This window comes from Blastomonas sp. SL216 (assembly GCA_026625625.1).
Classification (GTDB): domain Bacteria; phylum Pseudomonadota; class Alphaproteobacteria; order Sphingomonadales; family Sphingomonadaceae; genus Blastomonas.
On record CP113055.1, the window covers coordinates 1,543,140 to 1,656,147 of the forward strand.

Below are 113,008 nucleotides of genomic sequence, written 5' to 3' on the forward strand. Positions count from 1 at the left end.
CAACGCGATCAACAGCGACCCGAACAAGGGCGTGGTCGATCTCGACCAGCGCGTGCACGGCACGGTCAATGTGCTGGTCACCGATGCCAGCGTGATGCCCAGTTGCATCCGCGTCAACGCGCAGCTGACGACGATGGCGATGTCCGACCGGGTGACGCACGGCAAACGGGTGTTCGGCTAGACGTTTAACCTTCTCCCCTCCCTTTAGGGAGGGGCAGGCCCGGCTTGGCGGGCCGGGGTGGGATGGGAGCACGACCTCCTGTGCAGGCCCACCCCGCCCTGCGGGTACCCCTCCCGCGCGCGGGAGGGGAAATAGCGAAGCCTACTCCCCCCGGCCCTGGCGGGTCATCAGTCCGCCGCGCTTGCGGATCGATCCGGGCATCCATTTCGCGGCAAAGGCCAGGCGCTTGGCAGTCGGGCCGACATAGCTGTGAACATGCTTGGGATCGTGCACTGCGGTCCATGCCGCCTCGGCGACGATCGATACCGGCGCGATCTCCAGCCCTGCCGCCGTCACGCTGTCGCGGCTCGACTGGTTGGTGCGCGCCACCGGACCGTCGAGCAGCGGCGTATCGATGAAGCTCGGCAGCAGCGCGCGCACGCGGACATTGTCCGGGCCCCATTCGATATCGAGCGCTTCGGACAGCCCGCGCACCGCGAACTTGGTCGCCGAATAGACCGACAGCCCTGCAGAGCCGTAGATCCCCGACGCCGACGAGGTGTTGAGCAGGCACGATCCGGGCGTGGCCTTCAGATATTTGTGGCCGATATGCGCGCCATAGACGACGCCCTTGAAGTTGATGTCGACCAGTTTCTCGATATCGTCCTCGCTATGCTCCTCGAGCAGACCGCCAATGCCCACCCCGGCATTGTTGAACAGCACGTGCAGCTTGCCGCCGCTCTTCTCGGTAAAGGCCTCCAGCGCCTGGGTCCATTGCTCGCGGCTGCGCACATCAAGGCTGTGGATCGACGACATGCCAGCGGGCAGCAGGCTGGCGGTCTCTTCCATGCCCTTGTGATTCACGTCGGCCAGACCGACGAACCAGCCGCGCGCCGCGAAGTAGCGCGCCACCTCGCGCCCGATTCCCGAGGCTCCGCCGGTGATGAAGATATATTTGGTGTCGGTCATGTGTCCCTCTCCAGGCCAGACCCAAACCACCTCCGCTCAGCCTGAGCCTGTCGAAGGCCCCGCACACACGCTGGCCAAATAGCGGGGCCTTCGACAAGCTCAGGCTGAGCGGGCATGGGCTTATTCCGGCCAGGCTCTTTCTGATGTGAGGCGCACGCTAAGCTGCAGATTTCTGCCGCGCAAGTGGCTAGCCAGCGCGTCAAAGCCCCGCCTATAAGCGTAGACGCATGGCGACCTCCTCCTCCCCTTCCCGGCCCGCCACCGCGCGCGGCCCTGCCGTAGCGTTCGAGGGCGTCGGCAAGACCTATGGCGCCACGATCGCCATTGATCGCATCGATGCGACAATTTCGCCCGGCACCTTTGTCGCGATCGTGGGAAGCTCGGGATCGGGCAAGTCGACGCTGCTGAAAACGGTCAACCGGCTGATCGAGCCCGATTGCGGCACGGTGCGAATCGATGGCAGCGATGTCGCGACGCGCGAGCTGCACCAGCTGCGCCGCTCGATCGGCTATGTGTTCCAGAATATCGGCCTGTTCCCGCATATGAGCGTCGCGCAGAATATCGGCATCGGATCGCGGCTGGCGACCCGCAAACCGCTGGCCGCCGAGCGGGTGGCCGCGCTGCTCGATCTGGTCGACCTGCCCCGCGCCTTTGCCGCGCGCCTGCCCGAGCAGCTTTCCGGCGGGCAGAAGCAGCGCGTCGGCGTCGCCAGAGCGCTTGCCGGCGAGCCGGGCCTGATGCTGATGGACGAACCATTCGGCGCGCTCGATCCCGTCACGCGCGAGGCACTGGGCGAACAATATCGCGCGCTGCACGACCGGCTGGGGCTCAGCACGATCATGGTCACGCACGACATGGCCGAGGCCCTGCTGTTCGCCGACCGGATCTGGGTGATGGCGAGCGGGCGGATCGTGGCGGATGCCACCCCTGCGCAGCTGATCGCGGGCGGCTGCGGCGCGGAAGCCGAGGCGCTGGTCGCGGTGCCTCCGGCTGCAGGCCGAACGGATCACCGCGATGCGGGCAGCAGAGCGCGCGCCGTGACGCTGGACTGGCCGCGCATTCTCGATCTGCTCGCCCAGCATGTGCAATTGAGCTTTGCAGCATTAGGGCTGGCGCTGGTGATCGCGCTGCCGCTCGCCATCTGGTCGGTGCGCAACCGCACCGTCGCCAGCATCACCCTGGGCTTTGCCAGCCTGGTCCAGACCATCCCCGCGCTGGCGCTGCTCGCCCTGTTCTTCCCGCTGCTGCTCGCGCTGTCGGCGGTGTTCGGCGATGTTATCTCGCCGCTCGGCTTCCTGCCCTCGCTGCTCGCGCTCACCCTTTATGCGCTGCTGCCGATCCTGCGCAACGCGGTCACCGGGCTGCGCTCGGTCGAACCGGCGATGGTCGAGGCGGCGGACGGTGTGGGCATGACCGGCCTGCAGAAGCTGTGGCTGGTCGAAGCCCCGCTCGCCTCCACGACGATCATGGCCGGGGTGCGCACGGCGGCAGTATGGACGATCGGCGCGGCGACGCTCTCCACGACCGTCGGGCAGCCGAGCCTGGGCGACCTCATCTTTGCCGGGCTGCAGACGCAGAACTGGTCGCTCGTGCTCGCCGGGTGCGCGGCGGCGGCGGGCCTTGCCATCACCGTCGACCTGTTGCTGGGGCTGATCGAAAGCGGCATCGCGCACCGCCGCCATGCGCGCATCTGGGGCGCCGGGATCGCGCTGGCGCTGGGCCTGGGAATCGCGCTCTGGCCTGCCCCTGCGAGTGACAAGCCGGTGGTAACCATCGGTGCCAAACGCTTCTCGGAACAGTATATTCTGGCGCGGCTGATCGGTCGGCGACTGGAAGCGGCGGGTTATGACGTGCGCTATCGCGAAGGGCTGGGCAGCGCAGTCGTCTATCGCGCGCTGACCAGCGATGAGGTGCAGGTCTATGTCGATTATGCCGGGACGATCTGGACCAACGAGATGCAGCGCCAGGACCCCGAGCCGCGCCGCCAGATGATCGGCGAGATCGCGCGCTGGGCCAGGGCGCAGCACGGGGTGCAGCTGGTCGGGCCGCTGGGCTTTGAAAACACCTATGCCTTTGCCGTGCGCCCCGATGATGCCAGGCGGCTGGGGCTGCGCTCGCTCGACGATGTGGTCCGCGTTGCACCGGATTTCGTCTTCGGCACCGATGTCGAGTTTCTGGAGCGGCCCGAATGGCAGATGGTGCAAAAGGCCTATCCGCTGCGCTTCAAGGGCCGCCGCGCATTCGAGCCGACCTTCATGTATCGCGCGCTCTCGCTTGGCGAGGCGGACATCATCTCTGCCTTCAGCTCCGACGGCCGCATCGCCGCCAACGGCTTTGTCGTGCTCGCCGATCCCAAGGGCGCGGTGCCCAGCTATGACGCGATCCTGCTCGCCAGCCGTTCGGCCGCAGCCGACAAGCGCCTGATGGCGGCGCTCAAGCCTCTGGTCGGCGCAATCCCGGTGGAAAAAATGCGGGAGGCCAATTATCGCGTCGACCGGGACGCGAACAAGCAAAGCCCGGCCGATTCGGCCGCCTGGCTGGACCAAGCCATCTCCGCGAAGACCGAGGACAGAAATCCATGATGATCAAGCGCCTGCTGCTGACACTTTTCATCGCGCCGATACTGATGTGCGCGAATGCCGCGCATGCCGCCGTGACCATCACCTTCTACAGCCATGAACTGGGCAGCCAGTTTCCGCATGCCTTTGCGACGCTGAAGGGCAAGGTCGATTCGACCGGTGAGCTCGTCGACACCAATGTCGGCTTTACCGCGACCAGCACCGGACCCAGCATCCTGTTCGGCTGGGTCGAAGGCCGGGTCAGCGTAGTCAAGCCCAAGTACATTGCCGATAGCGCGCCGCATTTCAGCTACGAGCTGACCGATGCCGAATATCGCGCGGTGATGGCGGTGGCCGAGAAATGGCGCAAGAAGCCGCAGAAGAACTACAACCTCAACAAGGCTAATTGCGTCCATTTCATCGGCGAGATCGCAACCGCTGCCGGGCTGAAGATCAACCCCAAGAGCAAGTTCTTCAAGAAGCCGACCAGCTTCCTCAAGGAAGTCACCGCGCTCAGCCGCGACCGGCTGGCCCGCGGCAAGATCCTCTACAAGGCCTGATATTCGAGCAACTTACCGGTCAAAGCGCGGCATTGTTGTAGCAATGCCAGGTGAGGATCGCGACCGCGCCGCGATGCGGTGACCAGGGATCGGCGATGAGACGCGTTTCCTTTTCGGAGGGCCGCGCCTCCAGCCCCAGGATGCGGCCGATCCCCGCCTGTACCGCCAGATCGCCAGCGGGCCAGATATCAGGGCGGCCCTCGGCGAACAGCAGATAGATTTCCGCCGACCAGCGGCCGATGCCCTTGATCCGCACCAGCTCGGCAATCGCCGCCTCGTCGTCTGGCGGCAGGTTCTCCAGATCGAGACCGCCGCTCACCACCAGTTCGGCAAGCGAGCGCGCATAGCCCTGTTTCTGGCGGGAGAGGCCACAGGCGCGCAGTGCATCGAAATCCGCCGCGATCAGCGCCTCGGGCGCGGCCCCGGTGCCCAATGCCGCCTCCAGCTTGTTCCAGACCGATGCCGCTGCCGCAACGCTCACCTGCTGGCCGACGATCGTGCGCAGCAGGGTCGTATAGCCTCGCTCGCGGATGCGCGGTTCGGGATAGCCTGCAATGCCCAGCGCGCGCGCAATCGCCGGTTCGCGCGCGGCGATCGTGTCCAGCCCCTGCGTCAGCTGCTCTGCGGTCAATCCCATAACTGCATCCTCATCCATTCCGCCCCTTGCATTCGGGCGTGGCGTTGATCATAGCAACCGCGTTCGGGGGGCCAATGCCCGTTTCCATTTATTTGGGGAGTTTCCATGCCAAAGCTGACCGTCATCAATCGCGCGGGCGAAGAGAGCACCATCCAGGCCGATAGCGGCCTTTCCGTGATGGAAGCGATCCGCGACAACGGCTTTGACGAACTGCTGGCGCTGTGCGGCGGATGCTGCTCCTGCGCGACCTGCCATGTCCATGTCGATGCCGACTGGGCGGGCAAGCTGCCCCCGATCAGCGCGGACGAGGACGACCTGCTCGACAGCTCGGACCACCGCAACGACACCTCGCGCCTGTCCTGCCAGATCCAGCTGACCGATGCGCTCGATGGCCTGAAGGTCACCATCGCACCGGAAGATTGATCGCCTGATCAGATGCCGCCGGGCGTGACCTCGCGCCCGGCCGCTTCCAGCGCCGTGCTCAGCGCCGCCGCGCACGCATCGAGCGCCGCCTGATCGACCGAGCGGATGACGAAGTTCGCGCCCACCCGCCCTTCGCGGAAGAACGGATAGCTGCCGATCTGGCAGCCTTCATGCGCGCGCTCGGTCGCCCCCAGCATGTCCGCGACCTCGCTTTCCGCCACCCAGCAGCCCAGCGTTGCCGAGAGAACCGGCAGCCCGCCTTCGAGCGTCCCGGTGAGCGCATCGAGCATGCCCGCCGTGATATGCGGCACCCCGGCCATCAGGAACAGGTTGCCGATGCGGATGCCCGGCGCACCCGACATGCGGTTCTCGATCAGCTCTGCCCCATCGGGCACCCGCGCCATGCGCAGCCGGCCTTCGTTGAGCCCGCCGCGCGTTTCGTAATAACGCTCCAGAATCGCGCGTGCGACCGGGTGGATCACCACGTCGACGCCCAGCGCGCGGGCAATCGCATCGACGGTGATGTCGTCATGCGTCGGGCCGATGCCGCCGGTGGTGAACAGATAGTCGTTGCGCGCGCGCAGCAGGTTCACCGCCTCGATGATCGCATCCATGTCATCGGCGACGACGCGCACCTCTTTGAGCCTTATCCCCTGCACATTCAGCCAGGTGGCAACCTGTGCGACATTCTTGTCCTGGGTGCGGCCGGAGAGGATTTCATCGCCGATCACGATCAGCGCGGCGGTCCAGATGCGGGGGCTCGATGCGGGGGCGTCTGCTGTCATGCGCCGGTGTTTAACGCTTGGGCTAGACCACGCAAGCGCTTGTATGCGCTGGTCCGCTATTCCTCCCAGAAGGTGCGGCAGCCAAGCGCCCCCAGCGCCGGATCGCGGGTGATGACAGTCAGGTCGTCGTGGATGGCCTGGGCGGCGATCATCCGGTCGAACGGGTCGCGATGCTCGCCCGCAAGCGATCCGGCGAGCAGGCCGTGGGTCACGCTGACCGGTAGCAGTTCAAATCCGTTGCGGTCGCACAAAGCCTCGAACAGCTCGACGGCTTCTTCGGCCTCGTGCCATTTGCCCAGGCGCACCTTGGTCGCTATCTCCCAGGCAGAAGCGGCGCTAACATAGACAATATTGAACGGGTCGAGCAGTCTACGACGAATGCTCTCCGGCAGCAGCGGATTGTCGTTCCACCACCAGATCAGTGCATGTGTGTCGAATAGAAAGCCGTTCACTCCCAGGCCCGAAGCTCTTCTTCAGGCAGCGGGTCGAAGAAGAAACCGTCGGGAATCTTTGCCCTCAACCCACCGGGCCGCCGCTCCACCTTGGGCTTTTCCAGCGGCACCAGCCGGGCATAGGGCTTGCCCGCCTTGGCCAGGATGATCTCCTCGCCCGCGTGTGCGCGGTCGAGCAACTTGGAAAAATGCGTTTTCGCGTCATGCACGTTGACGATGCTGGTCATGGCCCCCAGCTAGTCCATTGACCGGACTAAGTCAACGGACTAAGTCCACGAGATCACGCGTCCCGCTCCTTGACGGGTCGCAATTTGCCCCGGCTTCGTTTAAGGCTGTTCGCATGAATCAGTATGTCCACGTCACCAATGCCGATACGCCGATGCGCGATGGCACGATCAAACTGCATGGGCCCGAGGGCTTTGATGGCATGCGCAAGGCCGGCCAGCTCGCCGCGCACGTGCTCGACGAACTGACATCGTTCGTAACCGAAGGCGTGACCACCGAAGAGATCGACGCCAGGGCGCGCGAGCTGATGCTGGCGGGCGGCGGCATTCCTGCGACTTTGGGCTATCGCGGCTTCACGCACAGCTGCTGCACGTCGATCAACCATGTTGTCTGCCATGGCATTCCGGGGGATCGGAAGCTCAAGGAAGGCGATATCGTCAATATCGACGTCACTCCGATCGTCGATGGCTGGCACGGCGATACCAGCCGCATGTTCCTGATCGGCGATGTCGGCGTCAAGGCGCGGCGGCTGGTCGATGTGACCTATGAATGCCTGATGCTGGGTATCGAGCAGGCGCGGCCCGGCAACACCATGGGCGATGTCGCGCATGCGATCCAGTCCTATGCCGAAAAGCACCGCTATGGCGTGGTCCGCGATTTCTGCGGCCATGGCCTGGGCAAGCTGTTCCATGATGCGCCCGAGGTCGTCCATGTCGGACGCCCCGGCACCGGCCCGGAGCTCAAGCCCGGCATGTTCTTCACCATCGAGCCGATGATCAATATCGGCAAGCATGCGGTGAAGATGCTCGAGGACGGCTGGACCGCCGTGACCCGCGACCGTTCGCTCTCGGCCCAGTTCGAACATTCGATCGGCATTACCGAAACCGGCTGCGAGATCTTCACCAAGAGCGCGAAGGGACTGGACTGCCCGCCTTATTGATCGGTATCGTCCAGAAATGCGCGCTGCTGATCCCGAGCGCTGTGGACCACTCGCACAATTTCCAATTCATCGGCGCGCACGCGATAATAAATGATGTAGCGGCCAAAAGCCTGCCCTCGCAGGCCCCGCATCAATTCGCTCCGTGGTGAGCCGATGCCCGGACTGGCGCAGATACGGTCGAACTTATCCGCCAATCTGCCGATCAACCGTTCTGCAGCGGGCAAATTGTCCTGCGCAATATACTCGGCTATAGCGTCCAGGTCATTCTGGGCTTGTGCCGAGATGATGAGTTTCATGAATTCGCAAACTTTGCACGCAAGCGTTGCTTCATGCCTTCAGGGTCCCACTCGACGACACGGCCTGCTTCCAGATCGTCTATCCCCTTCTGCAGTTCCCGGCGCAAATCCTCAAGCTCGGCCTGCTGCATCTGCCGTTTGAGCTCCCACCCGCGCAACGCATCGCGGATCGCCTCGCTGATGCTGGCATATTCCCCCGCTTCCACGGCGGCGCGCAGCAATTGGTGATGCGCCTCGGTGAGGGTGATGCTGGCCTTTTCCATATCGGTCCTTTCGCTCTGGTGCGATTATATCCCACCGGCCAGCCTTGACGCAACCCGGCCGGAGGTATCGCACCATGCCCAAAATTTGGGCAGCGCAGCAGACCCCTGCCCGCAATTCCGGCATCCCCCGCAATAATGTTGCAACGCAGCCAAGCTTTTGTGGCGGAATGCGTCTTGGCACGTTAATTGTTTGGTAGCAGTCAAAGGGGGACTCGGGTTCCATGCCATGCGCATGCGGCACGCCCCCTGCAGCCATATCACGACGGTGCGGGGCAACCGCGCCGTTCTTTCCCAAAACCGCCCTGCCCCGATCCGGGCAGGATGGAAGACGACAGGATGATCAGGGACTTATGAAAAAGATCGAGGCGATCATCAAACCGTTCAAGCTCGATGAGGTGAAGGAGGCGCTGCACGAAGTCGGCGTGTCCGGCATCACCGTGACCGAGGCCAAGGGCTTCGGACGCCAGAAGGGCCATACCGAGCTGTACCGGGGCGCCGAGTATATCGTCGATTTCCTGCCCAAGGTGAAGCTTGAGGTGGTGGTCGACGATGCGCTGGCCGACCGTGTGGTCGAGGCGATCGCCGCTGCCGCGCAAACGGGCCGTATCGGTGACGGCAAGATTTTCGTGATCCCTGTGGAAACCGCTCTGCGCATCCGCACAGGTGAACGGGATAACGACGCGGTCTGATCAACAGGGCCCGCGCAACTCCAGGAGAGGCCTGCCCCGGCAAGGCCGCAACAACAAACATCAGTTCCACCCGAGGGGGGTCGCAAGGCCCGGATCGCAATATCACGAAGAGGGAAAGCTAAAATGGCAAAGACAGCCGCAGACATTCTGGCAATGATCAAGGAAAACGAGATCGAGTGGGTCGATGTCCGCTTCACCGATCCCAAGGGCAAGTGGCAGCACCTGACGATGTGCGCCGGCGTCATTGGCGAGGACGAGCTGGAAGACGGCCTGATGTTCGACGGCTCGTCGATCGAGGGCTGGAAGGCGATCAACGAATCCGACATGATCCTGCGTCCCGATCTGGACGCGGCCTATATCGATCCGTTCTCGGCCGATCCGATGCTGATCCTGTTCTGCGACATCGTGGAGCCGGGCACGGGCGAGCTATATTCGCGCGACCCGCGCAGCACCGCCAAGCGCGCCGAGGCCTATCTGCAGTCCACCGGCATCGGTGACACCGTTTATGTCGGCCCCGAAGCCGAATTCTTCATGTTCGACGATGTGCGCTTCTCGGACGGCTATAACGGTTCGATGTTCGCGATCGACGATATCGAGCTGCCGACCAATACCGGCCGCAGCTATGACAGCGGCAACCTGGGCCACCGTCCGCGCGCCAAGGGCGGCTATTTCCCGGTAGCTCCGGTGGACAGCATGACCGACGTGCGCGCAGAAATGGTCAGCACCATGCTGGAAATGGGCCTGCCCTGCGACAAGCACCACCATGAAGTGGCCGCCGCACAGCACGAGCTGGGACTGACCTTCGGCACGCTGGTCGAAACCGCCGACCGCATGCAGATCTACAAGTATGTCGTGCACATGGTCGCCCAGGCCTATGGCAAGACCGCGACCTTCATGCCCAAGCCGATCAAGAGCGACAACGGATCGGGCATGCACACCCACATCTCGATCTGGAAGGAAGGCAAGCCGCTGTTCGCGGGCAATGGCTATGCTGGTCTGTCGGAAATGTGCCTGTTCTTCATCGGCGGCGTCATCAAGCACGCCAAGGCGCTGAACGCCTTCACCAACCCGACTACCAACAGCTACAAGCGTCTGGTGCCCGGTTTCGAAGCGCCGGTGCTGCTGGCCTATTCGAGCCGCAACCGTTCTGCCTCGTGCCGCATTCCGTACGGCACCGGCGAAAAGGCCAAGCGCGTCGAATTCCGCTTCCCCGATGCGATGGCCAACCCGTATCTGTGCTATTCGGCGTTGCTGATGGCGGGCCTGGACGGCATCCAGAACAAGATCCATCCCGGTGAGGCGATGGACAAGAACCTGTACGACCTGCCGCCCGAAGAGCTGAAGGAAGTGCCGACCGTCTGCGCATCCTTGCGCGAAGCGCTCGACGCGCTGGCCGCCGATCACGACTTCCTGCTCAAGGGCGACGTGTTCCTGAAGGACCAGATCGAAGCCTATATCGACCTGAAGTGGGACGACGTCGTCCGTTGGGAAACGACGCCGAGCCCGGTCGAATTCGACATGTATTACAGCTACTAAGCTTCAATAGCTGCGATATGAACGAAAGGCGCTCCGGGATCACCCGGGGCGCCTTTTGCATTAGCGGCAGCGTGCGCCGTTGCGGTCGATCGCAGCGCCGGCAGCCGCCCCTCCCGCAGCACCCAAAATGGTGCCCAGGGTACGCGAATCGCCCGGTGCGATGATGTTGCCCAGAATACCGCCAGCGATCCCGCCGACGATCAGCCCGGTGGTGCCATCCTGGCGGCGGCAATAGAAGCGGCCGTCCTGCCCGCGATAGACGCGGTCGTTGCGGCCAAGCCTGCGCTCGCGATATCGACGGTCGTCGCGATAGTATCGCCCCGCATCATAGCCACCATAAGCCGGGTCGGGGCGGTTATAGTCATATTGCCGATAGGATCCGAAACCGCGATCCTGATAGCCCGATCCCGCACAGCCGCTGACCACGGTCGCAGCAATCAACGCCGCACCCAGCGACATGGTTTTTCTGTTCAGATACATGATGACAGTCCTCGCTTTGTCTGCAGCGTTGACGCATCGCATCGCAAATGCGTTCCGCGTTGCTAAGCAATTGAGCCTTTTCGGCAGAAGCAATCGCGGGCATGACGGATGGTGATGCTCCGCTTCTGGCCCCTAATGCTTGCGCTGATGCTGGCCGCGTGTACCGGCGATGCGAGCCCATCGGTGAGCGCTCCCGGGCAGGACCGGTTGGTGCGCCTGGCCGATGCCGAAATTCGCGGGCTCGATCCGCAGACCTATTCGGACCTTGCCTCACTGCGCGTCGCGGCGGACCAGTTCGAGGGGCTGACCCGCTTCAATGTGTTCGGCATGGCGGTGACGGGGCTGGCGCGGGACTGGAAGGTGTCCTCCGACGGGCTGACCTGGCGCTTCGCCCTGCGCGACGGTCTGCGCTTCTCCGATGGCACGCCGATCACCGCATCGGCGTTCGCGCGCGGCTGGCAGCGGCTGAACGACAAGGCCACCGGATCGCCGCACACCGCTCTGTTCGCCGCGATCCAGTCGGTCGAGGCCGAGGGCGATGCGACCGTTATCGTGAAACTCGCCGCCCCCTTCCCCCAGCTGCCCGCGCTGCTCGCCCATCCGGCGATGGCGGCGCTGCCGCTGCACCGCGCGGGGCAAGGCGCGGACTGGACCGCCGAGCGTCCGCTGGTCACCTCTGGCCCCTATCGCACCCGCGACTGGCGGCTGAACGACCGGCTGGTGCTGGAGCGCAACCCGAACTGGCATGGCGGCAAGGCGCCGATCGGCACCGTGATCTGGAAACCGGTCGATGATCCCCTTGCCGGCATGCGCCTGTTCCTCGCAGGTGAGGCGGATATCTCGGGCGATTATCCGCAAAGCCGCCATGACTGGCTCAGCCGGCAGCGGCCTGATGCGGTGCGCACCGGTGACTATCTGGGCAGCTATTATTTCACGCTCAACACCCGCAAGCCGCCGTTCGATGACGCGCGCGTGCGCCAGGCGCTCGGCATGGCGGTGGACCGCGAATGGCTGGCGCGCGCGCTGCTGCCAATGGGCAATGCGCCCGCTTATGGTCTGGTGCCGCCCGCGCTCTATGCCGGTGCGCCGGTACGACCGGGCTGGGCAATATCGCCGCTCAAGCACCGCCAGGCCGAAGCAAAGCGCCTGCTCGCGGCCGCCGGATATGGCCCCGCGCGCCCGTTGCGCTTCGAAATCCGCATCAACTCGTCCGCCGAGCATCGCCGCATGGCGGTGGCGCTGGCGGCGATGTGGAAGCCACTCGGCGTCGAGGCGAGCATCCTCAACAGCGAACCCGCGCTGCATTTCGCCGCGATGCGCCGGGGCGACTTCCAGATGGCGCGCTCGGGCTGGATCGCGGATATCCCAGCGCCGGAAAATTTCCTGGCGGTCCATCGCTCGGATGCGGGCGAGGTCAATTATTCGGGCTTTGCCGATCCCGGCTTCGACGCGCTGCTCGACCGGGCAATGGCAGAGCCCGACCCCGCGCGCCGTGTCCCCGCGATGCGTGCTGCCGAGGCGCGGTTGCTCGAGGCGATGCCGGTCATTCCCCTGTGGTTCTATCGCAGCGGTGCGCTGGTCTCGCCCCGGGTGCGCGGCTGGCAGGACAATCCCGGCAACATCCACCCCAGCGCAGCGTTGTCGCTGGGGACGGCGCCTGCTATCGCGGGGTCGGGCGGATGACGGACGCGAGGCAAGGCATGACCGGCGCATGGAAAAAGGCCATTTCGGGCCTGGCAGCTGCGGCGATGCTGGCGCTGACCGCGTGCAGCGGATCGGACAGCTCGCCGCTCGGCATCTCGATCATCGATCCCGCCACCAAGACCAATCTGGATGCCGCCCGGCTTGAACCTGGTGCCGCCTATCTGCGCGCCGCGACATCGCAAGGTCTGGTGCGGCTGGATGCTCTGGGCAATATCGTGCCGGGCCTGGCCGAACGCTGGATCGTCACCGATGACGGGCTCAGCTATATCTTCCGCCTGCGCAACGCCCGCTGGGAAAATGGCGATACCGTGACGTCCGAGCATGTCGCCGCTGCGCTGAAGCGCCGGCTGCAGATCGAGGCCAGAAGCGCGATCGGAGCGGATACGGCGGAGGTGCGCGACATCCGTTCGATGACCGGCCGCGTGATCGAGATCCGCCTGCTTTCGCCCCAGCCGGAACTGCTGCGCATTCTGGCGCTGCCCGAGCTCGGCATCCGCCGCAACGGCAGCGGCACCGGTCCGCTCGCCGCCAACCGGCAGGAATACTGGACTTTGCTGACCGAACGCGTCGACGATTCGCTCGCCCCCGATCTGCGCCGCATGGTCCGCCCGCTCCAGGTCCGCACCGAGAGCGCGGCGAAATCGATCGCGCGCTTTTCGCTCGGGGAAAGCGCCATGGTGCTGGGTGGCCGGTTCGAGCACCTGCCCTATCTCAGCGCGGCGGGCATATCGGACAATGACGTCCGCGCCGATCCGGTGGCCGGGCTGTTCGGGCTGCTGGTGGTCAACGGCAAGGGCTTTCTGGGCGATCCTGCCAATCGCGAGGCGATTGCGCTGGCGATAGACCGCGACGCGCTGATGACCCCATTGGGCATCGGCCAGTGGCAGACGACGACGCGGATCGTGCCATTGGGCATGGGCCGCTATCAGCCGCTTATCGGTGATCGCTGGACCGACCTGTCGCTCGATCAGCGCCGCGATCTGGCGCGCGGGCGTATCGTCCGCTGGCGTCAGGCAAATGCCGCGCTGCCCGAACTGCGCATCGCCATGCCGCGCGGACCCGGCGCGCGGCTGGTGTTCGGGCGGATCCAGCGCGATCTGGAGGCTGTCGGGCTGAGCGCGCGCCGTGTCGCCCCCGATGCCCGGGCCGATATCGTGCTGATCGACGAGGTGGCGCATTATCGCCAGCCGGGCTGGTTCCTCAACCAGCTGGCCTGTGCGGTGCGCCCGTTGTGCAATCAGGAAGGCGATGTGCTGCTCGCCCAGGCGCGGCGCGCGGTCGATCCGGCGGTGCGCATGGCCAAGATGGCCGAGGCAGAGGTGGCAATCACCTCGGCCAATATCTTCATTCCGCTGGGCACGCCGGTGCGCTTTTCGCTGGTGAAGGGCAATGTTCCGGGCTTTGCCATCACCGCCGATGGCTGGCACGCCTTGCCGGACATGGTAGTCATCCCCAGATAGGGGAGCGCAAGGGGCACGGGAGTGCAATATGAAGACGATCCGGCCTGAACAGATGGAACAGCTACGCGCGGCCATGCCCGCGTTGTCGAACGATCCGCAGGCGATCCGCCAGCGCGTGGAAATGCTGGAAATGATGCTGGAGCGCAGCATCACCCTGCCCGGCACCAGCCGCAAGATCGGGCTCGATTTCGTGCTGGGGCTTGTCCCGGTGCTGGGCGATGTCATCACCGGCGCGATGGGCCTGTATATCGTCTGGGAAGCGCGCAACCTCGGCATGTCGAAATTCCAGCTGGCGCGGATGGCCGCCAATGTCGGCTTTGACAGCCTGCTCGGTGCCGTTCCGCTGGTCGGCGATGCGTTCGATTTCTTCTGGCGCTCGAACACGCGGAACCTGAAGATCATCCGCAAGCATCTCGACAAGCACCATCCGGGTACCCGCACGATCACTTTCTGATTCGCGAATCACGCGATTCGGTCGCTGCAGGCGAATCAAGGAAGTCTGCGGATGACACCGCTTACCCTCACGGCTTGCAATCCTTTGCAGCGACTTCATCTCGCAAATGCAAAAAATAGCCCGGAAATCAAAGGATTTGCCAAGCCGCACGGGCTGGGTTAGGGGCTGCGCCTACAGGCCATCCAAGCACAAAAAAAGGGCCAGCCCGAAGGCTGACCCGATAAAGTTTTTAGGAGAGGATGCCTGAAAGGCATGATCAATATGGGTCAGAGACCCTTATTGTGCAAGTGCGAAATGAATGATTTGAGTTGCAAAGAACGCAACACTGATCGCGCAAAACCGTAGTTTGTCACGATTTGCAATTGCACATTTCCGCTGCACTGCAATAATGACCCGAACATGGCCATGCGACGTCTCCCTCCCCTGCGCTCCCTTGAAGCCTTTCTGCGCGTTGCGCGGCTGGGCTCTGCAAAGGCGGCTGCAAGCGAGCTGGCGCTGTCGCCGTCCGCGCTCAGCCGCCGAATCGGCGGGCTTGAGGATTTTGTCGGCAAGAAGCTGTTCAAGCGCCACAACCAGCAGCTCAAGCTCAACGAGGCGGGTGAAGCGCTATACGCAAGTGTCGCCCCGGCGATCGACGCGCTGGCCGATGCCGTGGCCGCGCATATGGACGACAGCCGGATCCTGCGCCTGCGGCTGGGCATGCTGCCGCTGTTCGGCAGCCAGCGGCTGGTCCCGCGGCTGGGCGAATTGCGCCGGCTTTATCCGATGCTGCATATCGATGTGGATACATCGGGCCATGGCGAGGCGCGGCTGGGCGATACGCTCGATGCCGCGATCGTGCTGGCCGAAAGCCCCGACCCGGCGCTCCATTCGGTGCGGCTGGACCGCAACTATGTCTATGCCATCGCCTCGCGCGAACTGGTCGACAGCCTGGGCCCGACACCCGACCTGGCCCAACTCAACCGCCAGACGATCCTGGTGCACAATGAAATGCCCCAGTCGTTCGAGGCATGGAAGCACGCGCTGGGGCTGACCGACCTGCATCCGCAGTCGATCGATCATATCGACAGCGGCCCGCTGATGCTTGAAGCGGCGGCCCAGGGGCTGGGCATCGCCATCATGCACGACGATCACCTCACCCGTTCGGGCGATGCGCGGCTGTCCAAGCTGTTCGACGTGCGCGTCGAGAGCCCGTACAGTTACTGGTTCGTGTGCAAGCCCCGCGCGCTCGACATGCGCGCGGTGCGGCTGTTCCACGACTGGCTGGTGGAAGCGAATATCTGAGGCGGGCGGCAGCGCTGCCTGCACCTCTGGCTGTCCCCCTCCCCCGAAAGGGAGGGGTTCAGATCCAGCCGATCAGGCCACCGTGGCCGATGCGATCACGCCGGGCTTTGCGGGCGGTTCACCCTTGGGCAGCGCGTGGACATGTTCCATGCCTTCGATCACCTGGCCCCAGACGGTGTACTGACGGTCGAGGAAGCGGGCGTCGTCCAGGCAGATGAAGAACTGGCTGTTCGCGCTGTTCGGGTCCATCGTGCGCGCCATCGAGCACACGCCCTCGACATGCGGCTCGTCGTTGAATTCCTGGCGTAGGTCGGGCTTCTTGGAACCGCCGGTGCCGGTGCCGTTGGGGCAGCCGCCCTGCGCCATGAAGCCGGCGATCACGCGGTGGAACTTCACGCCGTTGTAAAAGCCTTCGCTGGCGAGCTCGACAATGCGCTCGACATGGTTGGGCGCAAGGTCGGGGCGCAGCTTGATGACGACATCGCCGCCATCCTGAATGTGAAAGGTAAGCGTTTCGGCGGTCATGGTCGGTCCTTCTTGCCTTGGGAAAATTCTGCCGCCGATATAGCGGGGCGCAGGCGAATGTCACCCCTTGGCCGAGCTTGGCCGATGCGCCGGATCGGGATTGCTTTTGCAGGTGCGAACGGCCAAACACGCGGCCATGCATGTTGGGCGTCGCAGCACGCCTGCACGCCCCCCTCCAACCCGCCAGACAGGAGCAGGCCATGACCGACCCGACCGACGCTCCGCTCCACGAACCCGATCTGCACGAGATGCCCGACCAGAGCGCCAGCCTGGACGAGGACAACCGCCTGCTGCCCGGATTTGTCGCGCAGGTCTGCGATGCGCTGGACCGGGAGGATGACGAGGCGGCCTATGACCTGGTCGAGCCGCTGCACCCTGCCGATATTGCCGACCTTTTCGAGCTGGTCGAGCGCGATTATCGCGGCCCGCTGGCCCGTGCGATCACCGACCTGCTCGGCGCGGACGTGCTCACCGAGCTCAACGATTATGTCCGCGATGACGTGATCGACGCGCTGCCCGCCGCGCAGGTGGCGGAACTCGCCGGGCAGCTCGAGACCGATGACGCGGTGGCGATCATCGAAGAGATGGAGGAGGAGGACCAGCGCGCGGTTCTGGCCGAGCTGGAACCGGCCGATCGCGCGGCGATCGTCGATGCCCTGTCCTTCCCCGAGGAATCCGCCGGACGCCTGATGCAGCGCGATCTGGTCGCTGTCCCCGAGCATATGAATGTCGGTCAGCTGATCGATTATCTGCGCGAGCATGCCGAGCTGACGACCGAATTCTGGGAAATCTTCATCGTCGATCCGCAGCACCGCCCGGTCGGCACCTGCCAGTTGAGCTGGATATTGCGCACTCCGCGCCACATTGCGCTGACCGATGTGATGAAGCGCGACCAGACGCTGATCCCGACCGATATGGATCAGGAAGAAGTCGCCCTAAGGTTCCAGAAATACGCGCTTATTTCCGCCGCCGTGGTCGATGGCGCCGGGCGGTTGGTCGGCCAGATCACGGTCGATGACATCATCCATATCGTCCAGGAAGAGGCAGGCGAGGACATTTTCCGCCTGTCGGGCGCGGGCGATGGCGACATTAACGAGCCGGTGCGAGAGACCTACAAGACCCGCGTGCGCTGGCTGATCGCGAACCTGGGCACCGCGCTCGTCGCTTCCAGCGTCATCGGCTTTTTCGGTGGCGCGATCGAGCAGATGGTGGCTCTGGCGGTGCTGATGCCGATCGTCGCGGGGGTCGGCGGCAATGCCGGGACGCAGACGCTGGCGGTGACGGTGCGCGCGCTGGCGACCAACCAGCTGACCGAATCGAACACCCGCCGCGCGATCATCCGCGAGATGCGCATCGCGATGCTCAACGGCGCGACCATTGCGCTGATCGCGGGCACGGCTACCGCCTTGTGGTTCCATGACGCGCATCTGGGGCTGGTGATTGCCGCTGCGATGCAGACCAACATCCTGCTCGCAGGACTGGCCGGGGTCGTCATTCCCGTGGTGCTGGAAAAGCTCGATCAGGACCCGGCGGTCGCCAGCTCGATCTTCGTGACGATGACCACCGATTCCATGGGTTTTCTCGCCTTTTTGGGCCTGGCGGTGGCGAGCGGACTGGTCAGCCTGTAATGCCGCTGTCGATGACCAAGATCGCGTTCGGCGCGACCAGCGTTGGCTCGCTGCGCCAGTGGATCGAGAGCCATGCGCCGCTCGGCGAGGCGCGGCTGACCACGCGCTACCTGCCCAAGCGGCACGAGGAGATGGGCGGCGGTTCGCTCTACTGGATTCACAACCGCGCCATTGTCGGCCGCAGCCCGCTGATCGGCTTCATGGACAATGGCCAGGGCCGCATCTGGATCCGCATCGAACCGCGCCTGATCGCCGTGCAATCCATCCCCCGCCGCGCGCACCAGGGCTGGCGCTATCTCGAAGCCGCCGACGCGCCTGCCGACCTGGGCGATGGCGTCAGCGAGGCAGAGGCGATGCCGGCGGAAATGCTGGGCGAACTGGCAAGGCTGGGGCTGGTCTAGGGGGCTAGCGGTTGCCCCTGGGGCAAGCCCCTCACCCCAGCCCGCTCAGCCTGAGCCTGTCGAAGGCCCCGCGCTGTCGTTGCCAGATTACCCATCCCCGACACCCACCCCGCTCAGCCTGAGCTTGTCGAAGGCCCCGCGATAACGGTAGCGTTTGCGGATGTCCTTCTACGCCTACCTGCTCCGATGCAACGACGGCAGCTACTATGCCGGGCACACCGACGATCTTGAGCACCGCCTGTCCCAGCACCAACTCGGCACGCTCGGGGGCTACACTGCCAAACGATTGCCCGTCTCGCTGGTCTGGTCTGAGGATTTCGGCTCGCGCGAGGATGCTTTCTGGGTCGAGCAACAAATCAAGGGCTGGTCTCGCGCCAAGAAGGAGGCCCTCATTGCCGGCGACTGGGACCTGATTTCTCAACTCGCACAGAACAGGACGGCAAGCGGCACCGGCTGTGCGGGGCCTTCGACAGGCTCAGGCTGAGCGGATGTGGGTGCAGTTTAGGAGACGGCCCACCGCCCCCTCAAACCAGCCCCTCAGGCCAGCGCCTTTTCGCGCACCTTGCGGATCACGTTGACGAAGGTCTCCGCTTCCTGTGCGCCGGGGACGAGATATTTGCCGTCGAAGATGATCGCGGGCACGCCGCTGATGCCCTGTTCGATCCAGTGGTCGAGATGCGCGCGCACGGCGGCCTCGTTGTCCGGATCGTTGAGCACCGCGCGGCCCTCGTCGGCGTCCAGCCCGGCATCGGCGACGATCGAGAGCAGCACCTCCTCGTCGCTGACATCGCGATTGTCCTGGAAATAGGCCGCGAACAGCGCCAGCTTCAGCCGGGTCTGCGCCGCGCTGTCATAGGCCTCGCCCGCCCAGGTCAGCAGCTGGTGCGCCTTGAACGTGTTGTAGATGCGCATGTCCGGCCCGTAGTGAAAGCCGAAGCCCAGCCGGTCGCCCAGATCGGTCAGCCGTTGGCGATTGCTCGCGCTCTGCTGCGGGGTTGCGCCATATTTGCGCGCGACATGCTCCGAAATCGCCTCGCCCTCAGGCACCATCTGGGGGTTCAGCTCGAACGGATGCCAGGTGATCTCGGCCTCGACATCATCGCCGACAATGTCGAGCGCCTTTTCGAGCTGCTTGTAGCCGATGATGCACCACGGACACACGACGTCCGAGACGATATCGATCTTGAGCCTATGGGCAGTCATCCTCGGTCTCCGAAACTTGCAGCTTGGCCCCGAAGGCCGAGTGTATCGAACTTTTTGGGGCCTGTCAGCCTGTCCGGACCATCAGCGTGTCGGAACCGGGGTTTCGCCCGAATAGTCGTAGAAGCCGCGCCTAGTCTTGCGGCCCAGCCAGCCGGCTTCGACATATTTCACCAGCAGCGGCGCGGGGCGGAACTTGGGATCGCCGGTGGTGCTGTGCAGCACCTGGGTGATGCTGAGGCACGTGTCGAGCCCGATGAAATCGGCGAGCGTCAGCGGCCCCATCGGGTGATTGAGACCCAGCTGCACCGCCGCATCGATATCCTCGATCGTCGCGACGCCCTCGCCCAGCGCAAAACAGGCTTCGTTCAGCATCGGCAGCAGGATGCGGTTGACGATGAAGCCCGGCGCGTCATTGGCCTGCACCACGCGCTTGCCGATCCGCTGCGCATAGGCGCGGACGAACTCCACCGTGGCGTCCGATGTCGCCAGGCCCCGGATCAGCTCGATCAGGCCCATCACCGGCACCGGGTTGAAGAAATGCACGCCGACAAAGCGCGATGCATCGGGGCTGGCGGCGGCCATGCGGGTGATCGGGATAGACGAGGTGTTGCTCGCCAGGATCGCTTGCGGGGCCAGCACCTTGCCGACATTCTCGAAGATCGCGCGCTTGATGTCCTCGCGCTCGGTCGCCGCCTCGATGATCAGGCCTGCCTCGGCCATGGCAGCATAGTCGCCGACCGGCTGGATGCGGCCCAGCGTGGCTTCGGCATCGGCGGCATCGAGCTTGCCCTTGTCGACCGCACGGGCCAGCTGCTTGCCGATTCCCGCCTTGCCCTTTTCCGCCAGTTCGACCGACACGTCGGAAAGAAACACGTGGATACCCGCCTGCGCGCTGACCTGCGCGATGCCTGCGCCCATCTGGCCTGCACCGATGACTGCCAATTTATCCATGATGTGCCTCTTTCTGCTGATGCCGGAATCGGATAGGCCCGGCGCATAACCCAAGACCTCGAGTCTGGCTAGGAGCGAAAATCCGCGATGTTCAGCCCGTTTCTGTTGCTTGCCGCCGCCGCCACGGCCCCCGTCCCCGCCACCGCCCAGGGCCCCGTTCCGGGCGAGGTGAAGATCTTCAAGGACTGGTATGTCGCCTGCGACAATGTCTGGTCGTGCGATGCGGGAACGCTCTCCGACGATGGCAGCGAGATCTTCACCGCGCAGGTCGTGCGCATCCGGCGCGAGGGTGGTCCCAATGCCCGCTTCAGCATCGAGCTGGTCCCGCAGGAAGAACAGGCCAAGGGCCCGGCGAGCCTGGTGATCGATGGCGCCAAGCCGCTGACCGGCATGCAGGACAGCGATGGCGACACCTGGCTGGACGAGGAGCGGTCGATGGGAATCGCGCGTGGCCTTGCCAATGGCACCAGCGCCAAGGTCGTGCTGTCGGACGGGTCGGCCATCCCGATCTCGCTGGCCGGTTCGTCGGCGGCGATGCGCTACATAGACGCCATTCAGCAGCGCGCCGGCACCAGCGGCGCCATCGTCGCGACCGGCCCCAAGCCCGACACCGCGCTTCCCCCCGCCATGCCGCAACTGACGGCGCGCGCCGCGACCAGCCTGATCGAGCTGCCCGACCTGAAGGCCTATCCCAAGGTGATCGCCGATACCGGCTGCGAATTCCGCATGGAAGGCGCGCAGGACAGCGTCGAATCGCTCGGCCAGCGCAATGGCAAGGACATGGCGCTGGTGCTGATCGCCTGCGATTCGGGCGCGTATAATTTCGGGTCGGTGGTGATGATCGCCGAACGGCCGATGGAGGACCCGAACGCCCGCTGGACCTTCCGCAAGGCAAAGTTCGAAACGCCCACCGGCTGGGGCGACGAGGAGCAGGTGGCGCAGGTGGTCAACGCCAGCTTCGATCCCGCAACCGGCATCCTGTCCGAATTTGCCAAGGGCCGCGGTCCGGGCGATTGCGGCACCTCGAACAATTTCGCCTGGGATGGCGAGCAGTTCCGCCTCGCCGAGCAGCATTTTATGGACGAATGCCGCGGTGCATGGGACTGGCCGCGCGTCTGGGTGGCGGAAGTTTCGCTGGTCAAATAGTGCGCGTTCAGAGCGTGCGCGTCATGCACATGCTGAACGGGTCTTCGGTATAATCGCCAAAGGGCGGGCATTCGGCAAAGCCGTGCTTGCGATAGAGCGCATGTGCCGCGTGGAACGGCTCGGGCCGCCCGGTCTCCAGGCTCAGCCGCGTCATGCCGCGTGCCTGTGCCTCGGCGATCAGGTGCAGCAGCATCGCCTCGCCCAGCCCGCGCCGCAGGAAGGCGGGGTCGGTGCGCATCGATTTCAATTCGCCATGCTGAGCGTCGATCTGCTTGAGCGCGCCGCAGGCGGCCAGCTGTCCATCGACGCGCAGCGCATAAAAGGTCACATCGGGCGCGCGCAGCCGTTCGACGGGAAAGGCATGGACCGAACAGATCGGCGAATGCTGCACCATCTGGTCGAGATGAAAGCGCAGCAGCGCGACGATATCCGCGCCGCTGAGGTCGTCTTCCGCAATCGTGATCGTCTGCTGCATGCCCTTGCCCCCGGGAACCTTTTCTCACCACCGGACATTGCGATGGAAGCGGCGCGCGATCCACACAAAGTTTGCGTGGCACAATAAACCCGCCTAATCGCCGCACCCATATTTCCCGCCTGATCCGGAGCCTGTTCCCATGTCGCACCCCTCGCCCGACAGCACCAGCCAAAGCAGCTGGTCCCTGGTCATCCATGGCGGATCGGGGCAGTTCGAGCGTGGCCGCATCAGCGCCGAAACCGATGCCGGTGCACGCGCCGGGCTGGATCGGGCGCTTGCCGCCGGGTCGGACGTGCTCAGCGCGGGCGGCAGCGCCATCGACGCGGTGCAGGCGGCGATCCTGGTGCTGGAGGACGACCCGCATTTCAACGCCGGGCACGGATCGGTCTATACCTATGAGGGCAAGATCGAACTCGACGCGGCGGTGATGGACGGCACCCATCGCGCCGCCGGAGCGATTGCGCGCGCGCACCACACAAAGAACCCGATCCTGCTTGCGCGCAAGGTGATGGAAGACAGCCCGCACGTGATGCTCTCGGGCGAAGGCGCGGACCGCTTCTCGGCGGAATCGGGACTCACCCAGGTGGAGAACGATTATTTCGGCACGCCCGAACGGCTGCGCCAGCTCGAGGAGATGAAGGCGAAGACCAGCGGCTGGTTCGATATCGACATGAAATACGGCACCGTAGGCGCGGTGGCGCGCGATGCGCACGGTCATGTTGCCGCAGGCACCTCGACCGGGGGCCTCACCGGCAAGCGCTATGGCCGGATCGGCGATTCGCCGCTGATCGGCGCGGGCACCTATGCGGACGACCGGTCGTGCGCGGTTTCTGCCACCGGCGCGGGCGAATTTTTCATCCGCGTCGGCGTGGCGCATGAAATCTGCACCCGCATCCGCATGAAGGCCGAGGCGCGTGCCGAGTTCCTGGCGCACGAGGCCGAACGGAGCGGCGCGGCGCTCGACGAGGCGGCGCGCACCAGGCTGCTCGCCACCGCGCTATCGGCGGACGAGGTGCAGGAGATCGTCGACGCCGTGATGGCCGAAATGGTCGATCTGGGCGGCACCGGCGGTATCATCTACCTCACGCCCTGGGGCCATCAGGGCTATGCTTTCCGCACGCCCGGCATGTATCGTGGCATGGCCAGCAGCGACGGCGCGCGCAGCGTCGCGATCTATGGCGACGAATGAGCAACGATTAAAAGGCGAGGAACCTCATGACCGGCATTTCCCCCCGCACCGGCGGGCGCATTCTGGTGGACCAGCTCGTGGCGCAGGGCTGCGACCGCATCTTCACCGTGCCGGGCGAGAGCTTCCTGGCGGTGCTCGATGCGCTGCATGACGTGCCTGAGATCGACACCGTGGTGTGCCGTCAGGAAGGCGGCGTTACCTTCATGGCGTGCGCCGATGGTGCGATGACCGGACGGCCCGGCATCGCCTTCGTCACGCGCGGCCCTGGCGCTACCAACGCCAGCATCGGCGTGCACGTGGCCATGCAGGACAGCAAGCCGATGATCCTGTTCATCGGCGATGTCGATCGCGGCATGCGCGACCGCGAGGGCTTTCAGGAGGTCGACTTCCAGGCGATGTTCGCCCCCTTGTGCAAATGGGCAGCGCGGATCGACGATGCGGCACGCATCCCCGAATATGTCGCGCGCGCCTATTCGGTCGCGATCTCGGGCAGGCCCGGCCCGGTGGTGCTGGCCCTGCCCGAGGACATGCTGAAGGACGTGGTCGAGGCCATGGACCGCCCGCGCGTCACCCGCCCTGCCCAGCCGGTCTGCCCCAATGGCTTTGCCGTGATGATGGAGATGCTCGGGCAAGCCAAGGCCCCGATCGCGATCATTGGCGGCGCGGACTGGAGCCCGTCGGCGCGTCTCAATTTCCAGATATTTGCCGAGCGGATCGGGCTTCCGGTAGCCTGCGCCTTCCGCCAGCAGGATGCGTTCGACAATGCATCACCGGTCTGGGCGGGCAATCTGGGCTATGGACCCAACCCGAAGCTGGTCGCGCGGGTCAAGTCCGCCGACCTGATCCTGGCGGTCGGCGCGCGATTGGGAGAGGCGACCACCGATGGCTATACGCTGGTGACGCCCGAGCATCCCGGTCAGACGCTGGTGCATGTCCATCCCGACCCCAATGAACTGGGCCGCGTCTATCGCACCGACCTGCCCTTGTGCGCGGACATGGACGAATTTGCCGAATCCGCTGCCTTGTGGGACGAGGATGCGGTGCATTTTGACAGCGGGGCAGAGGCGCATGCCGAATGGCTCGCCTTTTCCGATCCTCAGCCGACCGGCGCAACGCTCGATCTGGGCCAGTGCGTCAAGGCGATGCGCGCTGCGATGCCCGCCGATACCGTGATCTGCAACGGCGCGGGCAATTTCTCCGGCTGGTGGCACCGCTATTGGCCATATGGCGAAAAGCCCTCGCAGCTCGCCCCGACCGCAGGGGCCATGGGCTATGGCGTTCCTGCGGCGGTTGCCGCCGCGCTCAGGCTCAAGCATCGCAAGGTCGTGGCCTTGGCCGGCGATGGCGATTTCCTGATGAACGGGCAGGAACTGGCAACCGCCGTGCAATATGGCGCGGACCTGCTGGTGATCGTGATCGACAACGGCGCCTATGGCACCATCCGCATGCACCAGGAGCGCGAATATCCTGCGCGGCTTTCCGCCACGACGCTGCACAACCCGGATTTCGCGGCGCTTGCGCGGGCTTATGGCGGCTGGGCGGCGACGGTCGAACGCACCGACGAATTTGCGCCCGCGCTGGCCGATGCTCTCGCGCAACCGGGGCTGAAGCTGCTGCACCTCAAGACCGAGATCGAGAATATCGCCGCGAGTGGCGCAACGGTGTCGGGGCTTCGGGGTCGCGCATAAAAAAGCCTTCTCCCTCGATGGGAGAAGGTTACGAAGCCTTGCCAGCTTGCTGGCTAGGCGCAGTTGGATGAGGGTGATGCGCGCAACATGAGCGCAGTTTCACCCTCACCCAGCTTCGGCTAATTCGCTACGCTCATAAGCCTTCGCAGCCCTCCCCCATCAAGGGGGAGGGATAACTGCATCAGATCTTGTCGCCGAACGCGCCCTTGACGTCGCCGCTCAGCTTCTGGGTCTTGCCCTTGAGCTGCTGCGCTTCGCCTTCGGCTTCGAGTTCGGGATTGTTGGTCGCAGCACCGATGCCTTCCTTGACCTTACCGGCCAGGTCGTTGGCAACGCCTGCGGCCTTGTCCTTGAATTCACCCATGTTTCTGCTCCTTCTGTCTGGCGGGGCCGTGTGCCCCGCTTCGAGACAGATTACGCAGTGCTGGCAGGCGCGTTCCCTGCGAGCATCAGAATATGCGCCCATTCGTCGGGAGCGATCGGTGCGACCGAGAGCCGCGTCTGGCGCAGCATCGCCATTCCGGCGAGCGCGTCCTGCGCCTTCATCACCTGCAGCGATACCGCCCGCCTCAGCGGTTCGACCGGCTTCACCTTGACCGCCACCCAGCGTCCGCTGTCATCCTTGGGGTCGGCAAAGGCGGTCTGGCTGACGCGCATGATCCCGACCGCCTCCAGCCCGGTGCGCGAATGATAGAACAGCGCCAGATCGCCCTCGCGCATCGCCTTGAGGTTGTTCGACGCCTGCGCATTGCGCACCCCGTCCCATGTGCCTTCGCCATCGCGCACCAGATCGTGCCAGCCATATTCTTCGGGTTCGGACTTCATCAGCCAATATTGGGTCATGATTTTTCCTGCCAGCATGCCTAGATGGGCGCATCGCTCGATATTCGAGACTCAGCTATTGCGGACCGCATCATGATACAACTGCCCATTCTTTCGCTCACCGACGAACCTGCCGCTCTCGCGCAGAAGCTCGGCGACAGTTTTTCGACCTATGGCTTTGCGATGATCAAGGACCATGGCCTCGATCCCGCGCTGGTGCGCCTGGGCTGGGCCAAGACCGAAGAGTTTTTCGCGCTGCCGACAGAGGAAAAGCGCCGCTATTACGATGCGCAAGCCGGCGGTCAGCGCGGGTACACCCCGTTCGGCACCGAGATTGCCAAGGATGCCAAGGCGCATGACCTCAAGGAATTCTGGCATGTCGGGCGCGAGATCGATCCCGCCAGCCCGATCGCGCACACGATGCCCCGGAATGTCTGGCCCGAGCGTCCGGACGGCTTTCGCGCGACGTTCGACCCGCTGTTCGCCGAGTTCGACCGTGTCGGCAACATCATCCTGTCGCGCATCGCGGTGTATCTGGGCCTGAATGCCGACTGGTTCGAGCCTGCGGTGCATGAGGGCAATTCGATCCTGCGGCTGCTGCACTATCCGCCGATGGACGCGAGCCAGGGCGCAGAAGGCGCGATCCGCGCCGGCGCGCATGAGGATATCAACCTGATCACGCTGCTGCTGGGCGCAGAAGAAGGCGGGCTGGAAATTCTCGCCAAGGATGGCAGCTGGATCGACATGCGCCCGCCCGAAGGCGCGCTCGTCGTCAATGTCGGCGACATGCTGCAGCGGCTGACCAACCATGTCCTGCCCTCGACCACGCACCGCGTGCGCAATCCTGCGGGCGACCGGGCGCGCTACAGCCGCTATTCGATGCCCTTCTTCCTGCACCTGCGATCGGATTTCCCGATCCGCACGCTGGAAGGCTGTATCAGCGCCGAGCGGCCCAACCGCTATCCCGAGCCGATCCTGGCCGACGATTATCTGCATGAGCGGCTGGTCGAGATCGGCCTGGTAAAGGCGTGATCCAGGCCTGAGCAAACGGGCGATGCGCGCGGCGCGGGTTCAGTCCCCGCCGCCGCATCCGCCCCCGCAGCCGCTGCTGCAACCGCTGTCGCCGCCCGAATCGCTGCTGCCGGAATCGCCGCCCGAATCCCAACTGCCCTCGGCCCCGCCGCCACCGAAATCGCCGCCGCCCGCGACAAAGGCCGCGCCACCCGCTGCGGCCGCGCCGCCGCCCGATTCCGACCAGCCGCCAAAGCTGCTGTCCGAACTGCCCGATCCGCTGTCGTCCCGGTCACGCCGCCGCGCGTTGCGCTGGGTCGCCGTTCTGTGGCCGCGCCTCCAGATGCGGTCGATCAGAGTGCCGATGAGCAGCATCAGCACGAACGCGACGCCGACCAGCACGACAATGCCGTAATTCGTGTCGAACACGAAGTTGAGCGCCCGGTCAGCCGGCGAAACTCCCTGGGGCTGTGCCGTCTTTGCCACCAGCGCGGTGCACGCCGCCAACAGGCTCGCGCCGCCTGCCATGGCTGCGATCAGCACGGTCTTTCGTGGCAGCAGGATGTGACGGCTGCGATCCACCCATTGATAGCGCGTGCCGAACCGGATGTCCGATGGCGGCCAGATGTCGCTCGGCGGTTCCTGCCCGAATGCGGCGCGATAGCGCGCCAGCGTGTCGGCATAGAGGCTGCGGTATTTGCGCGATTCGGCACCGCCGCCTGCGGTCGGCCCATGGTGCAGCGGCCGCCCGATGATCCGCGCGCACAACTCCTCCCAATAATGCCGGGTATAGGCGAGGTGCAGATGCCAGGCCTGGTCGACCTGGTCGGACGGGGTGACTTCGCCGGTGCCGGTGGCAGCGAGGTACAGGAAGCGGCGATATTCCTCCATCACCGCTTCGGCATGGGCGCGCGACCAGCCATTTTCACGCGCCAGCCGCCGGGTGAAGGTCAGCGCTGCACCCTGCGGCTCGATACGCATATCGGCAAGCGCCCGCCAAATCGGATCGTCGACCATCACCGCCCTCCCCGCCGTTTTGGTAGAGCGGAGGCTATCGAGTCCTTGGCATGGGGGCAATCATCAAATGTAAAACAAAAATGGGAGCATTTGCGGTGCTGCAAATGCTCCCATTCGTTGTTCGCGAGGCGCGCAGGATCAGCGGCGGATGCGCGCCCGGGTTTCCAGATCGCTCAGGCGGCGATCGAGATAGGCGCGGTCATCGGCGCTGGCGTTCAGCCGCGCATAGGCCGCTTCCAGCCGGGTCAGGTCTTCATGCTCGACCCGCAGCTGCGCCTGAGCACTGGCCGAAAGGCCGCTGGAGGGCAGCGCACGGGCAATTGCGTCAAGCCGCACGCGCGGGGTCTGCACCGTGTTGCCGCCACCCGACGACGCCATGTCGCCGACGCGGGCATCGAGCGCCTCGAGCCGGGTATAGAGGTCATCGCGTTCCTGGTCGGTGATGCGGCCATCGCGCAGATAGGTGGATTCGGTGCGGACCAGAGTCGCATAATCGGTCTTCAACCGGGCCCCCGCCACGCGGGTGATGCGGCGCGCGTTGACCGAAGCATCGACACGCTGGTTGAACTCGGTCTGGCCATCGGCGATCGAGATGCCGATATCCGAGCCGTATTCGTCACCATAAGTGCCGTCGGCGATCACCTGGGTCAGCTGGCCATAACGGTCGGCCAGGTCCTCACGCTCCTGCGTGGTAAAGCGGCGGTCGGCACCATAGCGCGCCTCGAGTTGCACCAGATCATAATAGTCGCTCTTCAGCCGCGTCGCGGTGCGCTGGTCGAGCTGGCCCGAACGGACATCGGCATCGATCCGCGCCTCGAACTGGCCGCGCTGCGTTGCCAGCGGCGTGCGGCCGAACGACCATTGCGCCTCGATCGACTGGGTGGAGCCGGTGCGATCACCGAACAGCGCGCCGAAGATCGAGTTGAGCCGCTCCTGCTGGCGCGAACGCTGCGGATCGGCGGTGGTGCCGTCGGTCTGGGCGAACGCGGCGGTGCCGGTCAGCATCAGGGCGGCAGCGGCGGTAGCGGTATAGAGTGACTTCATAACGCAATTTCCTTGTTGAACGATGCACGCAGTACGTGCCGCCCCAAGGAGGGTTGCGACGAACCGTTTCGCCGCCCCTGTAAAATCGCGTCAATTGGCCAGGCTGGTCCTGAGCTGGCCGATCACCTTGTCCTGGGCGTCCAGCAGGGCGAGCAGATGCACGCGCGCCTGTTCGATCTGGTCGCTGCCGCCGGGCTTCACCTCGCCCGCCGCTTCCTTCTGCACCCGCGCGACGTACAGCTCTTCCAGATCACCCAGGATCTGCGCCAGTTCGCGCCGGGGGGCATCGAGCGCGCTGATCCGGGTCTGCGCCACCGACCAGTCCTCGCTGCCCACCGCATCGCCGCGCGCTGCGCCTGTGGCGGCCTGCGCCGCGGAACGGGCGACGGCAAAGTCCGCCTCGGCCGTGTCGGCACGCGCGAGCATCGCGGCAAGATCGCGCGCCAGGGCGGGATCGCTCACGGTCTCGATCGGCGGCGGCGGGGCCTTGGCCTCGGCCTGGCGATCGCGCAGCTCGACCTCGCGCCGTTCCAGCGAAGGGCGTTCTGCCATCGGCTGAAGGCATGCGGCCAGCAGCACGGGCAGTGCAAGGGCGGACAAGCGGGCGATTTTTGCCGAGGTGACTTTCATGGACCAAGGCTCTAGGACAGCCAGCATATCTGGGCAACCGGCTTGCCACGCCCGCCGCCGGCAATCCGCCCGAACGGCCAAAAAAGCCGCTGCGATGGTTGACAGCACCAGCGGTTTCACCTAACGGGCATGGCTTTCCGGCGCGGGGCATCCCGTCGCAGGGCAGTGGTTTTCACTCTACCGATTCGGGCCTGGCTACAGGCAGGATGAAACAGGTGAACGTCACAATTTGCGTGCCCGGAACCCGATTGAAGCTAACAGAAACGAGACAACCCATGTTCGCTATCGTGCGCACAGGCGGCAAGCAGTATCGCGTTGCAGCCGGAGACAAAATCGCAGTGGAGAAACTGGCCGGCGAGGCTGGCGACGTCATTGCGCTGAACGACGTTCTGCTCGCCGGTGACGGCGGCGAGGTCAAGGATGTGGCCGGTGTGGTCGTCTCCGCCGAAATCATCGCCCAAGCCAAGGCTGAAAAGGTGGTGATCTTCAAGAAGAAGCGTCGCCACAACTATCGCCGCAAGCTCGGCCACCGCCAGCAGCACACGATCCTGCGCATCGTCGCCGTGGGCGAAGAAGCGAAGAAGGCTCCCGCCAAGAAGGCCGCTGCCAAGACCGAAGCTCCGGTCGAAGCTGCTGCCGAAACCCCCGCTGCCGAGGCTGCACCCAAAAAGGCTCCGGCCAAGAAGGCTGCCACCAAGAAGGCCGCTGACACCGATTCGTCGGCTGACAACGCCTGATCGCGCGCGAACCCAAGGAGTTTTGAGAAATGGCACATAAGAAAGCAGGCGGTTCGTCGCGCAACGGTCGTGATTCCGCAGGTCGTCGTCTTGGCGTGAAGAAGTTCGGTGGCGAGCCCGTCATCGGCGGCAACATTATCATCCGCCAGCGCGGAACCAAGGTCTATGCCGGTGCCAATGTCGGCATGGGCAAGGACCATACGCTGTTTGCGCTCACCGAAGGCCGCGTGAAGTTCCACGAAGGCCGCCTTGGCCGCAAATACGTATCGGTCGTCGCCCCGGCGATGGCGGAAGCCGCCGAATAACGGACGATCGATGACGGGTCGTCCTTCAAGGGATGACCCCGGCCGGTGAAAACCCGGACCAGATGACAGGGAGATGGGGTCCGTCCCGTCTCCCTTTCTTTTTGTCTCCCTGTCACCGCACTGACTCCAGCCTGTCACTTTTGGCTGGCAAGGGCGCGGACAACACAGGAGAGACATAATGTTTGCAAGAACGCAAAGATTGTTGCTGCGGCCGGTCTGGCCCGAAGATGCCGGTGCACTGTTCGCGGGCATCAACGACGAGCGCATCGTGTGCAACCTTGCCCGCGCGCCCTGGCCCTACAGCCCTGAACACGCGCGAGAATTCGCCGCCCGCGCGCAGGACCCCTTTTATCCGCACTATCTGCTGACGCTGCCGGGCGATGCCGGGCAGACGCTGATCGGCAGCTGCGGCCTGGGGCAGACCGATCAGGGCGAGGCCGAGCTGGGATACTGGATCGCGCGCGATCACTGGGGCAAGGGCTATGCCACCGAGGCCGCGCGCGCGGTGATCGCCAATGCCTGGACATTGGGGCACCGCAAGCTCGTCGCCAGCCACTATATCGACAATCCCGCTTCGGGCGCGGTGCTGCAGCGGCTGGGCTTCGTCCCCACCGGCGTCACCCGCCCCCGCTTCAGCGCCGGACGCGGCTATGCAGCGATGGCGCAGGAATATGCGCTGGAGAGCGACATGGTGGAGGTAGAGCGACCGCTCGCGGCGTGAGAGGTGAGCGAGGCGCGGTGGGTAGCGCCGCCCCAAGCCCCGCCCCTCCGCGAAGGCGGAGGTACCGCGCTATCCGCACCACGCCCGCTCAGCCTGAGCTTGTCGAAGGCCCCGCGCTATCCTTGGCCGAATAACTCACCCCCCTCGAAAGCCGCGAAACGAGCGCCCAATCTCCGGCGATCAGCGCTTCGTTCTTCGCTCGCGACCAGCCCTTGATCTGCCGCTTCACCCCGAACGCATCCTCGCGCGAGGCAAAGTCCTCAGACCAGACCAGTTCAACAGGCCGTCTTTTCGCGGTATAGCCCCCGCAGGCACCGCTGGCATGCTGGGACATTCGGTGTTCGAGGTCGTCAGTATGCCCGGCATAATAGCTACCGTCGCTGCATCGCAAAAGATACGCGTAAAAGGCCATAGCCCAGAATAGCGGTTTCGCGGGGCCTTCGACAAGCTCAGGCTGAGCGGAGGTGGGGTGGCGTTGGGACTGCGGAAGACAAAACTTGCCGTTCAGCAAATAACCCCATTGCGGACATTCACGCTCCGTGTTCAGATGACTGATGGGCCGTTGGATATCCACTGTCTGCGGTATTGCGTTGGCTGCTTGCGTAATGCTTGTGGTTCTTTGGCTGCGCGCTGAAAGTCACCTTCGTCAGCTACAACAAGAAGTTCGTTACCCGCTTGATGCGCCGTTAGAGCGCAGAGCTTATCAAGCGAAAGCTCGTTCCGAACGTAGCAGCGTGAGTGAGATCGAAGCCCATCTTTTTCCTGTGACCGTTTCTTTCCCAGATCGTGATTGTGTGGAGTTGAGACCGCGCTGGGGCGTTAAGGGTGGCACGAGCATTTCATGCTTCTCGAACGAAACGGGTAAACTCCTTAGCCACGACAATATTGGTGAATGAACGGCAGCTGATTACCGAGTAGCAGCCATCTCAACCTGCTGCTCTGCGCCCCTAAACCGGACGCTTGCAACCCTCTGAACCCGTCCAAGCGACCTCATCCCTCGGCGCCACACAAGCGGGATTCCCGCTTTCGCGGGAATGACGAGGGGTTGGATGTTGAAGCCCCCTCGCCTCAGCGGCGCGCGGCGATCTGGGTTCCGGCGGCCTTGGCGGGCACCGCGCGGGCGATGATGCATTCACCGCCACCGGACCGAACCTGCGCACACATGGCGCGGGCGCTCTTCTCGTCGGCAAAGCCGTTCGCGGTCAGGCGGTGCAGCGTGCGGCTGCCCACCGTGGTCGGCACGGCAACCTTGGAAAAGGCCGCGAGATCCTTGTGCTTGGCGCTATAGCCAGCCCAGGCGCGGGTGGCATTGGCCGCGCTCGAGAACATGCCGAGCTGCACGGCAAAGGCACCGTTGCTGACCGGGGTGAAGCTGGCCTTCTGGAACAGCGCGGGCGCGGGAGCCGCCTTGGCGGGTGCCGCCTTGGCAGGCACGGCCTTGGGTGCGGGCGCAGCCTTGGGCAGCGGGGCAGCCGCAGCCATCTGAACCGCCTGCTTTTCAGCCAGCGCCTTGCGCGCGGCGACCTGTTCGGGGCGCAGCTTGCGCACCGGCTTGGCGCGATAGTTGCCGGGCAGCGGCTGGACGATCTCGCGCGCGGTCATCAGCGGCGCGACGATCGCACCCGAAGGCGCAGGCGCGACGGCAGGTGCGGCTTCGGCCATCACCGGCGCGGGCACGGCAGCCGGAGCCGATGCAGGCACCGGCACAGCTTCGACACCGGCGAGCTCCATCGGCTTGTCTTCGACCGGCGGCAGTTCGATGGGACCGGCAGCGGGCGCGGCAGCTGCCAGAGCCTGCTGGCCGATCTGGGTTGCGGCGTCGGCCATCGCCGGGGTCGCGGACAGCGCCAGCATCACCGGCTGGCCGGGATCAGCCTGCGCCGGGGCCACGCCCAGCACCGATGCGACACGCTGGGCATGGGCCTGGGGATGCGCGATACGCGCCCATTCGGCAATCCGTGCTTCGGCGACCGAAGGATCGAGATCCTGTCCTGCCATGATCTGTGCCTCGCGCCAGCGACCGTCGAGGGCGTAGGCAAAAGCGAGATTCTGTCGTACCTTGGCGGTGTTATCTCCACCGCGAATGAGGTTGGCGAGCACATCGACACCCTGTTTGGTGTCGCCTGCCAGCGCCATGGCAAGGCCGAAATCGCCTGCGGGAATGGCATCGCGGTGCTGCTCGAGCAGCGCCTGAGCGGCAGCGGGGCGACCTTCGGCAACATGCATCAGCGCCAGGCTGATCACCGTGCGCGCGCTGGCATCACCCAGCGCCAGCGCATCGTCGAGCGACTGGCGGGCAGAGGCGAAGCGGCCATTGGCGAGATAGGCCTGGGCCAGCATCTTGCGCAACTCGGCATTGCGCGGGTCGAGCGCGACAGCGGCTTCGGCCTTTTCGAGCGCCTTGTCGGTCTTGCCGGCAGCGAGCGCCTTTTGCGACGAGGACGACAGGCTCTGCGGACGACCGCCACCGCCATGCGCCGAGCAACTCACCAGCACGCTGCCGACGAGGATGGTCGATGCCGCCAGCTTGAGCGCCAGCGCCCGGTTGATCTTCGATCCGCTTGCCATAGCCCTGTTCCCTCTTTGTCGGCCCCGACCTGCCTGCACCTCAGCGCGTTGCCGATCGCGTGACGCGACCTGCCAGGTCTTCTATTTCGGTCATTTTGGTTAACAATTCGTCAAGCGCCGCCGTGACCAGCTGCTGCGCGGATTGCCCGCTGACTGCGCTGGCCAGCCGCAGCTTGAGATGCCGGTCGGCATCGAGGCGCAGCGTGAACGCCGCGCGGCGCGCCGAGGCCTGGACGGCGGCGGCGACGACCTCCTCGATCACCGCCTGCTTGCGCTTGCGCGGCTTGGCGGAAAGAACGGGTGCGAAAGCGGCCTGCGGTGCGGGCTCTTCCATCGCCATCGGTTCGGCAACCGGGGCCGGTTCGGCGGCGACCACCGGTTCGAGCGCGATGGCGGCGATCGGTTCTGCGACCGGCCCGGGCTCGGCAAGGCGTTCGGCAATCTCTGCCTGCTGGCGCACCACATCGGGCACCTCCGGCGCGGCCACCGGCTGCGGTTCGGCCTGGCCCGGCACGGCATCGGGGATCGCGCCTGCCAGCAGATTGCCATAATGCGGTGCGCGCTCCTCATGCGCAGGATCGACATCATAGCCCATGTCGTTCCAGCCCAGATCGTCCTGCACGCCATAGCCGCCCGGTGTCAGCCCCGCGGTTCCCAGCGTGCCCAGACCATCCATGCCCTGGCGGCGCATCGCGGGGCGCGCGGCCCCCTTGCGCGCCAGCAGGCCGGAAGAAAGCGATGCTATCGGTTTGGGTTCGGCCATAAAGCTCATCCTTGCCCTCGCCTCTGCATCACGATCCGGCCACGCGGCGGCCGAAGCCACCCATCGGGCGGATCGCCCCGGGCGCGACGGGCGCATTGGGCACGGCAAACACGGTGCGGCGGAAGTTCTTTTCCAGCCGGTCGGAAATATAGGTCCACAGCGCGCGCACCTCGCCGGCGGACTTGCCGTTGGGGTCGACCTCCATCACCGTGCGGCCATCGATCATCGATGCGGCAAAATCGGTGCGATGGTGCAAAGTCGTCGGCGCGACTGTCCCATGCTGGGACAAGGCGACAGCGGCTTCAGAGGTGATCCGCGCCTTGGGCGTGGCGGCGTTGACGACGAAGATCAGCGGCTTGCCCGCGCGCTCGCACAGGTCGACCGTCGCCCCCACTGCGCGCAGATCGTGCGGGCTGGGCCGGGTCGGGACCACGATCAGCTCTGCGACCGAGATGACCGACTGGATCGCCATGGTGATCGCAGGCGGCGTATCGATGACGGCGAGCTTGAAGCCCTGCTGGCGCAAAATGGCAAGATCGGCAGGCAGCCGTGCGACCGTGGTCTGCGCAAATGCGGGATATTCGGGCTCGCGCTCGTTCCACCAATCGGCCAGCGAGCCTTGCGGATCGATGTCGATCAGCACCACCGGGCCGTCGCCGGCCAGCTGCGCCTGCACGGCCAGATGACCCGAAAGGGTCGTCTTGCCCGATCCTCCTTTTTGTGATGCCAAAGCGAGTACGCGCACTCCAAACCCCCTATAAGGTCCATCCGGTCAGGGCAGAAAATGCGGCAGGGCACCTAATTTTGAGTTAACGCTGGGCCGGACGCGGCGGGATGAGGCCCGGAAAATCGGGCTTTGGCGTGGCTTGCAACGGCTCTTGATGCGGGCGTCAACGCTTTGCTAACGTCTCGTTAGCTATAGCCCTTTACGCATGTAAAGGCCGGTAAGCCCGGCTTGCCGCGTGCATGCCGCCTGATAGGATGAGCGCACGACTTTACCAAATGCGATGGAGCAAGACCCGCATGGCACGTTCGACAAAATTTTCCCGCAATTTTCAGATGTTGGGCGCTGCGGTGCTCGCACTTACGGTGGCCAGCCCGGCGCTGGCCGATGTCAAGGCCGGGGTCGATGCCTGGGAACGCGGCGATTTCGCCAATGCCGTGGCCGAATGGCGCGATCCTGCGACCAGGGGCGATGCCGATGCGCAGTTCAACCTGGGCCAGGCCTATAAGCTGGGCCGGGGCGTGCCGATGGATCTGAAACAGGCCGAAGCCTGGTACAAGAAGGCGGCTGATCGCGGCCATGTCCAGGCGGCGGACAATTACGGGCTGGTGCTGTTCCAGGACAATCGCCGCGAAGAGGCGATGCCCTATATCCGCGCGTCCGCCGGGCGCGGCGAGCCCCGCGCGCAATATGTGCTGGGCACCGCGATGTTCAACGGCGACATTGCCGAGAAGGACTGGGTGCGCGCCTATGCGCTGATGACCCGCGCCTCCGCGCAGGGCCTGCCCCAGGCCTCGCGCAGCCTGGCGACGATGGACAAATATATCCCGCTGGCCGAGCGGACCCGCGGCACCCAGCTGGCCGCACAGCTTGAGCGCGAGGCCGTGGCCGAACGCCAGAAGCTGGCCGGCGCAGCCGCAGGCCTCGCCACGGCCGATACCGCCACCGGCGCCACCGCTCCGGTCAAGCCGGTCGTCACCGCCGCCGCCAGGCCCGCCCCGGTGCTGACCCGCCCGGCCACCGGATCGACGATCCAGACCACCGACCTGCCGCCTTCGCGCGTCAATGGCACGGTGATCCCGACCCTGCCCTCCAGCCCGACTGGCACCGCAGCGAGCGCAGGCGTCGATTTCGCGACCATGGGCACGCCTTCCGCACCTGCGCCGACGATGGCTCCGGCCCCGGCCCCGGCACCCAGGCCTGCCGCTCCGGTGGCTGCACCGGTCGCCACCGCCGCCAGCACCGTGCCTGCGGTCACCGCCATCGGCGACTGGCGCATCCAGCTGGGCGCGTTCAGCGAAGAAGGCCGCGCACGCACCCTGTGGAGCGGGCTCGAACGTCAGAATGCCGCGCTGAACGGCCTGCAGCCCTATCTGGTCAAGGCTGGCGCGGTCACCAAGCTTCAGGCAGGGCCGTTCGCGAGCCAGGCGGACGCCAAAAAGGCGTGCGACGCCGTCGCCCGCACCGGCCAGGCCTGTTTCGCGATCAAGAAATGACAATGGCCGACAGGGGGCGAGCGATCTTGCCCCCTGTGCTGGCTAATCGACGGCCATCGTTACCGGCGGACGGCCATCGCCCTGGGTGATGACGACAATGGTATCGTCCGCGCGCAGGCTGGCGCTCTCATCGTCCCGGAAGCCATAGGGCTTGCCTTCGCGGTAGATGCGTACGCCGATACCGTCCTTGATGTCCTTGAGCGGAATGCCGATTTCCTCGGTCCGTACGCTGCGCTCGATCAGCACCACCCGCCCGCTCGACGAGGCGAGATCGGCCAGATAGCTGCTGATATGCGGCCCGCTGCACGATCCGGCGAGCAGCAGCCCGGCAAAGCTCACAGGATTTATGACCGTGTTCGCGCCTGCCTGGCGCGCGAGCAGCTCGTTGTCGCCTGCGCGGATCACGACGCTGATCGGCACATCGGGGGCCAGATGGCGGATGGTCAGCACGATCAGGATCGAGGTATCATCGCGCCCGGCCGACACGATCGCCGAGCACGCCCGGTCGATATGCACGTCCTTCAGCGTCTCGTCGCGCGTCGCATCGGCGTTGAGCACATTGCAGCCCATCGCTTCGGCCTGGACCAGCGATTCCTCGGACTGGTCGACCACGACGATGCACGACGGATCGGTGCCGCGCGCGATCAGTTCGCGCACCGCTTCGGACCCGCTTGTACCAAAGCCCAGCACGACAATATGCCCCTTCAGGCGCTGCTGGATCCTGCTCATCTGCCATTTTTCCCATGTGCGCTTGATGACGAAACTATAGGCGGTGCCCACGAAGATGAAGATCACCGCGACCCGGACCGGCGTCACCAGCACCGATTCGATCAGCCGCGACCGGTCGGACACCGGGGCGATATCGCCAAAGCCGGTGGTGGTGACCGAGATCATGGTGAAATAGACGACATCCAGAAAGCTGATATGGTTGTCGTAATTGTCCTTGAGCCCCGCGCGGTCGATCCAGTGGATCAGGATGACAAAGGCGATCAGGAAAAAGGCGATGCTCAGCCGCAGCGTCACATCCGCCCAGACCGGCAGGCGCGCGGCGCGCTTCAGCAGCGCGCGCGGCTTGGTTTCGGGTTCGGCCATCCGCGCGGCGCTCAGTTCTTCGGCAGGTAGAGCAGCGGATCGACCGGCTTGCGGTCCTTGCGCAGCTCGAAATGCAGCTTGGGGGTTTCGGCAAAGCCGCTCTGCCCGGCAATGCCCAGCACCTGCCCTGCCTTGACCGCCTGGCCGCGAGTCACATCGATGCGTTCAGCATGGCCATAGGCGCTGACCCAGCCGCCGCCATGGCTGACCAGGATGAGCCCGCCATAGATCGCAACCTCGCTGCCGGCATAGCTGACCACGCCATCGGCTGCCGCGCGGAATGCCTGGCCGCGCACGGCGGCGATATCGATGCCGTTGCTGATCTGCCCCTTGCCGACCGGGCCATAGCGGGTGAGCAGCGTGCCGGTCAGCGGCCAGGTGAACCTGCCAGAAAACGCCTGGGGCACGGCCACCGGCACCGTCGCGGCCACGGGCGCGCGCGCGGGCTTGGCTGCCGGCACGGGCGTGTCTTCGGCAATGGCAGGCTGGCTGCCGGTGACGACATCGTCGATATTGACCACCAGCGCGCCGATGCGGCCCTGCGCGGTGCCGGGCCTGGCCGCAGGCGTCGCCGTGGCAGGCGCGGCGATCTGCGCCCCTGCGGGCAGTTTCAACTTCTGCCCGACACGCAGGATATAGGGTTCCTCGAGCGCGTTGAGCGTCACGATATCGCTCCACGCGACGCGATAGGCGTGCGCGATGGCGATGCCGGTCTCGCCCTGAGCCACGGTGTGATAGCGGCCGCCGGGGATGGTCAGCTGCTGGCCCGGGCGCAGCAGGTACGGCGCGGAAAGGCCGTTCGCCGCCGCGATCGCTTCCGATCCCGCACCCGTCCGGTTGCCGATGCCGCGCAGCGTATCGCCGGGCTGGACGGTATAGCGGGTGCCCGTGACATCGGAGGCGTTGGCGGCGACGCTGCGGCTTTCCCAGACCGGCGCATCGCTGCCTGCGACCGGCTCTGCGGCGGGCGGCGCGGCGGGTGCCCCGGCCTCGGTAATCTCCGGCTCCAGCCCCCGCGAGGTCACCCCTCCGGGAATGCAGCCTGCAACGCACAGCGCGGCCATCAAGGCCAGCCCCGTATCGATCCGTTTCCTACCCCTCGCCATGGCAAGCATGTCTAGCACGGATTGCAGCCTTTGCCACCGGGCAGCGCAGGATTTACAACGCCTTGCCGCGTCAATCCGCAGCAAAGGTGGCGGTCAGTGCCGCGATCGACTGATGATGCGTCAGGTCCAGATGCAGCGGCGTCACCGCGATGAACCCATCCGCAACCGCCTCCAGATCGGTGCTGTGCGCCGGGCTGCTCTCCGCCGCGCCCAGGCCGAACCAGTGATATTCAAAGCCGCGCGGATCGGTGTTGGTGACGATCTTGAGCCGCCCGTAATCGCGAAAGCCCTGGTTCACCACCTTCACGCCGCGCACCTGATCGGCCGGCAGCGCCGGGAAGTTGACATTGACCAGCGTGCGCGGCGGCATCGGCTGGTTGATCAGCTTGCGCACCACCTGCTCGCCCCAGGCGGCAGAGGCCTCGAAGGATACGTCCAGCCCCGCCCCTTCGCGAGCATAGACCTGGCTGAGCGCGATCGAGGGGATGCCCGCCAGCGCGCCTTCCATCGCGGCAGACACGGTGCCCGAATAGGTCACGTCCTCGCCCAGATTGGCACCCCGGTTGATCCCCGAAAGGATGAGGTCGGGCGGCGTGTCCTTCATCAGCCGCGCCACCGCCATCATCACCGCATCGGTCGGCGTGCCGGTGACCGAATAATGCTTCTCGCCATGCTGATGCACGCGCAACGGGCGGGTGATGGTCAGCGAATGCCCCGCGCCCGACTGCTCCTCGGCCGGAGCGACAATCCACACGTCGTCGGAGAGCGCCCGGGCAATCTCGGCCAGCACGGCCAGGCCCGGCGCGTGGACGCCATCATCATTGGTCAACAGGATGCGCATGCAAGGGGTCTCCGGCAAATTGGGTCATCGCCCTCTAACCCGAAGCCGGGCGCGGTGCCACCGCCGCATTCGCACCATGGCAACAGGTGCAAAAAATCGCACGCGGCATTTCCGTTGCGACTCGACGTCATCGCAGCAAAGCGATAATGTCGATGGTGCAGCGCAAAAAAGAGGCATCCCGGCCGGGCAACCAGCCGGGTTTCACGTCTAAAAAGCCGGGAAAAAGCCCAAGAACAGGCGCCTAATCGCAGAGGGAGAATACCCAAGATGGATTCGCTGGTTTCAACCGAATGGCTCGCCAATGAAATGGGCGCCTCGGATCTTCGCATCGTCGATGCGACCAAGTTTCTGCCCGATCACGGCCGCAATGCGCTCGCCGAATATGAAGCCGGCCACATCCCCGGCGCGGTATTCATGGACCTGGAAGAGCTGGTGGACAGCAACGCTCCGGTCGAAAACACCCTGCCCCCTGCGGAAAAGTTCGCCAGCCGCATGCAGTCGCTGGGCCTGGGCGATGGCAGCCGCATCGTGCTCTACGATGACAGCCCGCTCAAGTCTGCTGCCCGCGCCTGGTTCATGCTGACCATGTTCGGCGCGCATGCCGTCGCGATCCTCGATGGCGGCATCGCCAAGTGGAAGGCCGAAGGCCGTCCGCTCAAGTCGGGCAAGGAAACGCTGCGTCATCGCCACTTCACCGTGTGGGAAGACCGCAAGAACGTCCGCACCAAGGCCGACATGCTGGCGAACCTGCACAGCAAGGGCGAACAGGTGGTCGACGCCCGCCCCGCCGCACGCTTTACCGGCGCGGAAGAAGATCCGCGTCCCGGCATCGCCTCGGGCCATATCCCCGGCGCGTTCAATCTGCCGCACAGCAGCCTGTTCAACGCCGATGGCACCTGGAAGACCGGTGACGATCTCAAGGCTGCGTTTACCGCCGCCGGGATCGACATCGACCAGCCGATGGTCACCACCTGCGGCTCGGGCATGACCGCCAGCGTCGTCGCCTTTGGCGCGCACCTGCTCGGCAAGACCGACGTGTCGCTCTATGACGGCAGCTGGGCCGAATGGGGCGCCGATGCCGATACGCCCAAGGTGACGGGGTAACTGAAATCAACTCCTCTCCCTTCACGGGAGAGGATACAAAGCCTTGGCAGCTTGCTGCCTAGGCGACGTTGGAGAGGGCTCAGCCCCCTCTCCCACTGCGACTAGGCCCGCTTCGCGGACCAAGTCTCGTTCCCCTCTCCCGCAGGGGGAGAGGGCGGAGGTATTCCATGCCCAAGCCCCCCTCCTCGCCGCAAAAGCCCGCCACCCGTCTCGTTACCGGTGGCCGGCGGCCTGAGTGGACCGGGACGGCGGATCAGCCCGGTGCGGTGGTCAACCCGCCGGTCTGGCGCGCCAGCACGCACCTTTATCCGGATACAGCCGCGCTCAAGTCCGGCCCGCAAACCAATGAGGATGGACGGTTTTTCTATGGCCGCCGCGGCGCGCCGACGCAATGGGCGCTGGCCGAGGCGCTGACCGCGCTGGAACCGGGCGCGCATGGCACCATGCTCTACCCCTCGGGTGTCGCTGCGATCACCGGCGCGCTGCTGAGCGTATTGTCGCCGGGCGATGTGCTGTTGATGACCGACAGCGCCTATGACCCGTCGCGCGGCTTTGCCGACGGCCTGCTCAAGCGTTTCGGTGTTGAGACGCGCTATTATGATCCGCTCACAGGCTCCGGAATTACAGCGCTTATCTGCGAACGCACCCGCGCCATCCTGATGGAAAGCCCAGGCAGCCTGACCTTCGAGGTGCAGGATGTGCCCGCCATCTGCCAGGCGGCGCGCGCGGCCAGCCCCGATATTGCGCTGCTGATCGATAATACCTGGGCGACCGGCCTGTTCCTGCCCGCGCTGGAGCTCGGCGTGGACATGAGCATCATGGCCTGCACCAAATATATTGTCGGCCATTCGGACGTGATGCTGGGATCGGTCAGCGCGACCGAGCGCTATTATCCGCGCCTGCGCCAGACCGCGCAGGCCCTGGGCCATGTCGTCTCGCCCGATGATGCCTGGCTGGCGCTGAGGGGCCTGCGCACGCTCGATGTGCGGCTGCGCCAGCATCAGGCTTCGGCGCTCAAGGTTGCGCACTGGCTGGCCGAGCAACCGCAGGTGGCACGCGTGCTGCACCCCGCGCTCCCCTCCTGCCCCGGCCATGACCTGTGGCAGCGCGATTTCCGGGGCTCTAGCGGGCTGTTCTCCTTCGTGCTGAACGGCGGATCGGATACGGCGCGCGCCGCGCTGATCGATACGCTGGAGCTGTTCGGCATCGGCTATAGCTGGGGCGGGTTCGAGAGCCTGGCGATCCCGGTTGACCCGGCGCGCTGCCGCAGCGTGACGCCCTGGCCGCCTGCCGGTGATGCCAATCCCTATGCGGTGCGGCTGCATATCGGGCTGGAAGACCCCGATGACCTGATCGCCGACCTTGCCAAGGGGCTGGACGCGTTTACCATGGCGGCATGACCGCAGGGATTTCCGCACTGTTCATGCGCTGGGGCTGGATCGAGCGCCCGCAAGACCTGCAATATGTCGAGGGCGTGATGGCCGCGCTGATCGCCACCGCCGCGCTGATGATCGGCTGGGGGTTGAGCCGCCTGATCTATATGCGGCTGGCGGCGATCTGGGAACGGCGCGCCGGCTATGAAAGCCAGCTCGCCCGCCGCCGCATCCGCGACATGGTGCGCCGCTTCACCACCGCGATGCTGATCGGCATGGCGCTCAACCTCTATGACTGGAGCCTGATCGCCTCGGTGGTGTTCGGCATCACGCTCGCCATCTCGCTGGCGCTGTTCGTCAACGATCTGGTGCGCGGCGTGCGCATGCCCGACTGGCTGGGCACGTTCCTGGGCCTGGCGACGCTGATCTCGATCCTGGCGAGCATGTTCGGCGGATTGGACCCGATCACCACCGCGATGGACCGGGTGGGCTTCAACCTCGGGGAAAAGCGCTTCTCGCTGCTCTGGGTGGTCACCATAGCGATCACCATCCTGGTGCTCTATACCGCTGCGCGCGTGGTCAACCGCATCGCCGGGCATATCATCGGCAGCAGCGACGGGCTCGATCCCACGCAGAAGCTGCTGGGGCAGAAGATCGCCAGCGTCGTCGTCATCGTGCTCGCCTTTTTCATCGGCATCGACACGCTGGGCATCGACCTTACCGCACTCAGCTTTTTCTCGGGCGCTTTCGGCCTTGCCATCGGTTTCGGCCTGCAGAAGACGATCGGCAACCTGTTTGCGGGCATCATCCTGCTGCTCGACCGGTCGATCAAGCCGGGGGATGTCATCGCTGTGGGCGACAGCTTCGGCTGGGTGAACAAGATCGGCGTGCGCGCGGTGTCGGTCATCACCCGCGACGGCAAGGAGCATCTGATCCCCAACGAGGACCTGATGACCACCCCGGTGGAGAACTGGTCCTATTCGGACCGCAACGTGCGGATGCGCATCCCGCTGGGCGTCAGCTATTCGAGCGACATGCAGCTGGTGCAGGAACTGCTCTACCGCGCGGTCGATGAAGCACCGCGCGTGCTGAAAGACCCTGCCCCGCGCATCTGGATGACCGATTTCGGCGACAACAGCGTCAACTGGGAAATCCGCGCCTGGATCAGCGATCCCGAAGGCGGCATGGGCAATATCCGCGGCGACGTTCTGATGCGCGTGTGGGTACTGTTCAAGGAACACGGGATCGAGATCCCGTTCCCGCAGCGGGACCTGTATATCAAGGAAATGCCGGGCATGGGGGCGGCGGAGGCCGCTTCGAAAGGTGATGCCCCCTCCCGCTCAGCCTGAGCCTGTCGAAGGCCACGCACTGCCGCCCGCCCCAATGCCTACGTCATCCTGAACTCGTTTCAGGACCCATGGTGCACCAAAAAGCCGAAGCCGCGTGGGGAGAAATGGACCCTGAAACAAGTTCAGGGTGACTCTCTAGATCATAGGGAACGTCAGGCGCGGGGCCTTCGACAGGCTCAGGCTGAGCGGACGTAGGGCGCTGTCCGAACGCTCAAGGCTGCTCGGTCACCGTGGGCGTCGAAGCGACGGCTTCGGCGGACAGCACCGGCTTGGCGGCGGCCTTGTCGATGGCGGCGAGCAGGCGGCCGGCTTCGGTGCAGCCGGTGGTGCAGATCGCCTCGATCCGCACCAGGTTGCGCCGTGCCTTTTCCACCGCACCACGCTGGATCATTGCCTCGCCCTGGCCGGCCAGCGCGGCGACATCATTCGGGTCGAGACGCAGCGCCTCGCGATAATAGCGGATCGCCTTGCCCGGCAGGCCTTGCGCGCTCGCCACCTGGGCCAGCGCGATATAGGCGGAGCGGTTGCCCGGATCGACCGCCAGTGCGGCCTCGAACAGCCCGTTTGCATCGTCGAGCTTGCCCGCAGCCTGCACCTTGGCACCTTCGTTGACCAGCGCCTGCGACGAGGGGTTGACCGGCGTGCGCGGCGATTGGCCGATGCCGGTGCTGGAAACGGTTGCAAGAACAAGTGACAGGGCAATGGCGGCAGGCGCAAAACGCATGAAAGTCTCCCAGGCAGACCGCAAGGCTATCATGTCCGGTGCGCTCTTGTGAAGAAAAAGCCGTCGGTGCCGTCATGATGCGGCGTCAGGAGCCTTCCGGCAGCTTCGCCCGCGCCTTGCGGCATATCGAGCAGCCCGCCATCCACCCCGACAAGGCGGCCAATGGTCATATTGGGGTCAGTGATAGTCCAGCCCTCGCCGCGGCACAAGCCGCGCGCGGCCTGGCGTGGCCCCTCGTCGGGCAGCAGCGAGCAGACCGCATAGACCAGCGCCCCGCCGGGCCGCACCAGCCGCCTGGCGATCTCGATCAGCCGCGCCTGTTCGGCGACCAGCCGGGCGAGCCGCTCACTGGTCAGCCGCCAGCGGGTTTCCGGATTGCGCCGCCAGGTGCCCGAGCCGCTGCACGGCGCATCGACCAGCACCAGCCCGGCCTGGCCCTCGAAGCGCGCCAGCTTGTCCCATTCGCGCTTCGGGTCGAGCAGCAGCGGCTCGATCCGGTCGGGCCCGGCGCGTTTGCGGCGCGGCTGCATCGCCTGCAGGCGATCGCGGCTGGTATCCGATGCGATGATCCGCGCGTCCGGCATCAGCGCCGAAAGCGCCAGCGTCTTGCCGCCCGCGCCCGCGCACAGATCGATCACCAGCTCCGGCGCGGTTTCATCAAGGCAGGCCTGCACGATCGCCTGGCTGCCCCAGTCCTGCACGTCGATCACGCCCTGCTGCCACGGCGCGCTATCCTCCACCGGGGTATTGCCGGGCAGCCGTGCTGCACGAGGCAAGGCATCGGTGAACACGATCTCGGGCCAGACCGAGCGCAGCGCCTGCGCATCGGTGCGCGCGGGATCGAAACGCAGGTCGAGCGCGGCGCGATCGAGCAGCGCGGCCTTTTCGGGTTCATCGAACAGCGCAGGCAGCAGCCGCTCGATCCAGCCGGGAATGCGCCCGCCGCTCGCCACCGGTTCGGCATCGCTCAGCAGCGCGGGGCCATAGGACGATCCATCGAACAGCGCCGCCAGGTCCGCGTCCTCACGCGCCAGCCCGGCCAGCGCCGCGCGGCCATTGGCGGGAAGCTCGCCAAAGCGTCGCACTGCGCGCCAGGCCAGATCGCGCACCGCGCGCCGATCGCCCGATCCCATATAGCGCCGCTCGCGGAAGAACTGGCGCGCCAGCGTATCCGCGCTCGCGCCCTGTCCGCGTGCGGCATGGAGAATGGCATCGACCAGATCGATCGCAGCCTGGACGCGGGCCGCCGGGGTCATTCCCCGTCCTCGCGCCAGGCCTTGCGGTCCTGCGCGTCAAGCTGGCGGAACAGGCTGTCAAATTCCTCCGGCCCCGGTACCGGCAGGCAGAAATGGCTGACGCCACCATGCCGTGTCGCCGCCACAAAGCCCGATGCGGCGCGCTCGCAATCTTCGGCGCTGGCGAACAGCTGGTTGACCCGCTCGATCTCCACCTTGCCGGTCTGGCCGGGGGAGACCCAGGCCAGCATCAGCATATAGGGGACGAGTTCGATCATCAGCCGTCAGCGGGTCGGATAGTTCGGGGCCTCGCGGGTGATCGTCACATCATGGACGTGGCTTTCGCGCAGGCCCGCATTGGTGATCCGCACGAATTCGGCGTTGCGACGCAGCGAGTCGATGGTGGCAGAGCCGGTATAGCCCATTGCCGCCTTGATGCCACCGACCAGCTGGTGGACGACGTCGCGCGCCGGGCCCTTGAACGGCACCTGGCCCTCGATGCCTTCGGGGACGAGCTTGAGCTGGTCCTTGATGTCCTGCTGAAAATAGCGGTCGGCACTGCCGCGCGCCATCGCGCCGACACTGCCCATGCCGCGATAGCTCTTGTATGCCCGGCCCTGGTAGAGGAAGGTTTCGCCAGGGGCCTCTTCGGTGCCTGCCAGCATCGATCCGATCATGATCGTCGAAGCGCCGGCGGCAAGCGCCTTGGCCGCATCGCCCGAGGTGCGCAGGCCGCCATCGGCGACGATGGGGATGCCCGACTTGTCGGCTTCTTCGGCCGATTCCATGATCGCGGTGAGCTGCGGCACGCCGACGCCCGCGACGACGCGCGTGGTGCAGATCGAGCCCGGCCCGATGCCGACCTTGACGCCATCGGCGCCCGCATCGATCAGCGCACGCGTCGCCGATGCGGTCGCGACATTGCCCGCGATCACCTGAACATGGTTGCTGTACTTCTTGATCGCCTCGACCGCGACAGCGACCATCTTGCTATGGCCATGCGCGGTATCGACCACGATCAGGTCGCATTCGGCATCAATCAGCGCCTTGCTGCGCTCCAGCCCGGCCTCGCCCACGGTAGAGGCCGCCGCGACGCGCAGACGGCCAGCGGCGTCCTTGGTCGCATCGGGGTTCATCACCGCCTTTTCGATGTCCTTGACGGTGATCAGGCCGATGCAGCGATAGTTGTTATCCACCACCAGCAGCTTTTCGATCCGCCGCTGGTGCAGCAGGCGGCGTGCGTCCTCCTGCCCGACATCGGCGGGCACGGTGGCCAGATTTTCGCGCGTCATCAGCTCGCGCACCGGCTGGTTGGGGTTCTCGGCAAAGCGCACGTCGCGGTTGGTGAGGATGCCCGCGAGCTTGCCCGAAGCTTCGACCACCGGGATGCCCGAGATCGAATGCAGCCGCATCAGCGCCTGTGCTTCGGCCAGCGGCGCATCGGGGGTGATGGTGATCGGGTTGACCACCATGCCGCTTTCGAAGCGCTTGACCTGACGCACCGCCGCAATCTGTTCCTCGATGCTCAGATTGCGGTGCAGCACGCCGATGCCGCCGAGCTGCGCCATGACAATCGCCATGCTCGCCTCGGTCACGGTATCCATCGCCGAGGACAGGACCGGGATGTTGAGGTGTATGCTGTTGGTCAGCCGCGTGGTCGTGTCCGCCTGGCTGGGCACGATTTCCGACGCTGCCGGGCGCAGCAGGACATCATCAAAGGTAAGGCCGAGAGGGATGTCCATGCTTTATGCCACTTTCTGTCGCGAATCCGGTTTCAGTGGCGGCCCATGTAACCAAGCTGCGCGTCAATCGCCAGTGGGTGCGGCCGGATATTTCGCCTCATCTGCAAAATGACGCGTCAGTTCGACATGCAGATTGGCATCATCCGCCGCCCCGCCCAGCGGCGTCGCATCGGTCAGCTCGTCATCGGGCTGGTGATATACGGTGGTGAGGAACGCCTGGAGCAGCTTCATGTCGCTGAACGAGCCGCCCGCCATGATCGATTTGACGCCCTTGGCGCCCAATGCCCAGCCGTCCTGGCGGCGGATGAACGCATTGGCCTCGGTATCGCTGTCGACCGTGCGGCCCATCGATTTGGCGACCTCGTCTACAATGCCATCGAGCCCGTTCTCGCCGCGCCCGACCAGCGCCACCGGCGCGCCCGCAGGAGCAATCGCGACGGTATCGACATTGAGCGCGACCTTGATGTCGCCCAGCGGCACCACCGGATGATCGGCGAAATAATAGGCGCCCAGCAGGCCGCGCTCTTCCGCCGTGGTGCCCATGAAATAGACGTCGCGGTCCATTTGCGCACCACGCGCCAGCCGCTCGGCGACGGTCAGCAGCACCGCCATGCCGCTGGCATTGTCGACCGCGCCGTTGCAGATGCGATCCTCGGCCTCTTCGCTGCGGCAGATGCCGAAATGGTCCCAATGGCCGAGCAGCAGGATCGCGCCAGATCCGGGCTTGGTGCCGGGCAGCTTGCCGATGACATTGTGGCTGTCGAACGCACGCACCGCCGTGCTGGTGGCAAGGTCCAGCGTGACCGGCAGCGTGACCGGAACAAAGCCCGGCACAGCGGCCTTCGCGCCGGCATCGGCGGCTGACAGACGCGCCGCGCGCAGCATTGCCTCGCTCACATCGCCGCGCAGGACGCCCGCGATCGGCGCGCTGACATCGTCGCTGGCCAGTCGCATCGATCCGTTGGCCAGCTGCGCGCGCAAGGCGCTCCATGGAACGCCATCGGGCGCGGTGATCAGCACCGCCGCCGCGCCCGATGCCGCCAGCATCTTCTGGCGATCGCGCAGACCGGGCAGCTTGGCCGCGCCCTCGAACTTGGGCTCGCCCGACAGCATCAGCACGATGCGTCCCTTCACATCGGCATTGAGCGTGCCATCGGGCTTGATGCCATAGCCGACGAACAGCGGCTCGCCCGTCGCCCGGTCGGCCGGGTTGCGGCCGGACAGAGCCACGCCATCTTCGGCAAGCTTCACTGCCTTGCCGCGCGCGGTGGCATGGACCGCCTGCGCATAAGGCTTGCGCTCGACCAGCGGCACCGGCTGGAACCAGGGGTGCGCCGCGTCGTTCGTGCCCGATACCAGGCCATAGCTGGCCCAGGTCTTGGCGAGATAATCCAGCGTCTTCGTCTCGCCCGCCGAGCCGGGGCCGCGGCCTTCGAATGCGTCGCTGGCCAGCTGTGCGATATGCGCGCGGACCTCGGCCTCGCTGATCGGCGCGGGTTTCGACTGGGCCTGGGCTGTGATGGGAAGGATCGAGGCCGCAAGGGCCAGAGCGGTCAGGGCGCGGTGCCGGAAGGTCTGTGTCATCCGCAGGTCATGGCGCAAGGCCGTGCGCTCGTGCAATATGCGCTCACACCGCCACCGCAAAATCCGGAAGCCTGTTGCAAAAATGCCCCGCACCCGCCTCTCGATCTGCCAGCGCAAGCAGCGCTTTGCCAGCGAGGAGGATGCCGTGCGCGCGGCGCTGGCGGCGACGATCGATTTGAGGCCCTATGCCTGCGACCGCTGCGGCCAGTATCACCTGACCAGCCGCCTCAAGGGCAAGCGCCGCCTGCCCTTGGCGTAGAACATGGGGGCCAGCGAACCGCCAGCCCCCCTGCCCCTGTTACTCGCCCGCGATCTTCAGCCCCGTGAAGTGCGCAATAAAGGCGTAGATGTCCGACGATTCCTCGATGATCTTGTCGGTCGGCTTGCCCGATCCGTGGCCCGCGCGGGTTTCGATGCGGATCAGGTGCGGCTTGTCGCCGGCCTCGGTCGCCTGCAGCTTGGCGGTATATTTGAAGCTATGACCCGGCACGACGCGGTCATCGGTATCCGCAGTCGACACCAGCACCGCCGGATAATCGGCTTTGCGGATCGTGTGATAGGGCGAATATTTGATCAGCGTTCTGAAGTCCGCTTCCTTGTTCGGATAGCCATAATCGTCGACCCAATAACGCCCGGCGGTGAACCGGTCGAAGCGCAGCATGTCCATCACGCCGACCGCCGCATTGGCCGCCGCGAACAGATCGGGCCGCTGGTTGACCACCGCGCCGACCAGCAGGCCGCCGTTCGATCCGCCCTGAATGGCGAGCTGATCCTTGCCGGTAATGCCTTGCTGGATCAGGAACTCGCCCGCCGCGATGAAATCATCGAACACGTTCTGCTTGTTGGCGAGCCGCCCGGCATCGTGCCACGCCTTGCCATATTCGCCGCCGCCGCGGATGTTCGCCTGAACGAACACGCCGCCCTGTTCCAGCCACGCCAGCCGGGTCGGCGAGAAGCCGGGCGTCAGCGAAATGTTGAAGCCGCCATAGCCATAGAGCAGCGTCGGCGCGGGGCCAGTCACGCTCTTCTTGCGGACGATGAACATCGGCACCTTGGTACCGTCCTTGCTGGCATAGAAGCGCTGCTCGACCTTGTAATCATCGGGGTTGAACGCGAGCTTCGGCTCCGCCCAGGGCGTCACCGCGCCAGAGGCGAGGTCATAGCGATAGATGGTCGTCGGGCGGTTGAAGCTCGAATAGGAGAAGAAGGTCTCCTTCGAATCCAGGTCGCCCTGGAAGCCGCCGACCGAGCCGATGCCCGGCAGCGGCAGATCGCCCATCGCCTTGCCCGACAGGTCGAACAGCTTCACCACATCGTGCGCGTCCTTGAGGTAATTGACCACCAGTCTGCCGCCGAGCACCGAAGCGCCGTCGATCACCGCCTCGGTTTCGGGCACCACGGTCTGGATGGCGGTTTCATCGCCATCGATCGGCATGGCGACGACCTTCAGCCGCGGCGCATCCTTGTTGGTGGTGAAATAGATGCGGCCATCGGCCATGCCGGCCATCCGCCAGTCATTCTTCAGCTGCGGCACCAGCACACGGCGCTTGGCCGGGTCCTTGATGTCGATCATCGTCAGCCGATAGCGCTCATCGGTACCCGAGGACGAAGTGACGAGCAAGAAGCTGCCATCGTCGGAAACCTCGGCACCATGGTTCAGCTGGGGCTCGTCCGGCGTCGCATAGATCAGCGGATCGGCGCTCTGCGGCGTGCCCAGCGCGTGATAGCGGATTTCCTGGTTGGTGTTGAGCGACTGGAACTCGCCCGCCTTGTCGGGCTCGGGGAAGCGCGAATAATAGAAGCCCTTGCCCGCCTTGTCCCAGTCAAGCCCGGAGAACTTGACCCATTTCACTTCGTCTTCCAGCACCTTGCCGGTCGCCACGTCGAGCACCTTGACCGTGCGCCAGTCGCTGCCGCCATCCTGGATCGAATAGATCAGCTTCGTGCCGTCCTCGCTCGGCACCCAGGCATCGAGCGCGGTCGCGCCGTCCTTGGCCCAGGCATTGGGATCGATCAGCACGCGCTCTGCACCTTTGGCGCTGTCCTTGACGTACAGCACCGACTGGTTCTGCAGCCCCGAATTGCGCGTGAAGAAATAGCGGCCGCCTGCCTCGCGCGGCACGCCGGTACGCGCGAAATCATAGAGCGCGCGCATCCGCTTGGCGAGCGCGGCGCGGCCGGGAAGCGTTTCCAGATAGGCGTCGGTGACCTTGTTCTGCGCCTCGACCCAGGCGGCGACCTTGGGGTCGACGCGGACGTCATTCTCCAGCCAGCGATAGGGATCTTCCACCTTGACGCCGAACTGCTCTTCCACGGTGTCGACCTTCTCGGTCACCGGATAGGCGATCGGTGCCTCGTTGGCGGAGGCGGGCACGGCAAGGGTCATGGCGACGGTTCCCAGCAAGGCAGCAAGAATGGCGCGGTTGCGCATGGGGCGATCCTCATAGATTGTTGATTGGACAAACGAAAACAGGCCGCGAACTTAGCATTCGCGGCCTGTCTGGCAATCCGGTATCGCGTGAAACGATTACGCGCCTTCGAATTCTTCCTCGGTCATCACCGGGCCCGAATCCTGGCCCTTCGCGCTGGTGTCGCGGTCAACCAGTTCGATGATGCCCATCGGCGCGGCGTCAGAGGCGCGGAAACCGGCCTTGAGCACGCGGGTGTATCCACCGGCGCGGTCGGCATAGCGCGGCGCCAGCGTGTCGAACAGCTTGACCAGCTGGGCGTCGTCCATCAGGCGAGCCATGGCAAGACGACGGTTCGAAAGACCGCCGCGCTTGGCCAGCGTGATCAGCTTTTCGACATAGGGACGCAGTTCGCGCGCCTTGGGCAGCGTGGTGGTGATCTGCTCGTGCTTGATCAGCGAGGCTGCCATGTTGCGCAGCATCGCGATACGGTGCGAGCTGGTCCGCTGCAGCTTACGCTTGCCTACTCCGTGACGCATATTCCTGTACTCCGTTCGTAAGGGGTCCGTTTCAGGTAACCCGGTCCAGGCAAATCAGGGTCTTGCCGTTTAACCCGATAACCCTCTCCCCTTCAGGGGGGAGGGAGGAGCCGCAAAGCGGCGGAGGGAGGGGGGAAGTCGCCAACCGTGGCGCAGGCCCCTCTCCCAACCCTCTCCCCTCAAGGGGAGAGGGCGAGATGTCATCAGCCCAGCAGTTCCTGTTCCAGCTTCTTGGCCATTTCCTCGATATTCTCGGGCGGCCAGCCGGGGATGTCCATGCCGAGGCGCAGACCCATGCTGGAGAGCACTTCCTTGATTTCGTTCAGCGACTTGCGACCGAAATTCGGGGTGCGCAGCATCTCGGCTTCGGTCTTCTGGACCAGATCGCCGATATAGATGATGTTGTCGTTCTTGAGGCAGTTGGCCGAACGCACCGACAGTTCCAGCTCGTCCACCTTCTTGAGAAGATAGCGGTTGATCTGGTTGGCATCGCCTTCTTCGGGAGCGGCCTGGCTGACCGAACCGGTGGTGGCGGTGGCAATGCTGTCTTCGAAATGGACGAACAGCTGCAGCTGGTCCTGAAGGATGCGCGCGGCATAGGCGACGGCATCTTCCGGGGCCACGGTGCCATCGGTTTCGATGGTCAGCGACAGACGGTCATAGTCCAGTTCCTGGCCGACGCGGGTGTTTTCCACCTTGTACGACACCTGACGGATCGGCGAGAACAGCGAGTCCACGGGGATCAGGCCGATCGGCGCATCAACCGGACGGTTGGCCACGGCGGGGACATAGCCCTTGCCGGTGTCGCAGGTCAGTTCGATGTTCAGCGTCGCGCCGTCATCCAGGTGACAGATCACCAGATCCTTGTTCATCACCTCGATATCGCCCGAAACGGCGATGTCGCCCGCCTTCACCTGGGCAGGTCCGGTGGCCGAAAGCTGGAGGCGCTTGGGGCCTTCGCCTTCCATCTTCAGCGCGATCTGCTTCACGTTCAGCACGATGTCGGTCACGTCTTCACGCACACCGGCGAGCGACGAGAATTCGTGCAGAGCGTTCTCGATCTTGATCGAGGTGATCGCCGCGCCCTGCAGCGAAGACAGCAGCACGCGGCGCAGGGCGTTGCCCAGCGTCAGGCCGAAGCCGCGCTCAAGAGGTTCCGCAACAAAGGTTGCCTTGCGCTTGGGATCGCCGCCGCTCTTGACCTCAAGACCGTTCGGCTTCTTCAGTTCCTGCCAGTTCTTGATGTTGACAGTCATGGACTTCCCCTGAGTGTTGGGCGGGGGCGACGCTCATATGATGCGCTTGGGAGCCCCGGCCGGAAATTTCTTGGAGTGGCGCGTCCGCCACCCCGAACGACAGCCTGGGTGTCAGACGCGACGCCGCTTGGACGGACGAACCCCGTTATGGGGGATCGGCGTCACATCGCGGATAGAGGTGATGGTGAAGCCCACCGCCTGCAGCGCACGAAGCGCGGATTCACGGCCCGAACCCGGGCCCTTGACTTCGACTTCAAGCGTGCGGACGCCATGTTCCGCTGCCTTGCGGCCCGCGTCTTCCGCACAGACCTGTGCAGCATACGGGGTCGACTTGCGGCTGCCCTTGAAGCCCATCATACCGGCCGAAGACCAGCTGATGGCATTGCCCTGGGCGTCGGTGATGGTGATCATGGTGTTGTTGAAGCTGGCGTTGACGTGGGCAATGCCGGCCGAAATGTTCTTGCGCTCGCGCTTTTTGAGCCTCTGCGGTTCGCGTGCCATATGTAATATCCTGGAATAAAGGGATTGCTGGGAAAGAAAACAAGGGCGGGACGCAGGTGCGCCCCGGCAGCCTTACTTCTTCTTGCCGGCGATCGGCTTGGCCTTGCCCTTGCGGGTGCGCGCATTGGTGTGCGTGCGCTGGCCACGAACCGGAAGGCCCTTGCGATGACGCAGGCCGCGATAGCAGGCGAGATCCATCAGACGCTTGATGTTCATCGCGGTCTGACGACGCAGGTCGCCTTCCACGGTGTGATCCGCGTCGATCGTTTCACGGATCTGCAGCACTTCCGCATCGCTCAGGTCCTGAACGCGGCGGGTGTGGTCGATGCCCAGCTTGTCGGCGATTTCCAGCGCCTTGGCGCGGCCGATTCCATGGATATAGGTGAGCGCAATGATAACGCGCTTGTTGGTGGGGATATTTACCCCGGCGATACGTGCCACTTAAGTCTTCTCCTGCTCCACAGGGCCGCGACACCTGCCGCACGCCCCATCTCAACGCTTCCCAAATCTGGGCAGTTCAATGCCACAAAGCGCAAAAATCACAGGCCTTCGCATTGGGACGATGCGGAGCCCGTTTTTAAGCCGCTCAATGAAAATGAGTGCCGCGCATAAGCGGAGTCGCCCATGCTGTCAAGCGCGGGACAAGACAAAAGCATATCGGGGCGCGACAAATGGATTGCGCCCGCGGTCACGCCAGAGTCATACTCCTCCCCTGCCCCGCGCGCAAGACAGACGCATGACCGCGCAGGGCCAGGGGGGGGCTTATGACCGACGAGACGACTGACCGCACTTCCGGCGCCGCGACACCCTTTACCCTGGCCGGGGTCAGCATAGACCCCGGCACCTCGGCTACCATCGCCATTCCCGTCAGCAACACCGCCACCGGGCTTCCGGCCAGCCTCTATGTCCGCGTGCTGCACGGAAGCCGGCCGGGCCCGTGCATCTTCGTCTCCGCCGCGATCCATGGTGACGAGATCATCGGCACCGCAGTGATCCAGCGGCTGCTCGCCAAGCTCGATGCCGCCACCATGGCCGGCACGGTGCTGTTCCTGCCGGTGGTCAACATCTTCGGCTTTCAGCAGCACAGCCGCTATCTGCCCGACCGGCGCGATCTCAACCGCTCCTTCCCCGGCAGCACCAAAGGCTCGCTCGCCGGGCAGCTGGCCAACAAGTTCCTCAAGGAGGTGATCTGCCACTGCTCGCTCGGCATCGATATCCATTCGGCCGCCGTCCACCGCTACAACCTGCCGCAAATCCGTATCGCGCCCGATAACGAGACACTGCGCGAGCTCGCCATGCTGTTCGGCGCACATGCGGTGATCGAAAGCCCGCTGCGCCCCGGCAGCTTGCGCGACATCGCGCGCGGCGAAGGCGTCGACATGCTGCTGATGGAGGCGGGCGAGGCGCTGCGCTTCGACGAGCTGTCGATCCGCAGCGGCGTCAACGGCGTGCTCAACGTGATGGCGCATCTGCAGATGATCCAGCCGCACCCTGAGGCGACGCAGGTCATCATCCCCGCGCTATGCCGCCGCGCCATCTGGGTCCGCGCGCCACGCGGCGGCCTGTGCGTGCTCCAGCAGAAGTCGGGCGATGCAGTCAAGAAAGGCGAAATCATCGGCCGCGTCTCGGGCATCTTCGGCGACGACGCACAAGAATTCCGCGCGCCGATCGACGGCATCATCATCGGCCACGCCGTGCTTCCGGTCGTCAACCAGGGCGATGCGCTGGTGCACATCGCCGAGGTACTGCGCTTCGGCGATGTCGAGGAACGGGTGGATCAGATTACGGAAGCGCTGCTGAACGACCGGCTGCTGGATGAGGATGAGTTGATTTGAGGGGGATTTTGGCCTTGCGATAGTTCATCGATGCGACGGCGCTTGAGACTTCTCGGCCATTCAGACTTGGCGGACTGATCTGGAGGTTTGTGACCGAAACACAACACTGGTTGCGCGTTTGCCAGTGCAGAACTTGCAACTACAACTGGGTTGGTTGTCGAATGGCAAGTTGCAGGCAAAAATGCGCGGTCGGCTTTCAGGCAGTCGCCGCACGGCATTTCATGGCCGCAACTATACGGGAAGCGGCTTGTCCGTGTGCGACACGGGCAAGACAATCTGGGCAACGGGAGCTGCAATGGCTGCGCCGGCTTCAGGCGGCGTGGATCTGTTCGACGAAATGGCTGCTTTCGACGGCAAGTTGCTGGGCGCCGTCAAAGACCCGCTGGGCAATGCCCAGCATCGCCTCCGCCCTCTCCGCCGCGCCCTGAGCAATGCCATTGATCGCATCGGCATCGACTCCGGCCGCCCGGCTCGCGTCGTAGGTTTGCGCGGCGTTGAAGGCGATCAATTGCGTCGCCGATCGTTGCAGCGTGACTGCATCCTGGATTTCGGCGGAGTTCGCTGCAATGCGCGCGATTGCGGTTTCGACCTGAGAATGGCCGCAGGACACTTCGTCGACGGCGTGTCCGATTTCGTCGACATGGGCACGGATGCGATTGGCTGCGGTGGCGGTCTGGTGCGAAAGCAGCTTGATTTCACCAGCGACCACGGCAAAGCCGCGTCCAGCTTCGCCTGCCCGCGCGGCTTCTATCGTCGCGTTGAGCGCAAGCAGATTCACCTGACGGGAAATCTCACCGATCAGGTCGATGACGGATTCGATGGATTCGGCCGATACGCGCAGATCGGCTGCACGTGCGCTGCCGGCCGATACAAGAGCGACGGCTTCGTTTGCGGCATCGCGGGCCTCCTCCGTTCGAGCCGCGATCGAATCGAGCGCGCCCGCCAGTTCGCGACCTCTGCCTGCAATCTCTTCCATGTGCATGCTTGTCTGCACGGCTGCTGTGGCGACCGCAGCAGCGCGGGTGCTGGCATGGGTCGATCTTTCTGCCACCTCGGCAGCGTCCCTTTCCAGCATCTTCGACAGCTTGTCCATCATCCGGCCCAGACTGGCGACTTCGCCATCGAAACGTTCAGCGGCATTCTCGATCTGATCGGCGCGCCCGACCCTGAGGCGTGCCCGGTGGGCCTCCCATTCGCCAGCGAGCAGCGCCAGTCGGCGATTGGTCAACACTCCGAACAACTGGTTGTCCCGCAGGATCATCATGCCTTCGGTGCCTCGTCCGATCCGATATTGCTCCAACGTCTCGCCAATAGACTGTGCGAAATCGGCCGTCGGGCAATCGCGGATATGCGAGGTCAAGTCGCCACCATATGCCGGATTGCGCAGCAGTGCATGACCAAAGGGATTCAGCAACAGGCGGCGCATGTCACGTTCGAAAATAGCACCGCACGGGCGACCAAGCGCGTCGAGTACTGGTAGCAGCCGCAAGTCCGGATTGGCCTGAAATCGGTCGATCACGCTGATCAGTGTATCGGTGCGCACGACATGGGGCGCGTTGCGATCTGACGCAGACAACCAGTCGCTGATCCTGTCTGATCGCGAATCCGCCTCAGGCGCTGACGCGGGGCTGTGGGGATCGGGACGCAGCTGGGTCATACCGCATCAATTTACCGGCATTGTAGTAAACAACGTTTTAATAAATTGTTTCAGTTTCAAGACACTTACGGTCAGCACGCGGGCCTATCGCCTCCTCGCCCATGCAATGCCGCCGAGAGCGCAAGATGGAAGCACCTGCGCTTGGCGCAGCGGCCGTAAATCTCCACCGATCCTCGCTGCCGCTCGCAAGGACGCCGGGCCCGCCGCCTTGCCTCGCATCCAGGCAATGCGGCACTTTGTCTTCAAACCCATCAGGGTGCATCGGCTCCCGTTAGCGCGGGGCCTTCGACAGGCTCAGGCTGAGCGGAGGTGGGCGTGCAGCGCAAAGCCGCCCGCCTTCCCCATCACTCCCCCTTCAAATCCGCCAGCGTGAACGTCGACGTCACCATCGTCCACTCGTCATACACCCGCCGCCCGGTCTGGTCGTGGAGCTGGATGCGCAGGCCCGGTTCGGTCTTGAGCGCGGCCCTGCCGAAGCCATAGCCTTTGGGGCTTTCGCCGATCAGCTTGCAGTCGCTGACCCGTTCATCGCGGATCACGCGGCATTTGAGCCAGGCGACGCCCTCTACCCTGGCCCTGGCGGCGCGGCGCGGATAGTGTTTGTGGTCCTTGGCAAAGTTCATGCTGGGTGCCCAGGACGCGGTGTAGACGCTCGCCACGCCCCGGCCGCCCTGACCTGCGCCGCCGCCGCCCTCACCGCCTGCGCCGCCAGCACCGGTGCCGGTGCCCGGTGCGCCGCTCTGCCCTGCATAAGCCAGCCCGTGCCCCGTATCGGCCAGCACCGGCGGCGCAACGCTCACCAGCCCATCGGCGGCCCCGTTCAGCGTTTGCGCAAAGTCCGGCAGGGTGATCGGCGCCGGATCGGGCGCTTCGGGGCCGGACACAGGCTCGCGCAGCGCCGCCTGCGGCTCCGGTGCCTGCGCGTCCGGACGGCGCGGGTCGGTTGACGGCTGCGCCTCGTCCCCGCTTTGGTCCTGCTCTTCTGCGGCGCGATCTTCGCCCTCGACGCTTGGGATGAGGAACACCTGCAAGCTGCCGACAATCGCCACGCGCCGCTCGACCGTGATCAGCAACGGCCCCAGGAATATGGCCAGTGTCAGGACAGCAGACAGCAGCGATGCCAATGTCCGTTCCTGAAGCGTGGCTTGCGACGCATCGTGATCACAGCCACGCCCGAAATTGCTCAATGCCATGGATCGTCACACCTGCGATGAACTACAGGAATCACACATTCACAGATAGCCCGGGTACGGTTACTTCTCGCTCCTGGTAAGGCGACGGGTGGCCGCCGGTTGGGGAAAGAAAACCGCCCCGTTCACCGGCAAGATAGGTTGCGGCCATTGATGATGAACAAGAAAGATATGCCGCTCGGCGATAGATACGCGCTATTGCTTCGCGCCCCATGCCCCGGGGACGGCACTGCGCGAACGATATCGGTTATTCAAGCTTGCAATATTGTACCGATTTGGTTATAATGCGCCCGCCGCCGCACCTATCTGCCCGGTGCGGAACCACGGCACAGGCCCCTGCACACAGCCAGGGGGTGGCGGGTCGGGACGGGGCTTTCGCGAGGCATCCGTCAGGGACCGAACCGATGCGGCAGACGGTCAGCGCGCGGGCCTGCTTCCGCACCGCGCCATGCCGCCGAAAGCGCAAGATGGAAGCACCAATGGCCCGTGGCGGAGCGGCCGTAAATCTCCGCTGCATCCTGCCCATGGCGTTATCGGCACGAGTCCGGACGCCCCGGCCCGCCGCTTTCGCGCGCCCTGCCTCATGCCAGCCTTACCGCTGCGCGCGCAAATCCAACAAGGGCGGTGATGCCTGTGCGCGACCTTCGGCTTCGCTCAGGCTGGCCGTGCTGAAAGCCCTCCCCCTCGATGGGGGAGGGTTGGGTGGGGTGATCTCTCCGGATTGAGCCTGGGCTTCCTGGACGCGCAATCAGCATCCAGACGCACCATCACCCTCACCGCTGCGACTAGGCAGCAAGCAGCCAGGTCTCGCCGCCTCTCCCATCGAGGCAGAGGTGGATGGCGGAGCGCGAAGCTCGAGCGTGCGCGGGTGCGCCGTCAGTCGAGGCTGTCTTCCTCGTCATCATCGTTGCGCTCGCCATCGAACGCGCCGTTGTCGATCACGCCGGAAGTGACCATCTGGTTCATGTGATCGACCAGGTCCTGCTCGTCCTGCGGCACGACGGAGACATCACCGCTGTCGACCTTTTCGCTATCCTCGCTGGGATCGTCCTGCCGGTGAAGCGCGTCTTCGGCGACGTCGTTCGCCTGGTCCTCGTCGCGCTGCTCCTGGTTGTCCATCGCAGAGACGGCCTTGTCCTGCGCGTCTTGCGGGGTGCGATCGGGGGTATCGGCCATGATGTTGCTCCTTGCCTGCGCGGGGTGCGCCTGGGGCACATTACCCGCTGCTGGGCGGGGCGTTCCGCTGCGCGCATCTTGCCGCAGCAGGCCTGGCGGATGACGCGTCAGCCGATCAGCGGCACGTGCGGGGCGCAATCGCGCGGGATCAGGCCGGTAAGGCGCGGGTCAGGCAGCAGCTCGATCTCGCGGCCCGTCGGCACGAAGCCCTTGGCGATATAGAAGCCGAGCGCGCGCGGATCATCCAGCGTGCAGGTGTGCACCCAGACCCGTTCGATACCGCCGCGCCAGGCGAGCCCGAGCGCCTGGCCCATCAGCCAGCCGCCAAAGCCCTGCCCGGTCAGCTGCGGGATCAGGCCGAAAAAGGCGATCTCGCACTGGCCGGCCGCGCGGAAATCGAGCTCGAGCAGCCCGACCTCGATGCCTTGCGGGTCGAGCACCGCGAAGATCTCGACGCCCGGATCGGTCAGGATCGCCGCCAGCGCGTCATCGGCCATCGCCAGCCGCGAGAACCACAGCCAGGGTTCGCCGACGCGGCGGTAGAGCGTGCGGTATCTGGCGTTATCGGGCGCCTTCCACCGCTTCAGCCGCAGCGGCACGGGCCTGACCGGGCGCGGCCCCGGCCGTTCGCGCATCTCAAGATGCGTCACCACGGTGGCAATCTCGCCGGGTGCGACCGGCAGAAAGCGCGAGCTCATGCCCGGCCCGCCAGCAACGCCAGCGGGCCTGGATAACGATCAGAGCTCGGGTTCTTCATCGCCGCCCGAATCGTCTTCACCGCCGGAATCATCCTCTTCCGGCTCTTCCTCGGCTTCATCGGCTTCCTCTTCCTCGGCGTCATCCGCCTCGTCAGCCTCGTCAGCCTCGTCCTCGCCTTCGTCGGCCTCGTCTTCGCCCTCTTCGGCATCATCAGCTTCGCCTTCGCCCTCATCGGCGTCGTCGGCTTCATCCTCGCCTTCGTCAGCCGATTCTTCCTCTTCGGATTCCTCGCTCGCTTCTTCGGAGCTTTCTTCCGAGCTTTCCTCGCTGACTTCCTCGGACGTTTCCTCCGTCACCTCTTCCGAGGTTTCGGTGGTTTCCTCATAGGTCGATTCTTCCGAGGTTATCTCGCTCTCGAAGCTCGACGAGGTGACGGTCTCCTCGATGATCGTCTCGCTATAGCTATATTCCTCGACGATGACCGTGCTGTATTCCTCGTAATAGCTCGTATAGCTGAAGCTGGACGACGAATAGGCGCTCCACGATCCGATGCTGGCCAGATCGATCACCGCCTCGAACAGCGCCAGCGTGATTTCTGCGGCAGAGCTGTAACGCTCACCGCCACGGTTGCCGCCAAACTGGAACGCGCTGTCACCCTTTTTCAGCCAGTACAGCACATGGGTGTCGACATCGATCGGCCGCAGCACGCGCTTGCCCCGCACGTCGGTGATGACATCGCCGGGGACGATCTTGTTCTTGGCGGCAATGCCGCGCGGGTCGGTCGAGATGACCAGCACGCCGTTGACCCTGGGCTTGATGCCGAACTGCGAGCGGACCGCGGGGGTGATTTCCATCAGCGTCGCATCAATGGCGCGCGACACATAGGGCTTGGGCAGCTTGGCCGACTGCGCAGCGGCGGTGGGTGCAAAGGCAACCTGCGCCATCGGCACGCCGAGCGCCACCACTGCCAGCCCGACGCCGGACAGCAGCGAGGTGCGCGACACAGCGCGCGTAACAGACTTGAACATCAATTCCCCCAATCAGGGCCGGACCCATGCGGGGAAGAGATTGATCCGGACCCACAGCCCCCTGCGAGTCGGCCCCGCGCCGGCACGGCGGAATCTGCACCAATGCAGCGCAACATTCCAGCCCTGTCAGCGGGCTCCGCTGCAGTATATTGACACAAATGTCAGCGGAAAACGCAGTTCACGCCCGACCACAGGTTGGTGACCTTCGCCTTGGGCCCTGTGCCGTCCAATATGCCCGAAAGCCCGGCCGCGTTGAACTCGGTCCCCAGCGTCGTCTGCTCGACCGTCGCGTCATAGGCATCGAGCAGTTGCGCGCGGGTCGATCCGATGCCGATCCCGCTGATCGTGGTCAGCTTGGGCACCGGCTTGCCATCCTTGCCCTTGGGCCGCGGCGTGCCGGGTGCGGTTTCATCGAGCGCCCATCCGGCGAACAGGCCATCGAGTGCGTACAAGGTCAGCCCGTCGTTCCAGCTGAGATAGGCGAGCGGCCCTGCCCCGCATTCCTCGGCGCGGCCCGCCTCGGCTGGGCCCTTGAGCTTTTCGGTGACCAGCTTGAGCTGATCGAGCGGAACGCCGAAGCCGAGGGGGCGGGTCGCGCCGCTCTCGGGATCGACCAGCCGCAGCCCCTCGCCGTCCAGGCTGACCACCGGCGGATGGGCTGCTGCGCCGCCCTCTGCCGCGACACCGCCTTCGGACAGGTCGATCTGCGGATGGCCCGGCGGCAGCTCGATGCCGTCATGCGGATCGGCCTTGGCCTGTTTCTCCGCCGATGGCTGGCAAGCGGCAAGCAGGACGGTCGCCATGAAAAACGGCGCGAAGCGAAGCGGAAAACGCGGTGTCATGCGCGCAAGATGATAGCAGCGGGGCGCCAAAGCAAGGCGCCATTTGCCCTGGCGATTTCCGCCTGCAATCAGCCGTTGGAGAGCATCAGCGCCGGCTTGTCCTCACCGCTGGTGATCTGCGGTGCGGCGGCCTTGCTCTTGTGGCGGAACTGGCCATCGACATGGCCGCCCTGCTCGATGGTAAGCGTCTCGTAGCTGATATCGCCGGTCACCTGCGCGCTGGCGGTGATCACCAGATCGCGAGCATCGACCGATCCGTTGACCGTGCCCGAAAGCCGCGCCGATTCCGCGACGATCGCGCCGTGGATGGTGCTCGATTCGCCCTGCACCAGCGAGGCGCAGGCAATATCGCCTTCGACGCGGCCGTCGACATGCAGGTCGACCTTGGCCGAGATATTGCCGGTAATCACGACATCCGCGCCGATGACCGAAAAGGTGGAATTGCCGACCATGCTGGATCCTGACCTGGAAGAGCGGGCGTTAGCGGGTGGCGTCGTCGGTCCGCTGTTCGGCGACGGCTTGGATCTTGAGAACATCTCGGTTGGCCTCCAGAAACGGGCGAGGGTTCATGGCACGGTCGTTATGGCGCACCTCGAAATGCAGGTGCGTGCCGGTGGAACGGCCGGTGCTGCCCATGCCGCCCAGCCGCTCGCCCTTGTCGACCTTCTGGCCGACCCGGACGCCGATTGACGACAGGTGCGCATAGCGGGTGACAAGGCCGTTGCCATGCGCGACTTCGACGCAATTGCCATAGCCCGATTTGACGCCGGCGAACACGATCTTGCCCTGCGCGGCGGCCAGAATGGCAGAGCCGGGCGCGCCCTTGAAATCAATGCCGCTGTGCAACGCGGCCGCGCCGGTGAACGGATCGCGGCGATAGCCGAAGCCGCTGGTGATGGCGGGGGCAAGCGCGGGCGTTCCCGAAGGAATGGCGACCAGGCCGCGCTCCAGCGCGTCCATGCGCGCGAGCGTCTGACCCAGCGTGGTGAAGCGCGGATCGAGCCGGGCGTTGCCCGAGCCCTTGAACGGAATGAACGGACCACCCTGGGCGGTGGCGCTGGCCTTGGCGACCATTTCGGGGTTCAGGCCGAATTTGCGGATGGCCTGTTCGGCGTTGCGGGCGCGGACTGCTGCGGCGCGGGTCAGCTGTTCGACAAAGGCAATCTGGCGTGCTTCCATGCGGGCCAGGCCGGCCGCTTCGGGCACCATCGCGCTGATCTTGCGGGCGGTCTGCGCGGCTTCGTCGCTGCTGCCCTTTTCCGCCTTGCCGACCACGGTGCTGGCATCTTCGCTTGCTGCCTGCTCGCCGATATAGCTGGTCACGATATCTTCGAGGAAAGCCTGGCGTTTTTCGAGGTCCTTGGCGACGTCTTCTACCGAGGAACGATAGGCATCGACGCGGCTGGCCGAGCTTTCGATCTCTGCCTGTTTGCGGACCAGCGCCAGGCGCTCCATGCTGATGCTGTACTGGCTGACCAGCATGAACAGCGTCACCAGCAGCCACAGCAAAAGGGCGGCGGCAATGCTGCCAGCCACCGTCATCTGCAGACGCGCAGACACCTTCACGAATTTGATCTGTCCCTGCGATCGCATGAAAAATTCGCGATCAGGGAACCATTGCGCAAGCGCGTCCGTAACGCGCTTGCGCATCGTTAAAATGCGCATGCGACCCGTTCGACCCTAAAATTTAACCCCGCCGGGCCGCTAGCAAAGCCCCTCCGGCTTGGCGAATCGACTCCACCGGCTTTGCCACGAGTCGGACGAGTCGTGCGATGAGTTGCAATCTGACGTGATATTTTCGCAATTTTCGCGTCAGTCCGACTGTCAGAATCGGCCCGCAAACCTTTGCGAGTCGTTTTTATCCTATAAATGCGACGAGCCGAGTCGCGGCTTGGAACCTTTCGGCTGGCCTGTTACAGGCGGCGCCATGTTGACCGCCCTTCCCCTTGCCGATGAAACCACCGCCGCGCAGGTGATCACCCAGTGCTGCCAGAGCGCCCGGCGCGCCTCGCAGCAGCTCAAGCGGATGGATGATGCCGCCAAGGCCGATGCCCTGCGCGCGGCAGCGGCCGCGTTGCGCGAGGACGCCGAGGTCATCCTCGCGGCGAATGCGCTCGATTGCGCAAATGGTGCCGCGCGCGGCCTTTCGCCTGCGATGCTCGATCGGCTGAAGCTGGACGAGCCGCGGCTCGCCGCGATTGCCGACAGCGTTGATGCTGTTGCCGCCCTGCCCGATCCTGTCGGCGAGGAAATCGACCGGCGCACCGCGCCTGCCGGCATGACGCTGCGCCGGGTACGCGTGCCCATCGGCGTGATCGGCATCATCTATGAAAGCCGCCCCAATGTGACCGTCGATGCCGCCGTGCTCTGCGTCCGCTCGGGCAACGCCGTCATCCTGCGCGGGGGCAGCGAGGCGCTGCACAGCAACCGTGCGCTGCACGCCAGCCTGGCGCGCGGGCTCGCGGCGGCGGGCATGGACGAAGGCGCGGTGCAGCTGGTGCCGACGCAGGACCGCGATGCCGTGGGCGCGATGCTCGCGGCGGCAGGCGGCATAGACCTGATCATCCCGCGCGGCGGCAAGTCGCTGGTCGCGCGCGTCCAGGCCGATGCCCGCGTCCCCGTGCTCGCGCATCTGGACGGCATCTGCCACAGCTTCGTCCATGCCAGCGCCGATCCTGAAATGGCGCGGGCGATCGTGCTCAACGCCAAGCTCCGCCGCACCGGCATTTGCGGCGCGATGGAAACGCTGCTGATCGACCGCGACTATTCGCATGCCGCGTCGCTGCTGGCCGCGCTGGCCGAAACGGGCTGCGAATTGCGCGGCGACGACATGGTCATGGAACTGGAGCCGCGCGCGGTGTCGGCCAGCGACGAGGATTGGGACACCGAATATCTCGACGCGATCCTTTCGGTCGCCTTTGTCGAGGGGCTGGACGGCGCGCTGGACCATATCGCACGGCACAGCTCGGGCCATACCGATGCGATCATCACCGGCGACACCGCCGCCGCCGCCCGCTTCCAGGCCGAAGTCGATAGTGCGATCGTGATGGTCAACGCGTCCAGCCAGTTTGCCGATGGCGGCGAGTTCGGGCTGGGTGCGGAGATCGGCATCGCCACCGGCAGGCTGCACGCACGCGGCCCGGTCGCATTGGAAGGGCTGACCACCTATAAATGGCTGGTCGACGGCGAGGGCCATATCCGCGCCTGAGCTATGGTTGCGGCCATCACGTATACATTGTATACATGCGGGATGAGCAAGTCGCAGATCATCACCGCCCGCATCGATCCCGAAGTCATGGAACTGGTTGACCGCGTCGCCAAGGCGCAAGGACGCAGCCGGTCGTGGCTGGCCGCACGCGCGATCGAGAAAATGGTCCGCGCCGAAGTGGCGTTCATGGAATTCGTGCAAGCGGGCGAGGATGACATCGCCGCGGGTCGTTTCCTGACACAGGAACAGATGGAAGAGTGGATCGGCCAGATGCGCACCGAGGCCGATGCCAGAATCGCCGCGCAGGATGCCAAGCGCCAGCAAGAGCAAGATAAAGCTGCGTGATGCGCGTCACCTGGTCGGCGCGCGCGCAGGACGACTTCACCATCATCTTTCGGCAAGCCCTGGATGAGGACGCGCGCTATGCGCGAAATCTGGTTGATGCGTTGAGCAAGGCTATGGACCGATTGTCGGACTATCCTCGCCTCGGCACGCCGGTCGGATCGGATGGGCACCGCAAATGGCGTTTGCCCGGGACGCCGTTCCTCATCGTCTACCATGCAGGCGAAGAGAGCTTGCATATCCTGCGCGTCTATCACGAGCGCCAGGACTGGAGCACCGAGCCATGAGGGGCCGTCCTGTCCGTACCGGCCTGATGGGCGGATCGTTCAACCCGGCGCATCGCGGCCACCGGGCGATCAGCCTGTTCGCCATGGAGGCGCTGGGGCTGGACGAGATCTGGTGGATGGTCAGCCCCGGCAATCCGCTGAAGGAGGGCGCCAGCGACATGGCCCCGCTCAAGGCCAGGCTCGGTTCGGCGCGCAAGATGGCGCGGCGCAGCCGGATTCGCGCGACGGGAATCGAGACCGAACTGGGCACGCGCTACACCGTCGACACGCTGGCTGCCTTGCGCAAACGCCATGCCAAACGCGACTTCATCTGGATCATGGGCGCGGACAATCTGGCGGGATTCCACCGGTGGAAGGACTGGCGCGGCATCGCGCGGCAAATGCCGATTGCAGTCATCGCCCGTCCGGGATATGATGGCGCTGCCATTTCGGGCCCCGCAATGGCCTGGTTCGGGCATCGTGTCCGTCCCCGAAGCCAGGCAAGAGACTGGACACGATGGAGTATGCCGGCGCTCGTGCTGATGCGCTTTCGTCCTGATCCGCGATCTGCCACTGCCTTGCGCAGAAGCGATCCCGACTGGTTTCTGGATTACGCCGATACAATCGTGCGCGATGCAGTGACCCGGCAGGTCATTGCGTGACGCCCCGGCCAGCCACTCCGCCCGTCCCCTGGGACATGTCTTCCAACCTGCCTTTTTTCATCGTGCGCGCCGGCAACCTGTCCGGCCCGTGTGTCGTTTTCGAAATGCCCATCTGCAAGGAACTCCATTGACCAACCTCTCCCAAGCCCAACAATCGGTCGCCAGCCCGCCCCCGTCGGCCAGCGATCTGCAACTGGCCGAAGCCAGCAAGCTGCACGCGCTGGTGATGCAATCGCTCGACGACGACCAGGCGCAGGAGGTGGTTTCCATCCCGCTCGCCGGTAAGAGCAACATCGCCGATTTCATGGTGATCGCCTCGGGCCGCTCGACCCGCCAGGTTGCGTCGATGGCGCAGAAGCTGGCCGAACGGATCAAGCAGGCCGGCGGCAGCGCGCGGATCGAAGGCCTGACCAATGCCGATTGGGTGCTGATCGATGCCGGCGATGTCATCGTCCATCTGTTCCGCCCCGAAGTGCGCAGCTTCTACAACCTGGAACGGATGTGGGCCTTTGGCGACGCGCCCGAGGCTCCCAACGCCTGATCCGGGCCACCGGCCCCGCACCAGCGAGCAACCATGCGCCTGCACATCATCGCGCGCGGCAAGATCGGCCGGTCGCCCGAGGCCGAGCTGGTGCAGCGCTATGTCAAGCGCATCCAGTGGCCGCTGGCGATCAGCGAACTGCCCGATCGCGGCGGTACCGTGCCCCCTGCCACGCCCGGCAGCCGCACGGTGATGCTCGATGAAACCGGCAAGCAGCTGACGTCGATGGAATTCGCCCAGACGCTCGACCGCTGGCGCGGCGATGGCGTGCGCGAGGCGCGCTTCCTGATCGGCGCGGCGGACGGCTTTGACGATGCCGAGCGCGCCAATGCCGACCTGCTCATCGCCTATGGCAAGGCGACCTGGCCGCACATGATGGCGCGTGCGATGCTGGCCGAACAGCTCTACCGCGCCACCAGCATCCTGGCCGGCCATCCCTATCATCGCGAGGGTTGAGCCGATGCGGGGGCGCGCATTCATCCTGGCTCTGCTCGCGGGCGCTGCCGCACTCATCGCGCTGCCCGGAAGCGCCGCCGCGCCTGCACGCCCGGTCAACCTGCTCGACCAGGAACGCACCGCACTCGCCCGCGCGCTCGCCGATGCGCGCACCGCCGCCAGACGCAGTGCGACGCTGGAGCAGCAGGCCGAGAGCGCGACCGAAGCCGCCGACAAGGCCAAGGCAGAAGCGCGCGTCGTCGCCTCCAAGGTGCAGCAGGCAGAGGCTGAAATCGCCGCCGCCGAAGCGCGGGTCAAGATCATAGCCACGCTTCAGCGCGCGCAAAAGGCGCGGCTCGCCGCCCGCCAGCAGCCGCTCGCAAGGCTGACTGCGGCGCTCCAGTCGATGGCGCGCAGGCCCACCGTGCTCGCACTGGTCCAGCCCGGATCGATCGATGATCTGGTTCGTGTCCGCGCCGTGCTGGCCACCACCCTGCCAAGGGTCGAGGCAGAGACCGCCGCGCTGCGCAAGGATATTGCCCGGTCGCGCGATCTGGCGCGCCAGGCTGCGCGCGCCGCCGGAATGCAGCGCGCAAGCCGCGAGCAGCTCGCCTTTCGGCGCGCCGAACTGGCGCGGCTCGAAGCCCGCTCGCGGGCCCGATCGCGCACACTCGCCAGCACCTCGCAGCTGGAAGAGGAGCGCGCGCTGGGCCTCAGCGAACGCGCGCGCGATCTCGACAGCCTCGTCAGCGATATCGAACAGAGCGCCAGCCTGCGCCAGCGCCTCGCCGCGCTGGAAGGTCCGGTGCTGCGCCCGCCCCGCCCCGAAGCGTCCGAAGTCGTCGAGAACGCCCCCAGCCCGGTCCGCACCGGTCGCCCCGCCTATCGCCTGCCGACAGCGGGCGCGATCGTCACCGGCTTTGGCGAGGTCGCGACCACCGGCGTGCGCTCGCGCGGCATCACGCTGGCCTCCCGCCCCGGCGCGCAACTGATCGCGCCTGCCGATGGTCGCATCGCCTTTGCCGGGACCTATCGCGGCTTCGGTCAGATCGTCATCATCGAGCATGTCGGCGGTTGGACCAGCCTGATCACCGGGCTTGCGCGCACCAGTGCCAAGGTCGGCGAGCGTGTGGCACAGGGCGATCCCATAGGCCGCGCCGCCGATATTCGCCCGAGGGTCACCGTTGAACTGCGCCGCAACGGACGCCCGATCGATATTGCGGCGCTGATCAGCTGAAGCTGGCCGTGTTCACCGGACAGAAAGGCAGCAGACCTAGCATCATCGCGTTGGTCGAAGCGCGTGACATGCCGGTGGCAAAGCATCTGGCAATTGGCAGCGCGCAGGACTAGATTGCATGCGCCGCGTCAGGGGTAAGCGCGATGCACCTGCCTGGGGAATGCCGCTGCCATGATCGATGGCGACAGCGCGGCGCGACCTGGGCCTGATATAGCCGGTTCAAGAACAAGGTTGCCATTTGATGATGAAATCCCGCCTCGCCCGAGCCTCTGCCATCGCCCTTGCGGTGGCCTTGGTGCCGATCACCACGTCGGCCATTTCGCAGGTCGAATCCGACACCCAGGCGGAGATCGCGAAATTCGTGGACATTTTCGAGCGGGTGAAGACGGATTATGTCGAGCCGGTCGATGACGACAAGCTGGTCCGCGGCGCGATCGACGGCATGCTCGCCGCGCTCGATCCGCACTCGAGCTATCTCGACGCGCGCGACTTTGCCAATCTGCGCACCCAGACCGAGGGCATGTATGGCGGCCTGGGCCTGTCGGTGACGATGCAGGACGGCGCGGTCAAGGTGATCGCCCCCACCCGCGAGACCCCCGCCGACAAGGCCGGGATCAAGGCGGGCGACTATATCACGCATCTTGACGGCAAGCTGATCTATGGCGGAACGCTCGACGATGCGGTCGACCAGATGCGCGGCGAGCCCGGCACCTCGATCAAGCTCACCATCGTGCGCGAAGGCCGCGACAAGCCGTTCGACGTCACCGTCACCCGCGCGATCATCGATCTGAAGCCCGTCACCTGGGAGGTGAAGGACGATATCGGCATCATCACCATCGCCAGCTTCACCTCCAGCGTCGGCGACGATGTCAACGAGGCGATCCAGGGCATCGAGGCGAAGCTGGGCCGCAAGCCGACCGGCTATGTGCTCGATCTGCGCTCCAACCCCGGCGGCCTGCTCGACGAGGCTGTCGCGGTGTCGGACGTGTTCCTGCAAAAGGGCGAGATCGTTTCGCAGCGCGGTCGCCACAAGGGCGATATCGAGCGCTATTATGCGCGGCCCGGCGACGCCACGGCGGGCCTGCCGCTGATCGTGCTGGTCGATTCAGGTTCCGCATCCGCATCGGAAATCGTCGCGGGCGCGCTGCAGGATCATCGCCGCGCGCTGGTGATGGGCGAACGCAGCTTCGGCAAGGGATCGGTGCAGACGCTGCTGCCGCTGTCACGCACCTCGGCGTTGAAGCTGACCACCGCACGCTATTTCACCCCCTCGGGCAAGTCGGTGCAGGAAGGCGGGATCGAGCCCGATATCGCCGTGCCGCAGATTTCCGACCCCGATTACAAGACGCGGATGAAGCTGCGCGAATCCGATCTGCGCGGGCACCTGATCAACGAGATCGGGCTGGACGACAAGGATCTGGAGGTCGACAAGCTTGACGATCCGCGCTTCACCATGACGGCCGATCAGCTCAAGGAAAAGGGCATCGAGGACTTCCAGCTCTATTATGCGCTGGCGACGCTGCAACGGACCACGCTGGCCAGTCCGCGACTGGCCGCAACCCGCCGCGTCGCTGCGCGTTCTGCTGCTGTGGGCCGTCCGGTGACGCGCCGCAACTAAGCCGTTCCTTTTTCGACCATCATTGCTGGGGGCCTGACCTGATGAACTCGCGCGCGCCGCGTATCGCCGCATGGCTGGCATTTCTTCTGCCTGCATCGCTTCTGGGCGGAGCCTTGATCAGCCAATATGTCTTCGGGCTCTACCCGTGCGAGATGTGCTATTGGCAGCGCTGGCCGCACTGGGCAGCGCTGGCGCTGGGCGGCATCGCGGTGCTGTCCGTGCGCCGCGTGCAGGGCCTGGGCGTCGCGATGGCGGCGCTGGCAGCCGCGGCGATTGCGGTCAGCGGACTGATCGGCGGCTTCCATGCCGGGGTGGAATATGGCTGGTGGGAAGGCCTGACCCGCTGCGCCACCGCGACCCCGGTGAGCGGCACCACCGAGGACGTGCTCAACTCGATCATGGCCGCGCCTCTCGTGCGCTGCGATACGGCGCCTTGGTCGCTGTTCGGCATCTCGCTGGCGGGCTTCAATTTCCTCTTGTCGCTGGCCGGGGCGAGCGCCATCTATCTGCTGCTGCGCCGCAGAAATACCGGGACGATTGCTGCATGAACCACGAGAATGAACCGCTCCAGCCCGTCCGGCAGGAGCTTGACCTGTCCGAGATGATCCGGGTCAACCAGGCGGGGGAATATGGTGCCACCCGCATCTATGCCGGGCAGCGCGCCGTGATGGGCGATCATGTGCCCGAAGCCCGCGCAATTGCCGGCATGGCGGAGCAGGAAGAGGTGCACCGTGCCTTTTTCGACAAGCTGATGGCCGAACGCGGCGTCCGCCCGACTGCGCTGCAACCCTTCTGGAATGTCGCCGGCTTCGGCCTTGGCGCTGTGACCGCGCTGATCGGACCCAAGGCCGCCATGGCCTGCACGGTCGCGGTGGAAACCGAGATCGACCGCCATTATGCCGAGCAACTCGAAGAACTGGGCGACAGCGACCCGGAACTGAGCGCTGCCATCGCCAAGTTCCGCGACGAAGAGCTTGAGCACAAGGATCGCGCGCTCGCTGAAGGCGCCGAACAGGCCTTTGGCTATCCGGTGATGAGCGCCGTGATCCGCATGGGGTGCCGCGCGGCCATCGCCCTGTCGAAGCGCATCTGATCGCCGATCACGCGCCGTTCATCCGGCACGGGCTAGATGCCCATTGAATACTAATTTGAGTGGAGGACGACATGACGAAGACCGGTACCCTGGCAGCCCTGCTGCTGATTGGAACGGCCTTCGCCGCGCCCGCCGCCGCGCAGGAAAATGCAGGCGACAAGGTCGTCCAGAAGATCGTTTATGGCGATGACGCCTGCGAAGCCTCGACCGATCCCAACGAGATCGTCGTGTGCATGCGGATGGACGAGCAGGAACGCTACCGCATCCCCGAAAAGCTGCGCAGCGACCCCAATGCCATCGCCAATACCAGCTGGACCGAGCGCGTCCGGTCGATGGAAACCGTCGGCAATTTCGGCACCGATAGCTGCTCGCCGGTCGGCGCAGGCGGCTTTACCGGCTGCACCCAGACGCTGGTCCAGGCCGCGCGTGCCGAAAAGAAACAGGGCGAGGAGGCGATTGCCGGTCGCCTGATCGAGGAAGAGCGCCAGCGCCGCCTGTCGAACATCGATCGCGATGCTGCTGCGGTCGAAGCCCGTCAGAAGGAGATCGAGGCACAGCTTGATTCGCGCAAGGCAGAGCGCGAAGCCGCAGCCGCCGCGATGCGCGCGCAGGCTGACGGTCTGGAACCCGAGCGTCGCCCCGAGCCGGAAACCCCCTCGCCCGAATAAGCGGCAAGCCCCGCCAAGCAACCGACTTGCGCGACTAATACACCTGCTCCATATATAGAAGTGGCGCGGGCGCAGATGGCGTCGGCGCGCAGGGAGCGCAGGCATGTCGATTTCGGTGGCGGATGGTTTGATCCCGGCAGAGATGCCGTCGGACAGTCTGAGCCACGGGCTCCGACCGCTGGACCGTGCCTATGTTCACGTCATCCGCATCATGACCGCGCTGGTGCTGCTGCCGGTGCTGATCGCGGCCGTGGTGGTCGAATTCGCGCTGGTGGCCAAGGGCGTGATCGAACATGGCCCTGTCATCGCGCCGGCATTGGCCCTTGCGGCCTTCATTCTGGTGTTCCTGCCGCAGCGGCGATGGCGGCGCTGGGGCTTTAGCGACAGCGACGAACAGCTCCGTGTCGCGCGCGGCTGGATGTTCCGCACCGATACCATCGTCCCGTTCAAGCGCATCCAGCATATCGATATGGGCCAGGGCCCGATCGAGCGGCTGTTCGATCTGGCGAGCCTGACCGTGCACACCGCCGGCACGCACAACAGCATCGTCACCCTGCCGGGCCTCCGCCGCAGCCAGGCAGAGGCGATGCGCGATGCGATGCGGCTGCACATTCGCCGCGAGGCCGAATGACCGAGACGTTGAGCGCGGATACGCCGCCCGCCGCAACAGCTGCGGAAACCGGCGCGGACCGGCGGCTGCATCCGCTGACCCTGTTGCTCAACCTGTCGCGCCAAGTGCCGCAGGCGATGCTGGGGCTGATCGCGCTGCGCTTCAGCGGGCCGGACGAGCTGCGCCCCTGGGTCGGCCTGCTGGCGCTCGCTGCGGTGCTCGCGATGTTCGGTTTCGAATATTATCGCTGGTGGCGCTTTTCCTATCGGCTGGATGCCGAGGAACTGCGCATTGCCAGTGGCGTCTTCAGCCGCAACGTCCGCTCCATCCCCTATGAACGCATCCAGGACGTCAATCTGGAACAGGGCCCGTTCGCGCGCATTCTGGGCATGGCCAAGGTGCGGCTGGAGACCGGCAGCAGCGGCAGCGGCGATGAAGGCGCACTCGATTCAGTCGATCTGGCCGAAGCCGAGCGGTTGCGCGATGTCATCCGCCTGCGCAAGGCGGCGCAACAGGCAGGCACCACCGCCATGCCCGGCGACGAGGCCGCCGTTGGGGCGAGCAGCGACGCCCCGGTGCTGTTCGCGATGGACAGCCAGCGCATCCTGATTGCCGGGATCTTCAATTTCTCGCTGGTCTTCTTCGCCGTTGTCGGCGCGGTGGTGAACAATCTCGACTTCCTGATGCCCGACGATTTCTGGGATCCGCGCCGGCTGCTCGACTTTCTGGGGCTGGACGATCTGTTCGCTACGCTCGACCTGGCTGCACGCATCGCCTCGGTCGTTGCGGCCCTGTTCGGCCTGGTCATTGTCGGGCTGATCGGCGGGATCATCCGCACGGCGTTGCGCGAATATGGCTTCCGGCTGGAGCGGACCGAGACCGGCTTTCGCCGCCGCCGCGGCCTTGTCACGCTGACCGATGTCGTCATGCCACTCCACCGCATCCAGGCGGCAGTGATCGCGACCGGACCGATCCGCCGCCGCTTCGGCTGGTATGAACTGAAGGTGCAGAGCCTGGCGAGCGACAGCGAGAAGGAAAGCGACCACAGCATCGCTCCGCTCGCCAGCGCAGAGGAACTTCGCCACGTCCTCGCACAAACCCGGATCGCCTGGGAAACCGACCATTCCGCCATGCGTGCGGTCGATCCTGCGATGTGGTGGGTGCCACTGGTCTTCGCCCTGCCCGTACCAATCATCGGCATCGGCGCATCGGCCGCGATCGCCAGTCCGTGGATCGCGCTGGCCTATGTTCTGCTGCCGCTGGTGCCGCTGATCAGCTGGCTCCACTGGCGCGCGCACCGCTATGCGCTGCTGGGCGATCAGCTTTATGTCCGCAGCGGCTTCTGGAACCAGACGCTCACGCTGTTGCCGCTGCGCCGCGTGCAGAGCGTCGACATCAAGCAGAGCACAGTCAGCCGCTTTATCGGCCTGGCTGAAATCGCCATCGGTGTCGCCGGTCGCCCCTCTGCCGTCACGATCCAGGCGATCCCGCTGGAAGAGGCCATCGCACTCAGGGCGCAGCTGCTCCAATTGTCCTGATTGCTGCACGGTGCCGGCTCAGGGTCCGGCATACGCACGAATGCTGTAGAGAAATGCGCGATCTGCCGGGAGCTACCTGCAGCATCTGGCCTGGTTCCCGGATAACCGATGTGTAGCCACTAGACCGCCGCGCTGACGTGCGTCCGAGTATGTGCTTTCATGCCGGGCTTGAGGCTTTCATGCGGTAGAAGATGCCGCTTTCGTCCTGGCCGGTCAGTTCCAGCACGCCGCTCACCACGATCATCTTGGTCTCGTTGGTGGCAAAGGGGATGTCGGCATAGACCTCGATGAACTGGTTGGGCACCGCGTGGAAGTGGAACGGGCAGCCGGGCGGATAGGCGAGCAGCACGAAATGCTTCTGCCGCCCCCCGGTTTCCAGCGGCTTCATCCATCCCGCCACCTTGATGCGTTTGCCGGCCAGCGCCTTGACCGCCGGAGTGAACAGCGGCTTGGAATAGAGATAGCCGTCCTTGCCCGTGCGCGTCTGTTCCTTGGTCGCTTCCAGCACCGCCCAGGATACACCGCCCTTGGGCGTCGCGGCGGGTTTCCACACATCTTCGACCGGGGCCTTCTTGCCCTGCTGCATCGCGGCCTGTCCGGCGGTCTGCGGCAAGGCGATCAGGCTCAGGGCGGCCAGGACAAGGGCTGGAGCAAGAATGGCAAGGCACATAGGGGCTGTCCTCAGCTGTAGCGGGCAAGCGTGGTGGCAAGATCGACCCGGAAGATCCGGATCGCGGGGATCAGTGCAGCGACCAGCCCGATGGCCAGCGCGGCGAGCAGGATCAGGCCCTCGCCCGGCAGGATGCGCAGCGCGGACAGGCCGAGTTCGTCGAGCGTCGGGAAGCTGGCGCTGGCCAGCGCGATCAGGCCATGCGCGATGGCAATGCCCCCCAGCGCGCCGATCGCCGCGATCAGCAGGCCTTCGATCAGGATGGTGCCGAACACGGTGGCGGGCCGCGCCCCCATAACGCGCAGCAGCGCCAGGTCGCCCTCGCGCGCACGGGTCGCGCTCCAAAGGGCCACGAACAGGCTGAGCCCCGCCGACATGGCGAGCAGCCATCCGAACAGCCGCGCGCCCTCGATGATCGATCCGAACAGCCCCAGCAGCCGCGCGGCTTCGGCTGCGGGGGCTGCGGCCTGCAGGGCGGTCTGGCGGTTGATCTGCGAAGGCAGCCGCATCGCGGCCGAGGCATTGCGATAGCGCACCAGCAAGGCGGTGACCTCGGGCTCCATGCCGGGCATCGCGGCTTCATCGGCATGCTCTTCGTGATGCACGCCGCCTTCGTCATGGTCATGCCCGTCGTCATGGTCATGGCTGTCCTCATCATGCCCGTCATGCTCGATGCCGTGCACATCCCAGACCGATTCGACCGAGGTCAGGATCAGGCGGTCGAGCACCGTTCCACTCGGGGCGAGGATGCCGACCGTCTCGAACGGCGCATGATCATGCCCCTGCCCGTCCTCCTCGCCGGTTTCCAGCCCATGGCTGCCGATGAATTTCTGGCCCAGCTTCGCGCCGGTGCGCCGCGCGACTTCAGCGCCCAGCACCGCCTCGGCGGGCTGTGCAAAGGCGCGGCCCTTGGCCATCCGCGCGCCGTAAAGCGCCAGCAGCTGGTCATCGCTGCCGACAATGCGGAAGCCCTGGAAATTGTCGCCCAGCGCCAGCGGCACCACCCGCGCAACGCCCGGATCACTGCGCAATCGATCAAGTTCGCTGAGCGGGATGTTCCCGGTCGGCACATCGATATGATAGACGCTCGACAGCACCAGTTGCAGCGGCGAGCCCTTGGCCCCCACGACCAGATCGATCCCGCGCGCGTCGCGCTCGAACCGCTCGCCTGCCTGCTCGGCAAATTGCAGCAGCAGCACCAATGTGGCCACCGCGATCGCGAGCAGCAGCGCGTTGAGCGCGACGGTCAGCGGACGATCGCGCATATAGGCCAGCGCCAGCCGGATCATGCGGCCGCTCCCGCAAGCGCCGGGCCGAGCTGCCGGACGGAGGCGATATGATCGCGCAACCTGTCGTCATGCGTGACGATCAGCAGGCTGGCCCCCGCCTCGTGCGCGCATTCGCGCAGCAGCGCGGCGACTTTTTCCATATTGCCATGGTCGAGCGCGGATGTCGGCTCGTCGGCGATGATGAGGTCCGGCCTGCCGATCAGCGCCCGGGCGATGGCGGCGCGCTGCGCTTCGCCCTGGCTCAGTTCGCGGGGCCGGGCATGCGCGCGGTGGGTAAGGCCCAGCCGCTCGATCAGCATCGCTACCCGCTCGCTTTCGGTGCCATGGCCGCTGAGGCGCTGCGCCAGCCTGAGATTGGCCGTGAGGTCGAGCGCGGAAACCAGCTTGAGCGTCTGGAAGACCAGGCCGATGCGGCGGCGGCGCAGATCGTCGCGATGGCGCGCACCGATGCCGGTCATGCTCTCGCCACCGATCGCGATCGTTCCCTTGTCGGGTGTCAGCAGGCCGCAAATCAGGTTGACCAATGTCGATTTGCCGCTGCCCGAAGCGCCGATCAGCAGGCTCTGTTCGCCTGCAGCCATTTCAAAGCTGAAGTCGTTCAGAATGTCGCGCCCGCCATAACGGAAGGCGAGGTTGTGGATCGCAAGGCTCATGATATGCGCGCGGCGCTCAGTCCTTGGTCGCGGTAAACCATTGCGACTGGCTGGCGCTGGCCTCTACCGAAACCGGCGTGATGGCTGCGGCCTGCGCGGTGGACCGAGTGCTGGCAGTGCTGGCCTGGCGAGGCTGCGATGCCGCATCGTTGCTGCTCGCGCTGCTCGTCGCTGCCTTGTCCTGCGGCTGGCTCTGCTGCGCCTGCTGTTCAGCGGGCACATTCCAGGCGGTATGCTGGGCGAAGGGGTTCATCCGGGTATAGCCGAAGCCCTCCAGATCACAGGCACTGGCCGCCTGAGGGATCGCCACAAGCGCTGCAAAACCGGTGATTGCTGCTGCCACGATACGCATGAACACACCCCTTCTCGAAAGTTGAGCAACGTTACAACATATCGTGACGGCTTGGCAAAGCCTTTGTTCGCAGTTGCGACAAGGCGGGCCTTGGTTCATCCATGCAACTGTCCCCTGGGGTGCCGCGCGAACCAGTTGGTGAGGTGCGCGATGGCCAGAAGCACGCTACCCGAGCTGCTGATGGCGACCTCCGCCGGCTCTGTCACCGGCAACACCAGCGCGAGCACCAGCAACGCCAAGCCAGTCAGCCCAACCGACATGACCAGCAGGCGGTTCTGCCGCGCCGCCTTCAGCAGGATCGAGAGACTGACCGGTCCGGCGAGCAGAACGATCCACAGATGCAGGTCGAACGGCAGGTCCAGCGTGCGGCTGACCGTCGGAGACCAGGCGAGCAGCAGCGGCAGCAACAGGCAATGCGCCAGGCACAGCAAAGATGCCGTGATCGCAACGCCTTCCGCCAGATCGGTGGTCTTCGGGGCGGCGCCGGGGCGACCATGGCGGCGGGTAGGCATGGGCACATTTCTCCACTTGTGCAGTTCGACGACAGTCTATAATGATATAACATTACATATCAAGTCCCAGAAAGGTTGCCCATGCCGATGCCCGACCCCGCCTCCACCGCCAAGCTGCCCGTAACGGTGCTGTCCGGCTTTCTGGGCGCGGGCAAGACCACCTTGCTCAACCATATTCTGGCCAATGTCGAAGGTCTGCGCGTCGCGGTGATCGTCAACGACATGTCCGAGGTGAATATCGACGCCGCCCTGGTGCGCGGCGGCGAGGCTGCGCTCAGCCGGGCGAGCGAGGAGCTGGTCGAGATGACCAATGGCTGCATCTGCTGCACGCTGCGCGATGATCTGCTGAAGGAAGTGCGCGCGCTCGCACAGGCGGGCCGTTTCGATTATCTGGTGATCGAAAGTACCGGCATTTCGGAACCCCTTCCGGTCGCAGCGACGTTCAGCTTTCGCGACGAGGCAGGCGAATGCCTGGGCGATGTCGCAACGCTCGACACGATGGTCACCGTGGTCGATGCGGTGAATCTGCTCAACGATTATTCCAGCGCGGAATTTCTGGCTGATCGCGGCGAATCGCTGGGCGAAGATGACACCCGCAGTCTGGTCGGCCTGCTGGTCGAGCAGATCGAATTTGCCGATGTCATCATCGTCAACAAGGCATCGGATGTCAGCGCTGACCATCTCGCCACGGTCACCAAATTGTGCGCTTCGCTCAACGCCGATGCACGCATCATCACGGCAGACCGGTCGCAGGTCGATCTCAGGCAGATCCTGGGCACCGGCCTGTTCGATGACGAGCGCGCCGCCGAACATCCGCTCTGGGCCAAGGAGCTTTACGGCTATGCCAGCCATCGGCCGGAAAGCGAGGAATATGGCATCGAAAGCTTCGTCTACCGCGCGCGGCGTCCGTTCGCGCCGCAGGCCTTTTATGATTTCCTGACCGGCGACGGGCTGGAAGGCGTCGTGCGCGCCAAGGGGTTTTTCTGGCTGGCGACGCGCCCGGCCTGGGTTGGCGAGCTGGCGGTGGCGGGATCGCAGACGATGACCGCACGGCTGGGGCGATGGTGGGCCTCTGTCCCCAAGAACCAGTGGCCGCACGACAATCAGTTCGAGGATTTCGTCGCGCACAACTGGGACAGCGAATGGGGCGACCGGCGGCAGGAGCTGGTGTTCATCGGCATCGACATGGACGAGGCGCGGCTGCGCGCCGGGCTGGATCGATGCCTGGTCGATGCGGACGGCTATACCCCCGAAAGCTGGCAGGCGCTTCCCGATCCCTTCCCCGCATGGGGCGAAGTTGCCCGCATTCTGGAGAGTGCCTGAGCCATGGCAGCGCTGAACCTTCTCACCCCCCGCGCACAAGCCCACCAGCGCTGGGACGCGATCCGCCATCCCCAAACCCGGATCGTGATTGACGAGGATGCGGTGCTGCTGCCGCGGGGCGATATCGAGCCGCTGCTCGGTATCGCCCCCTTCGGCCATCGCGCCGCTGGTCGCCCCGCCGATCTGCTCGCAGCCCTGCCACCGTTGCCGCAGAGCCTGGGGGCGGCCATCACCGACCTTGCGACGCGCTTTGCCGCATTGATGGGGTGCGACACGGTGCGGGTGCGGCTGGAGGGGGTAACCGGCAATGCCTGCCGCAAGGTGCACGCCGACTATACCGATCTGCGGCTGATCTGCACCCTGGCCGGGCCGGGGACCGACTATACTCTAGGCGACGATCCGGACGCACCGCTGCTCCGCATCGCGACGGGCGCGGTCGCCTTGTTCAAGGGGCATCAATTCGGGGCAGGCCACCGCGCCTGCATGCACCGCTCGCCACCGATCGAAGACAGCGGCGAGCGGCGACTGGTGCTGGTGATCGATACCCCTGCCCGCCATCCCATGAGCTGATCCGCAACGCCGGGCTTGCCGGCCTGTCTGCACTCTGATCGCTGAGCCGAAGCCCGTCGCCACAAAATGGTTGATTGCGCGATGATATAATGTATCTCGCGGGCCGCTGGCGATCAGATTCCACCATATCCATTCGCCTTGAGGGGGAAATCGATGAAGAAAGTTTGCGTTGTCAGTTGCTGGTTTCCGCTGGTCGCCATGGGGGCGCTGGGGCTGCCCAGCCAGGCGCTGGCGCAGGATGAAGCGGCTGCGGCGGAGGATATCGATGCTGCCGATAACATCGTGGTGACCGGCCAGCGCCAGGCCTATCGCGGGGACTTTACCCTGCGCGAAACGCCGCAGGCGATCACCCAGATCGGGCAGGAACTGATCGATGCCAACAACCTGACCCGGCTGGTCGACGCGCTCGACCTGTCGGCATCGGTGGCGCGGCAGAACAATTTTGGCGGCCTGTGGGATGCCTATGCGGTGCGCGGCTTTGCCGGCGACGAAAACCTGCCTTCCGGCTATCTGGTCAACGGCTTCAACGGCGGACGCGGCTTTGGCGGAACGCGTGACGTCGCCGGGGTGGAGCGGATCGAAGTGCTGAAGGGGCCCAATGCCGCGCTGTTCGGCCGCGGCGAGCCTGGCGGCACCGTGAACATCGTCACCAAGCGCGCGGATTTCGACACGCGCGGCCGCATCAACGTGCTCGCGGGCAGCTTCGACCGTCGCCGCGCCGATGCCGATGTGAATATTGCGGTGGGTGAAATCGCTGCCGTTCGCCTCATCGGGTTCTACGAGAAATCGGACAGTTTCCGCCGCACGATCGGGTCGGAGCGGGTCGGGTTCCTGCCCTCGTTCGTGTTCAGGCTCGGCGATGACACGACGGTCAGCTATGATCTGGAGCTCACCCGGCAAGAGGCCGATTTCGACCGGGGTACCATTGCCATCGGCGGCGTGCTGGGCCGCGTATCGCGCCGCGACTTTTTCGGCGAGCCGGGCGATGGCCCGATCGAGGCCGATGCGACAGGTCATCAGGTGCAGTTCGACCACAAGTTCAGCGAGGACTGGAGCCTGCTGATCGGCACCCAGTATCGCGAAACGCGGCTGGAAGGCTTTTCGACCGAGCCCGAGCTCGCCACCGCGCGCCAGCGTCTGTTCCGCGACGGCCGTTCGCTGTCGCGCCAGCGGCGCTTCCGCAACTATGAAGGCGAGCATTTCGTCGTGCGCGGCGAAGTCGCGGGGCGCTTTGCCACCGGCAGCCTGACGCACCGGGTGCTGATGGGCGTCGATTATGACGAGTTCGATAATTCGCAGCTCTTCCTGCGCTTCCGCCCGGCAGCGATCGGCGCGACGACCACCGCGCAGGCCACCAACGATATCGACGTGTTCAATCCGGTCTATGGCCGGTTCCCGCTGCCCAATCCCGGCCCGCAGACCAACCGGCTGGACCAGCAGCGCGCAGTAGGCGCCTATGTCCAGGATCAGATCACGCTCAGCGATTCGCTGCAGATCAGGCTCGGCGGGCGGTTTGACGACATCACGGTGGAAAGCCTCAACCGGGCCAACACTGTCGCGGCCAGCCGCAGCTACAGCAGGTTCAGCCCGCAGGCCGGGATCGTCTACACCGCCTCGCCCGCCGTGTCCCTCTACGCCGCCTATGGCGAAGGCTTCCGCGCCAATCTGGGCGCGACTGCGGCTGGCACGCTGTTCGACCCGGAAACCAGCAAATCGGCCGAAGTCGGCGCGAAATTCGGGCTGTTCGACGATGCGCTGCAAGGCACCGTATCGCTGTTCACCCTTTCCAAGTCGAATGTGCTGGCAGCGGACCCCGCCAATCCGGGCTTTTCGCTGCCGATCGGCAAGGCGCGCAGCCGGGGCCTGGAAGTCGACCTGATGGGCAAGCTACCCGGCGATATCGATCTGTGGTTCTCTTATGCCTATGTCGATGCCGAGGCACGGCAGGATGTCGCCGATCTCAATTTCGGCCTCCCGATCCGCAAGGGTGACCGGCTGATCAACATCCCCCGCCATACGCTGAGCCTGCAGGCGTCGCGCGCCTTCGCCATCGGCGATACCCGGCTGACGCTGGGCGGCGGGGTTCAGCATGTCGGCACGCGGCTGGGTGAGACCGGCACGACCTTCGATCTGCCCGACTATACGCTGGTTCGCCTGTTCGCGGCGTGGAAGGTCATTGAGAATGTGGAAATTTTTGCTGACGTCACCAATTTGTTTGATACAGTATACTATACCAACAGCTTCGCCCAATTGTGGGTGCAGCCCGGCACGCCGCGCGCGGCGTCCGTGGCGCTGCGGCTGACATTCTAGAAGGTCCTGTCCATGTCCAACCCGGTTCTGGTGATCGATCAGCTTGTCGTCGAGCGCGGCGGCAAGCGCATCGTCGATGGCCTGTCGCTGACCCTCGCCGCCGGGGAAATCTATGCCTTGCTCGGCGGCAACGGCGCGGGCAAATCGACCACGCTGTTTGCGATCCTGGGCTTTCTGAGCCGCACCGACGGGACCTTGACCGTGGGTGGACAGGACCCTGAAGGCCAGATCGATGCGGTACGCGCGCAGATCGCCTATCTGCCCGAAAATGTCGCGCTTTACGATCATCTGAGCGCGCGCGAGAATGTCGATTACCTGCTCAAGGTCGCCGATTGCCGCCGGACCCGCGCAGAGGTGGAAGCGGCTTTCCAGTCGGTGGGCCTCGCAGCGACAGCCTGGGACCAGCGCGCGGGCAATTTTTCCAAGGGCATGCGCCAGAAGACCGCCATCGCGCTCGCCATGCTGCGCGATACGCCGCTGCTGCTGCTCGACGAGCCCACTTCGGGTCTGGACCCTGCCGCGTCGGCCGACTTCCACGCGCTGCTCGAAACGCTCGCCAAGCGCGGGGTGGCGGTGCTGATGGTGACGCACGACCTGCTGGGCGCTGCCGATACCGCAGACCGGATCGGGCTGATCTCGGGCGGGCGGATCGCCAGCGAATGGGCAGCGCAGAGCGGCGAGCCGCGCTTTGACCTCAACGCCCTGCACGACGGCTTTGCGAGAGTGCGATGAGCCAGGTGCTGACCATAGCGGGCGCCGAACTGCGCCTGATGCTGCGATCGCGCCTGGCGCTGGTCGGCGTCGCCACGCTGCTGCTGCTGTCGGCGATCGCAGCGGTGACGTCGGCCACGCAGATGACGGCTGCAGCAAAGATCCGCGCAGAAGCCCAGGCCGCGACCGACGCGCAGTTCAAGGCGCAGCCCGACCGGCACCCGCACCGGATGGTGCATTATGGCACCTATGCGCTGCGCCCGGTGGGGCCGCTCGCCGCCTTCGACCCTGGGGTCGATGCCTTTACCGGCACGCTGCTGTTCCTGGAAGGCCATCGGCAGAACAGCGCCACCTTCGGCGCAGCGCGCGAATCTTCCGATCTGGTGCGCTTCGGCCAGCTCACCCCGGCCTTTGTGCTGCAGACGCTCGCCCCGCTGCTGCTCATCTTCCTGGGCTTTGCCAGCGTGGCGCGCGAACGGGAGCGGGGCAGCCTGAGGGCACTGGCGGCGCATGGCGCCAGCGGCGCGGCCATCCTCGGCGGAAAGGCCATGGCGCTGGGTGCTGCAGCGGTGCTGGCAATGCTGCCTGCCTTTGCAGCGCTCGGCTGGGCCGCAGCGCAGCAGCCGAGCGAAGCGGGTATCGCAGCGCTCACCGCGCTTTCCTATAGCGGCTATCTGCTGGTCTGGGTGCTGCTGATCACGGCGGTTTCAGCCCTTGCGGCCAGCGCGCAGGGTGCGCTGGTGACGCTGATTGCGGCCTGGGCGATCGTCGTCGTGCTGGTCCCGCGCGCGGCAGCGGCCTGGGTGGGCGTGGCAGAGCCCCTGCCCAGCCGGGTCGATACCGAATTCGCGATCGCCGCAGACCTGCGGCGCATCGGTGACAGCCACAATCCCAATGACCCGCATTTTGCTGCGTTCAAGGCGAAGCTGCTCGCCCGATATGGCGTGACCAGGGTCGAGGATCTGCCGTTCAATTATCGCGGCGTGCTGGCGCAGGAAGGAGAACGGCTGACATCACAGCTGTTCAAGCACTATGCCGCGCGCGCCGCCGCAATCCAGAATGCCCAGACCGATCAGCTGACGGCGCTGGGGCTGGTCAGCCCTGCCCTTGCCGTGCGCCGCGCGTCGATGACCGGGGCGGCGACTGACCTCGGCACCCATCTCGCCTTTCTCGCGGCAGCCGAGGCCTATCGCTATGACATGGTGCAGAAGCTGAACGGCCTGCAGGCATCGGCGGTGGCCAGCGCCGATGATGCCGCGCGCAGCAAGGACCCGATTGCCGACCGCCGCACGCGCATCTCGGCAGATTTCTGGAAGTCCATCCCCGATTTCCGCTTCGATGCGCCGACGCCGTCCCAACGCGCGAGCGGCATGGCCTGGCCGCTCGCCATTGTGGCGCTGTGGATCGCGCTGGCATTCGGGCTGCTGGTTCGTGCCAGCCGCCGGCTGGAAAGAGCCGACGCATGAGCAACATTACCCGCGAACTGTGGCTGCTGATGCGCAGCCGATCGGCCCTTCTGGCGCTGGCGCTGCTGGTGCTGTGCAGCGCTGCCAGCGTGGCGCTGGGCCTCGCCAGCGTCGCACGCGACCGCGCGGCGATCGACCGGATGCTCGCCGGACAGACTGCAGAGGAACGCGCGCTTTCCGCCTTTGTCGCGGATGCAGGCTCCGGCGCCTATTACGGCTTTCAGCCGACCTGGGATTCGCCATCGGATCTTGCCTTTGCCGCGCTCGGCAGCCGCGATATCGCGCCCGCCATGCTGCGCGTGCGCGCGCTGGCTCTGGAAGCGCAGATCTATGAGAACGAGGCCGCCAACCCCGAACTGGCGCTGCCTGGCCGGTTCGATCTGGCCTTTGTCGCGGTCTATCTTGCGCCGCTGGTGCTGATCGCGCTGCTGCATGACCTGTGGTCGGGCGAACGCGAGGCCGGACGCTATCATGCGCTCGCGGCGCTGCCCCAGGCGCGCAAGCGCCTGTGGACCGCGCGCGTGCTCGTGCGCGTCGGCGGCGTGCTCGCTGCGCTTCTGCTGCCGTTTTTCGCAGGCGCGATCATTGCCGGTACAGCGCCCTTGCGCGCACTGGGCTTTGCCGGGCTGATCGTGCTCGTCGTACTTCTGTGGACCGCCATCGTCCTGCTGGTCGCGCGGCGGGGCGGACGCTCGGCGGTGCACGCCGCCTCGCTCGCCGCGATCTGGTTCGCGCTCACCCTGGTCGCGCCCGCCGGGGCCAACCTCGCGATCAACGCCGCCGTGGCGGTCCCCGATGGCGCGGCGCTGGCGCGCGAGAACCGCGAACATGTCCATGCCGGCTGGGATCGTCCGCGCGACCAGACGATGCGCGACTTCCTGAAGCTGTATCCGCGCTACGCATCGGGCGCGGCAATCCCGCCCACCTTTCACTGGAAATGGTATTTCGCCTTCCAGCATCTGGGCGACCGGCATGTTGCGCAGCAATCGCAGGCCTATCGTGAGGGGATCGAGCGCCGCGCCGACCTCGCCAGGCTTGCCGGATGGCTGCTGCCGCCTGCCGGGCTTGCCCAGGCCATGACACAACTGGCAAGGACCGATGTGGCCGCCCAGTTGGACTATCAGATGCGCATCCGCGCCTATCACCAGCGCTTGCGCGAGTTCTATTATGACTATCTTTTCAGCGAGAAACCCTTTGGCCCTGAGGAATTGCAGCGCGTTCCGCGTTTCGATCCTGCTATCGGCGGCTAGCCTCGCGACCAGTCCTGCCGCGCACGCGCAGCGTGTCGGCGACAATGCGGCTGCCGGGGCGGAGGACGCTTTCGGTACCAGCATCGGCAACGAGCGTGTCGGGCTGTACAGCGGCAATGACGTGCGCGGCTTCTCGCCCGTCACCGCCAACAACATCCGGCTGGAAGGCCTGTATTTCGATCGCCCCGCAGCGTTCACCGACCGGCTGGTGCAAAGCAATGTCGTGCGCGTCGGCCTCACCGCGCAGAACTATCTCTTCCCCGCGCCCACCGGCATTGTCGATTACAAGATCCGCCCGGCGGGCAATGACCTGGTGGTCAGCACGATGCTGGGCCTCAACAGCTGGGGCGGCGGGCGGCTGGAGATCGATGCGCAGATCCCGGTGGTCAAGGACCGGCTGAGCCTGGTCGCCGGCGCTGCCGGGTTCGTCGATGAACTCGCCCCCGGCAACCAGTCGTTCTTCGGCTCCTACGCGCTGGCCGCGCGCTGGCAACCTGGACGCAATATCGAGGTCATCCCGTTCTGGAGCCGCATCGACCTGTACAATCGCGAGGCCGCGCCGCTTTACACGCCCGAAGGCGCGTTCCTGCCGCCGCGGATCGAACGCCGCAGGTTTCCCGGACCCGAATGGACGGACCAGCGCAACACCGTGCAGCATTATGGCGCGCTGACCAAGGCGCGGCTGGGCGGCGGCTGGGATCTGGCGGCGGGTCTGTTCCGCTCGACATCGGACAGCGCCACCAACTTCGCCACGAACTTCACCGCATTGCGGCCCGATGGCACGGCGGTCCGCCGCGTCACCAGCGACCCGCCGCTCTCGCTCGCCGGGACCAGCGGCGAATTCAGGATCAGCAAGAGCTTCACCGAAGGGCCGCGCCGCCACACGCTGCACGCGGCGCTGCGCGGGCGCGAGCGGGTGAGCCGCTATGGCGGCGGCGCATCGATCAGCTATGCGCGCGCGCCGGTCGAGGCCGTGCTCGATGGTCCCGAGCCCGATTTCGCCTTCAACCCCCAGACCGGCGAGACCGTGCGTCAGGCGATTGCGGGCCTGGCCTATGACGGACGCTGGCAGGGCATGGGCGGGCTCAGCGTCGGGCTGCAGCACACCTGGTATCGCAAGCGCGTCGACCGCCCCGGCGCGGCGCTGGCGCGCACCGATGACGAAGCGTGGCTGCCCAATGTCACTGCCTCGATCGAGGCCACGAAGCGCCTCGCCTTTTACGGCGGCTATACCCGCGGGCTGGAGGAAAGCGGCATCGCGCCGGACAATGCCGCCAACCGCACCGAAGCCCTGCCTGCAATCCTGACGCGCCAGGTCGATGCGGGATTGCGCTGGAAAATCCCCGGCGGGATGAGCCTGGTCGCCGGGCTGTTCGATGTGCGAAAACCCTATTTCGCCGCCGACAATGCCAATGTGTTCCGCGAACTGGGCGATGTGCGCCATCGCGGACTGGAGCTCTCCGCCACCGGCGCGCTGTTCCCGCGCCTTACCGTTGTCGCAGGGGCCGTGCTGATGAAGCCGCGCGTGACCGGCGAGGCTGTCGAACAGGGACGGGTCGGACGGCGCCCGCTGGGCCAGCCATCGCAGATCCTGACGCTGGCGACGCAATACAGCCTGCCGGGCGTCGAGGGCGTGCAGCTGACGCTCAACGTCTCTCATCGCGGCACGCGCGCGGCGGACACGCGCAATCTCGTCATCCTGCCTGCGCGCACCACGATCGACGCCGGAGTCCGCTGGCGTTTCGATCTGGGCGACAATCCTGCGCTGCTCAGGGTGACGATGCTCAACGTCACCAACACCTACGACCTCGCGCTGGTCGGTAGCGGCAGCTATCAGGTCAATGCCCCGCGCCAGGTCACGATGTTCCTCACCGTGGATTTTTAGCGAGGCCTCCCCGCCCTGCAGAGCGGCCTAGCCGATACGGGCGAAACCGGCTGCGCCTAGAGGCACCATGGTTTGCGGTGCGGGTGCTGCAGGCAGGCTCAACACCTGTTGCAGGCCGGCGCCGGTACGCCCCTCCCCCATCATCGCTTCCATGGTGCGCACGCACAGCGCGACATCATCGTCCGCGAGCGAATAATGGACCTGCTTGGCAGCGCGGCGCGCGCGCACCAAGTCAGCCCGGCGCAATTCGGCAAGCTGCTGGCTGAGCGCGGGCTGGCCGATCGCCGTCATCGCATCGATCTCGCTGACGCTCTTCTCGCCCTGAACCAGGCACGACAGGATCATCAGCCGCTGCGGCTGGGCGAAGACGCGCAGTTTCTCGCTCATCGCATCGGCCAGCGCGCGGTTGCCATACAACGCGGTCACGCGTCGGCGACCTTCTGGCAGAACCAGTCGGAGGCATCGGCAAGTGGCGGCGCTTCCGGGTCGGGCGCCCGGAGCAGTTCATGGCCCGGCTGCCAGCCCTCGGGCGTCATCACGTCACCGGCATCCGCGCGCTGCAGCGCGGCGAGCAGGCGCAGCATTTCCTCGACCGATCGGCCGACATTGTGCGGATAGACGGTGATGGCGCGCACCACGCCCTGCGGATCGATGAAATAGGTGCAGCGCATCGCCGCGCTGCTCTGCGCCTGTTCGTCGATCATCCCATAGGCACGACCGATGGCCATCGAGGGGTCCTCGACCACGGGAAAGCCGATCGCGACGCCAAAGCCCGTCTCGATCGCGCGCAGCCAGGCGTGATGGGCGTAAAGGCTGTCCACCGAAAGCCCCAGCAACGCGCAATTCATCGCTGCAAATCGCTCTGCCGCCTGCTGCAGCCCGATAAACTCGGTGGTGCAGACCGGGGTGAAATCAGCCGGGTGCGAAAAGAACACCAGCCATTGGCCGCGATAGTCGCCAAGCCGCCGGATGCCCTGCGTGGTGCGGGCGGAAAAATCGGGTGCGACATCGCCGATCCGCAGCGGACGGGCAACGGTTGCGGTACGGGCCTCGGGATCAGTCATGCGGTGCGCCATCTCACATCAATGGGGGCCAGATCAATTCCCTTGACGATCCCCATTTAGTGAATTACATATTTTATGTAAATATGAATTTTAAGAGGACGCCACCATGTCAGACCCCGCCCTTGCCTCTGCTGTCCAGCAGGTGAAGACCGCGCAGGTCGGCGTGCCCGTGATCAAGGCCTTTTTCGATCATGACACCAACACCGTGTCCTATGTCGTCCACGATCCCGAAACCCTGCGCGGTGCAGTGATAGACAGCGTGCTGGACTATGATCCCGCTTCAGGTCGCACCGCCTTCGCCTCGGCAGATGCCATCCTGGCCTATGTCGCGGAAAAGGACCTCGTCATCGACTGGCTGCTGGAAACGCATGCCCATGCCGATCACCTGTCTGCCGCGCCCTATCTGCAGCAGAAACTGGGTGGGAAGATCGCCATCGGCGCCTCGATCACGCTGGTGCAGACTGTTTTCGGCAAGCTGTTCAACGCGGGCAGCGAATTCCAGCGCGATGGCAGCGATTTCGACGCGCTGTTTCACGACGGCGACCATTTCAGGATTGGCAATCTGGACGTGACCGTGCTGCACGTGCCCGGCCATACGCCTGCCGATATCGCCTATGTCATCGGCGATGCGGTCTTCGTTGGCGACACGATGTTCATGCCCGATTACGGCACCGCGCGCTGCGATTTCCCCGGTGGCGACGCGCGCACCCTGTTCCGGTCGCTGCGCCGCATCCTCGAACTGCCCGGCGATACGCGGCTGTTCATGTGTCATGATTATCTGCCCAAGGGCCGCGAGCATTTCACTTGGGAGACGACCGTGGCCGAGCAGCGCGCCAACAATGTCCACGCGCATGACGGTATCAGCGAGGACGCGTTCGTCGCGATGCGCGAGGCGCGCGATGCGACGCTGGACATGCCGCGCCTGATCCTGCCCTCGGTACAGGTCAACATGCGCGCCGGGCATCTGCCGCAGGCCGAGGACAATGGCGTGCGCTATCTCAAGATTCCGCTCGATGCGCTATGACATTGCCCGGATTTCCTGACGCAATGCCGCTGCAAGGACTGGCGGGCGGGCTGATGATCGGCCTGTCGGCTGCGATCATGCTGCTGGTGCTGGGGCGGATCGCCGGGGTCAGCGGGCTTGCCGCGCGCGCGGTCGGGCTATCGGCCAGCGGCGCGCCGCGCAGCATTGCCATCGCCTTCATCATCGGCCTGCCGCTGGGCGGGCTGCTCGTCAGCTTGTTGGCAGGGCCCGTGGTGACGCGGTTTCCGGCAAGCATCTGGCCGCTGCTGATCGGCGGGCTGCTGGTCGGCTATGGCACGCGGCTGGGCTCGGGCTGCACCAGCGGCCATGGCGTGTGCGGCTTGTCGCGCCTGTCGCCCCGCTCGCTGGTGGCGACCGCGCTGTTCATGGCCAGCGGTTTCGTGACGGTCGCGCTGCTGCGCGCAGGTGGCCTGTTGTGAAGCGGAACGCGATTGCCTTGATCGCAGGAACATTGTTCGGCGCAGGGCTGGCCGTCTCGGGCATGGCCGATCCGCAGCGCGTGCAGGCGTTTCTTGACCTCGGCGGGAACTGGGATCCGACATTGGCCTTTGTCATGGGCGGGGCGATGCTGGTGATGGTGATCGCCTGGGCCATCCAGCGGCGCATGACCGCGCCGATCGCGGTCAGCCGCTTCGACCTGCCCGAGACGCGCCGCATCGATGCCAGGCTCGCCATCGGCGCGCTGATCTTTGGCGCAGGCTGGGGCATTGGCGGGCTCTGTCCGGGGCCTGCCATAGCCGATCTAGCCATAGCACCGATGCAGGCGGGGATGTTCATGGCCGCGATGCTGGCAGGCATGGCGATCCACCGTTTCACCGCCCGATAGCCAGATTTCCGCCAGCGCGCGGAGAGGACATGACCATGCAGAATAGCCGCCCCCTTGAACCGACTTCCGGTGCGCCGCACATCGCGTCGCAACCTGCGACCAGTATCTTTGACGTCGTCATCGTCGGCGGTGGCAGCGCGGGGATCGCCACCGCTGCCAGCCTGCTCAAGCGCAAGCCCGGCCTGTCGATTGCGATCATCGAGCCTTCGGACGTGCATTATTATCAGCCGGGCTGGACCATGGTCGGCGGCGGCATTTTCGATGCTGCGGTCACGCGGCGGTCGCAGGCATCGGTGATGCCCCATGGTGCTACCTGGATTCACGCCTCGGCGAGCGGCTTTGCGCCCGACGACGACCGCGTGATCCTGAGCGATGGCACCGATGTGCGCTACCGCGTGCTCGTCGCCTGTCCCGGCATCAAGCTGGACTGGGATGCCATTCCCGGTCTGCGTGAGACTTTGGGCCGCAACAATGTCACGTCCAATTACGGCTATGACCTTGCGCCCTATACCCGAAAGCTGGTGGACGCCCTGCAGGGTGGACGCGCGCTGTTCACCCAGCCACCGATGCCGATCAAATGTGCCGGTGCGCCGCAAAAGGCGATGTATCTTTCCTGCACCCGCTGGGAAAAGGCCGGCATCCTCTCGCGCATCGACGTGCAGTTTCACACCGCAGGCGCGGTGCTGTTCGGCGTGCCCGCCTATGTCCCCGCGCTGATGGAATATGTCGAGCGCTACAACGCGCATCTGAACTTTGAATCGAAGCTTGTGGCCATTGACGGCCCGGCGGGAATGGCGACGTTCGAGCAGAAGCGCGGGGACCAGGTCGAGCGGATCGAGGAGCGCTTCGACATGATCCATGTCGTACCGCCGCAGACTGCGCCCGATTTCATCCGCTCAAGCCCGCTCGCAGCGGCCTCCGGCTTTATCGATGTCGACGAGGCGACGCTGCGCCATACCCGCTATGCCAATATCTTTGCGCTGGGCGATGCGTGCTCGGCGTCCAACGCCAAGACCATGGCCGCCGCGCGCAAACAGGCGCCCGTGGTTGCGGTCAACGTGCTGGCGGCGCTGGAGGGCAAGCCGCCGGTGGCCGATTATGATGGCTATGGCAGCTGCCCGCTGACGGTGGAATCGGGCAAGATCGTGCTCGCCGAGTTCGGCTATGGCGGCAAGCTGCTGCCAAGCTTTCCCAAATGGCTGATCGACGGCACCCGGCCATCGCGGCTGGCATGGCTGCTCAAGGATACTATCCTGCCGCCGGTCTATTGGCACGGCATGCTCAAGGGGCGCGAATGGATGGTCAGGCCGCACAGGATCGGCAGCTGAGCCCATGCGTCTTTCCCGCTTTCTGCCGGTGCTCGAATGGGGCCGCGCCTATAATGGCACCACGCTGACCAATGATCTGGTGGCAGCGGGGATCGTCACGATCATGCTGATCCCGCAGAGCCTGGCCTATGCCATGCTGGCAGGCTTGCCGCCGGAGATCGGCCTCTATGCCTCGATCCTACCGATCATCGCCTATGCGCTGTTTGGCACCAGCAGGGCGCTTGCCGTCGGCCCGGTCGCGGTGATCTCGCTGATGACGCTGACCGCAGCGAGCAGTGTCGCGGTTCCGGGGAGCGCCGAGTTCATCGCTGCCGCGCTGGTGCTTGCGCTGCTTTCCGGCCTGATCCTGCTGGCGATGGGGATATTGCGGCTGGGCTTTCTGGCCAATCTGCTCTCGCATCCGGTGGTGTCGGGCTTCATCACCGCATCGGGCCTGATCATCGCGACCAGCCAGCTCAAATCGATCCTGGGCATCAAGGCGAGCGGAGAAGCGCTGCCCGAGCTGGTATCGACGCTCGCGGCAAACCTGCCAGCGACCAACATGCCGACGCTGATCATCGGCGGTGCCTCGACCGCCTTTCTGTTCTGGGTGCGCAAGGGATTGAAGCCGCTGCTGGTCAGCATGGGCATGAAGCCGCGCGTCGCCGACCTGAGCGCGAAGGCAGGGCCGATCGCTGCAGTGGCCGTCTCCACGCTTTCGGTGCTGCTGCTCGATCTTGAGGCGGCGGGGGTGAAGACCGTGGGGCAGATCCCGCAGAGCCTGCCGCCGCTCACCCTGCCGCTGTTCGACGTGGCCCTGTGGCAGCAACTCGCCATTCCGGCGCTGCTGCTCAGCATCATCGGCTTTGTCGAAAGCGTCTCGGTGGCACAGACGCTGGCGGCCAAGAAGCGCCAGCGGATCAATCCGGATCAGGAGCTGATCGGCCTGGGCGCGGCGAATGTCGCGGCGGCCTTTACCGGCGGCTATCCGGTGACTGGCGGCTTTGCCCGTTCGGTGGTCAATTTCGATGCCGGGGCAGAAACGCCAGCCGCGGGGGCATTTACCGCGATCGGTATCGCCATCGCCGCGCTGTTCCTTACCCCCTATCTCGCCTCGCTGCCCATCGCCACCCTGGCCGCGACGATCATTGTCGCGGTGCTCAGCCTGGTCGATCTGAAGACGCCGCGCCACATCTGGCGCTATTCGCGCGCGGATTTCGCAGCGATGGCTGCGACGATCCTGGTGACGCTCCTGGTCGGGGTAGAGCCGGGCGTGATTGCGGGCGTCGGCCTGTCGCTCGGGCTGTTCCTGTGGCGCGCATCGCGGCCGCACGCCGCCGTGGTCGGGCGCGTTCCGGGGACCGAGCATTTCCGAAACATCCTCCGCCACAGCGTGTTCACCGATCCGCGCATCCTGACTATCCGCATCGACGAGAGCCTGACCTATCTCAACGCCCGCTGGCTGGAGGAATTCGTGCTCGAACAGGTGGCCGAACATCCGCAGCTGCAGCATCTGGTGCTGATGGCATCGGCGGTGAATGCGATCGACGCCTCTGCGCTCGAGAGCCTGGAGGCGATCAACCACCGTCTGGGCGATGCGGGGGTTGCGCTGCACCTGTCCGAGGTCAAGGGACCGGTCATGGACGCGCTGGAGCGATCGCACCTGATCGGCGATCTGACAGGGCAAGTCTGGCTGTCGCAGAACGAGGCCTTCGCCCAGCTGATCGAGCAGATGCAGCGCGCCGAGCAAGCCGAGATCGCCAGGGACCCTCTGCTGGCGCGTGGCTTGATCTAGGCGTGGGCGATGTTCGCCGCAGGTGCTGGAACACGGCAGCACGCCGTTGCCGGTGCAGCCATGATCGCGCTGGCGATGTGGATCTATGTCGGCTTTGCGCGCTTCGTCGAACGGCGGCAGTTTTGGGCTGGAAGCATAGCTGATCCCCTGCCTGCTGTGCACCGCCACCGGCGTCGTCCTGGCGCTGCGGTCGGTCCGCTGCGGGCATGTTGTGCTGCCCTTCTGGAAGCAACCGCGCGAGCCCATGCTGCACCGGCCTGGCTGAGGCGCACGCGAATCTGGCAGATCCGCTCCGCCAGGAGCAGGCGCGCTGTTCATCTCGTCTCGCAACGCTGTGATCTGGCTTGATTTTCTCCGGACTCGGCCCGATGGTCCGCGCAACACGAAAAGCCGCGAATGTCCGCTGGTCGGCAGCCGCGTTCAGGCTTGCGATAAAGGGGTGAGAGCATGAAACTGGGGCCAAAAATGATCGGGCTGGCATTTTGCTGGCTGCCGGTCGGCGCGGTAATGGCGCAGGACGCGAATGAACTGAAAAAGGCTGAAGAGGCCGCAGACGCCCCGCTGCCAGAGGATGAGCAGGCTTATTTCACCTCGCTGACCTGGCGCAATATCGGCCCCGATCGCGGTGGCCGCTCGATCTCTGCCAGCGGCAGCGCGGCGCGCCCGAACGAATATTATTTCACCGCCGTCGGTGGCGGCCTGTGGAAGACGACCGATGGCGGCCAGAGCTGGAAGGCTGTCACCGACGGGCAGCTCGATACCGCCTCGGTGGGCGGTGTCGCGGTGTGCGAGGCGAATCCCGATATCGTCTATCTGACCACCGGTGAAACGCAGCTGCGCGGCAACATCCTGCCCGGCAACGGCGTGTGGAAATCGATCGACGCGGGCAAGACCTGGGCCAAGATCGGCCTGGCGGATGTGCAGAATTTCGCGCGCGTGCGGATCGATCCGGCCAATTGCGACACTGCCTTTGTTGCCGGTTTCGGCCATTATGGTGAGCCGAATGCCGAACGCGGGGTCTTCAAGACCACCGATGGCGGAAAGAGCTGGCGCAAGGTGCTGTACCGCGACCCGAAGACCGGCGCGGTCGATGTGTCGATCGATCCGAAAAACCCCCGCAACATGTACGCGGCGCTCTGGGAAGCCTGGCGCAAGCCCTGGGGCATGAGCTCGGGCGGGCCGGGCAGCGGGCTGTTTCACAGCACCGATGGCGGCGAAAACTGGACCGAGCTGACCCGCGCGCCGGGGCTGCCGCAAAAAGGCCTGATCGGCAAGATCGGGGTCAGCGTATCGCCGGTGGACGCAACCCGTGTCTATGCGATTGTCGAGCATGCCGAGGAAGGCGGTCTGTACGTGTCGGACGACGCCGGTGCCAGCTGGCGGCGGGCCAATGACAGCCGCGACCTGCGTCAGCGAGCCTTCTACTACTCCCGCCTGCTCGCCGATCCGGTGGTCAAGGACCGGGTCTATATCCTCAACGTCGATTTCTTCCGGTCGGACGATGCAGGTGCGACGCTGACCAAGATCAAGGTGCCGCATGGCGACAATCACGACCTGTGGATCGACCCTGCCAACAACCAGCGGATGATCCAGTCCAACGACGGCGGGGCCAATGTCAGCGTCAATGGCGGCGAAAGCTGGACGCGGCAGAATTATGCGACCGCACAGATGTATCGTGTGTCGATCAGCAACCACTTCCCCTATTTCGTCTGCGGCGGGCAGCAGGACAATTCGACCATCTGCGTGCCCTCGCGCGACTGGAAGCATGTCAACGTGCTGGGCGGCCAATATGGCTTTGCTGCAGGCGGCGGCGAGAGCGGCTATGTCACCAACGATCCACTCAACCCCGAAATCTTCTATGCGGGCAGCTATGGCGGCACGCTCGACCGCTATGACCGCGCAACCGGTCAGGCCCGCGCGATCAATGTCCTGCCCGACAACCCGATGGGCTATTCGGCCAGCGAAGTTGCCGAGCGGTTCCAGTGGACCTTCCCGATCGTCTTCGATCCGCACGATCCCAAGAGCCTGTACGTCACCTCGCAGCATGTCTGGCGCAGTCGCAACGAGGGCCAGAGCTGGGAGAAGATCAGCCCCGACCTGACCCTGGCCGATCCCAAGACGCTGGGTCCGTCGGGCGGACCGATCACCCGTGACCAGACCGGCGTGGAAACCTATGCCACCGTCTTTGCGCTGGCCCCGTCGCGGCGCGAGCGCGGCCTGATCTGGGCGGGGTCGGACGATGGCCTGGTGCATGTGACGCGCGATGGCGGTGCGAAATGGAGCAATGTGACGCCCAGGCTGCTGCCGCAATATGTGAAGATCACCACGGTCGAGGATTCGCCGCATGCCGATGGCACCGCGTACCTTACCGGCCATCGCCACCTGCTGGGTGACTTCAAGCCCTATGTGCTGAAGACGACCGATTACGGGCGCAGCTGGACGTCGATCGCGGCTGGCCTTCCCGCCGACGAGATGGCGCGCAGCATCCGCGAGGACCCCAAGCGTCCGGGCCTGCTGTATCTTGGCACCGAACGCGGCGTGTGGGTTTCGTTCAACGCCGGCAAGGACTGGCGCAAGCTGCAGCGCAACCTGCCCGCCGTCCAGGTCTCCGACCTTGCCGTGACCGCCAATGATCTGGTGATCGCAACGCATGGCCGCTCGTTCTGGGTGCTCGACAATATCGGCGTGCTGCGCCAGCTGGAAAGCGGCGCGGCGCGGACCGAGCGGTTGTTCGCTCCTGCGCCTGCGGTGCGCGAGGTCGATGAAGGCGTTGCGATCGACTATTTCCTCCCCGCCCGGCCCAAGCAGCTGGCGCTCGAAATCCTCGGACCCGACGGCGCGCTGATCCAGAGCTTCGCCGGCAATCCGGTGGAGCCGAAAAAGGACGACAAGAAAAAGGACGAGGACGACGACGATCCGTTCAAGCCGCGCCCGGCTGTCACCACAACGATGAAGCCCGGCCTGAACCGGTTCGTGTGGAAGATGCGGCATCCTGGTTTCACCGATTTCCCCGGCATGATCCTTTGGACCAGCCGCAACAACGGCATCACCGCCGTCCCGGGCCAGTATCAGGCGCGGCTGACGGTCGATGGCAAAAGCTTCACCCAGCCCTTCGAAATCCGGTCGGACCCGCGCCTCACGGGGGTCACCCAGGCGGATCTGGTCGCACGGTTCGATTTTTCCAATCGCGTGAGCAAGCGGGTGAGCCAGGCGAACGAAGCGGTGCTGCTGATCCGCGGGATCAAGGAACAGACGGCTGCGGCTGCCGCCAACCCGGCTGCCGATGCGGCGCTGCGCACGGCGCTGGCAGGTTTCGACAGCCGGCTGAGCGAGATCGAGGGCCAGCTCTACCAGGTGCGCAACCGCTCGCGTCAGGACCCGCTCAACTATCCGATCATGCTCAACGACAAGCTGGCCGGACTGATCGGGGTAGCAGAAAGCGCAGAAGCGCGGCCGACCGACCAGAGCGAGGCGGTGTTCGCAAGCCTTTCGGCGGAACTGGACAAGCAACTGGCGGCGCTCGATCAGGCGATCGGCACTGGTCTGCCCGATCTCAATACACGGCTTGGCGCAGCGGGATTGGCGCAGATCGTGCGCAGACCGCAAGCTGTGCCGGTGGCTGATCCGGCGAAGGAGTGACGACAAGGGCGCTGGCAGCCTGCTCTGTTGTGGCGCAGGCCGTGCTGACGATCGGCACGGCAGGCGCGCAGACCAGGCTGCCACCGATCACGGTCACGGCCCACGCCCCGGAAGAACGGGTTCTGCCGCCGCAGACGGTGATCACCATCGATACGCTGGTGGACCGCCAGCCCCGGACTGTGGCCGATGTGCTGCGGGGGGTGGCCGGGGTGACCGTGCGCGCCAATTCGCGCGGCGAAACCGTGGCGCGGATCCGCGGTGCCGAGGAGCGCCAGACACAGGTGTTTCTCGATGGCGCGCCGCTGGCGGTGCCCTGGGATGGGCGGGTCGATCTAGGGCTGCTTCCGGCTGGCCTGCTCGGCAATGTGCGCGTCATCAAGGGCGCTGCACCGATCGAATATGGTGCCAACACCGTCGCCGGTGTCGTCGATTTCCAGACACGACAAAGCGCGCAAGGCAGCTTTGCCCATGCCGAGGCGGGCAGCCTCGGTTCGGGCAGCGCATCGGTCGTGCTGGCGGAGAAGATCGGCGCTATCGAGGCGACATTTGCTGCGGGCGGTATCACCCGCGATGCCGAGCCGCTGGCGGGTCCATTGCGCTTCAGCCAGCCCTCGCGCGACCGGCGGACCAACAGCGATCTCGATGCAGGCAGCCTTTTTGCCGCGCTGGGCACCAGCATCGGCGATGTGCGCCTGAGGGCTTCGCTGCTGCATCTGGCCGCCGAGCGGGGCATTGCGCCCGAATCGGATCGTCCGGCAGAGGCCGGGGTGCGCTTTTGGCGCTATCCCGATATCGCGCTGACCCAGGCGACGCTGAACCTGGGCGTCGCTCTTGGCGGAGATGCCGAGTTGCTGGCAACCGCATGGCGGCAGGAGTTCAGCCAGCGGATCGCGCAATATCGCAGCGTCAACTATGCCGCGCTGCGGCGCACGCAGGAGGATGATGACAGCACGCTCGGCGGGCGCATCACTTTTGCCCATCGGCTTGGGCCTTTGCACCTGCGCTGGGCGGCGTCGGCCCAGACGAGCACGCACCGCCAGGTCGAAACCGATTTTCCCTCGGCCATGGCCGGCCCCCGCCTGAAATATCGCCAAAATCTCCATAGCGCCGGGGTCGAGGCTGACGCGGAACTGGCGCCAGGGGTCCGCGCGACCTTCGGGGCGGCCTATGACGCGGTCGACAACCCGCTGACCGGAGACAAGCCCCGCCAGCCTTCGCTCGATGCGGGCGCAGCGTCGGCCGCATTCCGCTTCGATCTGGGCGATGATGCAGTGCTGACGCTCAGCGGCGGGCGGCGCACACGGTTTCCCACCGCACGCGAGCTGTTCGGCGAGGCGCTGGGGCGGTTTGTGCTCAATCCTGACCTCCGGCCCGAACAGGCCTGGCTGACCGATGCGGAGCTGCGATGGACCCGATCCGGCCTTTCGCTGACGCTCAACCCGTTCCTGATCCGCTCGGAAGATACGCTGGCCCAGCGCGTGCTGGCCGATGGCCGCCGCCAGCGGTTCAACCTGTCGGGTGCGACAAGCTTCGGCGTTGATGCCAGCATCGTGCACGATCTTTCCGATACGCTGCGCCTCGAGCTTTCCGGCACGGTGCTCAGCGCGCGGGCGGATGCCGGCAGCGCTGCGGTGCGCCGCCTGCCGCAACGCCCGTCATTCGAGGCCCTGGCGGTGCTCGACTGGAATGTGCACGGCCAGTTCGATCTACGCGCCGAGTTGCGCGGGGTGGGCAAGGCGATCGACCTGGATGCGACCGGCCAAAGCGTGGATCTGCCTGCCGCCGCCGAGATCGCGTTGCGCGCGGCAATCCCGGTCGCGCAGCTGGGCAAGCATCAGTTGCTGGTCACCTTCGCGGTCGACAATCTCACCGACGCGCAGATCTTTCCGCAGGCGGGCCTGCCCTCGCCCGGACGGCTCTGGCGCGTCGGGCTGCGTTTCGACTAGCGCGCGCGGGCAGCGGCCTTGGCCAGCCGCTTGCGCCGCCGCACCAGCATCGGCTTGATGAACATATAGGCGCCGGTCCCCCACAGGATCAGCAGCGCGACGCCGGTCGGTACCGACAGCAGATATTTGCCCCAGCCGCCCAGGATGCTGAAATCGTGGAGCGTCTCGATGAAATCGGATGTGCGATAGCCGGTCTGGAGCACCTCCAGCGAATGCAGATCGACCTGATATTCGGTCCGATCATTGAGGATCACCTTGGCGAGGCCGTCATCGGGCCTGACATCGATGCGATCGACATCGCGCCAGTCCAGCCGGTCCCTCCCCTCTTGGCTGGCAACCGCCGCCAGCAATGCATCGAGCGGCGTGCTCGGCAGACCAGGCGCACTCGCTTGCGCCGTCGGCGCTTGCAGGACGTCAAAATCCTTTTTCAAAGCCAGCAGCACGCCGGTGACAGCGACCATGGCGACGGTGACCAGCGTGAACGCGGTCAGCCAGTAATGTATCAAGCGCAAGGTGCGACCCATCAGCAGCATGTCCATGGGAAAGAGGGCAGATCAGGAGCGTGGTTCTTACCCGAGCCGCCAGGAATTGCCATGCCGGAGCGGCGCGCCCGAGTGACGGCGCGCGTTCGCTTCGGTCCAGTGCTTTGCGCTAGATGGGTTCGCAGGGCCTTGGCTGGCCGCGCTTCAATGCACGGGGCGACTGGCCGTACCAGCGTACCATGGCCCGCGATAAGGCGCTCGTTTCAGAGAATTGCAGAAGCTCGGCGATCTGCGTGACGCTGAGGCGGGATTCCTGAAGGTATGAGAGCGCAAGATCGGCGCGGACGGCATCGACGATCTGCGCAAGGCTGGTCCCTTCATGCGCCAGCTTGCGCTGCAACGTCCGCCGCGACATCCGCAACAGGCTTGCGGTCTTGGGCAAATCGATGGTCGCGTGCGGCAGGAATGCCCGCACGAGATTTTCGACATTGACGGCGACGGCCCCCGGGGTCGATTGCCGCATGGCATCGTACCGGGCCGCCAGCTCGCCATGCAGCACCACGCTGCCTTCGCAGGTCGGCCTGGCCAGTTCTGCACGGGCGATGAAGATCGTGTTGCGATCCGCGTTGGTATAGATGGTCGGCCCCAGAAGCTGCGCATGGTAACGGCGGTTGGCGGGCGGCGCGTGACGCAGCGAGATATATTGCGGCGACCAGCCCGGCAGGTGGCGGCGGATTTCCTTCACCAATATGCCGAAGCCAAGCTCGGTGATGTGGCGGTGCGCCAGGCCCGTGCCAGCCGCGAGTTCGTAATTCACCTCGATGCCTGCAGGCGATTCGACCAGCGCGACCAGTGCGCCAACGGTAAAGACCGGGAAATAGGCTGCCAGATCGTGGAGCAGTTCGCCGATGGTGTTGGCGCTGCCCAGCAGCGAGGCGAGCGGTCCGAGCACCGAGAAGCCCTGATAGCCCGACAATCTGAGGCCGAAGGATTCGCACTCCAGCCGGTCGGCGGCCAATGTCAGGAACCGGGCGAACCCCGCGATCTCGATCAGTTGCGGGGAAGCGGCCGAAATCCCGGCGGGCAATCCTGCCTCCGCCAGCAGGGCATCCCAATCGCCCGCGAGTTCAGCGACCAGATCCGGAGCGCCGGACAGTGCGGAACTGGACACCCATTTGGCCATGTCTTTCCCCCTTTGCGCAGGAGACACAGGCTTTGGCGCGCGATGTCAAGTTTTGCCGCCGCGTTGCTGTATCACCAATAGGCACGACAGGGTTTCGCCAGCGCGCGAGACATCTGGACGAGCAAGCCGAAAACGGCACGGGGCGGGCGCGGTGGACAGCTGCATCCCGACCCCGATCGATGGAGAGGGATCGAGAGATGGCGACAAGCATATTGGACGAGCGACCCGTGGTCGATCCGCGGGATGTCAGCCGGGCCGAGCTGTATCATGGCGACTGCTGGCAAGCCCCGTTCGAGGAGCTGCGGAAGAATGCGCCCATCCATTATGTGGAGCATTCGAAATTCGGTCCCTATTGGTCGGTCTCCACCTACAAGCCGATCGTTCATATCGAGGCGCTGCCGAAGATCTTCTCCTCCTCCTGGGAATATGGCGGCATCACCGTGGCATTCGACCCCGAAAAGCCGATGGAGGGGGAGCTGCGGATGCCGATGTTCATCGCCATGGACCCGCCCATCCATACCGGTCAGCGCCGGACGGTGGCACCCGCCTTCGGCCCCAGCGAAGTCGCCGCGATGAAGGCGGAGGTGCAGCAGCGCACGGCCGAGGTGCTCGACGCGCTGCCGATCGGCGAGGCGTTTGACTGGGTCAAGGCCGTCTCGATCGAACTGACCACCGGAATGCTGGCGCGACTGTTCGATTTCCCGTGGGAAGAGCGTCACAAGCTGACCGAATGGTCGGATACCGGCGGCGATATCGAGCTGATCTTCAAGCCCGACGGCATGGCCATCCGCAATACCGCACTCATGGAAATGGGCGGCGCTTTCGGAAAGCTGTGGCAGGAAAAGGCCGCAGCGCCGGGCAAGGACCTGATATCGATCATGCTCCAGTCCGACGCGATGAAGGAGATGAGCCAGGAGGAGTTCCTGGGCAATCTGATCCTGCTGATCGTCGGCGGCAACGACACCACGCGCAACTCGATGTCCGGCTTTGTCTATGGCCTGAACAAATATCCCGAGGAGCGCGCCAAGCTGGAAGCCGATCCTTCGCTCATTCCCAACGCGGTCAGCGAGCTGATCCGCTGGCAGACGCCGCTGGCGCACATGCGCCGGACGGTGATGGAAGACACGGTCGTCGATGGCGTCGCGATGAAAAAGGGCGACAAGGTCGTGCTGTGGTACCTGTCGGCCAATCGCGACGAAAGCGTGTTCGAAGATGGCGAGGCGATCCGGATCGATCGTCCCAATGCGCGTCGCCATCTGGCCTTTGGCTATGGCATCCACCGCTGCGTCGGCGCACGCGTCGCCGAACTGCAGCTGACCGTGCTGCTGGAAGAGATGGCCAAGCGCCGGTTGCGGGTGAACGTTCTGGAAGAGCCCGAGCGCGTCAAATCCTGCTTTGTCCATGGCTATTCCCGGATGATGGTCAGCCTGTCACATTATTGATCGCGCGCGATGCTTCACCCGCAACGCAGCGCATACAGGCCCATTTCAAATATCCGGGACACATGATGATGAGCGACACCTACACCCTCTGGGGAACACCGCACTCGTTGTTCACCGGCAAGGTGCGATCCTATCTGATCAAGAAGCGCGTACCCTATCGGGAGATCGTCTCGTCCGATGCGCGGTTCCTCAGCGAGGTGGTGGCCCGGGTCGGCCACCGGGTCATTCCGGTGATGCAGACCCCTGAAGGCGAGATCGTCCAGGATACCACCGCGATCATCGACCTGGTCGAACAGCGGGTCGCAACGCCCGATTTCACTCCGCCCGGCCCGGTGCAGCAGGTCGTCGCGCATCTGCTCGATGCCTTTGGATCGAACTATCTGATGCCGCTGGCGATGCACTATCGCTGGTCGTATCGCGCGCAGCAGGAGCTGTTCCTGCGATCCGAATTCGCCCGCGCGGTTCCGCCGATGGAGCATGGCCAAAGGCTGGAGACTGCAGGCAAGCTGATGCTGCGGTTCGCCGATTTTCTGCCCGGCCTGGGTGTCACGCCTGCGGTCATCCCGGCGATGGAGGCGAGCTATGCGGAGCTTCTCGCGGCGCTGGAGCAGCATTTTCAGCAGCACCCGTATCTCTTGGGCGGACGCCCCAGCATCGCCGATTTCGGGATGATGGCCCCGCTCTATGCGCACCTGGCGCGTGATCCCGTGCCGGCCTTTTTGATGAAGACCACCGCGCCATCGGTGTTCCGCTGGACCGAACGGATGAACAGCCCTGAGATCATCGACACCGATTATCCCGATTATCCCGACAGCTTTCCCGCCGATGACGCTCTGCCGCACACGCTCGAAGCGGTGCTGGCGTTGGTGTTTGCGCATTGGGGGCCAGGGCTTAACGCAGATACCGCGTGCTTCAATGCATGGCTTGCCGAGCTGGAGACTGCGGCACCCGGCACGCTGGTATCCCACAACAACGGACGCAAGGTCCATCCGCATGTCGGCTGGATCAGCTATCCCTGGCGCGGCGTCGTGATGGAACGCGCGAGCCATCCTCACTCGCTGTGGCACTTCAGCCGTGCTCAGGCGCTGGCAGACAACCTCGCAGTGACCGATCAAGAGCGGCTTGGCGTGCTGCTGGACCGGACCGGGGGCAGAGAGATGATGGCGCTGCGGACCGATCGTGCGATCACGCGGCAGGATAATGTGCTGGTTCTGGCCTGAGGCATCAGGTGTCGCAAACGTAAAGAGACGCACAACAAGGCGTCCACAAGATAACTGGGGAGGGAGTTGCATGACCAAGGCCCGTTTTGCAGCAGGCGGCGTTATCGTCTTGCTGGCAGCAGCGTTCGTTGCCTGGAAATTCTTTCCGATCCAGTTGGTCGCGATGCTTGATCGCATCCGCAATCCGATCGCCGAGACTCAGGAGGTGGTCTGGCAGAAGGGCCCGGCAACCCCGCCTGCGGGCCAGCGCCCGCCAAACATTATCCTCATTGTCGCCGATGACCTGGGGATCAATGACCTGACCGCAACCGGCACCGGCGTTGCCAACGGGCTGGTGCCCACGCCGAACATCGATGCCCTTGCCCATGAAGGTGCGCAGTTCGATACCGGCTATGCGGGCAGCGCCACCTGCTCGCCGTCGCGCGCGGCCCTCATGACCGGGCGCTATCCTGCACGCTTCGGCTTCGAATATACGGCGGTGCCCAAGTCCTTCGCGCGCAATCTCGCGGCACCTGTCCCCGGCCGCCTCCACCAGCCGATCTATCATCCCGAACGCGAGGCCGAGATGCCGACGCTGGAGGATATGGGTGTTCCAGAAGACCAGGTGACGATTGCCGAGCTGCTTAAGGGCCAGGGATACCGCACCTTGCATGTCGGCAAATGGCATCTGGGTGAATCGCCGAAGATGCGACCCGAAACGCAGGGGTTCGACGAGAGCCTCGGCATCATGTTCGGCGCGGGCAAGTTCCTGTCCGAAGACAATCCCGATGTTGTCAACGCCAAGCTGGATTACGACCCGATCGACCGGTTCCTGTGGATCTTCGGGACCGACGCCGTGCAGAAGAACGGCGGCCAGCGCTTCCATGTCGGTGAATATATGACCGACTATTACACGCATCAGGCGATCGCCGCGATCGATGCCAATCGCAATCGCCCGTTCTTTCTTTACCTGGCCTATAATGCGCCGCACACGCCGCTGCAGGCCAAGCGCGCCGATTATGAGGCGCTGTCGGCGATCAAGGACCACAAGACCCGCGTCTATGGCGCGATGATCCGGGCGCTCGATCGCGGCGTCGGCGAAGTGGTGGCGGCGCTCAAGAAAAAGGGGCTGGACGACAACACCCTGATCATCTTCACCAGCGACAATGGCGGGGCCTGGTATCTTGGGCTGCCGGGTGTCAACGAGCCTTATCGCGGGTGGAAGGCGACCTTTTTCGAAGGCGGCATTCGCGTGCCGTTCCTCATGCGCTGGCCGGGCCAGATTGCGCCCGGGCAAAGGGTGGCAATGCCCGCGCATCATCTCGACTTCTTTGGCACGGCAGCCGCCCTCGCAGGGGCAGACGTGCCAACCGACCGCAAGATGGACACGGTTAACCTGCTGCCGTTCGTGACCGGCACGCCGGCGGCGCAGCGGGAGCGGACCCTGTTCTGGCGCTCCGGAGATTACAAGGTGGTGCGACAAGGCCAGTGGAAGCTGCAGGTCGCCGGCAAGCCGCGCAAGGCCTGGCTGTTCGACCTCGCCACGGACCCCACCGAGAAGGTCAATCTGGCGGATCGCAATCCCGAACGGGTCAAGGCGATGAAAGCGCTGCTGGCGGCGCATGACCGCGAGATGCCCAAGCCCATCTGGCCCGCGCTGGTGGAAGACGCCATCCGCATCGACGTTCCGCTGGATGCCCCGTGGAAGCCGGACCAGGAATATGTCTACTGGGCCAACTGAGACCCCGCACTGGGTTGCTGGCCAGATATCCCGCGATGCCCCGCAGCTGATTTTTGGCGCGCAAAGTCAACTTAACCTGAACGGCTTTGCCTAGGGTCGATAATGAGGGGGGGCCTTTTTGAATAATGGCTCCCGATACAAGCGGCCAACGAGCCGCGATAATGGGAGAGAAGCCTTGAAGAAGTTCGCAATGCTTGGCGTGTCAACGCTGGCCATGGTCGTCGCGACCCCGGTCTATGCCCAGTCCGCCGACGACGAACAGTATAACGAGCCGATCATCGTGACGGCCACGCTGCGCGCGATGGACGTGCAGGACGTGCCGCTGGCCGTGACCGCGGTGGCACCCGAGACGCTGGAACGTCAGGGCATTTTCGATATCAAGAACCTGTCTGCGGTTTCGCCAAGCTTCAACATCCAGTCTTCCAATTCCGAAACGCAGGGCACGTCGATCCGCATCCGCGGTGTCGGCACCACCGGCAACAATACCGGTCTCGAAAGCTCTGTCGGCGTGTTCATCGACGGCGTGTACCAGTCGCGGCCGGGTGTTGCGCTCGGCGATCTGGTCGATCTGGAACGGCTTGAAATCCTGCGCGGCCCCCAGGGTACGCTGTTCGGGCGCAACACCTCTGCCGGTGCACTCAATGTGACAACCAAGCGCCCCAGCCTGACCGAGGTCGAAGGGTTCGCCAACGCCAGCTATGGCAATTATGATTTCATGAACGTGCAGGCCGGTGTCAGCGTGCCGGTGGTGACCGATGTCGCGGGCATTCGCGTATCCGGCACCTGGCGCAAGGCGGACGGATATCTGACATCGCCCACCGGGGCGGAGAGCAACAATCGCGACCGCTACATGCTGCGCGGCCAGCTTTATATCGAGCCCAGCAGCGAGGTGAGCATCCGGTTGCTCGCCGATTATGCGCGCACCGACGAGCAATGCTGCCAGGCCGTGATCCTGCGCGAGACAGAGCTCGCACCCTTTGCCGCGTTCCATGGCCTCGCCAATGATGGCGTCGCCCAGTCCGGATTCTCGGCGCTGAAGAACCTGTCGATCAACGGCGGACCCTATCTCAACGGATCCAAGCAATGGGGCCTTTCGGGCGAGCTGACCTGGGACATCGGCGCGGCCAAGCTGACCTCGATCACCGCTTATCGCCATTTCCAGTCGAGCCAGACCACTGTCGGCGGCTTTACCAGCAACGATACCTATACCGTCGGCAATGGTGCGCCGACATCGCGCCCGGGCATTCTGCCTTCGGGTGACCGCATCCGCACCTTCACCCAGGAGCTGCGCCTGCAGGGCACCGCGTTCAACGATGCGCTCGACTGGCTGGTCGGCGGTTTCTATTCGAGCGAGAAAATCCGCGCCAATCAGTCGATGACCCTGAACGCGGACTTCCAGCGGACCGGCAGCGCGTTCAACTTCGGCAATCTGGCCGGCGTCAATCCGCTCTTCGCGCTCACCGCGCTGGGCAATGGCGGCGTCCCGGTCAATGCCAATGGCAATTTCGCCGAGAACCAGTTCTTCCAGAATGCCGAAAGCTGGTCGATCTTCACCCACAATGTCATCAACCTGACCGACCGGCTCAGCCTCACCGTCGGCGCGCGCTATGTCAACGAGACCAAGGACGCGCGCTTCGACCAGCTTGGCGCGACGACAGGCGCAGGCAGCAGCGCCTGCCAGGCCAGCGTCAATGGCGTGCTGGCCGGCACCGTGCCCGCCGCGCTGCGGGCGGGTCTGATCGGCATCAACTGCTTCCCCTTTGCAACCTCGGTCAACCTGACGGCACCGGCGGCGTTGGGCGGCGGGCTTGCCAGCCGGTTGCTGCCCCTGCCCCGCCTGTGGAACCAGCGATTCAAGGACGATGAGATCACCTATACCGGACAGGTCGCCTACAAGGCCACCGATGATCTGCTGCTCTATGCAGGCTTCAGCCACGGCTTCAAATCGGGCGGGTTCAATCTCGACCCGCAATCGGCCACCTTGCAGAATTCGGCGGCCATTCTTGCAGGTCTGGCGACACCGGGCGGCCCCGTGGTCGTGGCTCCGGTCTATGCCGATCCCAGCTTCGCCTCGGAAAAGGTCGACCAGATCGAGATTGGCGTGAAGGCGACTCTGTTCGGGCGGATCAAGGCGAACCTTGCCTTCTTCGACATGAAGATGAGCGACTTCCAGGTGCTCGAATTCACCGGGGTCCAGTTCCTGACGTTCAACGTCAATTCGGCGCGGTCCACCGGCGCTGAACTCGAACTGTTCGGCCAGCTTTCCAACCATATCTCGGCGAACCTTTCGGCCACCTATGCCCATGCGCGCTATCCATCGAACTGCGCCAATGGCGTTGCGCCTGCCGCGCTCGCATCCTCGCGGCGGCTGTGCGGTCAGGACCTGACTAACGCACCCCGCTTTGCCGGCGTGTTCGGCCTGACCTATGACGGGCCGCTCAACGATTCCGGATGGCGGCTGCTGGTCAACGGCAATGTCAGCTATTCGGACAGCCGCACCACCCGCACCATCGACCTCGATACCAACGGGCTGCCCACGCCGTTTGCGCGGCAGGAAAACTATTTCAAGATGAATGCCCGTATCGGCCTGACCACCCCCGACGAGCGCTTCACCTTCGAATTGTGGGGCACCAATCTTTCGAACGAGATCACCCGCGGCATCACGGCCAACACGCCGCTGCGCGGGGGCGCTGGCACCCGCTCGCTGATCGGCTTCGTCGAAGAGCCCCGCATGTACGGCGTCACCGTCCGCACAGTCTTCTAGGGCTGTAATCGGGTCGGATGTTCGGGAGGAGGATAGCCATGATGAAACGCCTGATCGCGTTGTGCAGCTTTGTCCTTGTGTCGCTGATCGCGACCGCGCAGGCAAAGCCGCCCAGCCCTGAAGAGGCCTATGCCATCGGGGTGGAGGCCTATACCTATGCCTATCCGCTGGTGCTGATGGAACTGACCCGGCAGGTGGCCACCAGTGCATCCGACCCGGACCAGATGCGCGCGCCGATGAACCGGTTTTCGCATCGCAAGACCTTTCCCGATGCCAGGTTCAAGGATGTCGTGCGTCCCAACGCCGACACCTTGTACTCCTCCTTGTGGTTTGACGTCGGCAGCGAGCCTCTGATCCTGACGCTTCCCGATACGGGGGGGCGCTATCATGTCATCCCGCTCATGGACATGTGGACCGACGTGTTCGCCTCTCTGGGTACACGGACGACCGGGAATGGCGGCGGCACCTTCGCGATTGTCGGGCCGGACTGGAAAGGCGATCTCCCGGCAGGCACGGGTATCATCCGCAGCCCGACCAATGTCGGCTGGATCATCGGCCGCTTCCAGACCAACGGCCCGAAGGATTATCCCAACGTCCACAAGCTGCAGGCCGGGCTTCTGGCAAGGCCCTTGTCTTCGGGTGCCGCGGCGACAGGTCCATCGGCTCCCGCCACCGACCGCAGCGTTCCGCCGGTGGTGCAGGCGGCCAACATGGAACCGGCAAAGTTCTTTGCCCTGTTTGCTGACCTCCTGAAGCGCAATCCGCCGCATGCCAGCGATTATGCCATCGTGCGGCGCATGGAGCGGCTGGGCCTTGTCGTCGGCAAGGATTTTGATCTGGCCACGACCGACCCGGTCATCCAGCAGGCCATGATCAGGGCGGCGAAGGACGGCTATCAGCGGATCGTCAACCGGCGCTCCGCGATGCGTCCCACCGCAACGGGATGGATGGCAATCGGCAATTCGCTGGGCGTTTACGGCAATGATTATCTGCAGCGCGCCTTTGTCGCCTATGCGGGCCTGGGTGCCCTGCCGCCCGAAGAGGCGATCTATCCGATGGCGGCATTTGATGGCCAAGGCAAACCGCTCAACGGCGCGTCCCGCTATGTCATCCGGTTCGAAAAGAACCAGATCCCGCCAGCCGATGCGTTCTGGTCGCTCACCATGTATGGCCAGGACCAGTTCTTTGTCGAAAACCCGCTGCAGCGCTTTGCACTGGGCGACCGCGACAATCTGAAGTTCAATCCGGACGGATCGCTCGACCTTTACGTGCAGGCCGCCTCGCCCGGAGCGGACAAGGAAGCGAACTGGCTGCCCGCCCCGGCTGGTGCGTTCACGATGAACATGCGGCTCTACTTGCCCCGTCCCGAGGCGATTGACGGTCGATGGTCACCGCCGGCCATCCGGCGGCTGGGCGACTAGCATTCTGGATCGGCTGTGCTGCTGGGCATCGCCTGGGCTAATGGCAACATCAGCACGGCATTCATCACCAGCGGGCCAGCTTGATGAACAGCGCCGTGCCGAGGCCCATCGGCAACATCGCCGCAGCGGACAAGGCGAACACCGTCCACAGCGGCGCCCCGTAAGACACCAGCGCCCACCCTCCGAGAAGCGCCACCGCCAGCCGCATCGCCTGGGCCGCGATTGCTCCCCCTACCCGCCCTGCACCTTGCGAAGAGAAATAGAGGCACAAGCCAAGGCCAAAAAAGGCATAGCCGAAGCCCGCGATGCGCAGATAGCTATAGGCGGCGCTTTTGGCGGCCATGTCATCGGTGAACAGGTCAACCCAGACCCCGGGGAAGAGCACCACCATCAGGCCGAGCGCACCCAGCACCGATGCCGAGAGCGACCCGCTGATCCACGCGATGCGGCGCGCCCGCGCAACATCCCCCGCACCAATGGCGGTGCCCACCAGGGGAACGCTGGCCACCCCGATCGAAAAGGCGATCGGGATCAGCAGAAATTCGAATCGCACCCCGATGCCATAGCCTGCAAGCGCCTCGGGCCCGAAGCGGGCTACCAGATTGGTGAGCACCAGCACCGTCGATACCGAGAGCAAGGGCGAGAGCATGGCCACCGCGCCAACCCGCAACAGGTCCGAAAATCGTGCAGGCTTCAGCAGCGTCGGCGCGAACCGCAGCGGCAACCGGGCGTGGGTGGAGCGCAGATACACCAGCAGAGCCAGGGCCGCTGCGCCAAAGGCGACGACCTGCCCCACCGCCACGCCCGCCATGCCCAGCCGTGGCGCGGGCCCCAAGCCCAGGCCCAGCGTGCCGCCAACGGCCACCTGGGCAAGGCCTGCCAGCAGCAGCGTCCACGCCGGCATCGCCATGCTGCCCATGCCTCGCGCGATGGATGCCAGCATGTTGGTCGTCCAGATGAACACGATCGCCATCGCCGCGACATTGGAGAACGCCACGGCCTGCTGCAGCACCGCGCCCGAGCCGCCCAGCACCGTATAGACGGCAGGGCCTGCGAGCAGAACGACCAGGGTCCATAACAGACCCATCACAAGGCCGATGACGAGCGCGCAGAGCGCAAGCGACTGCGCCCGTTCGGTATCGCCTGCCCCCAGCGCGCGGCTGATGGCACCCGATACCGTGCCGCCCATGGCGCCTGCCGACAGCATCTGCATCAGCATGAAGATCGGGAAGGCCAGCGCGATCCCGCCGAGTGCAGAGACACCCAAGGAGCCGACATAGGCCGTTTCGGCGATCGAAATGATCGCGGCAGAGCAAAGCGCAATGACGTTCGGCAGGCTCAGCCTGACCAGTGTCGAGAGGATGGGCCCATGACGCAGCAGATGCGCCCTGGCCTCGGCCGCGGCCGCAGCCTTGCGCATCTTTTCCCCCCGGGCCTCAGCGGCGGCGTTGGTGCTCACGCGGTCAGGCGCCTACAGCGGCGGGCGCGGCGATCCGGTGGCATAGCCTGCCATCGGACCGCCTGAACGGATAAAGGTGATCCACGCGCTGCTCCCCTGCCTTGCCGCCCATCATCACGCGCATCCATCACATCGCCAGGCGGACAATCCCCTCGGCACCGCTTTGGGATGCAGGATCGACGTCAGGTGGGCCAGCGATAGAGATGCGCATTCCTCCGGGTCTCGGCGCACACACTGAACGTGACGGCACGCCACCGTCAAGGCTGTGCCGTTCGCCATCACAGGCCTGCAGCATGGCTTGGGCAAAGGCCTTGCCCGACTGAATGATACCGGTGCGAGGGCACCGGAACGAATGCCGCTGCAAGGGGTAAGTGTGATGACCGTGCCACAGAGCCACTTTGGGCCAGGTAGCCCCGCTGCGCCTTTGAATTTGGCCGGGCCGTTCTGTCGCATCATTCCGAAAGGACGCCCTGTATGTACGAAGCCTTTCCTGCCCTGCTTGCCGATGATGGCCAAGACGGATTTGCCCATCCCGATGTTCCGCACGCCGTCCGGCTGGCACTGATCGGAGGGTTCCTGCCCCGCCGCTGCGGCATCGCGACCTTCACCACGGACGTGCATGCCGCGCTCAAGGCGAGCGCTCCGGACATGACAATCGATGTCTACGCCATGTCACCCCCGGCGGCCGAGGCCGAATTTGACGGCACCATCTGCAACACCATCACCGAAGGCGATCCCGCCGCGTTTCTGGCTGCGGCAGCCAGGATCGAGGCCAGCGGTGCGGATGTCATCTGGCTTCAGCACGAGTTCGGGCTGTTTGGCGGCCCGGCAGGAGACATGATCCTGCCGCTGCTCGATCATGTCGCCGCGCCGCTCATAGTGACCCTGCACACGGTTCTGGCCAAGCCCGATCCGGACCAGATGCGGGTGATGACCCGGCTGATCGCGCGGGCGAGCAAGCTGGTGGTGATGTCCGATCTTTCGCGAAATCTGCTGATCAGCGTCTATGGCGCGGACGCAAAGCAGATCGCGCTTATCCCCCATGGCGTGCCTGACCGCCCGTTCGGACGCAGCGCAGAATTCAAGCCGCGCTTCGGCTTTGCTGGCAGGAAGGTCATCCTCACCTTCGGGCTGCTGTCAAAGGGCAAGGGGATCGAGGCGATGATCAGGGCACTGCCCCAGATCGTGCGGCGGCATCCCGGTATCCTTTACTGCGTCGCCGGGGCAACCCACCCCAATCTGGTCGCGCACGAAGGCGAGGCCTATCGCCATTCGCTCCAGGCACTGGCCCGTGAGCACGGCGTGGATGGGCATATCCGCTGGATCGATTCCTTCCTGGACACGGACGAACTGCTCGACCTGATCGAAGCGGCGGACATATTCGTGACGCCCTATATCGGCGCGCAGCAATCGACCTCAGGCACGCTGTCTTATGCGATGGCGCTGGGCAAGGCGATCGTATCGACGCCTTATGCCCACGCGTCCGAACTGCTGGCGGACGACCATGGCAGGCTCGTACCCTTTGGCGACAGCGATGCCATGGCCAGCGCGATCTCGCTGCTGCTCGACGATCCAGAGCGGCTCCACAGCCTTCAGCAACGGGTCTACAGCCGCGGGCGCGACATGGTCTGGCCCCGCTTTGCCGAACATACGATCAATCTCATCGAGGCTACCCGGCTGAAGCCGCGATCGGAGCCTCTGGCAAAGCGGATCGGGATAAGCGGCTTTGTGCGCATGTGCGACAATACCGGGATACTCCAGCACAGCATTCACGGCATACCCGACCGGCGTCACGGCTATTGCGTCGATGACAATGCCCGCGCGCTGATGCTGATGCATCGGCTGGACAAGCCCATGCTGCGCCAGTGCGGCCATCTGACCAACGTTTTTGCCTCGTTTGTCCAGCATGCATGGAACCGCGATACGGGCGAATTCCGCAATTTCATGGGTTTCGGTCGCAACTGGCTGGAGGATATCGGGTCCGAGGACAGCTGCGGGCGGACGATATGGGCGATCGGGATCACGGCGCGGCATGCGCACGACCAGATGATGCGCCGCTGGGCACGCGAGCTGTTCCTTGAAACCGCCCCTTCTGCGCTGGGCTTTCAGTCCCCTCGCGCGATTGCCTTTGCGATGCTGGGGTCGGCAAGCCTTTTGGCGAGCGAGGCCGATCACGCGTTGCCCAATGCCATCCTGCGGCAGGGTGCAGACCGGCTGACCGCGTTGCATGACGCGATTGCCCGGCCCGGCTGGAACTGGTTCGAAGACGTGCTGGCCTATGACAAT

112 protein-coding genes and 1 pseudogene (2 of these 113 only partly in view) are annotated in these 113,008 nt (G+C 65.1%); 61 read left to right on the plus strand and 52 right to left on the minus strand.

The window, feature by feature from the left end; translation table 11 throughout:
- A protein-coding gene (locus tag OU999_07360) for a GMC family oxidoreductase N-terminal domain-containing protein (GenBank protein ID WAC24993.1) crosses the window boundary here: on the plus strand, positions 1–181 show its 3' end. It extends 1,871 nt beyond the left edge of the window; the window shows 181 of its 2,052 coding nt (coding positions 1,872–2,052); its start codon lies beyond the left edge, outside the window; the stop codon is at positions 179–181.
- 141 nt (positions 182–322) lie between these two features.
- Here OU999_07360 and OU999_07365 read toward each other — a convergent pair whose 3' ends face one another.
- Complete coding sequence (locus OU999_07365) at positions 323–1,129, minus strand: SDR family oxidoreductase (GenBank protein WAC24994.1); 807 nt, start codon at positions 1,127–1,129, stop codon at positions 323–325.
- Between the two features lie 227 nt (positions 1,130–1,356).
- Here OU999_07365 and OU999_07370 point away from each other — a divergent pair.
- The 3 genes and pseudogenes from OU999_07370 (at position 1,357) to OU999_07380 (ending at position 4,247) form a co-directional block, all read left to right on the plus strand.
- Positions 1,357–2,170 (plus strand): annotated as a pseudogene (locus tag OU999_07370) (ABC transporter ATP-binding protein).
- Positions 2,167–3,711, plus strand: a complete 1,545-nt coding sequence (locus tag OU999_07375) for an ABC transporter permease/substrate-binding protein (protein ID WAC24995.1) — start codon at positions 2,167–2,169, stop codon at positions 3,709–3,711. Before OU999_07370 ends, OU999_07375 begins: the two are co-directional and overlap by 4 nt.
- Entirely contained in the window at positions 3,708–4,247 is a 540-nt protein-coding gene (locus OU999_07380; protein ID WAC24996.1) for a hypothetical protein, read from the plus strand. Before OU999_07375 ends, OU999_07380 begins: the two co-directional genes overlap by 4 nt.
- Positions 4,248–4,266: 19 nt before the next feature.
- Here OU999_07380 and OU999_07385 read toward each other — a convergent pair whose 3' ends face one another.
- Complete coding sequence (locus tag OU999_07385) at positions 4,267–4,884, minus strand: DNA-3-methyladenine glycosylase 2 family protein (GenBank protein ID WAC24997.1); 618 nt, start codon at positions 4,882–4,884, stop codon at positions 4,267–4,269.
- Positions 4,885–4,989: 105 nt separating this feature from the next.
- Here OU999_07385 and OU999_07390 point away from each other — a divergent pair, with 105 nt between their 5' ends.
- Complete coding sequence (locus OU999_07390) at positions 4,990–5,307, plus strand: 2Fe-2S iron-sulfur cluster-binding protein (protein WAC24998.1); 318 nt, start codon at positions 4,990–4,992, stop codon at positions 5,305–5,307.
- An 8-nt stretch (positions 5,308–5,315) separates the two neighbouring features.
- On the opposite strand, the gene OU999_07395 is transcribed toward OU999_07390, so the two are convergent.
- The 3 genes from OU999_07395 to OU999_07405 are packed head-to-tail and all read right to left on the minus strand — an operon-like array spanning position 5,316 to position 6,771.
- On the minus strand, positions 5,316–6,092 hold the full coding sequence (locus OU999_07395) for a competence/damage-inducible protein A (protein WAC24999.1): 777 nt from the start codon (positions 6,090–6,092) through the stop codon (positions 5,316–5,318).
- 56 nt (positions 6,093–6,148) lie between these two features.
- Entirely contained in the window at positions 6,149–6,544 is a 396-nt protein-coding gene (locus tag OU999_07400) for a type II toxin-antitoxin system VapC family toxin (protein WAC25000.1), read from the minus strand.
- On the minus strand, positions 6,541–6,771 hold the full coding sequence (locus tag OU999_07405) for a type II toxin-antitoxin system Phd/YefM family antitoxin (GenBank protein ID WAC25001.1): 231 nt from the start codon (positions 6,769–6,771) through the stop codon (positions 6,541–6,543). Before OU999_07405 ends, OU999_07400 begins: the two co-directional genes overlap by 4 nt.
- A 113-nt stretch (positions 6,772–6,884) precedes the next feature.
- Between OU999_07405 and map the strand changes: the two genes are divergently transcribed.
- Entirely contained in the window at positions 6,885–7,709 is an 825-nt protein-coding gene (map, locus tag OU999_07410) for a type I methionyl aminopeptidase (GenBank protein WAC25002.1), read from the plus strand.
- On the opposite strand, the gene OU999_07415 is transcribed toward map, so the two are convergent.
- Both OU999_07415 and OU999_07420 read right to left on the minus strand, forming a co-directional pair.
- Positions 7,703–8,005, minus strand: coding sequence for a type II toxin-antitoxin system RelE/ParE family toxin (locus OU999_07415; GenBank protein ID WAC25003.1), 303 nt, complete (start codon positions 8,003–8,005; stop codon positions 7,703–7,705). The genes map and OU999_07415 overlap by 7 nt on opposite strands.
- Positions 8,002–8,268: a type II toxin-antitoxin system ParD family antitoxin gene (locus OU999_07420; protein WAC25004.1), complete on the minus strand. Its 267-nt coding sequence runs from the start codon at positions 8,266–8,268 to the stop codon at positions 8,002–8,004. Before OU999_07420 ends, OU999_07415 begins: the two co-directional genes overlap by 4 nt.
- A gap of 350 nt (positions 8,269–8,618) precedes the next feature.
- Between OU999_07420 and OU999_07425 the strand changes: the two genes are divergently transcribed.
- Positions 8,619–8,957 carry a P-II family nitrogen regulator gene (locus OU999_07425; protein ID WAC25005.1) on the plus strand — a complete coding sequence of 113 codons (339 nt, stop codon included), beginning with the start codon at positions 8,619–8,621 and terminating at the stop codon, positions 8,955–8,957.
- Between the two features lie 123 nt (positions 8,958–9,080).
- Entirely contained in the window at positions 9,081–10,493 is a 1,413-nt protein-coding gene (glnA, locus tag OU999_07430) for a type I glutamate--ammonia ligase (GenBank protein ID WAC25006.1), read from the plus strand.
- A gap of 60 nt (positions 10,494–10,553) precedes the next feature.
- Here the strand turns inward: glnA and OU999_07435 are convergent, their stop codons facing one another.
- Positions 10,554–10,952, minus strand: a complete 399-nt coding sequence (locus OU999_07435; protein ID WAC25007.1) for a glycine zipper 2TM domain-containing protein — start codon at positions 10,950–10,952, stop codon at positions 10,554–10,556.
- 135 nt (positions 10,953–11,087) lie between these two features.
- Between OU999_07435 and OU999_07440 the strand changes: the two genes are divergently transcribed.
- From OU999_07440 to OU999_07455, 4 genes are all read left to right on the plus strand, one after another.
- Complete coding sequence (locus tag OU999_07440; GenBank protein WAC25008.1) at positions 11,088–12,656, plus strand: peptide ABC transporter substrate-binding protein; 1,569 nt, start codon at positions 11,088–11,090, stop codon at positions 12,654–12,656.
- 17 nt (positions 12,657–12,673) lie between these two features.
- Positions 12,674–14,137, plus strand: a complete 1,464-nt coding sequence (locus OU999_07445) for an ABC transporter substrate-binding protein (protein ID WAC25009.1) — start codon at positions 12,674–12,676, stop codon at positions 14,135–14,137.
- A 28-nt stretch (positions 14,138–14,165) separates the two neighbouring features.
- Positions 14,166–14,591, plus strand: a complete 426-nt coding sequence (locus tag OU999_07450) for a DUF4112 domain-containing protein (GenBank protein WAC25010.1) — start codon at positions 14,166–14,168, stop codon at positions 14,589–14,591.
- A 399-nt stretch (positions 14,592–14,990) separates the two neighbouring features.
- Positions 14,991–15,875 (plus strand): LysR substrate-binding domain-containing protein, encoded by an 885-nt coding sequence (locus OU999_07455; protein WAC25011.1) that lies wholly within the window; start codon positions 14,991–14,993, stop codon positions 15,873–15,875.
- Between the two features lie 72 nt (positions 15,876–15,947).
- Here the strand turns inward: OU999_07455 and OU999_07460 are convergent, their stop codons facing one another.
- A complete protein-coding gene (locus OU999_07460) occupies positions 15,948–16,400 on the minus strand; it encodes a peptidylprolyl isomerase (GenBank protein WAC25012.1) in 453 nt (150 codons plus the stop codon).
- A 248-nt stretch (positions 16,401–16,648) separates the two neighbouring features.
- Here OU999_07460 and mgtE point away from each other — a divergent pair, with 248 nt between their 5' ends.
- From mgtE to OU999_07475, 3 genes are all read left to right on the plus strand, one after another.
- Positions 16,649–18,028, plus strand: a complete 1,380-nt coding sequence (gene mgtE, locus OU999_07465; GenBank protein ID WAC25376.1) for a magnesium transporter — start codon at positions 16,649–16,651, stop codon at positions 18,026–18,028.
- Complete coding sequence (locus OU999_07470) at positions 18,028–18,429, plus strand: DUF1489 domain-containing protein (protein WAC25013.1); 402 nt, start codon at positions 18,028–18,030, stop codon at positions 18,427–18,429. Before mgtE ends, OU999_07470 begins: the two co-directional genes overlap by 1 nt.
- Positions 18,430–18,589: 160 nt before the next feature.
- Positions 18,590–18,913 (plus strand): GIY-YIG nuclease family protein, encoded by a 324-nt coding sequence (locus tag OU999_07475; GenBank protein ID WAC25014.1) that lies wholly within the window; start codon positions 18,590–18,592, stop codon positions 18,911–18,913.
- A 53-nt stretch (positions 18,914–18,966) separates the two neighbouring features.
- Here the strand turns inward: OU999_07475 and OU999_07480 are convergent, their stop codons facing one another.
- Together OU999_07480 and OU999_07485 are read right to left on the minus strand one after the other, a co-directional pair.
- Positions 18,967–19,632 (minus strand): DsbA family oxidoreductase, encoded by a 666-nt coding sequence (locus OU999_07480; GenBank protein WAC25015.1) that lies wholly within the window; start codon positions 19,630–19,632, stop codon positions 18,967–18,969.
- Between the two features lie 81 nt (positions 19,633–19,713).
- On the minus strand, positions 19,714–20,583 hold the full coding sequence (locus tag OU999_07485) for a 3-hydroxyacyl-CoA dehydrogenase NAD-binding domain-containing protein (protein ID WAC25016.1): 870 nt from the start codon (positions 20,581–20,583) through the stop codon (positions 19,714–19,716).
- 87 nt (positions 20,584–20,670) lie between these two features.
- Here OU999_07485 and OU999_07490 point away from each other — a divergent pair, with 87 nt between their 5' ends.
- The gene (locus tag OU999_07490) at positions 20,671–21,729 is read left to right on the plus strand and encodes a DUF1176 domain-containing protein (GenBank protein ID WAC25017.1); all 1,059 of its coding nucleotides are present in this window, start codon (positions 20,671–20,673) and stop codon (positions 21,727–21,729) included.
- Positions 21,730–21,736: 7 nt separating this feature from the next.
- Here the strand turns inward: OU999_07490 and OU999_07495 are convergent, their stop codons facing one another.
- A complete protein-coding gene (locus OU999_07495) occupies positions 21,737–22,204 on the minus strand; it encodes a GNAT family N-acetyltransferase (GenBank protein WAC25018.1) in 468 nt (155 codons plus the stop codon).
- Between the two features lie 139 nt (positions 22,205–22,343).
- On the opposite strand from OU999_07495, the gene OU999_07500 reads away from it, so the two are divergent.
- Both OU999_07500 and OU999_07505 read left to right on the plus strand, forming a co-directional pair.
- The gene (locus OU999_07500; GenBank protein WAC25019.1) at positions 22,344–23,393 is read left to right on the plus strand and encodes an isoaspartyl peptidase/L-asparaginase; all 1,050 of its coding nucleotides are present in this window, start codon (positions 22,344–22,346) and stop codon (positions 23,391–23,393) included.
- Between the two features lie 26 nt (positions 23,394–23,419).
- Positions 23,420–25,081, plus strand: a complete 1,662-nt coding sequence (locus OU999_07505; protein WAC25020.1) for a thiamine pyrophosphate-binding protein — start codon at positions 23,420–23,422, stop codon at positions 25,079–25,081.
- Between the two features lie 181 nt (positions 25,082–25,262).
- Here OU999_07505 and OU999_07510 read toward each other — a convergent pair whose 3' ends face one another.
- Complete coding sequence (locus tag OU999_07510) at positions 25,263–25,445, minus strand: CsbD family protein (GenBank protein WAC25021.1); 183 nt, start codon at positions 25,443–25,445, stop codon at positions 25,263–25,265.
- 50 nt (positions 25,446–25,495) lie between these two features.
- On the minus strand, positions 25,496–25,924 hold the full coding sequence (locus OU999_07515) for an EVE domain-containing protein (GenBank protein WAC25022.1): 429 nt from the start codon (positions 25,922–25,924) through the stop codon (positions 25,496–25,498).
- 72 nt (positions 25,925–25,996) lie between these two features.
- On the opposite strand from OU999_07515, the gene OU999_07520 reads away from it, so the two are divergent.
- Positions 25,997–26,935: an isopenicillin N synthase family oxygenase gene (locus OU999_07520; protein ID WAC25023.1), complete on the plus strand. Its 939-nt coding sequence runs from the start codon at positions 25,997–25,999 to the stop codon at positions 26,933–26,935.
- Between the two features lie 39 nt (positions 26,936–26,974).
- On the opposite strand, the gene OU999_07525 is transcribed toward OU999_07520, so the two are convergent.
- The 3 genes from OU999_07525 to OU999_07535 all read right to left on the minus strand — a co-directional run bounded on the left by OU999_07525 (position 26,975) and on the right by OU999_07535 (position 29,575).
- The gene (locus OU999_07525) at positions 26,975–27,931 is read right to left on the minus strand and encodes a hypothetical protein (GenBank protein WAC25024.1); all 957 of its coding nucleotides are present in this window, start codon (positions 27,929–27,931) and stop codon (positions 26,975–26,977) included.
- 138 nt (positions 27,932–28,069) lie between these two features.
- Complete coding sequence (locus tag OU999_07530; GenBank protein WAC25025.1) at positions 28,070–28,975, minus strand: hypothetical protein; 906 nt, start codon at positions 28,973–28,975, stop codon at positions 28,070–28,072.
- A gap of 90 nt (positions 28,976–29,065) precedes the next feature.
- Positions 29,066–29,575 carry a hypothetical protein gene (locus tag OU999_07535; protein ID WAC25026.1) on the minus strand — a complete coding sequence of 170 codons (510 nt, stop codon included), beginning with the start codon at positions 29,573–29,575 and terminating at the stop codon, positions 29,066–29,068.
- Positions 29,576–29,880: 305 nt separating this feature from the next.
- Between OU999_07535 and rplU the strand changes: the two genes are divergently transcribed.
- From rplU to OU999_07550, 3 genes are all read left to right on the plus strand, one after another.
- Positions 29,881–30,342 (plus strand): 50S ribosomal protein L21, encoded by a 462-nt coding sequence (gene rplU, locus OU999_07540; GenBank protein ID WAC25377.1) that lies wholly within the window; start codon positions 29,881–29,883, stop codon positions 30,340–30,342.
- Positions 30,343–30,371: 29 nt separating this feature from the next.
- The gene (gene rpmA, locus OU999_07545; GenBank protein WAC25027.1) at positions 30,372–30,647 is read left to right on the plus strand and encodes a 50S ribosomal protein L27; all 276 of its coding nucleotides are present in this window, start codon (positions 30,372–30,374) and stop codon (positions 30,645–30,647) included.
- A gap of 199 nt (positions 30,648–30,846) precedes the next feature.
- A complete protein-coding gene (locus OU999_07550) occupies positions 30,847–31,368 on the plus strand; it encodes a GNAT family N-acetyltransferase (GenBank protein ID WAC25028.1) in 522 nt (173 codons plus the stop codon).
- A gap of 88 nt (positions 31,369–31,456) precedes the next feature.
- On the opposite strand, the gene OU999_07555 is transcribed toward OU999_07550, so the two are convergent.
- The 4 genes from OU999_07555 to OU999_07570 form a co-directional block, all read right to left on the minus strand.
- On the minus strand, positions 31,457–31,780 hold the full coding sequence (locus tag OU999_07555) for a GIY-YIG nuclease family protein (GenBank protein WAC25378.1): 324 nt from the start codon (positions 31,778–31,780) through the stop codon (positions 31,457–31,459).
- Between the two features lie 656 nt (positions 31,781–32,436).
- Complete coding sequence (locus OU999_07560) at positions 32,437–33,936, minus strand: SPOR domain-containing protein (protein ID WAC25029.1); 1,500 nt, start codon at positions 33,934–33,936, stop codon at positions 32,437–32,439.
- 40 nt (positions 33,937–33,976) lie between these two features.
- Complete coding sequence (locus OU999_07565; protein WAC25030.1) at positions 33,977–34,699, minus strand: hypothetical protein; 723 nt, start codon at positions 34,697–34,699, stop codon at positions 33,977–33,979.
- Between the two features lie 28 nt (positions 34,700–34,727).
- Positions 34,728–35,444, minus strand: a complete 717-nt coding sequence (locus OU999_07570) for a ParA family protein (protein WAC25031.1) — start codon at positions 35,442–35,444, stop codon at positions 34,728–34,730.
- A gap of 314 nt (positions 35,445–35,758) precedes the next feature.
- On the opposite strand from OU999_07570, the gene OU999_07575 reads away from it, so the two are divergent.
- Positions 35,759–36,919, plus strand: coding sequence for an SPOR domain-containing protein (locus OU999_07575; GenBank protein ID WAC25379.1), 1,161 nt, complete (start codon positions 35,759–35,761; stop codon positions 36,917–36,919).
- 42 nt (positions 36,920–36,961) lie between these two features.
- On the opposite strand, the gene OU999_07580 is transcribed toward OU999_07575, so the two are convergent.
- The 3 genes from OU999_07580 to surE form a co-directional block, all read right to left on the minus strand.
- The gene (locus tag OU999_07580; protein WAC25032.1) at positions 36,962–38,011 is read right to left on the minus strand and encodes a potassium channel family protein; all 1,050 of its coding nucleotides are present in this window, start codon (positions 38,009–38,011) and stop codon (positions 36,962–36,964) included.
- Positions 38,012–38,022: 11 nt separating this feature from the next.
- Positions 38,023–39,117 carry a M23 family metallopeptidase gene (locus tag OU999_07585; protein WAC25033.1) on the minus strand — a complete coding sequence of 365 codons (1,095 nt, stop codon included), beginning with the start codon at positions 39,115–39,117 and terminating at the stop codon, positions 38,023–38,025.
- Positions 39,118–39,187: 70 nt separating this feature from the next.
- A complete protein-coding gene (gene surE, locus OU999_07590; GenBank protein ID WAC25034.1) occupies positions 39,188–39,958 on the minus strand; it encodes a 5'/3'-nucleotidase SurE in 771 nt (256 codons plus the stop codon).
- A gap of 267 nt (positions 39,959–40,225) precedes the next feature.
- Between surE and sseA the strand changes: the two genes are divergently transcribed.
- The 3 genes from sseA (at position 40,226) to OU999_07605 (ending at position 43,784) form a co-directional block, all read left to right on the plus strand.
- Positions 40,226–41,062, plus strand: coding sequence for a 3-mercaptopyruvate sulfurtransferase (gene sseA, locus OU999_07595; protein ID WAC25035.1), 837 nt, complete (start codon positions 40,226–40,228; stop codon positions 41,060–41,062).
- A 167-nt stretch (positions 41,063–41,229) separates the two neighbouring features.
- Positions 41,230–42,462 (plus strand): cystathionine beta-lyase, encoded by a 1,233-nt coding sequence (gene metC / locus OU999_07600; GenBank protein WAC25036.1) that lies wholly within the window; start codon positions 41,230–41,232, stop codon positions 42,460–42,462.
- On the plus strand, positions 42,459–43,784 hold the full coding sequence (locus OU999_07605; GenBank protein ID WAC25037.1) for a mechanosensitive ion channel: 1,326 nt from the start codon (positions 42,459–42,461) through the stop codon (positions 43,782–43,784). The genes metC and OU999_07605 overlap by 4 nt, the downstream gene beginning before the upstream one ends.
- A 211-nt stretch (positions 43,785–43,995) precedes the next feature.
- Here OU999_07605 and OU999_07610 read toward each other — a convergent pair whose 3' ends face one another.
- From OU999_07610 to OU999_07630, 5 genes are all read right to left on the minus strand, one after another.
- Positions 43,996–44,508 carry a tetratricopeptide repeat protein gene (locus OU999_07610; GenBank protein WAC25038.1) on the minus strand — a complete coding sequence of 171 codons (513 nt, stop codon included), beginning with the start codon at positions 44,506–44,508 and terminating at the stop codon, positions 43,996–43,998.
- Positions 44,509–44,537: 29 nt separating this feature from the next.
- Positions 44,538–45,764, minus strand: a complete 1,227-nt coding sequence (locus OU999_07615; protein WAC25039.1) for an RsmB/NOP family class I SAM-dependent RNA methyltransferase — start codon at positions 45,762–45,764, stop codon at positions 44,538–44,540.
- Complete coding sequence (locus OU999_07620) at positions 45,761–46,021, minus strand: hypothetical protein (protein WAC25040.1); 261 nt, start codon at positions 46,019–46,021, stop codon at positions 45,761–45,763. The genes OU999_07615 and OU999_07620 overlap by 4 nt, the downstream gene beginning before the upstream one ends.
- Positions 46,022–46,027: 6 nt before the next feature.
- Positions 46,028–47,485, minus strand: a complete 1,458-nt coding sequence (gene guaB / locus OU999_07625) for an IMP dehydrogenase (protein ID WAC25041.1) — start codon at positions 47,483–47,485, stop codon at positions 46,028–46,030.
- A 63-nt stretch (positions 47,486–47,548) separates the two neighbouring features.
- Entirely contained in the window at positions 47,549–49,069 is a 1,521-nt protein-coding gene (locus tag OU999_07630) for a M28 family peptidase (GenBank protein WAC25042.1), read from the minus strand.
- Positions 49,070–49,151: 82 nt separating this feature from the next.
- Here OU999_07630 and OU999_07635 point away from each other — a divergent pair, with 82 nt between their 5' ends.
- The gene (locus tag OU999_07635) at positions 49,152–49,328 is read left to right on the plus strand and encodes a hypothetical protein (GenBank protein WAC25043.1); all 177 of its coding nucleotides are present in this window, start codon (positions 49,152–49,154) and stop codon (positions 49,326–49,328) included.
- Positions 49,329–49,367: 39 nt separating this feature from the next.
- Here OU999_07635 and OU999_07640 read toward each other — a convergent pair whose 3' ends face one another.
- The 5 genes from OU999_07640 to rpsM all read right to left on the minus strand — a co-directional run bounded on the left by OU999_07640 (position 49,368) and on the right by rpsM (position 54,214).
- A complete protein-coding gene (locus tag OU999_07640; GenBank protein ID WAC25044.1) occupies positions 49,368–51,500 on the minus strand; it encodes a prolyl oligopeptidase family serine peptidase in 2,133 nt (710 codons plus the stop codon).
- A 96-nt stretch (positions 51,501–51,596) separates the two neighbouring features.
- A complete protein-coding gene (gene rplQ, locus OU999_07645) occupies positions 51,597–52,016 on the minus strand; it encodes a 50S ribosomal protein L17 (GenBank protein ID WAC25045.1) in 420 nt (139 codons plus the stop codon).
- Between the two features lie 203 nt (positions 52,017–52,219).
- Positions 52,220–53,272: a DNA-directed RNA polymerase subunit alpha gene (locus tag OU999_07650; GenBank protein ID WAC25046.1), complete on the minus strand. Its 1,053-nt coding sequence runs from the start codon at positions 53,270–53,272 to the stop codon at positions 52,220–52,222.
- 111 nt (positions 53,273–53,383) lie between these two features.
- Positions 53,384–53,773, minus strand: coding sequence for a 30S ribosomal protein S11 (gene rpsK / locus OU999_07655; protein WAC25047.1), 390 nt, complete (start codon positions 53,771–53,773; stop codon positions 53,384–53,386).
- Positions 53,774–53,845: 72 nt separating this feature from the next.
- Positions 53,846–54,214 carry a 30S ribosomal protein S13 gene (gene rpsM, locus OU999_07660; GenBank protein WAC25048.1) on the minus strand — a complete coding sequence of 123 codons (369 nt, stop codon included), beginning with the start codon at positions 54,212–54,214 and terminating at the stop codon, positions 53,846–53,848.
- A gap of 323 nt (positions 54,215–54,537) precedes the next feature.
- Between rpsM and OU999_07665 the strand changes: the two genes are divergently transcribed.
- Positions 54,538–55,608, plus strand: a complete 1,071-nt coding sequence (locus tag OU999_07665) for a succinylglutamate desuccinylase/aspartoacylase family protein (protein ID WAC25049.1) — start codon at positions 54,538–54,540, stop codon at positions 55,606–55,608.
- A 310-nt stretch (positions 55,609–55,918) separates the two neighbouring features.
- Here the strand turns inward: OU999_07665 and OU999_07670 are convergent, their stop codons facing one another.
- From OU999_07670 to OU999_07705, 8 genes are all read right to left on the minus strand, one after another.
- The gene (locus OU999_07670; GenBank protein ID WAC25050.1) at positions 55,919–57,265 is read right to left on the minus strand and encodes a methyl-accepting chemotaxis protein; all 1,347 of its coding nucleotides are present in this window, start codon (positions 57,263–57,265) and stop codon (positions 55,919–55,921) included.
- Positions 57,266–57,609: 344 nt separating this feature from the next.
- Positions 57,610–58,458 carry an energy transducer TonB gene (locus OU999_07675; GenBank protein WAC25051.1) on the minus strand — a complete coding sequence of 283 codons (849 nt, stop codon included), beginning with the start codon at positions 58,456–58,458 and terminating at the stop codon, positions 57,610–57,612.
- An 873-nt stretch (positions 58,459–59,331) separates the two neighbouring features.
- Positions 59,332–59,631: a hypothetical protein gene (locus tag OU999_07680; protein WAC25052.1), complete on the minus strand. Its 300-nt coding sequence runs from the start codon at positions 59,629–59,631 to the stop codon at positions 59,332–59,334.
- Positions 59,632–59,738: 107 nt separating this feature from the next.
- Positions 59,739–60,329: a GNAT family N-acetyltransferase gene (locus tag OU999_07685; protein WAC25053.1), complete on the minus strand. Its 591-nt coding sequence runs from the start codon at positions 60,327–60,329 to the stop codon at positions 59,739–59,741.
- Positions 60,330–60,368: 39 nt separating this feature from the next.
- The gene (locus OU999_07690) at positions 60,369–61,358 is read right to left on the minus strand and encodes a PDZ domain-containing protein (protein ID WAC25054.1); all 990 of its coding nucleotides are present in this window, start codon (positions 61,356–61,358) and stop codon (positions 60,369–60,371) included.
- Positions 61,359–61,519: 161 nt separating this feature from the next.
- On the minus strand, positions 61,520–62,200 hold the full coding sequence (locus tag OU999_07695; protein WAC25055.1) for a hypothetical protein: 681 nt from the start codon (positions 62,198–62,200) through the stop codon (positions 61,520–61,522).
- Between the two features lie 68 nt (positions 62,201–62,268).
- A complete protein-coding gene (locus tag OU999_07700; GenBank protein ID WAC25056.1) occupies positions 62,269–62,652 on the minus strand; it encodes a polymer-forming cytoskeletal protein in 384 nt (127 codons plus the stop codon).
- A 28-nt stretch (positions 62,653–62,680) separates the two neighbouring features.
- Positions 62,681–63,793, minus strand: a complete 1,113-nt coding sequence (locus OU999_07705) for a M23 family metallopeptidase (GenBank protein WAC25057.1) — start codon at positions 63,791–63,793, stop codon at positions 62,681–62,683.
- A gap of 334 nt (positions 63,794–64,127) precedes the next feature.
- On the opposite strand from OU999_07705, the gene OU999_07710 reads away from it, so the two are divergent.
- The 13 genes from OU999_07710 to OU999_07770 all read left to right on the plus strand — a co-directional run bounded on the left by OU999_07710 (position 64,128) and on the right by OU999_07770 (position 74,418).
- Positions 64,128–65,408 (plus strand): glutamate-5-semialdehyde dehydrogenase, encoded by a 1,281-nt coding sequence (locus OU999_07710; protein WAC25058.1) that lies wholly within the window; start codon positions 64,128–64,130, stop codon positions 65,406–65,408.
- A 3-nt stretch (positions 65,409–65,411) separates the two neighbouring features.
- The gene (locus OU999_07715; GenBank protein WAC25059.1) at positions 65,412–65,753 is read left to right on the plus strand and encodes a ribbon-helix-helix protein, CopG family; all 342 of its coding nucleotides are present in this window, start codon (positions 65,412–65,414) and stop codon (positions 65,751–65,753) included.
- Positions 65,753–66,037 (plus strand): type II toxin-antitoxin system RelE/ParE family toxin, encoded by a 285-nt coding sequence (locus OU999_07720; protein ID WAC25380.1) that lies wholly within the window; start codon positions 65,753–65,755, stop codon positions 66,035–66,037. Before OU999_07715 ends, OU999_07720 begins: the two co-directional genes overlap by 1 nt.
- Complete coding sequence (locus OU999_07725) at positions 66,034–66,678, plus strand: nicotinate-nucleotide adenylyltransferase (protein WAC25060.1); 645 nt, start codon at positions 66,034–66,036, stop codon at positions 66,676–66,678. Before OU999_07720 ends, OU999_07725 begins: the two co-directional genes overlap by 4 nt.
- 226 nt (positions 66,679–66,904) lie before the next feature.
- Positions 66,905–67,219, plus strand: coding sequence for a ribosome silencing factor (rsfS, locus tag OU999_07730; GenBank protein ID WAC25381.1), 315 nt, complete (start codon positions 66,905–66,907; stop codon positions 67,217–67,219).
- A 33-nt stretch (positions 67,220–67,252) separates the two neighbouring features.
- Positions 67,253–67,675, plus strand: a complete 423-nt coding sequence (locus OU999_07735) for a 23S rRNA (pseudouridine(1915)-N(3))-methyltransferase RlmH (protein WAC25061.1) — start codon at positions 67,253–67,255, stop codon at positions 67,673–67,675.
- 4 nt (positions 67,676–67,679) lie between these two features.
- Complete coding sequence (locus OU999_07740; protein WAC25062.1) at positions 67,680–68,891, plus strand: peptidoglycan DD-metalloendopeptidase family protein; 1,212 nt, start codon at positions 67,680–67,682, stop codon at positions 68,889–68,891.
- A gap of 241 nt (positions 68,892–69,132) precedes the next feature.
- Complete coding sequence (locus OU999_07745; GenBank protein ID WAC25063.1) at positions 69,133–70,509, plus strand: S41 family peptidase; 1,377 nt, start codon at positions 69,133–69,135, stop codon at positions 70,507–70,509.
- Positions 70,510–70,550: 41 nt separating this feature from the next.
- A complete protein-coding gene (locus OU999_07750; protein WAC25064.1) occupies positions 70,551–71,057 on the plus strand; it encodes a disulfide bond formation protein B in 507 nt (168 codons plus the stop codon).
- Entirely contained in the window at positions 71,054–71,602 is a 549-nt protein-coding gene (locus OU999_07755; GenBank protein WAC25065.1) for a demethoxyubiquinone hydroxylase family protein, read from the plus strand. The genes OU999_07750 and OU999_07755 overlap by 4 nt, the downstream gene beginning before the upstream one ends.
- A gap of 71 nt (positions 71,603–71,673) precedes the next feature.
- Complete coding sequence (locus OU999_07760; protein ID WAC25066.1) at positions 71,674–72,270, plus strand: hypothetical protein; 597 nt, start codon at positions 71,674–71,676, stop codon at positions 72,268–72,270.
- Between the two features lie 103 nt (positions 72,271–72,373).
- The gene (locus tag OU999_07765; GenBank protein ID WAC25067.1) at positions 72,374–72,901 is read left to right on the plus strand and encodes a PH domain-containing protein; all 528 of its coding nucleotides are present in this window, start codon (positions 72,374–72,376) and stop codon (positions 72,899–72,901) included.
- Complete coding sequence (locus tag OU999_07770) at positions 72,898–74,418, plus strand: PH domain-containing protein (GenBank protein WAC25068.1); 1,521 nt, start codon at positions 72,898–72,900, stop codon at positions 74,416–74,418. The genes OU999_07765 and OU999_07770 overlap by 4 nt, the downstream gene beginning before the upstream one ends.
- 157 nt (positions 74,419–74,575) lie before the next feature.
- Here the strand turns inward: OU999_07770 and OU999_07775 are convergent, their stop codons facing one another.
- From OU999_07775 to OU999_07795, 5 genes are all read right to left on the minus strand, one after another.
- Positions 74,576–75,088, minus strand: coding sequence for a DUF3299 domain-containing protein (locus tag OU999_07775; GenBank protein ID WAC25069.1), 513 nt, complete (start codon positions 75,086–75,088; stop codon positions 74,576–74,578).
- An 11-nt stretch (positions 75,089–75,099) separates the two neighbouring features.
- Positions 75,100–76,377, minus strand: a complete 1,278-nt coding sequence (locus OU999_07780; GenBank protein WAC25070.1) for an ABC transporter permease — start codon at positions 76,375–76,377, stop codon at positions 75,100–75,102.
- The gene (locus OU999_07785; GenBank protein ID WAC25071.1) at positions 76,374–77,030 is read right to left on the minus strand and encodes an ATP-binding cassette domain-containing protein; all 657 of its coding nucleotides are present in this window, start codon (positions 77,028–77,030) and stop codon (positions 76,374–76,376) included. The genes OU999_07780 and OU999_07785 overlap by 4 nt, the downstream gene beginning before the upstream one ends.
- Before the next feature lie 16 nt (positions 77,031–77,046).
- The gene (locus tag OU999_07790) at positions 77,047–77,382 is read right to left on the minus strand and encodes a hypothetical protein (GenBank protein WAC25072.1); all 336 of its coding nucleotides are present in this window, start codon (positions 77,380–77,382) and stop codon (positions 77,047–77,049) included.
- Positions 77,383–77,477: 95 nt separating this feature from the next.
- Positions 77,478–77,894, minus strand: coding sequence for a MerC family mercury resistance protein (locus OU999_07795; protein ID WAC25073.1), 417 nt, complete (start codon positions 77,892–77,894; stop codon positions 77,478–77,480).
- 81 nt (positions 77,895–77,975) lie between these two features.
- On the opposite strand from OU999_07795, the gene OU999_07800 reads away from it, so the two are divergent.
- The 7 genes from OU999_07800 to OU999_07830 all read left to right on the plus strand — a co-directional run bounded on the left by OU999_07800 (position 77,976) and on the right by OU999_07830 (position 87,409).
- On the plus strand, positions 77,976–79,217 hold the full coding sequence (locus OU999_07800) for a GTP-binding protein (protein WAC25074.1): 1,242 nt from the start codon (positions 77,976–77,978) through the stop codon (positions 79,215–79,217).
- Between the two features lie 3 nt (positions 79,218–79,220).
- Entirely contained in the window at positions 79,221–79,787 is a 567-nt protein-coding gene (locus tag OU999_07805) for a DUF1826 domain-containing protein (protein WAC25075.1), read from the plus strand.
- Between the two features lie 153 nt (positions 79,788–79,940).
- A complete protein-coding gene (locus OU999_07810; GenBank protein ID WAC25076.1) occupies positions 79,941–82,097 on the plus strand; it encodes a TonB-dependent siderophore receptor in 2,157 nt (718 codons plus the stop codon).
- Positions 82,098–82,109: 12 nt separating this feature from the next.
- Positions 82,110–82,829 carry an ABC transporter ATP-binding protein gene (locus OU999_07815; protein ID WAC25077.1) on the plus strand — a complete coding sequence of 240 codons (720 nt, stop codon included), beginning with the start codon at positions 82,110–82,112 and terminating at the stop codon, positions 82,827–82,829.
- Positions 82,826–84,274, plus strand: a complete 1,449-nt coding sequence (locus tag OU999_07820) for a DUF3526 domain-containing protein (GenBank protein ID WAC25078.1) — start codon at positions 82,826–82,828, stop codon at positions 84,272–84,274. Before OU999_07815 ends, OU999_07820 begins: the two co-directional genes overlap by 4 nt.
- Positions 84,271–85,524: a DUF3526 domain-containing protein gene (locus tag OU999_07825; protein ID WAC25079.1), complete on the plus strand. Its 1,254-nt coding sequence runs from the start codon at positions 84,271–84,273 to the stop codon at positions 85,522–85,524. Before OU999_07820 ends, OU999_07825 begins: the two co-directional genes overlap by 4 nt.
- On the plus strand, positions 85,469–87,409 hold the full coding sequence (locus tag OU999_07830; GenBank protein WAC25080.1) for a TonB-dependent receptor: 1,941 nt from the start codon (positions 85,469–85,471) through the stop codon (positions 87,407–87,409). The genes OU999_07825 and OU999_07830 overlap by 56 nt, the downstream gene beginning before the upstream one ends.
- A 27-nt stretch (positions 87,410–87,436) precedes the next feature.
- Here OU999_07830 and OU999_07835 read toward each other — a convergent pair whose 3' ends face one another.
- Both OU999_07835 and OU999_07840 read right to left on the minus strand, forming a co-directional pair.
- Positions 87,437–87,835 carry a metalloregulator ArsR/SmtB family transcription factor gene (locus OU999_07835; protein WAC25081.1) on the minus strand — a complete coding sequence of 133 codons (399 nt, stop codon included), beginning with the start codon at positions 87,833–87,835 and terminating at the stop codon, positions 87,437–87,439.
- Positions 87,832–88,473 carry a peroxiredoxin gene (locus OU999_07840; protein ID WAC25082.1) on the minus strand — a complete coding sequence of 214 codons (642 nt, stop codon included), beginning with the start codon at positions 88,471–88,473 and terminating at the stop codon, positions 87,832–87,834. Before OU999_07840 ends, OU999_07835 begins: the two co-directional genes overlap by 4 nt.
- A 106-nt stretch (positions 88,474–88,579) precedes the next feature.
- On the opposite strand from OU999_07840, the gene OU999_07845 reads away from it, so the two are divergent.
- The 7 genes from OU999_07845 to OU999_07875 all read left to right on the plus strand — a co-directional run bounded on the left by OU999_07845 (position 88,580) and on the right by OU999_07875 (position 99,031).
- Positions 88,580–89,497 (plus strand): MBL fold metallo-hydrolase, encoded by a 918-nt coding sequence (locus tag OU999_07845; protein WAC25083.1) that lies wholly within the window; start codon positions 88,580–88,582, stop codon positions 89,495–89,497.
- Positions 89,494–89,937 (plus strand): YeeE/YedE thiosulfate transporter family protein, encoded by a 444-nt coding sequence (locus tag OU999_07850; protein WAC25084.1) that lies wholly within the window; start codon positions 89,494–89,496, stop codon positions 89,935–89,937. Before OU999_07845 ends, OU999_07850 begins: the two co-directional genes overlap by 4 nt.
- Positions 89,934–90,344 (plus strand): YeeE/YedE family protein, encoded by a 411-nt coding sequence (locus tag OU999_07855; GenBank protein ID WAC25085.1) that lies wholly within the window; start codon positions 89,934–89,936, stop codon positions 90,342–90,344. Before OU999_07850 ends, OU999_07855 begins: the two co-directional genes overlap by 4 nt.
- 29 nt (positions 90,345–90,373) lie before the next feature.
- Entirely contained in the window at positions 90,374–91,672 is a 1,299-nt protein-coding gene (locus OU999_07860; protein WAC25086.1) for an FAD/NAD(P)-binding oxidoreductase, read from the plus strand.
- Between the two features lie 4 nt (positions 91,673–91,676).
- Positions 91,677–93,446, plus strand: a complete 1,770-nt coding sequence (gene sulP / locus OU999_07865) for a sulfate permease (protein ID WAC25087.1) — start codon at positions 91,677–91,679, stop codon at positions 93,444–93,446.
- A gap of 447 nt (positions 93,447–93,893) precedes the next feature.
- Entirely contained in the window at positions 93,894–97,085 is a 3,192-nt protein-coding gene (locus OU999_07870) for a glycosyl hydrolase (GenBank protein WAC25088.1), read from the plus strand.
- Positions 97,082–99,031 carry a TonB-dependent receptor gene (locus tag OU999_07875; GenBank protein WAC25089.1) on the plus strand — a complete coding sequence of 650 codons (1,950 nt, stop codon included), beginning with the start codon at positions 97,082–97,084 and terminating at the stop codon, positions 99,029–99,031. The genes OU999_07870 and OU999_07875 overlap by 4 nt, the downstream gene beginning before the upstream one ends.
- Here the strand turns inward: OU999_07875 and OU999_07880 are convergent.
- Positions 99,028–99,543: a PepSY domain-containing protein gene (locus OU999_07880; protein ID WAC25090.1), complete on the minus strand. Its 516-nt coding sequence runs from the start codon at positions 99,541–99,543 to the stop codon at positions 99,028–99,030. The genes OU999_07875 and OU999_07880 overlap by 4 nt on opposite strands.
- Before the next feature lie 139 nt (positions 99,544–99,682).
- Positions 99,683–100,696, minus strand: coding sequence for an AraC family transcriptional regulator ligand-binding domain-containing protein (locus OU999_07885; GenBank protein WAC25091.1), 1,014 nt, complete (start codon positions 100,694–100,696; stop codon positions 99,683–99,685).
- Positions 100,697–100,893: 197 nt separating this feature from the next.
- Here OU999_07885 and OU999_07890 point away from each other — a divergent pair, with 197 nt between their 5' ends.
- The 5 genes from OU999_07890 to OU999_07910 all read left to right on the plus strand — a co-directional run bounded on the left by OU999_07890 (position 100,894) and on the right by OU999_07910 (position 109,263).
- Positions 100,894–102,138: a cytochrome P450 gene (locus OU999_07890; GenBank protein WAC25092.1), complete on the plus strand. Its 1,245-nt coding sequence runs from the start codon at positions 100,894–100,896 to the stop codon at positions 102,136–102,138.
- 62 nt (positions 102,139–102,200) lie between these two features.
- Complete coding sequence (locus tag OU999_07895; GenBank protein ID WAC25093.1) at positions 102,201–103,358, plus strand: glutathione S-transferase family protein; 1,158 nt, start codon at positions 102,201–102,203, stop codon at positions 103,356–103,358.
- 70 nt (positions 103,359–103,428) lie between these two features.
- Positions 103,429–105,078, plus strand: a complete 1,650-nt coding sequence (locus OU999_07900) for a sulfatase-like hydrolase/transferase (protein ID WAC25094.1) — start codon at positions 103,429–103,431, stop codon at positions 105,076–105,078.
- Positions 105,079–105,253: 175 nt separating this feature from the next.
- Complete coding sequence (locus OU999_07905; protein ID WAC25095.1) at positions 105,254–107,842, plus strand: TonB-dependent receptor; 2,589 nt, start codon at positions 105,254–105,256, stop codon at positions 107,840–107,842.
- 38 nt (positions 107,843–107,880) lie between these two features.
- Positions 107,881–109,263 carry a DUF1254 domain-containing protein gene (locus OU999_07910; GenBank protein ID WAC25096.1) on the plus strand — a complete coding sequence of 461 codons (1,383 nt, stop codon included), beginning with the start codon at positions 107,881–107,883 and terminating at the stop codon, positions 109,261–109,263.
- 64 nt (positions 109,264–109,327) lie between these two features.
- On the opposite strand, the gene OU999_07915 is transcribed toward OU999_07910, so the two are convergent.
- A complete protein-coding gene (locus tag OU999_07915; GenBank protein WAC25097.1) occupies positions 109,328–110,683 on the minus strand; it encodes an MATE family efflux transporter in 1,356 nt (451 codons plus the stop codon).
- Between the two features lie 513 nt (positions 110,684–111,196).
- Here OU999_07915 and OU999_07920 point away from each other — a divergent pair.
- Positions 111,197–113,008, plus strand: the 5' portion of a protein-coding gene (locus tag OU999_07920) for a glycosyltransferase family 4 protein (GenBank protein WAC25098.1). Its footprint extends 465 nt past the window's final position; the window shows 1,812 of its 2,277 coding nt (coding positions 1–1,812); it begins with the start codon at positions 111,197–111,199; its stop codon lies beyond the right edge, outside the window.

Coding starts and splice junctions, on each gene's coding strand:
- OU999_07365 (WAC24994.1), bottom strand. CDS start 1,129: ATGACCGACACCAAATATATCTTCATCACCGGCGGAGCCTCGGGAATC.
- OU999_07380 (WAC24996.1), top strand. CDS start 3,708: ATGATGATCAAGCGCCTGCTGCTGACACTTTTCATCGCGCCGATACTG.
- OU999_07385 (WAC24997.1), bottom strand. CDS start 4,884: ATGGGATTGACCGCAGAGCAGCTGACGCAGGGGCTGGACACGATCGCC.
- OU999_07390 (WAC24998.1), top strand. CDS start 4,990: ATGCCAAAGCTGACCGTCATCAATCGCGCGGGCGAAGAGAGCACCATC.
- OU999_07395 (WAC24999.1), bottom strand. CDS start 6,092: ATGACAGCAGACGCCCCCGCATCGAGCCCCCGCATCTGGACCGCCGCG.
- OU999_07405 (WAC25001.1), bottom strand. CDS start 6,771: ATGACCAGCATCGTCAACGTGCATGACGCGAAAACGCATTTTTCCAAG.
- map (WAC25002.1), top strand. CDS start 6,885: ATGAATCAGTATGTCCACGTCACCAATGCCGATACGCCGATGCGCGAT.
- OU999_07415 (WAC25003.1), bottom strand. CDS start 8,005: ATGAAACTCATCATCTCGGCACAAGCCCAGAATGACCTGGACGCTATA.
- OU999_07420 (WAC25004.1), bottom strand. CDS start 8,268: ATGGAAAAGGCCAGCATCACCCTCACCGAGGCGCATCACCAATTGCTG.
- OU999_07425 (WAC25005.1), top strand. CDS start 8,619: ATGAAAAAGATCGAGGCGATCATCAAACCGTTCAAGCTCGATGAGGTG.
- glnA (WAC25006.1), top strand. CDS start 9,081: ATGGCAAAGACAGCCGCAGACATTCTGGCAATGATCAAGGAAAACGAG.
- OU999_07435 (WAC25007.1), bottom strand. CDS start 10,952: ATGTCGCTGGGTGCGGCGTTGATTGCTGCGACCGTGGTCAGCGGCTGT.
- OU999_07440 (WAC25008.1), top strand. CDS start 11,088: ATGCTCCGCTTCTGGCCCCTAATGCTTGCGCTGATGCTGGCCGCGTGT.
- OU999_07445 (WAC25009.1), top strand. CDS start 12,674: ATGACCGGCGCATGGAAAAAGGCCATTTCGGGCCTGGCAGCTGCGGCG.
- OU999_07450 (WAC25010.1), top strand. CDS start 14,166: ATGAAGACGATCCGGCCTGAACAGATGGAACAGCTACGCGCGGCCATG.
- OU999_07455 (WAC25011.1), top strand. CDS start 14,991: ATGGCCATGCGACGTCTCCCTCCCCTGCGCTCCCTTGAAGCCTTTCTG.
- OU999_07460 (WAC25012.1), bottom strand. CDS start 16,400: ATGACCGCCGAAACGCTTACCTTTCACATTCAGGATGGCGGCGATGTC.
- mgtE (WAC25376.1), top strand. CDS start 16,649: ATGCCCGACCAGAGCGCCAGCCTGGACGAGGACAACCGCCTGCTGCCC.
- OU999_07470 (WAC25013.1), top strand. CDS start 18,028: ATGCCGCTGTCGATGACCAAGATCGCGTTCGGCGCGACCAGCGTTGGC.
- OU999_07475 (WAC25014.1), top strand. CDS start 18,590: ATGTCCTTCTACGCCTACCTGCTCCGATGCAACGACGGCAGCTACTAT.
- OU999_07480 (WAC25015.1), bottom strand. CDS start 19,632: ATGACTGCCCATAGGCTCAAGATCGATATCGTCTCGGACGTCGTGTGT.
- OU999_07485 (WAC25016.1), bottom strand. CDS start 20,583: ATGGATAAATTGGCAGTCATCGGTGCAGGCCAGATGGGCGCAGGCATC.
- OU999_07490 (WAC25017.1), top strand. CDS start 20,671: ATGTTCAGCCCGTTTCTGTTGCTTGCCGCCGCCGCCACGGCCCCCGTC.
- OU999_07495 (WAC25018.1), bottom strand. CDS start 22,204: ATGCAGCAGACGATCACGATTGCGGAAGACGACCTCAGCGGCGCGGAT.
- OU999_07500 (WAC25019.1), top strand. CDS start 22,344: ATGTCGCACCCCTCGCCCGACAGCACCAGCCAAAGCAGCTGGTCCCTG.
- OU999_07505 (WAC25020.1), top strand. CDS start 23,420: ATGACCGGCATTTCCCCCCGCACCGGCGGGCGCATTCTGGTGGACCAG.
- OU999_07510 (WAC25021.1), bottom strand. CDS start 25,445: ATGGGTGAATTCAAGGACAAGGCCGCAGGCGTTGCCAACGACCTGGCC.
- OU999_07515 (WAC25022.1), bottom strand. CDS start 25,924: ATGACCCAATATTGGCTGATGAAGTCCGAACCCGAAGAATATGGCTGG.
- OU999_07520 (WAC25023.1), top strand. CDS start 25,997: ATGATACAACTGCCCATTCTTTCGCTCACCGACGAACCTGCCGCTCTC.
- OU999_07525 (WAC25024.1), bottom strand. CDS start 27,931: ATGGTCGACGATCCGATTTGGCGGGCGCTTGCCGATATGCGTATCGAG.
- OU999_07530 (WAC25025.1), bottom strand. CDS start 28,975: ATGAAGTCACTCTATACCGCTACCGCCGCTGCCGCCCTGATGCTGACC.
- rplU (WAC25377.1), top strand. CDS start 29,881: ATGTTCGCTATCGTGCGCACAGGCGGCAAGCAGTATCGCGTTGCAGCC.
- rpmA (WAC25027.1), top strand. CDS start 30,372: ATGGCACATAAGAAAGCAGGCGGTTCGTCGCGCAACGGTCGTGATTCC.
- OU999_07555 (WAC25378.1), bottom strand. CDS start 31,780: ATGGCCTTTTACGCGTATCTTTTGCGATGCAGCGACGGTAGCTATTAT.
- OU999_07560 (WAC25029.1), bottom strand. CDS start 33,936: ATGGCAAGCGGATCGAAGATCAACCGGGCGCTGGCGCTCAAGCTGGCG.
- OU999_07565 (WAC25030.1), bottom strand. CDS start 34,699: ATGGCCGAACCCAAACCGATAGCATCGCTTTCTTCCGGCCTGCTGGCG.
- OU999_07575 (WAC25379.1), top strand. CDS start 35,759: ATGTTGGGCGCTGCGGTGCTCGCACTTACGGTGGCCAGCCCGGCGCTG.
- OU999_07580 (WAC25032.1), bottom strand. CDS start 38,011: ATGGCCGAACCCGAAACCAAGCCGCGCGCGCTGCTGAAGCGCGCCGCG.
- OU999_07585 (WAC25033.1), bottom strand. CDS start 39,117: ATGGCGAGGGGTAGGAAACGGATCGATACGGGGCTGGCCTTGATGGCC.
- surE (WAC25034.1), bottom strand. CDS start 39,958: ATGCGCATCCTGTTGACCAATGATGATGGCGTCCACGCGCCGGGCCTG.
- sseA (WAC25035.1), top strand. CDS start 40,226: ATGGATTCGCTGGTTTCAACCGAATGGCTCGCCAATGAAATGGGCGCC.
- metC (WAC25036.1), top strand. CDS start 41,230: ATGCCCAAGCCCCCCTCCTCGCCGCAAAAGCCCGCCACCCGTCTCGTT.
- OU999_07605 (WAC25037.1), top strand. CDS start 42,459: ATGACCGCAGGGATTTCCGCACTGTTCATGCGCTGGGGCTGGATCGAG.
- OU999_07610 (WAC25038.1), bottom strand. CDS start 44,508: ATGCGTTTTGCGCCTGCCGCCATTGCCCTGTCACTTGTTCTTGCAACC.
- OU999_07615 (WAC25039.1), bottom strand. CDS start 45,764: ATGACCCCGGCGGCCCGCGTCCAGGCTGCGATCGATCTGGTCGATGCC.
- OU999_07620 (WAC25040.1), bottom strand. CDS start 46,021: ATGATCGAACTCGTCCCCTATATGCTGATGCTGGCCTGGGTCTCCCCC.
- guaB (WAC25041.1), bottom strand. CDS start 47,485: ATGGACATCCCTCTCGGCCTTACCTTTGATGATGTCCTGCTGCGCCCG.
- OU999_07630 (WAC25042.1), bottom strand. CDS start 49,069: ATGACACAGACCTTCCGGCACCGCGCCCTGACCGCTCTGGCCCTTGCG.
- OU999_07635 (WAC25043.1), top strand. CDS start 49,152: ATGCCCCGCACCCGCCTCTCGATCTGCCAGCGCAAGCAGCGCTTTGCC.
- OU999_07640 (WAC25044.1), bottom strand. CDS start 51,500: ATGCGCAACCGCGCCATTCTTGCTGCCTTGCTGGGAACCGTCGCCATG.
- rplQ (WAC25045.1), bottom strand. CDS start 52,016: ATGCGTCACGGAGTAGGCAAGCGTAAGCTGCAGCGGACCAGCTCGCAC.
- OU999_07650 (WAC25046.1), bottom strand. CDS start 53,272: ATGACTGTCAACATCAAGAACTGGCAGGAACTGAAGAAGCCGAACGGT.
- rpsK (WAC25047.1), bottom strand. CDS start 53,773: ATGGCACGCGAACCGCAGAGGCTCAAAAAGCGCGAGCGCAAGAACATT.
- OU999_07665 (WAC25049.1), top strand. CDS start 54,538: ATGACCGACGAGACGACTGACCGCACTTCCGGCGCCGCGACACCCTTT.
- OU999_07670 (WAC25050.1), bottom strand. CDS start 57,265: ATGACCCAGCTGCGTCCCGATCCCCACAGCCCCGCGTCAGCGCCTGAG.
- OU999_07675 (WAC25051.1), bottom strand. CDS start 58,458: ATGGCATTGAGCAATTTCGGGCGTGGCTGTGATCACGATGCGTCGCAA.
- OU999_07680 (WAC25052.1), bottom strand. CDS start 59,631: ATGGCCGATACCCCCGATCGCACCCCGCAAGACGCGCAGGACAAGGCC.
- OU999_07685 (WAC25053.1), bottom strand. CDS start 60,329: ATGAGCTCGCGCTTTCTGCCGGTCGCACCCGGCGAGATTGCCACCGTG.
- OU999_07690 (WAC25054.1), bottom strand. CDS start 61,358: ATGTTCAAGTCTGTTACGCGCGCTGTGTCGCGCACCTCGCTGCTGTCC.
- OU999_07695 (WAC25055.1), bottom strand. CDS start 62,200: ATGACACCGCGTTTTCCGCTTCGCTTCGCGCCGTTTTTCATGGCGACC.
- OU999_07700 (WAC25056.1), bottom strand. CDS start 62,652: ATGGTCGGCAATTCCACCTTTTCGGTCATCGGCGCGGATGTCGTGATT.
- OU999_07705 (WAC25057.1), bottom strand. CDS start 63,793: ATGCGATCGCAGGGACAGATCAAATTCGTGAAGGTGTCTGCGCGTCTG.
- OU999_07710 (WAC25058.1), top strand. CDS start 64,128: ATGTTGACCGCCCTTCCCCTTGCCGATGAAACCACCGCCGCGCAGGTG.
- OU999_07715 (WAC25059.1), top strand. CDS start 65,412: ATGGTTGCGGCCATCACGTATACATTGTATACATGCGGGATGAGCAAG.
- OU999_07720 (WAC25380.1), top strand. CDS start 65,753: ATGCGCGTCACCTGGTCGGCGCGCGCGCAGGACGACTTCACCATCATC.
- OU999_07725 (WAC25060.1), top strand. CDS start 66,034: ATGAGGGGCCGTCCTGTCCGTACCGGCCTGATGGGCGGATCGTTCAAC.
- rsfS (WAC25381.1), top strand. CDS start 66,905: ATGCAATCGCTCGACGACGACCAGGCGCAGGAGGTGGTTTCCATCCCG.
- OU999_07735 (WAC25061.1), top strand. CDS start 67,253: ATGCGCCTGCACATCATCGCGCGCGGCAAGATCGGCCGGTCGCCCGAG.
- OU999_07740 (WAC25062.1), top strand. CDS start 67,680: ATGCGGGGGCGCGCATTCATCCTGGCTCTGCTCGCGGGCGCTGCCGCA.
- OU999_07745 (WAC25063.1), top strand. CDS start 69,133: ATGATGAAATCCCGCCTCGCCCGAGCCTCTGCCATCGCCCTTGCGGTG.
- OU999_07750 (WAC25064.1), top strand. CDS start 70,551: ATGAACTCGCGCGCGCCGCGTATCGCCGCATGGCTGGCATTTCTTCTG.
- OU999_07755 (WAC25065.1), top strand. CDS start 71,054: ATGAACCACGAGAATGAACCGCTCCAGCCCGTCCGGCAGGAGCTTGAC.
- OU999_07760 (WAC25066.1), top strand. CDS start 71,674: ATGACGAAGACCGGTACCCTGGCAGCCCTGCTGCTGATTGGAACGGCC.
- OU999_07765 (WAC25067.1), top strand. CDS start 72,374: ATGTCGATTTCGGTGGCGGATGGTTTGATCCCGGCAGAGATGCCGTCG.
- OU999_07770 (WAC25068.1), top strand. CDS start 72,898: ATGACCGAGACGTTGAGCGCGGATACGCCGCCCGCCGCAACAGCTGCG.
- OU999_07775 (WAC25069.1), bottom strand. CDS start 75,088: ATGTGCCTTGCCATTCTTGCTCCAGCCCTTGTCCTGGCCGCCCTGAGC.
- OU999_07780 (WAC25070.1), bottom strand. CDS start 76,377: ATGATCCGGCTGGCGCTGGCCTATATGCGCGATCGTCCGCTGACCGTC.
- OU999_07785 (WAC25071.1), bottom strand. CDS start 77,030: ATGAGCCTTGCGATCCACAACCTCGCCTTCCGTTATGGCGGGCGCGAC.
- OU999_07790 (WAC25072.1), bottom strand. CDS start 77,382: ATGCGTATCGTGGCAGCAGCAATCACCGGTTTTGCAGCGCTTGTGGCG.
- OU999_07795 (WAC25073.1), bottom strand. CDS start 77,894: ATGCCTACCCGCCGCCATGGTCGCCCCGGCGCCGCCCCGAAGACCACC.
- OU999_07800 (WAC25074.1), top strand. CDS start 77,976: ATGCCGATGCCCGACCCCGCCTCCACCGCCAAGCTGCCCGTAACGGTG.
- OU999_07805 (WAC25075.1), top strand. CDS start 79,221: ATGGCAGCGCTGAACCTTCTCACCCCCCGCGCACAAGCCCACCAGCGC.
- OU999_07810 (WAC25076.1), top strand. CDS start 79,941: ATGAAGAAAGTTTGCGTTGTCAGTTGCTGGTTTCCGCTGGTCGCCATG.
- OU999_07815 (WAC25077.1), top strand. CDS start 82,110: ATGTCCAACCCGGTTCTGGTGATCGATCAGCTTGTCGTCGAGCGCGGC.
- OU999_07820 (WAC25078.1), top strand. CDS start 82,826: ATGAGCCAGGTGCTGACCATAGCGGGCGCCGAACTGCGCCTGATGCTG.
- OU999_07825 (WAC25079.1), top strand. CDS start 84,271: ATGAGCAACATTACCCGCGAACTGTGGCTGCTGATGCGCAGCCGATCG.
- OU999_07840 (WAC25082.1), bottom strand. CDS start 88,473: ATGACTGATCCCGAGGCCCGTACCGCAACCGTTGCCCGTCCGCTGCGG.
- OU999_07845 (WAC25083.1), top strand. CDS start 88,580: ATGTCAGACCCCGCCCTTGCCTCTGCTGTCCAGCAGGTGAAGACCGCG.
- OU999_07850 (WAC25084.1), top strand. CDS start 89,494: ATGACATTGCCCGGATTTCCTGACGCAATGCCGCTGCAAGGACTGGCG.
- OU999_07860 (WAC25086.1), top strand. CDS start 90,374: ATGACCATGCAGAATAGCCGCCCCCTTGAACCGACTTCCGGTGCGCCG.
- sulP (WAC25087.1), top strand. CDS start 91,677: ATGCGTCTTTCCCGCTTTCTGCCGGTGCTCGAATGGGGCCGCGCCTAT.
- OU999_07870 (WAC25088.1), top strand. CDS start 93,894: ATGAAACTGGGGCCAAAAATGATCGGGCTGGCATTTTGCTGGCTGCCG.
- OU999_07885 (WAC25091.1), bottom strand. CDS start 100,696: ATGGCCAAATGGGTGTCCAGTTCCGCACTGTCCGGCGCTCCGGATCTG.
- OU999_07890 (WAC25092.1), top strand. CDS start 100,894: ATGGCGACAAGCATATTGGACGAGCGACCCGTGGTCGATCCGCGGGAT.
- OU999_07895 (WAC25093.1), top strand. CDS start 102,201: ATGATGATGAGCGACACCTACACCCTCTGGGGAACACCGCACTCGTTG.
- OU999_07900 (WAC25094.1), top strand. CDS start 103,429: ATGACCAAGGCCCGTTTTGCAGCAGGCGGCGTTATCGTCTTGCTGGCA.
- OU999_07910 (WAC25096.1), top strand. CDS start 107,881: ATGATGAAACGCCTGATCGCGTTGTGCAGCTTTGTCCTTGTGTCGCTG.
- OU999_07915 (WAC25097.1), bottom strand. CDS start 110,683: ATGCGCAAGGCTGCGGCCGCGGCCGAGGCCAGGGCGCATCTGCTGCGT.